95 protein-coding genes and 1 tRNA gene (2 of these 96 cut by a window edge) are annotated in these 115,343 nt (G+C 34.2%); 37 read left to right on the forward strand and 59 right to left on the reverse strand.

Annotated features, from left to right (window positions below; genetic code table 11):
• The 4 genes from VB798_RS00290 to VB798_RS00305 all read left to right on the forward strand — a co-directional run.
• A protein-coding gene (locus VB798_RS00290) for a cysteine desulfurase family protein (RefSeq protein WP_323254747.1) crosses the window boundary here: on the forward strand, positions 1 to 37 show its end. Its footprint begins 1,106 nt before the window's first position; 37 of the gene's 1,143 nt are visible here — the last part of the coding sequence; the start codon falls outside the window, past its left edge; the stop codon is at positions 35 to 37.
• A 278-nt stretch (positions 38 to 315) separates the two neighbouring features.
• On the forward strand, positions 316 to 1,659 hold the full coding sequence (gene eat / locus VB798_RS00295; RefSeq protein ID WP_323254749.1) for an ethanolamine permease: 1,344 nt from the start codon (positions 316 to 318) through the stop codon (positions 1,657 to 1,659).
• 46 nt (positions 1,660 to 1,705) lie between these two features.
• Positions 1,706 to 2,428, forward strand: a complete 723-nt coding sequence (locus VB798_RS00300) for an alpha/beta fold hydrolase (protein ID WP_323254751.1) — start codon at positions 1,706 to 1,708, stop codon at positions 2,426 to 2,428.
• Between the two features lie 12 nt (positions 2,429 to 2,440).
• Positions 2,441 to 2,977: a DNA polymerase III subunit psi gene (locus tag VB798_RS00305; protein WP_323254753.1), complete on the forward strand. Its 537-nt coding sequence runs from the start codon at positions 2,441 to 2,443 to the stop codon at positions 2,975 to 2,977.
• A 50-nt stretch (positions 2,978 to 3,027) separates the two neighbouring features.
• Here the strand turns inward: VB798_RS00305 and VB798_RS00310 are convergent, their stop codons facing one another.
• The gene (locus VB798_RS00310; protein WP_323254756.1) at positions 3,028 to 3,861 is read right to left on the reverse strand and encodes a fumarylacetoacetate hydrolase family protein; all 834 of its coding nucleotides are present in this window, start codon (positions 3,859 to 3,861) and stop codon (positions 3,028 to 3,030) included.
• A 182-nt stretch (positions 3,862 to 4,043) separates the two neighbouring features.
• Between VB798_RS00310 and VB798_RS00315 the strand changes: the two genes are divergently transcribed.
• Positions 4,044 to 5,273, forward strand: coding sequence for a sulfite oxidase (locus VB798_RS00315; protein WP_323254758.1), 1,230 nt, complete (start codon positions 4,044 to 4,046; stop codon positions 5,271 to 5,273).
• Positions 5,274 to 5,285: 12 nt separating this feature from the next.
• Positions 5,286 to 5,711, forward strand: a complete 426-nt coding sequence (locus VB798_RS00320; RefSeq protein WP_323254760.1) for a hypothetical protein — start codon at positions 5,286 to 5,288, stop codon at positions 5,709 to 5,711.
• 112 nt (positions 5,712 to 5,823) lie between these two features.
• On the opposite strand, the gene fmt is transcribed toward VB798_RS00320, so the two are convergent.
• Entirely contained in the window at positions 5,824 to 6,738 is a 915-nt protein-coding gene (gene fmt / locus VB798_RS00325) for a methionyl-tRNA formyltransferase (RefSeq protein ID WP_323254762.1), read from the reverse strand.
• A 521-nt stretch (positions 6,739 to 7,259) separates the two neighbouring features.
• Between fmt and greA the strand changes: the two genes are divergently transcribed.
• From greA to VB798_RS00345, 4 genes are all read left to right on the forward strand, one after another.
• Positions 7,260 to 7,733 carry a transcription elongation factor GreA gene (greA, locus tag VB798_RS00330; RefSeq protein ID WP_323254764.1) on the forward strand — a complete coding sequence of 158 codons (474 nt, stop codon included), beginning with the start codon at positions 7,260 to 7,262 and terminating at the stop codon, positions 7,731 to 7,733.
• Positions 7,734 to 7,906: 173 nt separating this feature from the next.
• Positions 7,907 to 9,985: a vWA domain-containing protein gene (locus tag VB798_RS00335; RefSeq protein ID WP_323254766.1), complete on the forward strand. Its 2,079-nt coding sequence runs from the start codon at positions 7,907 to 7,909 to the stop codon at positions 9,983 to 9,985.
• A gap of 413 nt (positions 9,986 to 10,398) precedes the next feature.
• Entirely contained in the window at positions 10,399 to 10,803 is a 405-nt protein-coding gene (locus tag VB798_RS00340) for a response regulator (RefSeq protein ID WP_323254768.1), read from the forward strand.
• A gap of 389 nt (positions 10,804 to 11,192) precedes the next feature.
• Complete coding sequence (locus VB798_RS00345; RefSeq protein ID WP_323254770.1) at positions 11,193 to 12,278, forward strand: hybrid sensor histidine kinase/response regulator; 1,086 nt, start codon at positions 11,193 to 11,195, stop codon at positions 12,276 to 12,278.
• A gap of 6 nt (positions 12,279 to 12,284) precedes the next feature.
• Here the strand turns inward: VB798_RS00345 and VB798_RS00350 are convergent, their stop codons facing one another.
• The 6 genes from VB798_RS00350 to VB798_RS00375 form a co-directional block, all read right to left on the reverse strand.
• Positions 12,285 to 15,440 carry a PAS domain S-box protein gene (locus VB798_RS00350; RefSeq protein WP_323254772.1) on the reverse strand — a complete coding sequence of 1,052 codons (3,156 nt, stop codon included), beginning with the start codon at positions 15,438 to 15,440 and terminating at the stop codon, positions 12,285 to 12,287.
• Positions 15,441 to 15,513: 73 nt separating this feature from the next.
• Positions 15,514 to 15,885 (reverse strand): response regulator, encoded by a 372-nt coding sequence (locus VB798_RS00355; protein WP_323254774.1) that lies wholly within the window; start codon positions 15,883 to 15,885, stop codon positions 15,514 to 15,516.
• Between the two features lie 111 nt (positions 15,886 to 15,996).
• On the reverse strand, positions 15,997 to 19,419 hold the full coding sequence (locus tag VB798_RS00360; RefSeq protein ID WP_323254776.1) for a PAS domain-containing protein: 3,423 nt from the start codon (positions 19,417 to 19,419) through the stop codon (positions 15,997 to 15,999).
• Positions 19,420 to 19,749: 330 nt separating this feature from the next.
• The gene (locus tag VB798_RS00365) at positions 19,750 to 20,835 is read right to left on the reverse strand and encodes a family 10 glycosylhydrolase (protein ID WP_323254778.1); all 1,086 of its coding nucleotides are present in this window, start codon (positions 20,833 to 20,835) and stop codon (positions 19,750 to 19,752) included.
• 31 nt (positions 20,836 to 20,866) lie between these two features.
• Positions 20,867 to 21,958 carry a carbohydrate-binding family 9-like protein gene (locus VB798_RS00370; protein ID WP_323254780.1) on the reverse strand — a complete coding sequence of 364 codons (1,092 nt, stop codon included), beginning with the start codon at positions 21,956 to 21,958 and terminating at the stop codon, positions 20,867 to 20,869.
• Positions 21,959 to 22,178: 220 nt separating this feature from the next.
• Entirely contained in the window at positions 22,179 to 23,936 is a 1,758-nt protein-coding gene (locus tag VB798_RS00375) for a T9SS type B sorting domain-containing protein (protein WP_323254782.1), read from the reverse strand.
• Positions 23,937 to 24,201: 265 nt separating this feature from the next.
• On the opposite strand from VB798_RS00375, the gene VB798_RS00380 reads away from it, so the two are divergent.
• Together VB798_RS00380 and VB798_RS00385 are read left to right on the forward strand one after the other, a co-directional pair.
• On the forward strand, positions 24,202 to 25,917 hold the full coding sequence (locus VB798_RS00380; protein ID WP_323254784.1) for a GMC family oxidoreductase: 1,716 nt from the start codon (positions 24,202 to 24,204) through the stop codon (positions 25,915 to 25,917).
• A gap of 120 nt (positions 25,918 to 26,037) precedes the next feature.
• On the forward strand, positions 26,038 to 26,946 hold the full coding sequence (locus tag VB798_RS00385) for a sugar phosphate isomerase/epimerase family protein (protein ID WP_323254786.1): 909 nt from the start codon (positions 26,038 to 26,040) through the stop codon (positions 26,944 to 26,946).
• Here the strand turns inward: VB798_RS00385 and VB798_RS00390 are convergent.
• Positions 26,943 to 27,500: a hypothetical protein gene (locus tag VB798_RS00390; RefSeq protein ID WP_323254788.1), complete on the reverse strand. Its 558-nt coding sequence runs from the start codon at positions 27,498 to 27,500 to the stop codon at positions 26,943 to 26,945. The genes VB798_RS00385 and VB798_RS00390 overlap by 4 nt on opposite strands.
• 310 nt (positions 27,501 to 27,810) lie before the next feature.
• Between VB798_RS00390 and fbaA the strand changes: the two genes are divergently transcribed.
• On the forward strand, positions 27,811 to 28,893 hold the full coding sequence (gene fbaA, locus VB798_RS00395) for a class II fructose-bisphosphate aldolase (RefSeq protein WP_323254789.1): 1,083 nt from the start codon (positions 27,811 to 27,813) through the stop codon (positions 28,891 to 28,893).
• Between the two features lie 409 nt (positions 28,894 to 29,302).
• Positions 29,303 to 29,662, forward strand: a complete 360-nt coding sequence (gene rplS, locus VB798_RS00400) for a 50S ribosomal protein L19 (RefSeq protein WP_323254791.1) — start codon at positions 29,303 to 29,305, stop codon at positions 29,660 to 29,662.
• A gap of 71 nt (positions 29,663 to 29,733) precedes the next feature.
• Here rplS and VB798_RS00405 read toward each other — a convergent pair whose 3' ends face one another.
• Positions 29,734 to 31,398, reverse strand: a complete 1,665-nt coding sequence (locus VB798_RS00405) for a hypothetical protein (protein WP_323254793.1) — start codon at positions 31,396 to 31,398, stop codon at positions 29,734 to 29,736.
• Positions 31,399 to 31,605: 207 nt separating this feature from the next.
• Positions 31,606 to 32,679 (reverse strand): hypothetical protein, encoded by a 1,074-nt coding sequence (locus VB798_RS00410; protein WP_323254795.1) that lies wholly within the window; start codon positions 32,677 to 32,679, stop codon positions 31,606 to 31,608.
• 329 nt (positions 32,680 to 33,008) lie between these two features.
• On the opposite strand from VB798_RS00410, the gene proS reads away from it, so the two are divergent.
• Positions 33,009 to 34,487: a proline--tRNA ligase gene (gene proS / locus VB798_RS00415; RefSeq protein WP_323254797.1), complete on the forward strand. Its 1,479-nt coding sequence runs from the start codon at positions 33,009 to 33,011 to the stop codon at positions 34,485 to 34,487.
• 713 nt (positions 34,488 to 35,200) lie between these two features.
• Here the strand turns inward: proS and VB798_RS00420 are convergent.
• The gene (locus tag VB798_RS00420; protein WP_323254799.1) at positions 35,201 to 36,403 is read right to left on the reverse strand and encodes a helix-turn-helix domain-containing protein; all 1,203 of its coding nucleotides are present in this window, start codon (positions 36,401 to 36,403) and stop codon (positions 35,201 to 35,203) included.
• A gap of 200 nt (positions 36,404 to 36,603) precedes the next feature.
• On the reverse strand, positions 36,604 to 37,827 hold the full coding sequence (locus VB798_RS00425; RefSeq protein WP_323254801.1) for a helix-turn-helix domain-containing protein: 1,224 nt from the start codon (positions 37,825 to 37,827) through the stop codon (positions 36,604 to 36,606).
• A 405-nt stretch (positions 37,828 to 38,232) separates the two neighbouring features.
• Between VB798_RS00425 and folP the strand changes: the two genes are divergently transcribed.
• Entirely contained in the window at positions 38,233 to 39,066 is an 834-nt protein-coding gene (gene folP / locus VB798_RS00430) for a dihydropteroate synthase (RefSeq protein ID WP_323254803.1), read from the forward strand.
• 46 nt (positions 39,067 to 39,112) lie between these two features.
• On the opposite strand, the gene VB798_RS00435 is transcribed toward folP, so the two are convergent.
• A complete protein-coding gene (locus VB798_RS00435; RefSeq protein ID WP_323254805.1) occupies positions 39,113 to 39,847 on the reverse strand; it encodes an MlaE family ABC transporter permease in 735 nt (244 codons plus the stop codon).
• Between the two features lie 104 nt (positions 39,848 to 39,951).
• Between VB798_RS00435 and VB798_RS00440 the strand changes: the two genes are divergently transcribed.
• The gene (locus VB798_RS00440; RefSeq protein ID WP_323254807.1) at positions 39,952 to 40,626 is read left to right on the forward strand and encodes an SDR family oxidoreductase; all 675 of its coding nucleotides are present in this window, start codon (positions 39,952 to 39,954) and stop codon (positions 40,624 to 40,626) included.
• Between the two features lie 5 nt (positions 40,627 to 40,631).
• On the opposite strand, the gene VB798_RS00445 is transcribed toward VB798_RS00440, so the two are convergent.
• Together VB798_RS00445 and VB798_RS00450 are read right to left on the reverse strand one after the other, a co-directional pair.
• Positions 40,632 to 41,099: a hypothetical protein gene (locus VB798_RS00445; protein WP_323254809.1), complete on the reverse strand. Its 468-nt coding sequence runs from the start codon at positions 41,097 to 41,099 to the stop codon at positions 40,632 to 40,634.
• A gap of 136 nt (positions 41,100 to 41,235) precedes the next feature.
• The gene (locus tag VB798_RS00450; protein ID WP_323254811.1) at positions 41,236 to 43,353 is read right to left on the reverse strand and encodes a peptidylprolyl isomerase; all 2,118 of its coding nucleotides are present in this window, start codon (positions 43,351 to 43,353) and stop codon (positions 41,236 to 41,238) included.
• A gap of 472 nt (positions 43,354 to 43,825) precedes the next feature.
• Here VB798_RS00450 and VB798_RS00455 point away from each other — a divergent pair, with 472 nt between their 5' ends.
• Positions 43,826 to 44,056, forward strand: a complete 231-nt coding sequence (locus VB798_RS00455) for a hypothetical protein (RefSeq protein ID WP_323254813.1) — start codon at positions 43,826 to 43,828, stop codon at positions 44,054 to 44,056.
• 253 nt (positions 44,057 to 44,309) lie between these two features.
• Here VB798_RS00455 and VB798_RS00460 read toward each other — a convergent pair whose 3' ends face one another.
• The 10 genes from VB798_RS00460 to VB798_RS00505 form a co-directional block, all read right to left on the reverse strand.
• Positions 44,310 to 45,050, reverse strand: a complete 741-nt coding sequence (locus VB798_RS00460) for a hypothetical protein (RefSeq protein WP_323254815.1) — start codon at positions 45,048 to 45,050, stop codon at positions 44,310 to 44,312.
• A 110-nt stretch (positions 45,051 to 45,160) separates the two neighbouring features.
• Entirely contained in the window at positions 45,161 to 45,892 is a 732-nt protein-coding gene (locus VB798_RS00465) for a DUF3226 domain-containing protein (protein ID WP_323254817.1), read from the reverse strand.
• Between the two features lies 1 nt (position 45,893).
• A complete protein-coding gene (locus tag VB798_RS00470) occupies positions 45,894 to 46,994 on the reverse strand; it encodes an AAA family ATPase (protein ID WP_323254819.1) in 1,101 nt (366 codons plus the stop codon).
• Positions 46,995 to 47,148: 154 nt separating this feature from the next.
• A complete protein-coding gene (locus tag VB798_RS00475) occupies positions 47,149 to 48,279 on the reverse strand; it encodes an aspartate aminotransferase family protein (RefSeq protein ID WP_323254821.1) in 1,131 nt (376 codons plus the stop codon).
• Between the two features lie 122 nt (positions 48,280 to 48,401).
• Complete coding sequence (locus VB798_RS00480; protein WP_323254823.1) at positions 48,402 to 49,274, reverse strand: hypothetical protein; 873 nt, start codon at positions 49,272 to 49,274, stop codon at positions 48,402 to 48,404.
• A gap of 46 nt (positions 49,275 to 49,320) precedes the next feature.
• Positions 49,321 to 50,280: an N-acetyl-gamma-glutamyl-phosphate reductase gene (argC, locus tag VB798_RS00485; protein WP_323254825.1), complete on the reverse strand. Its 960-nt coding sequence runs from the start codon at positions 50,278 to 50,280 to the stop codon at positions 49,321 to 49,323.
• Between the two features lies 1 nt (position 50,281).
• Positions 50,282 to 50,965 (reverse strand): hypothetical protein, encoded by a 684-nt coding sequence (locus VB798_RS00490; protein ID WP_323254827.1) that lies wholly within the window; start codon positions 50,963 to 50,965, stop codon positions 50,282 to 50,284.
• A gap of 8 nt (positions 50,966 to 50,973) precedes the next feature.
• A complete protein-coding gene (locus VB798_RS00495) occupies positions 50,974 to 51,171 on the reverse strand; it encodes a hypothetical protein (RefSeq protein WP_323254829.1) in 198 nt (65 codons plus the stop codon).
• A 238-nt stretch (positions 51,172 to 51,409) separates the two neighbouring features.
• The gene (gene argG / locus VB798_RS00500) at positions 51,410 to 52,606 is read right to left on the reverse strand and encodes an argininosuccinate synthase (RefSeq protein ID WP_323254830.1); all 1,197 of its coding nucleotides are present in this window, start codon (positions 52,604 to 52,606) and stop codon (positions 51,410 to 51,412) included.
• A gap of 97 nt (positions 52,607 to 52,703) precedes the next feature.
• Positions 52,704 to 53,459: a GNAT family N-acetyltransferase gene (locus VB798_RS00505; protein WP_323254832.1), complete on the reverse strand. Its 756-nt coding sequence runs from the start codon at positions 53,457 to 53,459 to the stop codon at positions 52,704 to 52,706.
• A gap of 651 nt (positions 53,460 to 54,110) precedes the next feature.
• Between VB798_RS00505 and aat the strand changes: the two genes are divergently transcribed.
• From aat to VB798_RS00520, 3 genes are all read left to right on the forward strand, one after another.
• On the forward strand, positions 54,111 to 54,752 hold the full coding sequence (gene aat, locus VB798_RS00510; RefSeq protein WP_323254834.1) for a leucyl/phenylalanyl-tRNA--protein transferase: 642 nt from the start codon (positions 54,111 to 54,113) through the stop codon (positions 54,750 to 54,752).
• A gap of 120 nt (positions 54,753 to 54,872) precedes the next feature.
• Complete coding sequence (proB, locus tag VB798_RS00515) at positions 54,873 to 55,907, forward strand: glutamate 5-kinase (protein ID WP_323254836.1); 1,035 nt, start codon at positions 54,873 to 54,875, stop codon at positions 55,905 to 55,907.
• Positions 55,908 to 56,668: 761 nt separating this feature from the next.
• Positions 56,669 to 57,112 carry a hypothetical protein gene (locus VB798_RS00520; protein ID WP_323254838.1) on the forward strand — a complete coding sequence of 148 codons (444 nt, stop codon included), beginning with the start codon at positions 56,669 to 56,671 and terminating at the stop codon, positions 57,110 to 57,112.
• An 80-nt stretch (positions 57,113 to 57,192) separates the two neighbouring features.
• Here the strand turns inward: VB798_RS00520 and VB798_RS00525 are convergent, their stop codons facing one another.
• The 12 genes from VB798_RS00525 to VB798_RS00580 form a co-directional block, all read right to left on the reverse strand.
• Positions 57,193 to 57,711 (reverse strand): shikimate kinase, encoded by a 519-nt coding sequence (locus tag VB798_RS00525; protein WP_323254840.1) that lies wholly within the window; start codon positions 57,709 to 57,711, stop codon positions 57,193 to 57,195.
• Between the two features lie 17 nt (positions 57,712 to 57,728).
• Entirely contained in the window at positions 57,729 to 58,829 is a 1,101-nt protein-coding gene (locus tag VB798_RS00530; RefSeq protein ID WP_323254842.1) for a BT_3928 family protein, read from the reverse strand.
• 95 nt (positions 58,830 to 58,924) lie between these two features.
• Positions 58,925 to 59,467: a DUF1599 domain-containing protein gene (locus VB798_RS00535; RefSeq protein ID WP_323254844.1), complete on the reverse strand. Its 543-nt coding sequence runs from the start codon at positions 59,465 to 59,467 to the stop codon at positions 58,925 to 58,927.
• Positions 59,468 to 59,593: 126 nt separating this feature from the next.
• Positions 59,594 to 59,971 carry a PH domain-containing protein gene (locus VB798_RS00540; RefSeq protein WP_323254846.1) on the reverse strand — a complete coding sequence of 126 codons (378 nt, stop codon included), beginning with the start codon at positions 59,969 to 59,971 and terminating at the stop codon, positions 59,594 to 59,596.
• Between the two features lie 490 nt (positions 59,972 to 60,461).
• Complete coding sequence (locus VB798_RS00545; RefSeq protein ID WP_323254847.1) at positions 60,462 to 61,199, reverse strand: hypothetical protein; 738 nt, start codon at positions 61,197 to 61,199, stop codon at positions 60,462 to 60,464.
• Between the two features lie 208 nt (positions 61,200 to 61,407).
• A complete protein-coding gene (locus VB798_RS00550) occupies positions 61,408 to 62,259 on the reverse strand; it encodes a DUF5694 domain-containing protein (RefSeq protein WP_323254849.1) in 852 nt (283 codons plus the stop codon).
• A 47-nt stretch (positions 62,260 to 62,306) separates the two neighbouring features.
• On the reverse strand, positions 62,307 to 62,729 hold the full coding sequence (locus VB798_RS00555) for a GNAT family N-acetyltransferase (RefSeq protein WP_323254851.1): 423 nt from the start codon (positions 62,727 to 62,729) through the stop codon (positions 62,307 to 62,309).
• A 165-nt stretch (positions 62,730 to 62,894) separates the two neighbouring features.
• Complete coding sequence (locus VB798_RS00560; protein WP_323254853.1) at positions 62,895 to 64,322, reverse strand: hypothetical protein; 1,428 nt, start codon at positions 64,320 to 64,322, stop codon at positions 62,895 to 62,897.
• 1 nt (position 64,323) lies between these two features.
• Positions 64,324 to 65,397: a hypothetical protein gene (locus VB798_RS00565; RefSeq protein ID WP_323254855.1), complete on the reverse strand. Its 1,074-nt coding sequence runs from the start codon at positions 65,395 to 65,397 to the stop codon at positions 64,324 to 64,326.
• A gap of 94 nt (positions 65,398 to 65,491) precedes the next feature.
• On the reverse strand, positions 65,492 to 66,043 hold the full coding sequence (locus VB798_RS00570; protein ID WP_323254857.1) for a hypothetical protein: 552 nt from the start codon (positions 66,041 to 66,043) through the stop codon (positions 65,492 to 65,494).
• A gap of 105 nt (positions 66,044 to 66,148) precedes the next feature.
• Positions 66,149 to 67,414, reverse strand: coding sequence for an ATP-dependent Clp protease ATP-binding subunit ClpX (clpX, locus tag VB798_RS00575; protein WP_323254859.1), 1,266 nt, complete (start codon positions 67,412 to 67,414; stop codon positions 66,149 to 66,151).
• Positions 67,415 to 67,555: 141 nt separating this feature from the next.
• Complete coding sequence (locus tag VB798_RS00580; RefSeq protein ID WP_323254861.1) at positions 67,556 to 68,269, reverse strand: ATP-dependent Clp protease proteolytic subunit; 714 nt, start codon at positions 68,267 to 68,269, stop codon at positions 67,556 to 67,558.
• A 257-nt stretch (positions 68,270 to 68,526) separates the two neighbouring features.
• Here VB798_RS00580 and VB798_RS00585 point away from each other — a divergent pair, with 257 nt between their 5' ends.
• Complete coding sequence (locus VB798_RS00585; protein WP_323254863.1) at positions 68,527 to 68,898, forward strand: helix-turn-helix domain-containing protein; 372 nt, start codon at positions 68,527 to 68,529, stop codon at positions 68,896 to 68,898.
• Between the two features lie 140 nt (positions 68,899 to 69,038).
• Here VB798_RS00585 and VB798_RS00590 read toward each other — a convergent pair whose 3' ends face one another.
• Positions 69,039 to 70,361 carry a trigger factor gene (locus tag VB798_RS00590; RefSeq protein ID WP_323254865.1) on the reverse strand — a complete coding sequence of 441 codons (1,323 nt, stop codon included), beginning with the start codon at positions 70,359 to 70,361 and terminating at the stop codon, positions 69,039 to 69,041.
• 152 nt (positions 70,362 to 70,513) lie between these two features.
• A tRNA-Leu gene (locus VB798_RS00595) sits at positions 70,514 to 70,595 on the reverse strand.
• Positions 70,596 to 71,258: 663 nt separating this feature from the next.
• Here VB798_RS00595 and VB798_RS00600 point away from each other — a divergent pair.
• Positions 71,259 to 72,980 (forward strand): sodium:solute symporter, encoded by a 1,722-nt coding sequence (locus VB798_RS00600; RefSeq protein WP_323254867.1) that lies wholly within the window; start codon positions 71,259 to 71,261, stop codon positions 72,978 to 72,980.
• Positions 72,981 to 73,130: 150 nt separating this feature from the next.
• A complete protein-coding gene (locus VB798_RS00605; protein ID WP_323254869.1) occupies positions 73,131 to 74,675 on the forward strand; it encodes a bifunctional metallophosphatase/5'-nucleotidase in 1,545 nt (514 codons plus the stop codon).
• 832 nt (positions 74,676 to 75,507) lie between these two features.
• Here the strand turns inward: VB798_RS00605 and VB798_RS00610 are convergent.
• Complete coding sequence (locus tag VB798_RS00610) at positions 75,508 to 76,383, reverse strand: DUF2911 domain-containing protein (protein WP_323254871.1); 876 nt, start codon at positions 76,381 to 76,383, stop codon at positions 75,508 to 75,510.
• Between the two features lie 150 nt (positions 76,384 to 76,533).
• Between VB798_RS00610 and VB798_RS00615 the strand changes: the two genes are divergently transcribed.
• Positions 76,534 to 77,070 carry an NUDIX hydrolase gene (locus VB798_RS00615; protein WP_323254873.1) on the forward strand — a complete coding sequence of 179 codons (537 nt, stop codon included), beginning with the start codon at positions 76,534 to 76,536 and terminating at the stop codon, positions 77,068 to 77,070.
• A gap of 145 nt (positions 77,071 to 77,215) precedes the next feature.
• Here the strand turns inward: VB798_RS00615 and VB798_RS00620 are convergent, their stop codons facing one another.
• Both VB798_RS00620 and VB798_RS00625 read right to left on the reverse strand, forming a co-directional pair.
• Positions 77,216 to 77,797: a peptidylprolyl isomerase gene (locus VB798_RS00620; protein WP_323254875.1), complete on the reverse strand. Its 582-nt coding sequence runs from the start codon at positions 77,795 to 77,797 to the stop codon at positions 77,216 to 77,218.
• 144 nt (positions 77,798 to 77,941) lie between these two features.
• Positions 77,942 to 79,177 (reverse strand): M16 family metallopeptidase, encoded by a 1,236-nt coding sequence (locus VB798_RS00625; RefSeq protein WP_323254877.1) that lies wholly within the window; start codon positions 79,175 to 79,177, stop codon positions 77,942 to 77,944.
• Positions 79,178 to 79,315: 138 nt separating this feature from the next.
• On the opposite strand from VB798_RS00625, the gene VB798_RS00630 reads away from it, so the two are divergent.
• Positions 79,316 to 80,428 (forward strand): hypothetical protein, encoded by a 1,113-nt coding sequence (locus tag VB798_RS00630; RefSeq protein ID WP_323254879.1) that lies wholly within the window; start codon positions 79,316 to 79,318, stop codon positions 80,426 to 80,428.
• Between the two features lie 185 nt (positions 80,429 to 80,613).
• Here the strand turns inward: VB798_RS00630 and VB798_RS00635 are convergent, their stop codons facing one another.
• Entirely contained in the window at positions 80,614 to 81,357 is a 744-nt protein-coding gene (locus VB798_RS00635; RefSeq protein ID WP_323254881.1) for an ABC transporter ATP-binding protein, read from the reverse strand.
• Between the two features lie 226 nt (positions 81,358 to 81,583).
• Between VB798_RS00635 and VB798_RS00640 the strand changes: the two genes are divergently transcribed.
• The 5 genes from VB798_RS00640 (at position 81,584) to VB798_RS00660 (ending at position 85,982) form a co-directional block, all read left to right on the forward strand.
• Entirely contained in the window at positions 81,584 to 81,730 is a 147-nt protein-coding gene (locus VB798_RS00640; RefSeq protein WP_323254883.1) for a hypothetical protein, read from the forward strand.
• A gap of 21 nt (positions 81,731 to 81,751) precedes the next feature.
• Entirely contained in the window at positions 81,752 to 82,273 is a 522-nt protein-coding gene (locus VB798_RS00645) for a hypothetical protein (protein ID WP_323254885.1), read from the forward strand.
• 240 nt (positions 82,274 to 82,513) lie between these two features.
• Positions 82,514 to 83,758 (forward strand): Shedu immune nuclease family protein, encoded by a 1,245-nt coding sequence (locus VB798_RS00650; protein ID WP_323254887.1) that lies wholly within the window; start codon positions 82,514 to 82,516, stop codon positions 83,756 to 83,758.
• Between the two features lie 119 nt (positions 83,759 to 83,877).
• Positions 83,878 to 84,654, forward strand: coding sequence for an antA/AntB antirepressor family protein (locus VB798_RS00655; RefSeq protein ID WP_323254889.1), 777 nt, complete (start codon positions 83,878 to 83,880; stop codon positions 84,652 to 84,654).
• A 698-nt stretch (positions 84,655 to 85,352) separates the two neighbouring features.
• Positions 85,353 to 85,982, forward strand: a complete 630-nt coding sequence (locus VB798_RS00660) for a hypothetical protein (protein WP_323254891.1) — start codon at positions 85,353 to 85,355, stop codon at positions 85,980 to 85,982.
• A 74-nt stretch (positions 85,983 to 86,056) separates the two neighbouring features.
• Here VB798_RS00660 and VB798_RS00665 read toward each other — a convergent pair whose 3' ends face one another.
• The 5 genes from VB798_RS00665 to VB798_RS00685 all read right to left on the reverse strand — a co-directional run bounded on the left by VB798_RS00665 (position 86,057) and on the right by VB798_RS00685 (position 93,779).
• Positions 86,057 to 87,811, reverse strand: a complete 1,755-nt coding sequence (locus tag VB798_RS00665; RefSeq protein WP_323254893.1) for a family 43 glycosylhydrolase — start codon at positions 87,809 to 87,811, stop codon at positions 86,057 to 86,059.
• A 125-nt stretch (positions 87,812 to 87,936) separates the two neighbouring features.
• Positions 87,937 to 89,301 (reverse strand): adenosylmethionine--8-amino-7-oxononanoate transaminase, encoded by a 1,365-nt coding sequence (gene bioA / locus VB798_RS00670; RefSeq protein ID WP_323254896.1) that lies wholly within the window; start codon positions 89,299 to 89,301, stop codon positions 87,937 to 87,939.
• Positions 89,267 to 89,890 (reverse strand): dethiobiotin synthase, encoded by a 624-nt coding sequence (gene bioD / locus VB798_RS00675; RefSeq protein ID WP_323254898.1) that lies wholly within the window; start codon positions 89,888 to 89,890, stop codon positions 89,267 to 89,269. The genes bioA and bioD overlap by 35 nt, the downstream gene beginning before the upstream one ends.
• Positions 89,891 to 89,907: 17 nt before the next feature.
• On the reverse strand, positions 89,908 to 91,089 hold the full coding sequence (locus VB798_RS00680) for an aminotransferase class I/II-fold pyridoxal phosphate-dependent enzyme (protein WP_323254900.1): 1,182 nt from the start codon (positions 91,087 to 91,089) through the stop codon (positions 89,908 to 89,910).
• 344 nt (positions 91,090 to 91,433) lie between these two features.
• The gene (locus VB798_RS00685) at positions 91,434 to 93,779 is read right to left on the reverse strand and encodes a M1 family metallopeptidase (protein ID WP_323254902.1); all 2,346 of its coding nucleotides are present in this window, start codon (positions 93,777 to 93,779) and stop codon (positions 91,434 to 91,436) included.
• A gap of 123 nt (positions 93,780 to 93,902) precedes the next feature.
• Here VB798_RS00685 and VB798_RS00690 point away from each other — a divergent pair, with 123 nt between their 5' ends.
• Positions 93,903 to 94,409: a hypothetical protein gene (locus VB798_RS00690; RefSeq protein WP_323254904.1), complete on the forward strand. Its 507-nt coding sequence runs from the start codon at positions 93,903 to 93,905 to the stop codon at positions 94,407 to 94,409.
• Positions 94,410 to 94,481: 72 nt separating this feature from the next.
• Here the strand turns inward: VB798_RS00690 and VB798_RS00695 are convergent, their stop codons facing one another.
• Positions 94,482 to 95,369: a glycerophosphodiester phosphodiesterase family protein gene (locus VB798_RS00695; RefSeq protein ID WP_323254906.1), complete on the reverse strand. Its 888-nt coding sequence runs from the start codon at positions 95,367 to 95,369 to the stop codon at positions 94,482 to 94,484.
• A gap of 110 nt (positions 95,370 to 95,479) precedes the next feature.
• Complete coding sequence (locus VB798_RS00700) at positions 95,480 to 95,653, reverse strand: hypothetical protein (RefSeq protein WP_184132796.1); 174 nt, start codon at positions 95,651 to 95,653, stop codon at positions 95,480 to 95,482.
• A 263-nt stretch (positions 95,654 to 95,916) separates the two neighbouring features.
• On the opposite strand from VB798_RS00700, the gene VB798_RS00705 reads away from it, so the two are divergent.
• On the forward strand, positions 95,917 to 96,612 hold the full coding sequence (locus VB798_RS00705; RefSeq protein WP_323254909.1) for an XRE family transcriptional regulator: 696 nt from the start codon (positions 95,917 to 95,919) through the stop codon (positions 96,610 to 96,612).
• 135 nt (positions 96,613 to 96,747) lie between these two features.
• Entirely contained in the window at positions 96,748 to 97,386 is a 639-nt protein-coding gene (locus VB798_RS00710; protein WP_323254911.1) for a nitroreductase family protein, read from the forward strand.
• A gap of 52 nt (positions 97,387 to 97,438) precedes the next feature.
• Here VB798_RS00710 and VB798_RS00715 read toward each other — a convergent pair whose 3' ends face one another.
• Positions 97,439 to 99,868 (reverse strand): alpha-L-rhamnosidase-related protein, encoded by a 2,430-nt coding sequence (locus VB798_RS00715; protein ID WP_323254913.1) that lies wholly within the window; start codon positions 99,866 to 99,868, stop codon positions 97,439 to 97,441.
• Positions 99,869 to 100,081: 213 nt separating this feature from the next.
• Here VB798_RS00715 and VB798_RS00720 point away from each other — a divergent pair, with 213 nt between their 5' ends.
• On the forward strand, positions 100,082 to 101,968 hold the full coding sequence (locus VB798_RS00720; RefSeq protein ID WP_323254915.1) for a beta-N-acetylhexosaminidase: 1,887 nt from the start codon (positions 100,082 to 100,084) through the stop codon (positions 101,966 to 101,968).
• A 419-nt stretch (positions 101,969 to 102,387) separates the two neighbouring features.
• Positions 102,388 to 106,518 (forward strand): hybrid sensor histidine kinase/response regulator, encoded by a 4,131-nt coding sequence (locus tag VB798_RS00725; protein ID WP_323254917.1) that lies wholly within the window; start codon positions 102,388 to 102,390, stop codon positions 106,516 to 106,518.
• A 62-nt stretch (positions 106,519 to 106,580) separates the two neighbouring features.
• On the opposite strand, the gene VB798_RS00730 is transcribed toward VB798_RS00725, so the two are convergent.
• The 3 genes from VB798_RS00730 to VB798_RS00740 all read right to left on the reverse strand — a co-directional run bounded on the left by VB798_RS00730 (position 106,581) and on the right by VB798_RS00740 (position 108,715).
• Complete coding sequence (locus VB798_RS00730) at positions 106,581 to 107,414, reverse strand: universal stress protein (protein ID WP_323254919.1); 834 nt, start codon at positions 107,412 to 107,414, stop codon at positions 106,581 to 106,583.
• A gap of 99 nt (positions 107,415 to 107,513) precedes the next feature.
• Positions 107,514 to 107,879 carry a Crp/Fnr family transcriptional regulator gene (locus VB798_RS00735; protein ID WP_323254921.1) on the reverse strand — a complete coding sequence of 122 codons (366 nt, stop codon included), beginning with the start codon at positions 107,877 to 107,879 and terminating at the stop codon, positions 107,514 to 107,516.
• A gap of 140 nt (positions 107,880 to 108,019) precedes the next feature.
• Positions 108,020 to 108,715: a Crp/Fnr family transcriptional regulator gene (locus VB798_RS00740; protein ID WP_323254923.1), complete on the reverse strand. Its 696-nt coding sequence runs from the start codon at positions 108,713 to 108,715 to the stop codon at positions 108,020 to 108,022.
• A 190-nt stretch (positions 108,716 to 108,905) separates the two neighbouring features.
• Between VB798_RS00740 and VB798_RS00745 the strand changes: the two genes are divergently transcribed.
• A complete protein-coding gene (locus tag VB798_RS00745) occupies positions 108,906 to 111,314 on the forward strand; it encodes a heavy metal translocating P-type ATPase (RefSeq protein WP_323254925.1) in 2,409 nt (802 codons plus the stop codon).
• Between the two features lie 72 nt (positions 111,315 to 111,386).
• On the opposite strand, the gene htpG is transcribed toward VB798_RS00745, so the two are convergent.
• From htpG to VB798_RS00765, 4 genes are all read right to left on the reverse strand, one after another.
• On the reverse strand, positions 111,387 to 113,204 hold the full coding sequence (gene htpG / locus VB798_RS00750) for a molecular chaperone HtpG (protein ID WP_323255824.1): 1,818 nt from the start codon (positions 113,202 to 113,204) through the stop codon (positions 111,387 to 111,389).
• A gap of 455 nt (positions 113,205 to 113,659) precedes the next feature.
• Positions 113,660 to 113,905: an acyl carrier protein gene (locus tag VB798_RS00755; protein WP_323254927.1), complete on the reverse strand. Its 246-nt coding sequence runs from the start codon at positions 113,903 to 113,905 to the stop codon at positions 113,660 to 113,662.
• A gap of 165 nt (positions 113,906 to 114,070) precedes the next feature.
• A complete protein-coding gene (locus VB798_RS00760; protein WP_323254929.1) occupies positions 114,071 to 114,733 on the reverse strand; it encodes an outer membrane beta-barrel protein in 663 nt (220 codons plus the stop codon).
• Between the two features lie 114 nt (positions 114,734 to 114,847).
• Positions 114,848 to 115,343: the 3' portion of a hypothetical protein gene (locus VB798_RS00765; RefSeq protein WP_323254931.1), read on the reverse strand. It continues 710 nt past the right edge of the window; only the last 496 of its 1,206 coding nucleotides appear in the window; its start codon lies beyond the right edge, outside the window — the gene reads right to left on this strand; its stop codon occupies positions 114,848 to 114,850.

Raw genomic sequence — 115,343 nt, forward strand, 5'->3', positions numbered from 1 at the left:
GGACAAACTGGTAAGTATTCTGAAAGTAACAGCTTAGTAAGCAACATTATCTATTTAGAATTTAATACAAAAGGCTCAGAGATTCTCTGAGCCTTTTGTATATTTGTTTAATTGCCAATTGTAAAATGGCTTTCAGTCGTCAGCTTTCGGTCTTCAATTTTTAGCGATAGTTTTTGAGGTTTTACTTTTAGAAATAGGTTTTAAAGAATATTTAGTGGTTTCCTTCTTAATTTAAAGGGTGTATTTTATCTAGTTTAATAATATATAGCATTACCAATTCATCAATATTTTAATCCTTATTAATATTATAAACTTATGCAAACAACCGACGGCCGACAGCCGATAACTGAGAAGTATCAACCAACCTTAAAAAAAGTAATCAACACCACTCAATTATGGGCAATTGCAGTTGGACTTGTGATTTCGGGTGAATATTTTGGCTGGAATTATGGATGGGCTTCATCTGGAACAATTGGTTTTTTAATCGCTACTTTATTGGTAACGGTGATGTACGTTACTTTTATTTTTTCTTATACTGAACTCACTACTTCTATTCCTCATGCGGGTGGTGCTTTTGATTACGCTCATCGTGCTTTTGGAAGAGTAGGAGGTTTCATAGCTGGTTTTGCTACTTTGGTTGATTTTTTATTAGCACCACCAGCCATCGCTTATGCCTTGGGAAGCTATGTGAATTTTTTACATCCTGCTATTCCAGTTGTGCCAACGGCTATCGGGATGTATGTGATTTTTATCACGATTAATCTTTTTGGGATTAAAGAATCTGCCCGTTTTTCACTGTTTGTTACGATTTTGTCTGTCGTAGAACTGATAATTTTTATTGCGGTTATTTTTCCTTTTTACAAAACAGAAAATTTTCTGGCACATAATCCTCCGACGATTACTGCTAACAGTGTTTTTGCTGGAATACCTTTTGCTATATGGTTTTTTGTTGCGATTGAAGGCGTGGCAATGGTAGCAGAAGAAGTAAAAGAACCACGAACGACGATTCCAAAAGCTTATATTTCAAGTATTATTACTTTAGTGATTTTGGCTTTGGGTGTAATGATTTTGAGTGGAGGTGTTGGCGATTGGCGAACTTTAAGTAATATTGACTATCCTTTGCCTGAAACGCTTTCGATGGCTTTGGGGAAAAATAATAGTCTTTCAAAAATATTTGCTAGTTTAGGACTCTTTGGTTTGATTGCTTCGTTTCATTGTAACACCATTAGTTACTCTCGACAAATCTTTGCTTTAGCCCGTGCGAGTTATTTGCCTAAATTTTTATCAATTGTCAACAGAAAATATCATACGCCACATTGGGCTTTGATTGCGGGAGGATTTGTGGGAGCAATCGCTATTTTTACGGGAACAACTGATAAAATTATCATCATGTCGGGTTTGGGGGCTGTGGTAATGTATGCGATGAGTATGTTAAGTTTATTGGCTTTACGTAAAAAAGAACCAACACTCGACCGCCCATTTATTGCACCATTTTATCCATATTTTCCCTTGATTGCCCTTGTGTTGTCTGTCGTATGTATGTTCGCCATTATGTATTATAATCAGTGGTTAAGTGTATTGTTTTTTGGTAGTTTGGTAGTGTGTTTACTTGGATTCTTACTAAAATTTAGAGGGAGAGAAATCCCGAAAAATCATTAAAATAAAACGAATGAAACCTTTTGGTTAGCGTTCGTGAATGAATATTATGAAAAAAGCAGTTGTATTATTACATGGTTTTGGTGAAGATGCTACCATTTGGAGTGGTTATGTACCTTTTTTACAGAAGGATTTTTACATGATTGTTCCAGAATATGCACGACTGAGTAATTTGAAATCCATTGAAGATTATGCCGATTTTGTTGAAAAAGAAGTTACTTCAAAAGGATTTGAAAAATGTGTTATCATTGGGCATTCGATGGGTGGTTATATCGCTTTAGCTTTTGCTGAAAAATATCCAGAGAAAGTATTGGGCTTAGGACTTTTTCATTCAACTGCTTTTGCAGATTCGGATGAAAAAAAGGCCGCTAGAGATAAGAATGTAGAGTTTTTGAAAACGCATGGAGCTGAAGCTTTTATCAAAGTATCAACGCCTAATTTATATGCGGAAGCTTTTGCTAAAAAGTATCCTGAAATTATTCAAAAGCATATTGAAGCTTCTTCAACTTTGCCTGTCGAAGCATTGATTACAGGTATGGAAGCCATGCGTGACCGTCCAGACCGTAAGCATGTATTAAAATCTTTGCGTTGTCCAGTAATGTTTATTATCGGAGAAAAAGATAAAAGTGTAAATCCAGCAGATGCCAAAGCACAAATTATGATTCCTAAGTTTTTCTCTTCTTCAATTCTTGATGAAGTAGGACACATGGGAATGGTTGAAGAACCAGAAGATTGCTTGAAATTTGTAGGGAAGTTTTTGTTAAAATGTTAATTGTAGGAGATAATGCCTGAGAATAATACCATACTTTTTCAACAACTTTTTGCAGGAGAACAGTTGTATGTAATTCCTGAAAAAAAGGTGCTAAATGAAGAAGTATCCGTTGAAAAAAAACAGATTGTAGCACCGATTGCTGAACAAGTTGTAGCAACAATAAAGGTTGAGAAAGTACAAGAGCCTTTACATTTTGTGCCAAACCATAGAGTGGTTATTTTGGTGGATGATTGTAGCGATGCGGACCAAGCTTTATTGGGGAAAATCCTCACAGCCGTGAAATTAAATCTTAATCAAGTAGATTTAGCTCGCTTGGCTGATTTGAGCCAGATGAATGCTAGAACGGCTTTTTCTCAGAATCTAATCAGTCATTTTATCACTTTTGGGGTGGCTTTACAGAAAATAAAGCTTGAAATTCCACTCAATCCATATCAAACTAAAGAAATAAAAAACATTCGCTTTTTATTTTCAGATGCTTTGAGTGAATTGCAAAATGATGTAGAAAAGAAAAAAGCCCTTTGGAAGGCTTTGCAGGAAATGTTTTTGTAATAATAATTTACTTGATAGATTCAGTCAGAATCTACCAAGTAAATTAAATTTTATGCTTTTTGCTCTACTGTATTAGTAAGTGTTCCAATTCCTTCAATAGAAATATTCACGACGTCGCCGACAGCTAAAGTAAACTCATTTGGGGGTACAACGCCCGTTCCTGTCATTAAATACGCTCCGTGAGGGAAAGACATCTCTCTGAACAAGAATGAAATCAATTCATTATGCTTACGTTTCATGCGATTGATGGCAATACTTCCCTGAAATTGTGAAACATTATCTCTTAAAATCTCTAGCGAAATTAAAGTATCAGGACTGATTTCTCCATCCGTTACATACAAACATGGTCCAATCGCAGCAGCTTTGTCATAACTTTTTGCTTGAGGTAAATACAAAGGGTTTTCGCCTTCAATGTCTCTTGAACTCATATCGTTCCCTGCGGTATAACCTACAATTTTTCCACTTGAAGTAGCAAAAAGTGTCAATTCTGGTTCAGGAATATTCCAAGCTGAATCTTTACGAATACGGACAAAATCGTTTGTTCCTACACAACGACTTGCGGACGATTTAAAGAAAATCTCTGGGCGTTCTGCATCATATACACGAGCATAAAAATCGCCACCACCAGCATCTTTAGATTCTTCAATTCTAGCTTCACGGCTACGCATATAAGTTACGCCAGATGCCCAAATTTCTTGTTGACTGATTGGCGCAAGAATGTCATTTCCAGCCCATTCAATGGCTGTTAGTGTCGCAATTTCCTTGCTTACTTGTTCATATAAATCATCACGATTTACATAAATATCCCAATTGCTTTCAGCAGATAAATAAAATTTACCAGCCGATTCTACGATAATTCCTTGTTTAGTTTTGTATATTTTCATATTAAATGTTGTTTCTATTTTGAGTGCATAAAATCCTAAAAGCGGATAGAAATACTATTTTTACTGAATAAATTGCTTTAAATATGTTAAAATAAGTCAACTTTGTAGTGAAGAATCAAACCACCTGATTTGCTAAAAATGTCGATTTAAACTTTAGTGCATTATTGTAAGACAAATTAACAATGAAAAAAATGATTCAAGACAGACGAGACTTTTTAAAGAAAAGTACTTACTCTACCTTGTTGGGGTTAATTATTCCCAACGTTCCTTTTGCCCAAAAAACGCCTCAAATTTTAACGCCAGCTGAAGGTGTTTTGCCCGACTGGAAAAACAAAGAATTAATCATTCTTTCTGATAAACCTTGGAACGTAGAAACACCTCCACATTTATTAGACGACAAAGTAACGCCTGTGGAAAAAATGTTTATTCGTAATAACGGCTTGATTCCAGAAGGCAATATCGATATTAATACTTGGACTTTAACCATCGGTGGTGAATCTGTTAAAACGACAAAGACATACAAACTCAAAGAGTTAAAGGAGAAATTCAAACATTATACTTATCAACTTACTTTAGAATGTGGAGGAAATGGACGTTCGGGTTATTTTCCACAGACTTCTGGAAACCAATGGGAGCAAGGAGCAGTAAGTTGTGCAGAGTGGACGGGCGTTAGGCTCAAAGATATTTTGGCGGATGTCGGTTTGAAAGATGATGCCGTTTATATTGGCTATTACGGACAAGATATTCACTTGAGTAGAACACCAAATAAGTCGGTAATTTCAAGAGGAGTACCTATTAAAAAAGCCTTGGAAGACGAAACGCTCATCGCTTGGGCTGTGAATGGCAAAGATATTCCTTTGGAGCATGGTTTTCCTCTTCGTTTGGTGATTGGTGGTTGGCCTGCATCTGTTTCTGGAAAATGGTTAGATAAAATTGTAGTCAGAAACAAAGAGCATGATGGCGAAAAAATGAGTGGACATAGTTATAGAGTACCGATTCATCCAATTGAACCGGGAGAAAAATTAGCTGAAACACCCGAAAATTTCAAAATTATTGGAGCGATGCCAGTGAAATCTTTGATTACTTATCCTAAAACGGGAGCAGTAATTGATGCTGGAAAAACGCTTACATTGCGTGGACACGCTTGGGCAGGCGATTTAACAATCAATGAAGTATCGCTTTCGATTGATTATGGTGTTACTTGGAAGAAATGTAATTTGGAAGCTCCAAAAAATCGTTTGGCTTGGCAACATTGGTCTTTAGCCTTGGATTTTTCACAAAAAGGCTATTTTGAAGTATGGGTAAGAGCAACTGATAGTAAAGGAATTACGCAACCAATGGTTATCCCACAGTGGAATCCAGGCGGATATTTGAATAATGCTTGTCACAGAATTGCGGTGAAAGTCGTATAAACCAACAATGAGATGAAAGTTATCAACATATATTTATTTGTCGGAACGATATTGATTACTTTTTTTGCTTTCAAGCAAGCCAAGTATTCAACTCCGCAATCAGCACTCAAAACTCAAAACTCATATCTATCTGATTCGTTGACGATTGATTCAGAAACGGGATTAATCAACGATACCAATTTGATGATGATAAAGGCACAATGTACAGCATGCCATAATACACAGTTGATTCAGCAACATCGTTTTACTCGTGAAGGCTGGAAGGATAAAATCAGGTGGATGCAGAAAAACCATAAATTATGGGATTTAGGCCAATCTGAAAAAGTAGTATTAGACTATTTAGAAAAGTATTATTCACCTAAAATGGCTTCTCAAAAAATTCTAAACAGACGTGAATTATTGAAGACTATACAGTGGTATAAATTGGAGAATCCTTGATGTAAATTTCACCTCCTAAAATTTGACAATATTAAAAGTAAATTGTTTGTCAAATTTAGGAGGTGATAATAGAGAACCAAAATCTATAAGTCTTTATCCTAAAAGTCCAAAACTACAATCTATACCCTCTCAAAAACTCCTCAATTCCCATGCGCTTTTTGCCTTCTAATTGTAATTCTTCAATGGCTAAATAGCCATCTGAACATTTGAAGTATAAGTATTTTTTGCCATCACTTTTAAAAGCTTCTTCAAATTGAACGTTTTCATCTGTTATTTTAGCTGTACGATAGATTTTACAAACTTTTCCGTTTAAAGTAGTCCAAGCGGCAGGATATGGAGAAAGTCCACGGATGAAATCGTAAACTAATTTGTTAGATTTAGTCCAATTAATTTCACAAGTTTCTTTGAAAATCTTCGGAGCGTGTTTTATCTCATCAGATTCTACTTGTGGCTCTTGCGGATAATCGCCAGCTTCGATTGCTCTCACGGTTTTTAAAACCAATTTTGCACCAATGTGCATCAAACGAACATACACATCTCCCACATTGTCAGTTTCTGAAATTGGCTCATGTTCTTGAAAAATAATTGAGCCCGTATCTATTTCATGTTTTAAGAAAAAAGTAGTTACACCTGTTTCTTTTTCGCCATTGATAATTGCCCAGTTGATAGGAGCTGCACCACGGTATTGTGGCAAAAGTGAACCGTGTAGATTAAAAGTACCTAATCTTGGCATTGTCCAAACGGCTTCTGGAAGCATTCTGAAAGCAACAACAATTTGTAGGTCGGCTTCATAACTTTTTAGTTCTTCTAAGAATTCAGGATTCTTTAGTTTTTCTGGCTGTAAAATAGGAACCTGAGGCGCATTGGCTAAAACATACTCTTTTACTGCCGACATTCCAATCTTTAAACCACGACCAATCGGTTTATCTGGTGCAGTAATTACTGCTACAACATTACAGTTATTTTCTACTAAAATTCTTAAACTCTCAACGGCAAAGTCGGGAGTACCCATAAAGATTATTTTCATAAGATTAATATTTGTTTTATCAGCGTAAACACTAGATTGAGATGGCTGATTTTGGTTTTTCTAATTTTTTCTCAACAAAGAAAATGGATAAATTAAGATTTGTTGGTGCTTGTTGGTTAAATCTTCTAACTGCCAGTATCGTGAATTCAATATAAATTTTCTAAAAAAAACACAATTTGAAATTTCTCTTTGAATTCGAAATCTGTTTTACTATCTTTGCTAACTCAATTCAGTAAAATATGCAACGAAAGACTCAAACAAGCATCATTCATTAGCTTCGAAATTTCTGCAAAGGTCATAAAAAATCTTGTAGAACGGTCGAAAGCCGTTCTTTTTGTTTGTAAAGAGTTTGGGTAAATATTTTTAGAATAGGAATTTCACTTGCTGGCAGCGATGTCAGTAATTTTTTTTGTATCAACTCAAAGAAGTGCTGAATGTAAATTGTGGTAATATAATCTTATAGTAGTTTTGACTATGATTTTAAACAATTTGCTTCATCATTTTTGTAAAAAATAAAGACAATGGGAAAAGTACAGTATTATACTGCGGAGAAATTAGAGGAATTAAAAGCTGAATTGCAATATTTAAAATTGCAAGGACGTTCGGATATGGCAAAGCAAATTGCGGAGGCTCGTGATAAAGGAGATTTAAGTGAAAATGCTGAATACGATGCCGCAAAAGACGCACAAGGTTTATTGGAATTGAAGATTTCTAAAATGGAAGAAATCGTTGCCAATGCTCGTGTTTTGAACGAAATCAATATTGATACGTCTAAAGTTTCGATTTTATCAAAAGTAAAAATCAAAAATAAGAAAAATGGGATGGAAGTTGTTTATACCATCGTGTCGGAAGAAGAAGCAGATTTGAAAGCTGGTAAAATCTCTAACTCATCGCCATTTGGAAAAGGATTATTTGGAAAATCAGTTGGAGATATTGCTGAAATTCAAGCGCCTGCTGGTAAATTAGAATTTGAAATTCTTGAAATTACTCGTTAGAATTTAAACAAACTTTTGATTTTCTATTTTTCAAAAGCAGATTATTATACAAATCTTGAATTAGCCATCGTTGATTTAATCAATGATGGCTTTTTTTTGTAGTTTTATACATTAATGAAATTTCAAGTATTGATGATTTTAACTGTACTTGAACAAAAACGAAGAGATATTTCATGCAATTTCTATATCCATTTTTCCTTTGGGGACTTTTAGCCGCTGCGATTCCCTTGATTATTCACCTTTTTAATTTTAGAAGAACCAAAAAAGTATATTTTACCAATGTGGCTTTTCTGCGGGCTGTTAATACTACAACGTCTTCATTTCGTAGGCTAAAGCATTTATTGATTATGGCTGCAAGGATGGCTTTTATCATCGCTTTAGTACTTGCTTTTGCACAGCCATTTTTCCCATCTAAAACTGGAGTAGGCATAAAAGTAGGAGGAATAAGTAGTTTATACATTGATAATTCATTATCGATGCAAAACGAATTGGATAAAAAATCATATTTAGATAAAGCCATCAACAAAGTAGAAGAGCTCCTGCTTTCTTTCCCACAAGGTTCTCAATTACAATTGATTACCAATGATTTTTCAGCTGATGAACATGCTGTTGGGAATACTCAGCAAATCAAAGAGCGCACTACTTCTATCAAGTTTACGCATAGTCCACGTACTTTAGAACAAGTATTGAATCGCCAGAAAAATCTAGCATCTAAACATAATTCACAAGGTGGAAACCAATATATATGGTTTTCGGATTTTCAGAAATCTACCGTAGGGAATTTATCAAAACTTAGTTTAGATTCAACTGATAGGCTTTTTCTAGTGCCAGTTCAATCGAAAGCGATTCAAAATATTTTTGTAGATTCTGTTTGGTTGAATACACCTTTTGTGCGTGAAATGCAGGTGAATCAATTGTCTGTAAAATTATTTAACACTGGTGAAACGGCAGTTGAAAATTTGCCCGTAAAATTGCTGATTGATGGTGTTCAGGTTTCGTCAACGATTGCTACTATTCCTGCTAAATCTTCAACGGTGGGTATTTTCTCTTTTAATATTCAAGGAAAAGGCTTTAAAAAAGCAAACATTTCGTTTGATGATACACCCATTACTTTTGACAACGATTATTTTTTTGTGTTGAATGTAGCACCGAAAATTAAAGTGTTGCATTTGTCAGGACAAAATGCTGCTGGAAAATATTTACCTGCGGTTTTTGCTAACGATAGTGTTTTTACTTACAAGAATTATGTGGCTTCAAACGTTGATGTTGGACTTTTTAAAACAGTAGATTTTATTATTTTAGAAGGACTATCAATTATTGAAGGTTCGATGAAATTGGCTTTAGATGATTTTGTGAAATCTGGAGGAAGTTTGATGCTCATTCCGAATCAATCGCCCGATTTAAAAAGCTACAATGATTTCCTTAGTGCATTTAACATAAGAAATATTCAGGAAAAAAAATCAATTACTTCTGAAGTAACGCCACTGGCTGAACCTGTGAAATCTTCGTCATTTTTTGTAGATATTTTTGATAATTCTACACAAAAGGAAATGATACAAATGCCCAATCAAAATGCCCTAATTACTTGGCAAGCTGTGGGTGAAAAATTATTGAATTTCAGGAATAATCAACCTTTTTTAACAGTTTCAGAAGTGGCTGGTGGACGAGTATATTTGTTAGGCTCACCTTTGGATGTTCAATTTGGCGAATTTGCTAGAAATGCTCTGTTTGTACCCATCATGTATAAAATTGCGGCACAAAGCGTAGCGCAGGAGCAAACAGCTTTTTCTTTTGAATCAAATACAATTTCTGTTGTTTTGGATGAAGTAAAAACTGAAGTGAATGCCCGCCAACCAATTTTTACTTTAAGACGCAACAAAATGGAATTTATTCCCGTACAGCATTTAGTAGGAAATCTGTTAACGATTGAATTACCCAAAGCGAATCAATTAAATGAAAACCAATTGTTGGAATCGGGATATTATGAACTGATTTTAGATGGGAAAGTACAGAAAGTATTGGCATTTAATCATGACCATAAGGAATCTATGATGGATTTTTATAGTGTGTCTGAATTGAAAAATCTTTTGGGAGCTAAGAAAAATATTCAAGTTTTTGATAAAGTAGATGATGCTGATTTTGTAAGTACTTTTAAAGAACAGAATTTTGGGGTAGCACTTTGGAAATATTTTATCATTGCGGCTTTACTTTTCTTGGCTTTAGAAATTTTCATCATTAAAATGATGAAATAATCAGAAAGAATTATCAATGATGTGTAGCTTTTGAATTAACAAATGTTATTTTTGCTTTATATAAAATGGGTATTTTTTTTAATAATTATTGAAAATCAGCTTAAATGGGTTTATTTTTAGATAGATATAACAAATTTTCTGATTTTTAAAAAAATGGAATGATGATTGTGGATTGTTTTGTAGGAAATGATTTTTGAAAACGATGAAAAAAAAGTTATTCGTTCAGAATACAAAAAGATTAACATGATTATTGTTAGTTTTCCTACTTTCAAAAGTCCTAATTCTGTTTATCTAAAAGTCCTTAACTTTATAACATGAAGGTATTTTAAGAAAACAGCCTAAATTTTATTAAGTTTTTATAGTATATCATTAATCAAAACTAAGATTCGATAGCGAACTAACACATAAAAAATATGTTTACCAACGCCATAACTTTAATTGTTGACGATGAGCACCTCAATCGTTTTCTGATGCGAAAGTACTTACAGACTTATGAAATTCCATTTGCTGAAGCTACTGATGGTCAAGAAGCTGTTGAGTTTCTTAAAGAAACAACTCATGATAAAATTGTAGTCTTGCTGGATTTGAATATGCCTGTAATGGATGGCTATGAGTTTTTAGAGTATTTGGCTAATCATTACTTAGAATTTAAAGATAAAAAAATATTAGTAATCGTGGTTTCAGCGTCTGATTACACCATTTTTAGAAAGAACGCACCACATGCTGAGATTTTAAAATATCTTCCAAAACCGGTTGGAAAAGAAATACTCCATGAGGCGATTTTAGAGGCAAATGAATATTTTAAAGCTGTAGTTTGATTCCCTAAATCTTCCAAAAAATAAACAAATCCCTTCACGTAGCAATTGCGGAAGGGATTTTTCATTTTTAACCCTAGTGATTATTTAGAGATTAATATGTAAATTTAACTTTTAAAACATTATTTTGTATTAAATTGTGTTTTTCAAACACGTTCAATATCTTATAAAAGGTAAAGTATTGAATGAATGATACTTATCTATCTTTGGTTTGAATATAAATTATTAAAAAAAGGAGTATTAAAAGATATAAATGGAGATAATTTGCTTATTTTTAATAAGCAAATTTGAATTGTCGTTTCCATAAGAATTAATATTTCCTATATTAAGTAAAACCCTTGCCTGAGTTAAGAAAAGTATTAAATAATCTACTGATAAAACAATATAAAAATATGTCTAGGATAGTACTCATTGAAGATGATTTACTTCTTGCAGAAAATACCAGTTTAATACTAACTTTAAATGGCTATGAATGTTTTGTAGCAAATAGCACTAAAGATGGTATTTTATTGATAGAGGAAATTAAGCCAGACTTAGTTGTTTGTGATATAATGCTAGATTCTATGGACGGTTTTGATGTACTTAGGATTATCAGGCAGGAAAAAGGTTTTATCAATCTACCTTTTATTTTTCTTTCGGGTTTAGCCGATTTGACGGATAAGAGAAAAGGTATGAACTTAGGTGCTGACGATTTTTTAACAAAACCATATAGTTCTAAAGATTTAATTGAAACGATTCAAGCCAGAATAGAAATCAGTTCTGTTAAAAAAGTAAATGCCGAAATTGAAACTAGGAAAAATGCAATTGATGTTTTTTATCAAATCTCTACACATGAATATCTCACTCCTCTGAATGGTATTATCAATTTCGGAACGCTGCTCGAAGAAATGATTAGTCAAAATGATTTGACTGATGCTGGTAGTATCGTAAAAGCAATTCAGATTTCTGGACAAAGAATGCTACGGGTTACTCGTAAGTTATTGTGGCACAATCAATTAGTTAATGGGATAAATCCTTGGGGAAGTACGAGTAAATCTAAAATAAATGTTGTTGAGCTACAGAATAGTAGTTTTAGTTTTTTGAAAAACAGTACAACCAGCCAATTTGATTTCAATATTCAAGGTGATGCGTTTTACTTATTTGATTTCAATCGTGATTCGCTTGAACAAATGATTACCGAATTGTTACAAAATGTAATTCAATATTCAGATCCTAAATTTGAAATTACTTCAGATAATTACTTCGAAAATGAAATGGTAGTTCTGACGATTAAAAATCATTATAAAGGTACTTATACAATGAGTACCAGTATGATAAAACCATTTTATCAGGCGCATTATTCTAAAGATATGAATGGTTCTGGTTTGGGTTTGTATATTATAAAAGAGTGGGTTGAAAGACAAAAAGGAAGTTTAGAAGTAAATACTTATAACAATACTTTTGAAGTAGTTCTAAAAGTCCCTGCATCTTTGAGTTGAAATAATTTATGAATTATAAGGAAAGCTGATTGTAAAAGAACTTCCCTCTAATGGCTTACTGAAAAAACTCAAATTGCCACCTAGTTTTTGAGTAAATTCTTTGGTGATTGTTAGTCCAAGTCCCGTTCCCTCAATATTTAGTACATTGTTTGCTCTAAAAAACGTTTCAAATAAATGTTCTTGTTCTTCCAGAGGAATACCAATGCCATAATCTGTGACTTTAATACTGTAAAAATCACTATGATATTCAACACTTAATTCAGGGTCTTGAGCTTCAGGAGAATATTTGAAAGCATTATTGACTAAATTACTAACCACGTGGCTTAGTAACGAAGGGTCTGTCATGATTTCTCTGATTTTTTCAGGCAGTAATAGCTTTAACTTTCTTTTATCTTTTCTGTCAACATAATATTGTTCGTTGAGGTCGTGCAAGAATTTATGGAGATTAATCGGTTGAGGTTTTACAAATATTTTTCCATCAGCTGTTTTTTCAATCATCAAAATATCCTTCAACATAGCGTCTAGCCTGTTGGTTTGAAACAAAATTTTATTGATATAGTCTTTAATTTTGAGTTTCAATTCTTGATTGTCAATTTGTTTTGAGTAAAAATCTAGCAAATCTGAACTGGTTACAATAGCCGTAATTGGAGTTCTGAATTCATGCGAAGTCAACGAAATAAATCTTGATTTCAAATTGTTGATTTCTTTTTCCTTTGCTAATGAGATTTCTAGTTTCCTCAAATTTTTGCGGTCTTCTTCGGCAATTTTTCTTTCAGTAATATCCAGAGAAATACCATTGTAAATGATTTTATCCCCTTTAATAGTAGGACTCGCTAAGCCTTGAAACCACTTTCTTCGCCCATCTTTAGTTTCTACTTCACCTTCATAGTTCCAATCTTTTTTGTGCATAACTGCTTGATTGATAGATTCTAAAAAAGCATTTCTTTCTCTTTTGTTGATTTTGCCATTTTGCTGCCAATTTTTGTCATTTACCGGAAAACCAAAAGCATTTTTACCTTTATCACTAATGTAAGAGAAATATGAAGAACCGTCGGCTTCAACGCAAAATTGAAAAACAATTCCAGGAGAATTTTTAGCTAAATCGCTAAACATCATTTCACTTTGTTTTAGTTGTTCATTGGCCAATTTACGTTCAGTAATATCTGATAAAGCCATTATCAAACCATAATTCTGATTTTTTTTGTTCAGAATAGGATATAATCTTACAAAATACCAATTGGTAGTATTGTTGGGTTGAGGAAAAGAAATTTCATATTCTATCCTTTTGCCATTCAATACTTCTATCATCATTTTTTGCAAGATGGGTCTTCGTTCGGCAGGGAAATAATCTAAGATTGGCGTACCATTTGTGGGTACTTTATCAGCGTTAAAAAAGTTCTGATAAGAAATATCATTCGCAATTTTATTGAAGGATAATACTTCTAAACTTTTATTGATGAGAATATAACCAGTGTCGGTTGTTTCAAAAATAGCTTGAAGATTCGCTTCCGATTCCGAAAGTTTTTGTTCGGCTAATTTTTTTTCAGAAACATCGCTTAAAGATAAAGCAGCGCCAACAATAACATTATTCTTGAAAATAGGATTGGCATTTATTTCAAAATGGATGTCTGGTATATCAATTTTCTTATCAGGAACCAAAAAGTTTGTGACAAAGCTTTCGCCAAGGAAAACTCTATCATAAATTTCTTTCCAGAAACTCCTCATTAACTCAGGCATTTTTGGCTTAAACACCGAATCTCCTATCTGATATTTTTCATCAAGATAAGTAATTGAAGTTTGCAGAAAAGTATTATTGGCTGTCATTAGCCGATAATTTGTATCAATACTCCAAATTATATCATTTGTACTGTTAATAAGGGCTTCGTAGTTATTGGTTTTTATTTCTAAGGCTTTGGTGATATTGATGACATCAGTAACGTTTTCAACCAAGGATAAAATAGAAATTACCTTTCCATTTTCGTCCATCAAAATTGAATTATGCCAATTACAATAAATGGTTTCACCTGATTTTGTAATGTTTTTATTTTTAGAGGTTAATCTACTAACTGTTCCACTGAGCATCTGTTCGGCGTAAAGCTTCACACGGTCAAAATCACTTTCAGGAATCAAGTTGACTTCATAAAAAGATTTTTCTACAATCTCAGAGGCTTTCCAACCAAAAATTACTTCGGCTTGCCCCGACCAACTTTTTATGATTAAATCACTATCCCATTTTATCACCGCCAAAGGCGAATTGGTATAATGAAAGTTAAGCTCCTCATTCAGCGATTGTAATTGTTTTTCATATTTTTTTTGTTCGTTGATATTGGTTAAAGTAATTACTACTCCAACTATCTCATCGAATGCGTTTTTCGAGGGAATAAATAATACTTTATACCAATTTTGAACATTTGCGAAAGGAATAAGTAGTTCGGTACTTACTTCTTCGCCAAGCATTGCTTTGGCAAAATATGTTTCAGTAAGAGAATGTGTTGATGGATGCGAGTATGCAAAAATACTTTCTCCTTTATGATATGCTTTGTTGAGTAGCTTTCGAACTCTTTCTTGAAATACTTTATTCGCATCAATAATTCTCTTTTCTGTATCTAATAAAATAATAGAGTCTAAAGTATTATTGACATAAGTTGAAAGGATTTTTTCAGAATAAATTAAATCGGATTTTTTATTAAAAAGCGATTCTGCTTGTCGAGCGAGTATCTCTAAGCTTTTAATTTGTTGCTGATTTAAGGTTAAAATTGAGGTATGTAAAATACAAATAGAGCCCAAAATATAACCTTGTTGGTTTTTGATAGGAACACCCAGATAGAAACGAACATAAGGCGGACCAACTACGAATGGATTATTTTTAAAACGCTCATCTAGGGTAGTATCTTCAACGATTAGAAAAGATTCGTTTTGAATCATATATTCACAGAAAGAATCTTTTCTTGAGATTTCACATAAATCTGTTCCAATTTTAGATTTGAACCATTGTCTGGTTGAATCCATGAGGCTAATCATAGCTATAGAAGCACCGCTAATTTGAACAGCTAATGTAACAATGCCTTCAAAGTCTTGTTCGGCAGGAGTATCCAGTATATTCAATTCCTTCAAGGCCGCTAAACGAAGGATTTCATTTGAAGGATTTTGACTATATTCCATTGGTTATTCGTGGATATTTTATCATTTTGAATAGAATGATAGCATAGATTTTTAACCCTAAATAAATATACTATTATACTTCAGCTATTACGTTTTGAATAGCATTGACAAGGTCTTTCCCTCTTATGGGTTTGGTGAGGTACTCGTTAGCGCCACTTTTAATACCATTTTCATAATCGGCATTTTCGGCATGAGCAGAAAGTAAAATGAATGGAGTATTGACCAACTTAGCATCTGCCCGAACATTTTTTAGAAAAACTAGTCCGTTCATACGGGGCATTCGTATATCAGACACGATTACATCAATATCATGATGTTGAAGAATTTCCATTGCTTCAACGCCGTCTTCTGCTGGGATGACGGTGAAATCAAATAATTCTAAAATTTCAACGTAATTGTTCCTCAAAACAACGTCGTCTTCAACAAATAGTATTTTAGTTTTCATAGTGGAATTTATGCACAATAATTGTCTTTAAATACAGTAAGAATCATTTTTAGAAAAAGGTAATTTAATATACGATAATTTTGGTATTTATCAAAGAATCAGCCTGTAATTTCAATAAGGTAACTTTAATGTGAACGAACTCCCTTTGCCTTCTTTACTTTCAAAACTTATCTGTCCACCAAGTTTCTCTGTAAATTCTTTAGCAATGCTTAATCCTAAGCCTGTACCTTCTGTACTTACTACATTGTCTGCTCTAAAAAAAGTTTCAAACAAATGTTCTTGGTCTTTCATCGGAATCCCCAAACCATAATCTTTTACGACGATAGTAAAATGGTCTTCAAAGTAAAATAGTTGAATTTCTGGGCTTAGTTTGTTGCCTCTTGAGTACTTGAAGGCATTGCTAATGAGATTGTTTAGAATATGAACAAGGAGTGATTCGTCTGTGAAAACTTCTTTTTCATCTTCTGGTAAAACCAATTTTAACTGTCTATTATCACGAAGGTTGATATATAGTTCATTGGTGACTTTTTGTAAAAATGCTTTAATTGGCACAGCTTTAAGCTTCACAACTATTTTTCCTTCAGCAGTTTTTTCCAAAGTAAGTACATCTGCAACGATGCCTGTTAGCCTATCCACTTGCGAAGTAATATGGCTAATATGTTCTTGTATTTTGTTTTTTACTCGTTCATTTTCAATCTTTTTAGCGTATAAATCCAAAAGTTCGGCACTTCCTAAAATGCCCGCTAAGGGAGTTCTGAATTCATGAGAAGTCAAGGAAATGAATCTTGATTTAAGTAGGTTCAATTGTTTTTCCTTTGTCAATAATATTTCAAGTTGATGAAGATTTTTAGCATTTTCCTCAGCAATTTTTGCTTGATTGATGTCTTGGAAAATACCATAGACTCTTTTTGTTACACCTTCTTCTTGCTCAGCTTTTCCAATGACTTTTACCCAAATGTCCTCATTATTATTATTGACTACTTGTAACTCAACTTCGAATGGTGTTCCATCTTTTATACAATTATTGAGCGATTCTGTAATGAGATTTCTGCTATAGCCTTCTTTGTACAAGGATAAACCAATTGCTATACTTGGCTCAATATCAAGTGGAACTTGTACGATTTCCTTTATCATGTTTGACCAGTAAACATTATAGCTTGGAATATCTACCGACCAGCCACCAATACGAGCAACTCTGTTAGTTTCTTCAAGTAAATCTTTTGTTCTAGTGAGTTGAAATTCAGCTAGTTTAGTATCAGTAATATCCTGAAGAGTACCATAAACTCTTTTTCTATTTGAAATACTGAAATCTGCTTTACCGATTACTCGTACCCAAATTTCCCTGTTTTTAGCGGTAACCAATTGTGCTTCTATATCAAAAGGTACTCCATATTGGATACATTCAGTGAAAGCTTTTGTGAGTGTTTCTCTGCTTTGTCCTTCTTTATAATAATTTATCCCGTCATTTATGTCTATCGTAGGATATTTTTCATCTACTTCATAAATTTCTCTGGTAATCTTCGACCAATATGCTGTTTGGGCATCAATATCTGCTTCCCAACCACCAATTCTAGCCACTTGGGTTGTTTCTTGAAGGAAATCTTTTGTTCGTCTTAATTCTTGTTCTACATGTTTTCTGTCGGTAATGTCGCCCATGTAGCCATGCCAGATTACACTATCTTTCAAACGTTCAGGGGTAGAAATTGCTTTAAGCCACCTTTCTTTTTTCGAAGGTAAAGTAACTCTAAACTCTATATCTTTCAATGTTAATGATTTAGATGATTTGAATATGCTATTGATAACCATCTGATAATCATCAGGATGAATAAACTTGAGTAAGGCTTTAGTCTTTTCTTCTGAGCTAAGTAAATCCATTTCTGGAGTATTTACTAATTGACGTGACAGATATGAGAAAAAATAACGACCATCGTCTGTAAGCTGGAATTGGTACAGTATTCCAGGTACTTGTTTGGTTAAATGCTTTAACAATTTTGTAGATTTTTCTCGGGCAATCTCAGCTTTTTTTAGCTGATTAATATCTTGAAAAGTACCATACACTCTGGTACAGATGTCGTTAGTGAAGTCGGCTTTGATGATACTTCTAAGCCAAATTTCTTGTTGATTAGCTGTAATGATTTCTAGTTCTAAATCAGAAGAAATATTTTTTTGAATCGCTTTTTTGATAGCATTCTGAAACGTTTTTTTACTTTTTGGTTTTAAAAACTTTTGAATGTTTTCTATATTCGGAACAAATTCTAATGGTAAATCATAGATTTTTCTGCTTATATCCGACCAAAAGAAATGGTTAATTTCAGGGAAATATTCCCAACCACCCACATTCGAAACTTCACTGATTTCTTGTAATAATTCTTTGGCTTGTTTAAGTTCATGAAGCGAAGTCATCTTCGCTGTTATATCATTAATTACTAGAATTGTCTCCTTATTGATTGGATTAACACTTGAATTGATGTTTGTCCAATAAAAATCGCCTTCTTTCTTCTTGATTCTAATTTCAAGATTGGTAAATGGAATACCCGTAGCGATGGTTTTACGAATAGCTTCAACTGCCGTTTCGATGTCTTCGTCGTGAACAAAATCAATGTATGGCTTTCCAACAATTTCATCAAGTTCGTATAAGTACAATTCAGTAACATTGCCCGATACAAAAGTTACAATACCATGATAATCTACAGAGATGAGTAAATCGGTCATGTTTGAAACCAAAATGGATAAATCGTTTTCAGTTTTTACTTTTTCCGAAACATTATATCCCACACAAAGTATTTCAAAAGTACTTCCATTTTTATCTGGCAAGCCTGTAAATTCCCATTGATTTGTAACAATTTCCTCTTGTTTGTTTTTCTTTCTAAGAATTACTTTATAGGGTTTTAAAGGATTCATAAAACAATTTGCCACTGTTTCTTGACAAGCGACATGGTCTTCCTCAATAATCGACAATAAAGCGTTGGTTCCTAGAATTTCGTCTTCTGTAAAGCCAAAAATCTTATAAAAATAGTCGTTGATGTAGGTGTAATTTCCATAAATATTAGTTTTAATCACATATAAAAAATCGCTATTAATTGTTGATTCGCCGATACTTGTGTAAAACTTTTCAACGCTATTGGGTGTATTTTGAATGGCTTTAAGTAAAATATTTGCACCAAGTACTGTATCAAGCTTTTGTTCTGAATCATAGATTAACAGAATTGAACAATCCATACAAATCGTTGAGCCATCTTTATGAAAATAACGAACGGTAATACTTTTGTGGGAACTATTAGTTTGGCTTGTAGGAACAAGGAGTGTTAAATCTTTTTCTTGAAAAATATCTGACCAGTTTTTTTGTAAAATTTCAATTTCTTCAGAGGTATTATAGCCTAGCATGGATGCCAATTTTGGATTTATCCAGCAAGATGACGTACTCTTGGCGTCCCAAAACCAAAGACCATCAAGTGCAAATTGTTGTATAAAATCAAAAACGGAGGAATCTACTTGTATAACTTCGGTAAGTTTACTCCTTAGGTAATTTTCCATGTGTGTAAAATTCAGCGGACAATTCAATACTCATGGAGTAGGCTTACCATAAGTTAAAATTGCTTGTACCGAGTAGCTAATGTTTTTGGAATAAAATTTTTCTGAAAAAATATCAGATATATTAAAGCAATATACTTAAAATGAATGCGATATACAAAAGCTTAAATCATTTTAAAAGTGAATCTTTTTCTTAGTATTGTGATAATTGCCTTTGAAGGGGATAAAGTGTAGAAATTATTTTTTAAAAGACTAAAAAATAATAAAGCTAATTGAATTTTTCAAGGAGTAAAATTAGATAATTTGTATTACTCCTTGAAAATCAGGAAGAAACTAGGCTTTGCTAGTGCCTTTTACCAAAGCTTTCAGAACGTCATCATTGACGTTGCCAAATAATGAAATGCCAGCGGCACCATTTTTTAGCGCTAATTTTATACCTTGAACAATTTCGTCATTATTATCGAAATCGGGCAAGTACAAACCTGCATATAAAGGGAATTTTCCATGTAAAGCTTTTACGCCTTCTTCTACGGCATCGCCAATCCAACTTACGTCTTCTTTATAAAATTTATGGTAAATCATCGGGCAAATAGCCGATAAATTCCAATTTACCCAGTCTTGTCGTACAATTCTTTTGGCTACTTCTGGCGTTGGAAAAACGGCAGCTGTAATAGGCTTTTTGAAACTAGCAGCTGTTTGAGCCAGATGATTTACCAGACGAGTAACATTATCATATCTGAATTTTCGCCAAGATAAATTTTGGTCAGGATTTTCTAAGGTTCTAATGTCGATACCTTTCAATTCTTTGAATTTTGCCTGACAAACATCGCAATAACAAAAATCATATTCAGGTAATTCTTGATTTTGCTTGATGCCATATACTTGCCAAAGATTTACGGCTAAAATTACATCGCAGTAACGAACATAATCTAAGTGAATGCCATCTACATAAGGCTTACTTAACTCTGTTTTTACGGCTTTTTCTAAGTAATCACGTACTTCTGGACGAGAAGGACAAAGCCAACGGTAATAATTTACGTAAGGAGGATTTGTTGCACAAGATTCGCCTTTTCTGTTGATAGCGTACCATTCTGGATGCGCTTTTAAAAGACTTTCTTCGCCTCTGTTCAAAGTCCAAATCCAACGATGTGTAGTCAGTCCTTGTTTTTTAGCGATGGTAAAATGTTTTTCATCATCAGCTTCAAAGAAAATCCCAGTAATACCGTGTGCTTTATATTTTTTATAACGCTCGATTAAAACTGCTTCGGTTTCTTTGTGGTCGGGATTTATCCAAACCCAGTTTTTTAATTGAGTGTTATTTTGGACAGGAAGTAGAGGGCGTGCTTGGAGTAAATTACTACTTTGCCCTACCGCCATTACTCCTAAACCCATTTGTTTTAAAAAGCTACGTTTTTCCATTTCGGTTAACTGTTGTTGAAGTTTTTTACAATTATAAAGACTTGCTTTTGCTTATCTTGAGGAGGCTATCCTGATTGAGCGTAATTTTATTCAAGCCTTCTTTGTCAATAATACTGATGAAAAATGTTTGGCTCGTGGCTTCTAGCTCAATATTTTGAATAAGTTCTTTGTTTTGTTGGAGGTTCGTATCAAGTGCTAAAAGTGTCAAATCTTTAGCATAATGCTGATTTTGGGCAAAATAGGTTTTTTGTTTATGATAAATGTCCCAAGCAATTTGCTTTACTTTTTCAATGTTTGGCAAAGAGAAATTGAAATCTTCTGCGCCTACCTTTTTATCAGAGAATACCAAATAACCCCAATTTTCTGGCATGTGCATGTTGATTTTTCCTTGTGGCGACCAAACCCAATTGTATTCTGGTAAAAAACCTTCACCATTGGCATTTTTTTGACGGCTGTACTTTCCTGCTTTAACATCGTGATTCCATTCAACTCTTGAGAAATTCAAACGCCAATAAGATAAATCTTGTGGTTTTAAAACATCATTGTCTAAACTGATCGAAGTAAATGGAATAGCAATTTCCACCGTCCAACGCTTGTCAGTATCCGTAGCATTGTTTACCGTTCCTTCTACATTTACAGCCGTTTTTAGTTTTTTAATATCCCAGTTGATTAAGGCATTTCCACCATCTCTGTAAGGTTTCGGAAGGTATAAGTCAAAAGTATTGTTGATGGCGTTTACTTCTAATTCAAAATAATTGTAAGCGTCCCCGTCTGGGTCAATAAATATTTCAAAGTCGTTTTCAAGAAAAACAATCTGGTCTTTTTTGTTTTGATAAGCCCAAATATGTTTTTCTTCCAATTCGGCAGCGATGTACAAATATTTATCATCCCATAATATTTTGGCTTTTGTAGCTTGTAGTGGCTTAGGTTTTTTGTCGCCCTCAATGTCAATAAAAAGGCTTGTCCATTTTGCTTTTTTCCAAGAAGCCTCAGAAAGTTTTCCGTCAATTTTTAAAGGTTCAGCTGTTTTGAAGCAATGATATTGAAGAGGTTCGGAAATAATTTGGGAAAATGAAGTGCACAGTTTTAACCCAATTATTCCAGTAAGGAGTAATTTTTTCATGTGTATTAAATTTGGATAATGGTCGTCTTTTTTGCTAAAAACCCAATAAGTACGACAAAGCTTGTGATTAATTAGTTAAACAAAGTAAGGATTAATTACTTCTGATACTAATTATAAGGAAGAAAAAAGCCTTAAAATACTCAATGTATTTATAAAATAGGCAAAAATTACTGGGTATTAGTGTAATATATTTCCGATTTAAAATGAAAGTAAATAAGAGTTACCTCATCAGTGTTATACTTCCTTGTGTAGTGTAGCTTGTTCCATCGTTCAATTCTACTTCTACATTATACGCATAAATACCAACGTCGGCTGGTAAACCATTAAAAGTGCCGTCCCAACCATTGGATGCTACCGAAGGAGCAATGTTTTCTTTCCAGAAAATTACTTCGCCCCATCTATCAAAAACCTTCATGTTTTTAATTTGCTTTACACAGCCTGATGCGAAAGTATAAAAAGTATCATTTTTGCCATCATTATTGGGCGAAAAGGCATCTGGAATAAAAACCAAACCACAACTTCTTACAGAAATATTTGCCACTTTTACTTTCTCGCAAGCTTTTCCATCTAAACTACTGACATAAACAGAATACTGCCGACTTGATGATGGTTTAGCCCAAGTATCAGCACAATAACTACAGCTTAAATCTGTGGCAGGCAGCCATGAATAAAGATAATTTCCAGTATTTGTTACAATGGCTTTGAGTAAAACGCTATCACCAGTGACAATATTAAAATCCTGATTTTGTAATGAAACATCAAAATCAATTACTTTCAGATTGGTCGTAACAACGCTGTCGCATTGGTTTACGTTTTTAATGATTGTTGTGTACAAACCTGTACTATTATAAACTTCAGTGCCAACTTTAAAGGTAGTTCCAGCACAAATGGCAATGTCTTGACTTTTTGTGAGTAAAGGATTTACAGTAAGATTCAAGGTAATTGTACTATCGCAAATATCAGTTCTTTGTATATTTTCAATAAATGTTCCACTGGTTTGATACTCTCTAGTACCTAAAGTATATTTTTCCCCTTCACAAATCTTTGCATTAATGTTATTGTAGGCATGTTGATACTTGATGGTATAATCAAGTTTTAATTCACAAGAAGCATCTAAACTTGATTGGGGAAGTATTCTTACAGAATATTTATCGTCCAATTTAGCTAATACTTTGATGGAAGAAGTAGTTTCGCCGTTACTCCAAGTATATTTTTCAAAACCTTGAGGAGCACTCAATACCATATAACCATTTTCATCTGGACAAGCCGCTGTTGGTTTTACTTCAGATTTCAAACATTGTGCATCAAAATAGGCGTAGCCAAAATGTCTTCTTTCGGTACAGCCATGAGCTGTTACTTCAATATTGATTTTTTTACCAAGATAACTTAGTAGGTTAATTGACCCAATAGTCCAATTACGATATTCAATATTTCCACTGTTGTTATAGCTTTGAATACTAAAATTTGAAGCTGTTCCTGATCTTGATAATTGAATATTGAAATTGCTACAAGTCAATGGATTGCCATCTTCATCAGTAATTTGGATATTGAATCTAGGTTTTTGAGCGTCAGTGTGAGAATTATCATTTTGAAGGATAACCGCAAATTTATATTGAAATAAAGAATTATCTTGAGTAACTAAAAAAGAGGTTTTTAAACGATGATAATAACCTCCTGAATTTGCATCATCAGTATTTCCTAGTCGAATAGCAAAATTACTTCCGGGAGCAACCATCGGAATTTTTTCATTTGTTACTTTAGGGTCATTTCCGTTACCAATACTTGTTATTTGATAAATACCGCCAGGTTCTTCAGGACCATAGATGGTTGAAGTACCTCCATTACTTATTTTGCCAGTGGTCACAGTCCAACCACTTATACTTCCTAGTTCAAAACCAATATTTGTGCAGTCAGTTTGTGCAAAACTGCTGAAATTCAAAGACACGAAAAGGATACTAAACAATAAAAATTTCTGCATTTCAGTGGATTGGTGAAAATCTTTAATGAAAAAAATATTGCATAAATTTTCAGGAAATAGCAAGTAGTTATCGTTTAACAGATGACGAGATTCTTATGAGCGTAATTGGGGGAGTAGTTATTCTGTAAGACAGGGGATTAATGCAGAACGTTGCATCAAAGAAGCAGATTTACTTAGCAGGATAAAGATAAAAAATGTATTGCTTAGTTTTATTACTTGAACCTAATAATTAGCTTTAAAAATTACAAATTTTTCAGTTCGGTTTATGACATACTTTAATATTGACAGCAATAAGAAAAATACTTTTGATGCCATCGTGATTGGTTCAGGGATTAGCGGAGGTTGGGCAGCTAAAGAATTGACAGAGAAAGGGTTAAAAACGTTGGTGTTGGAACGAGGAAGAGACGTTAAACATATTAGTGATTATCCAACTGCGATGATGAATCCGTGGGAATTTGAACATCACGGGAAAATACCTTTGGCTCTTCATGATGAATATAAAATACCAAGTAGCCATTATATTTTTGGAGAAAGTACACTACATTTTTTAGTGAAAGATGCCGAACAAGAATATGTTCAGGATGCACCATTTACTTGGATGCGTGGATACCAAGTAGGAGGAAGGTCGCTACTTTGGGCAAGACAAACCCAACGTTGGAGCAACTTAGATTTTGAAGGACCAGCTCGTGACGGTTTTGCCGTAGATTGGCCAATTCGCTACGCTGATATTGCACCTTGGTATAGTTATGTTGAAAAATTTGCTGGAATTACTGGTAATAAAGATGGCTTGCCCGAATTACCAGATGGAGAATTTCTAGCTCCGCACGAAATGTCTTGTGTTGAGAAACATTTCAAGCAACAAGTATCAAAAAATTATGGAAAGGGGCGCCATGTAATTATTGGTCGAGCGGCGCATCTTACTGAAACAAAAGCGATTCACGACAAACAAGGAAGAACAAAATGTCAACATCGTACCATGTGCGAAAGAGGTTGTCCGCTCGGAGGATACTTTAGCAGTAATTCTTCCACAATTCCTTGGGCTGAAAAAACGGGAAATCTTACCTTACGTCCGCATTCAGTGGTGCATTCTATTATTTATGATGAACAAAAAAGTAAAGCGACTGGCGTAAGAGTAATTGATGCCATTAGTGGTGAAATGACGGAATTTTATGCAAAGATTATTTTCTTGAATGCTTCTGCTATTAATTCAAACCTGATTTTATTGAATTCTATGTCAAATCGTTTCCCCAATGGATTAGGAAATGATAATGGTTTACTGGGCAAATACATCGCTTTTCATACTTATCAAGGAAGAATTTCAGCAGAATTTGATGGTTTGCTAGATTCAACGACAGACGGAAGAAGACCGAATGCAAGCTATGTTCCAAGATTTAGAAATGTTTTTAAACAAGAAACAGATTTTTTAAGAGGTTATGCGGCGGGTTTTTCAGCTTCAAGAAATTCTGTTCAATCTTTTGATGAAATGGGCGAAAATCTGAAAAGTAAATTATTGAGTAACGAATTGGGATTATGGCAAGTTGGCTCACACATGATGGGCGAAACCATTCCAAAAGAAGAAAGTGCTGTTCAATTAGACAAAAATTTGAAAGATAAGTATGGTATTCCACAGTTAAGAATTTCAGTAAAATTTGATGAAAATGACCGCAAAATGATGAAAGATTTTCATGAACAATTTTCAGAAATGTACACCAAAGCAGGTTTTACCAATATTCAGTTGCATGAAACCCACCGAATGCCCGGTTCCGAAAATCATGAAATGGGAGGAGTAAGAATGGGAAAAGATCCGAAAACGTCTTTATTGAATAAATGGAATCAGCTCCATACTTGCAAAAATGTATTTGTGACCGATGGGGCTTGTATGACTTCCACAGCCACGCAAAATCCTTCGCTTACTTATATGGCACTCACTGCAAGGGCTGTTGATTATGCTGTAAAACAAATGAAGGCTTTTAAGCTGTGAGCTTTATAGCTTTGAGCTATAAGCGACGAGCTTTGATATTAGCTGTCAGCTTTGAGTATTCGTCCTTATTATTAACTTAAAACTTATCGCTCATGGCTCAATGCTCATAGCTCCAAAAAAATGACTCCAAACTCTCGTCGTACTTTTCTTAAAAATACTTTAGCTTTTGCCAGTTTGGCGATGCTTGAAACTTCTTTGGATTTCAAGAAAGTAAAACCTTTATTGTCATTTTCAACATTGGGTTGTCCGAATTGGTCGTTTGATACCATCCTGAAATATGCAGTGGAAAATGCTTATGATGGGATTGAAATCCGAGGAGTTCAGCGACAATTGGATTTAACAAAATGTCCAGAATTTTCTGCTTTAAATATTGCGACAACAAAAAAGAAGGTTGCTGATAACAAGCTAAAAATTGTGGATTTAGGTTCTTCCGCAGAATTACATCATGCCGATTTAAGTAAAAGAAAAGCACAATTAGATGAAGCCAAACGATTTATTGATTTAGCAGCTAAGCTAGATTGTCCTTTTGTCAGAGTATTTCCAAACGATTTACCTAAAGACCAAAAAGATGAAGAAACCTTAGATTTAATCATCAAAGGTTTACTAGAACTTGGTGATTATGCCAAAGGTTCATCAGTTTCAGTTTTGCTTGAATCTCATGGCAAAGTAATTCAAGCAGATACTTTGCTAAAAATCATGAAAGCCTCTGAACATCCAAATGTTGGTATGATTTGGGATATTTTTAACATGTGGTCGATTACGAAAGAAAGTCCAACTTTTGTCTATCAAAAGCTCCATCCATATATCCGTCATACACATATTAAAGATGCTAATTTGGTCAATGGAAAAGAAGAATATGTACTTTTAGGGAAAGGCGAAACGCCCATTGCGGAGGCAATAAAGGTTTTATTCAAAGGTGGTTACAAAGGTTATTACAGTTTTGAATGGGAAAAGCTTTGGCACCCTGAAATTCAAGAGCCAGAAATCGCTATTCCAGATTTTCCAATGTCCATTAAAAAGTACTTTTAATGATGTAGTTTAGGGTTTTCGATATGATATAATTTCAAGAAATGCTTTTTGTTAATTCTGTAAATAGAATGTTGTAAAGTATTGATGATATAACTGACTCCAATTAAACTAGCACTAATCACAACAATGGTAGAGTTTATCTTTACCGATGGCTTACCGATTTGGTTCAAGACATCGAATGAAAATAGAAAGACGCCTGCTCCACCCAAAGCACTCACACCTTTCATTCCTAGCACTTCCTTTTTTCCACCAGTATAAATCTTTTTTATATCCTTGAATTTTACTTCTTGAAGATCAAAAATAGAATGTTGGTTTTCGTAAGGGAAGTAAAAGAAGGAACTATCAGTCAATTCGATAATTTTCAATTGTTGTTTTTTCTTTGTCGAAAACGATTTGAAAGTAATATAACTACCTTCATGAAAATGTACATTTCTGGTTTTGCCAGTCATTTGTAAAGTGAGGCAGCGAAGCACCTGCTTTTTATCAGGAAGTTTTTGGGAGAAAAGATTAGCGATTTCAAAAAATGTGCAAAAAAGTAAAAGAAAATTTTTCATAGTTGTGAGCAATTAATGTTTTGTTTGAGAACGAGCGGCGAGATATTGTATTTTTGAAATGATAAATATTAAGATTTTTTAACATTTGTTCATGGAGAATGAAGTACTTAATGGAAAACTATAAAAACGATATTTCATTTGTATATTTGTATTGATGCTATTCTATTGGTTTTGTAGAAAAGTTTGACAAAATGATTAAGAGCCAAATATTATTCTGTAAAACTTAATAAAGCCAATTAAAATAATTATTTTTGGGTTCTTTTATCCAAAAAATCAGTGAAATAAGTTTTTAACAAGAAAAAATTAAACTATGTCAAGTTTATCTTCTCAAAAAGGTGTATTGCACGGAGATGCAGTGCAAGAGCTCTTCGAAATCGCTAAAAAGCACCAGTTTGCTTTACCAGCCGTAAACGTTACGGGAACAGATACAGTAAATGGCGTTTTAGAAGCAGCAAAAGCCGTAAATTCACCAGTAATTATTCAGTTCTCAAACGGAGGTGCTCAGTTTTACGCAGGTAAATCATTACCAAACGGAAAACAAGAAGCTTCAATTGCAGGTGCTATTTCAGGTGCTCACCACGTTCACCAATTAGCAGAAGTTTATGGTGTTCAAGTAATTTTACATACTGACCACTGTGCTAAGAAATTGTTACCTTGGTTAGACGGTTTGTTGGACGCTGGCGAGAAGTTTTATGCTTTACATGGTAAGCCATTGTTCTCTTCACACATGATTGACCTTTCTGAAGAACCAATCGAAGAAAACATTGAAATCTGTAAAACATATCTTGAGAGAATGGCTAAATTAGGCATGACTCTTGAAATTGAATTAGGTGTAACAGGTGGAGAAGAAGATGGTGTTGATAATTCAGACGTAGATTCTTCAAAATTATATACTCAGCCTTCTGAAGTAGCTTATGCTTATGAAGAATTGAGCAAAATTTCTCATCGTTTCACAATTGCTGCGGCTTTCGGAAACGTACACGGTGTTTATAAGCCAGGAAACGTGAAGTTATCTCCAGTAATTCTTCATAATTCTCAAGAATTTGTGAAAGAAAAATATGGTTTAACTGCTGAGAAACCAATCAACTTTGTATTCCACGGTGGTTCAGGTTCTTCTCGTGAAGAAATCCGTGAAGCACTTTCTTATGGAGCAATCAAAATGAACATTGATACAGATTTACAATGGGCATTCTGGGAAGGTATTTTAGGATACTACAAAGCGAAAGAAGGTTATTTACAAGGACAAATCGGTAATCCAGAAGGAGAAGATTCACCAAACAAGAAATATTACGATCCACGTGTTTGGTTACGTAAAGGTGAGGATACTTTTGTAAGCCGTTTAAAATTAGCTTTTGAAGATTTGAATGCAGCTAATGCAAATCAATACTTATAGTAGTTTATGAGTTTAGAGCTCAAGGTTTATGAGTTTAAAGTGTATGAGTTTATAGTTCAGTAATTACAGTATAATTTTTAATTAGTTCAAAGATTATGAATAAAGCTGTATAAGTTATTCTTTTGAATAGTTACACACTCAACTCATAAACCTTGTACTCATAAACTTTAAACTTAAAAAGAAGTCAGATTTCGTCACAATGAAATCTGACTTCTTTTTTTATGGATAATTTTTGAATCTCGTTATGGATATTTAGAAAAATATCCATAACTTTGCACCCCAATTAAAGAGCAATTATGTGACTGGGCAATCTGTATGAAGCAAGCAATTGTTTATCAGACCTTTAAAGTTACCGCTGGTTGTCTTTTGGATAAATTATTTAAGAATTTAACAGCAAAATAATCAAGAAATGAACGAGTTAATTAAATTCGTAGAAGCTGAAAATGCTGCACGCCGTGCAGAGTTGCCCGAGTTTTCAGCAGGTGATACCATCAATGTTTACATTAAAATCCGTGAAGGAGCTAAAGAACGTATTCAGGTATTCCAAGGAACTGTAATCCAACGTCGTAACAGCGGTGCTGGTGAAATGTTTACAGTACGTAAAATTTCAAACGGTATCGGTGTTGAGAAAATCTTCCCTTTATTATCACCAAACATCGAGAAAATCGAAGTATTGCGTAAAGGTAAAGTACGTCGTGCAAGATTATTCTATCTACGTGGAAAACAAGGTAGAGCTGCAAAAGTTAGAGAATTGGTTAAGAAAAAATAATCATACTGATTTTTCAATAACAAAAAAGGTCGTTCAATTGAACGACCTTTTTTGTTGCTATCTTGAGAAGCTTAGAAAAATATACCAAAGCTTACAACACCTTTCAAATAGCTATTTTTGATAATGGCAGAACTAAAGCTATTAGTATTACTCAAAACGTAAGGATTAAATGCTTGGGTTGTTTCTGCATATAATCCAGTAAAATCAACATAAAAATCGCTGGTACGAAACCCGAGCCCTGTTGAAAAAATTAGCGTTGAACGATTGATAGCATTTGAACCTTGATCAAAATTAAATGAATATGGACTTGGTTGGTAATTTACACCAGCTCTTAAACTTACCATGCTCATTACTCTATATTCAGCACCTACTTTTAAATTGAAAACATTTTTTAAATCTCTTCGTAATTTTTGAGTATAATAGTCCAAGTCGTCAGCTAAATATTGGTCATTGGTTGTGGTACTCATTTTAGTACTTGTATAAGCTAAATATTCAACATCTGCTGAAATAAAACCTTTTTTAGCAAAGAAAATGGCCATACCAATGTTCGCTTTTAAAGGAGTTCTTAATTGATAATTATCGCTAAATGGTGTTGTTGTCAGCAAAGGGACATTCGTTAAATAGCGTGAACCATCTTTTTCCAGAATTCCGTACCCTGAACTTTTCAAACGATTAATAATTCCAACCGTTTCATTATCAGTTCCATTTGGCAATACTACTCCTAAGCCTGTTTTTCCCGCATTAGCGCTATTTACATCTGCTTTTAAACTTGAACTTAAGGTTTCGTCAATATCATACCATGTAGGTGTTGTGATGGATGCTCCAAAACGAATTGTTTCATTGGGTTTGATGATTGCTCCGAAAGTTAAGTTAATTCCACTACCACTTGTCGAATAAAATTTTGATTGAGTAAGCCCGTTGAAAGCAGTATTGTTAACATACTGTTCGCTGTATTGTGAGCGAGTTTCATATCTAAAACTTGGAATACCTAATGAAAATCCAATATATGTTTTTTCGTTAGGCGTGCCACCATAAGCAATAGTCCATTGGCTTGAACGTCCTGTTGATTCAAATGAATATTTCTGATCTGAAACAAAAGACTGTTCTGTTGCATGAAAACTCTGTGGATTATTTTGGTCAGGACTAATTAAAAACGACCAATAGTACAGATTTCTCGTTAAATCAAAATTTGGTGTTTGTCCAACAGCATCAACAAAATCACCAACGCCTAAATTATAGTCACCAGCTTCTCTACTTACTTGTTGGGCAAAAGCATCGGCTATAGAGCTTGTATTATTTCTGTCACCAAACTTAATATTGTTGTAGAAAGTATTTTGACGAGAGTAGTTAATCGACCATGACCCTCTCCAACCTTCTTTGTACTGAGGCTGACTTCCACCAAACACAACACCAATATTAGCAATGTTGAAATTACTTTCACTCGCCTTTGTATTAGTACTGATATAATTAGAATTATTAGAAGTATTTTGAAAAGCAGGAGTGAAGTTAAATTCGGAACGAGTATAAAAGCCTAAACCTGCTGGGTTTCCTGAGGCTGAACCAATGTCTGCCCCTAATGCAGCATGGTTTCCACCTAATGCCTGAAAACGTGCCGAACCTGTAGGAGCGGTTTGTCCGAATAATTTTGCTAAAGCGTCGAAATTATTGTCTTGTGCATTTGCCGATAAAATTGTAAAAATCGAAAATGCAGAAATTAGACGAATAGGGATTTTCATATCTAATAAATTTTAAGATGTTATTGCTTTATTGGATAAACAATTTAATCGAGATTAAGTAAAGTAATTTGTAAGATAAATATAAGACAGTCATAATTACAAATGCCCTCATTTCTTTTGAAGAATCTTTTCAAGAAAACGTTAAAAAGCCCCACAAAGTACATCTCTGTGAGGCTTATTGTGAATCATAAAAACTGAAACGATTTATTAACGTGGACCACGAGACCCGCCAGAACTCGAACCGCCACTACTGCTACCACCGCTAGAACTACCGCCACTTGAAGAACCTCCCCATGATGATGAGCTTGTTGTTCTACTAGCATTATTCGACGAAGAGTTATTGTTCGACCAGTTCCAAGAGCTATTATTAGTACTACGGTTAGTAGAAGTATTGCTTCCAGACGAACTTGAAGAGTTGTAATTCGTAGCTCTTTGAGGGCGTGAATAATATCCATCGTTACTATTGCTAGAATAACTTGAATTTGTTCTTGCACCTCTTTGGCTTCCAGAAGCACCATTGTTGTTATTAAAGTTACCGTTGTAAGACGACTGAGAGTAAGACTCACGAGTACGTTTTACAGGAGCTGTATAGCCACCATTTGAATAACCACTATTGGCACCTGTAACTACTGAGCCATAACCGTAATTATTATAGACATAAGTATTTCCGTAACCTCTGCTACCATAATAATTATATCCCCAAGGGTCGTAATAACCACTGTAACCGAACGGACTATAAGCGAAAGAGTTATATCCCCAAGGACTATAGCCAAAGCCAGAATATAAACCATATCCCCAACGGCTACCACCCCATGCCCAAGAATCGTAAGCGTAAGGTGAATAGTATGGACTATAACCATAACCAAATGGACTCCAAGCACTATATCCGTATCCTAAACCAAATGTTATACCAGGGTTGTTATACCAATTATTCACACCATAGTTATTGTAATTGTTGTAATTACTATAAGGTGTTTGATTTTGGTAATAACTACGAGAATTCATCCAATTTTGAGAGTAATACTCATCAGTACTTTGGGTATTATTGTTACTGCCTCTATATTCAGGATTGCGATTTGCATATTCTTCTTCTGTTTCAGAATAATACAGGCTTTCTTTACTGAGTAATGAAGCAGGGCGAGCTTCACTAGCAGAAGCGTAGAGATCATCATAGACCCCTGAAGAAGACGATTTTGCGACTTGTTTTGAGGAGCTACATCCCCAAACAGCACTTATCAACACTAGGGCTGAAAAGAGTTTGATGGATTTTTGAATGTTCATGTCTTTATCGTTTAAGATTCTTGTTAATGATTTAGGTAGATGATTTTAGTACTAAATACTGGAAATCCAGACTAGAAACTAAAAACAAGAAACAATCAGCTTAATTTTTTGTGTCAAACTTACAACAAAAACTTATCTTTGCAACAAGTTAGCTACGTCATTAACAAAATTATTTCTTGGAAAGTTTCAATATAAAATATTGATAATGAGATTGTAATTGGCAAAATTAGCCATTTTATCCATGACAATTAATAAATTAATTACCCCTATTCAAGAACGTAAATAATGGCGAATAATTATTTATTTTTTCAATTACCAATTTATACGAAATGAGCAAAAGCCTACCAAAACGTAGCGAAAATTATTCTGAGTGGTATAACGAACTCGTGAAAAGGGCTGATTTAGCCGAAAACTCTGCTGTGCGTGGTTGCATGGTGATAAAACCTTATGGCTATTCAATCTGGGAAAAAATGCAACGTGCTTTAGACGATATGTTTAAAGAAACAGGACATACCAATGCCTACTTCCCTTTGTTTGTCCCAAAAAGCTTGTTTGAGGCAGAAGAGAAAAATGCTGAAGGCTTCGCCAAAGAATGTGCCGTTGTAACTCACTATCGTTTAAAAAACAATCCTGATAAGCCTGGGAAATTGATGGTTGACCCTGAAGCTAAACTTGAGGAAGAACTAATCGTTCGTCCTACTAGTGAAGCGATTATCTGGAGTACTTATAAAAACTGGATTCAGTCTTATCGTGATTTACCTTTATTAATTAACCAGTGGGCAAACGTTGTTCGTTGGGAAATGCGTACTCGTTTATTCCTTCGTACTGCTGAATTTCTTTGGCAAGAAGGTCACACAGCACATGCTACTCGTGAAGAAGCAATTGCAGAAACGGAACAAATGCTGCACGTCTATGCCACTTTTGCAGAAGAATTTATGGCAGTGCCAGTAATTCGTGGAAAGAAAACGGCTAATGAACGCTTTGCTGGTGCTGATGATACTTATTGTATCGAGGCAATGATGCAAGATGGTAAAGCATTACAAGCAGGAACTTCGCACTTTTTAGGGCAAAATTTTGCAAAAGCATTTGATGTGAAATTTGTGACTAAAGAAAACAAGCAAGATTATGTTTGGGGAACTTCATGGGGCGTTTCTACTCGTTTGATGGGTGCTTTAATTATGGCGCACTCAGATGATGAGGGTTTAGTACTTCCGCCAAAATTAGCACCAATTCAAGTAGTGATTGTGCCAATCTTTAAAGGAGAAGAGCAATTGAATTTAATTTCTGAAACGGTTCTTCCAATCGTAAAAGAGTTAAAGAAGAGAGGCATCTCTGTTAAATTTGATAATTCAGATAAACAGTCTCCCGGTTTTAAATTTGCTGAATATGAATTGAAAGGTGTGCCTGTAAGATTAGCCATCGGAGCAAGAGATTTAGCCAATGGTACCGTAGAAGTAGCTCGTAGAGATACAAAAGAGAAAAAAACTTATGCTATCAGCGACATCGTTGAAACTGTAAGTAGCCTTCTTGAAGATATTCAGACTAATATCTATCAAAGAGCTTTAAACTTTAGAACAGAGAATACACATCAAGTAGATACTTGGGACGAGTTTACTAAGATTTTGGAAGAGAATCCGGGATTTATTTCAGCACACTGGGATGGAACACCTGAAACTGAAGAGAAAATCAAAGAGCTAACGAAAGCCACTATTCGTTGCATTCCTTTAGATGTTGTGGAGGAAGAAGGTAAATGTATCTTGACAGGTAATCCTTCGTCTAAGAGAGTAATCTTTGCAAAATCATATTGAGATAACTTTCGCTTTAAAATAATTAGCCCTCAGTTTTCAAGAAAGCTGAGGGCTTTTTTCTTAGACGGATTGTTCTTGTCTTGTAGAATAAAATAACTTTAATGACTTATCTGATGTAGCGCTTGCTTAGATTTTAGGTGTTTTTTACGTTTCTCTTGGTTAATTGAAAGCCTTTGGTGTGAAATGGTTCTTAGCATTCCCACCTTTATTTTAACTTTCAACGCAATCGTTTCTGACTTGAAAGTGTTCTTCCCTCTCAAGAGTTCCTCAGTTATTTTAATCGCTAGGATTTCAACTGCTTCGATATCTAAAGTGGTTATAGTGCTTAACATCGACGTAAAAAATCTTTATATGATAAGATGTAACTTACAGATAATACTTTAAACAAGGGATAATCGAACTGTGTATGAGTTTGGGTATGTTAGTAATATAATTCTGAATTTTTGATTTTGCTTATTGTAATCGTTTAAACGACTATTGTAATTAACATTTGATAAATCTTGATATGCAAATATTGGAGGAAAGAGTGTCAAAATATCAACGACAGAAGTGTGTTTTAGTAGTATTTTAGAAAATAGAACCAATTTTCCGCTTTTTTGGAAGGGATTTGGAGCTTTTTTTTGAAAAAACGGAGAATATTGAAAATATGTTCAATATTTTTTTCTCTTTTTAAAAGAGTGGATAGAATTATAATGAGTGTTGAAAAAACTAAGTTATTGCTTTAATTCTTCTAAAAATTCGATAGGAGTCTTTCCCGTGTGTAATCTGAATACTCTATAAAAATTACTTTTTGTAGAAAAGCCAGCTTCATGATATAATTGATCAATGGTATATTTTTTTAAAATGCCATCTTTTAATAATTGAATGGCATAATTTATGCGCCACTCATTTTTATAGTCAGAAAATTTTTTTGAAAGATGATAATTGAAGTAATAGCTAAGATGGTGAATCGGAATATTTAAGGATTCTGAAAGTTCGATAATAGTAAAGTTGTCGCTCAGATACGGTTTGTCATGCAAAAAATAATTTTCAATAATCGAGTTTATCTCGGCTAGTTTTCCATCCTCTAATTTAAAATTTGGTTTATTATTTTTCTCCGCTTTTACTTCAGTCAGTTTCTCCTCAATAAAAAGTTCTTCTCCTTCATCCGAAATTCCATATAATACTCTCGGGAAAAAGAAAATAGAAATGTTTAGCATGAAATAAACAAAAATAGCATAATCCATTAAATCATTGAAAAACAAACCTATATTTTTTGAAAGACTAAAATGATTACTAAACAACACTGTAAGCGTGGTTAAAGTAATTGTTAGTAAAACACTGAGGATTGAAAAAACCCATAGCCATTGAATGGTAGATGTGAATATTATTTTTTGAAAAGAATGACTTTTTAAATGTTTGTAAAGTAGATATAATTGTGCGATACTTAATGTTATATTTAGGATAGGCCTAAGTACAAAATAAAATTTGAAGTTTAAAAAGTAAGTAGGCGTATAAATGAAAATGTTATTAACATCTTCTAAAATCAACTTTGCAATATGATGTTTTTGCTCACTTGATGAAAATAATTGTGGAATAATATCAATAAAACATAAGATACCGGGCAAAACAATAAGTAAATCCCATTTATTGAAGCGTATTTTTTTCAAAAGCATGAATTTTACATACCAATAAGCAAAGGGACGAGTAAGTAACGATATTGGTAAGATTATGCCATAGAAAAGTGAAATCAAAAATTCATTTTTATTTTTTAGAGTGCTAAGATAATACAAAGCAAAAATCCCCATCGTGAGAAAATGAAGGGATAAAAATATATTAGCTTTGTTTTTACTCTTTAAATATGGGAAGCTAAAAATAGCCACGATTATGCCTATAATATACACAATCCTGACAATTTCATTTTTTAAATATTCCATGAAATACATTTGCTGTTCTCTGATTCTATTTACTGCAATTGAGAGAAATCACATTAAACATATTGATATATTTTAATATTTACTAATAATATTTTAAGATTAGTAAATGCTTTTTTAGCAAAACAACACTTAAACTCTTCTATATGAAGTGTTTAGTACTGGTTCTGTAAGATTAATTTTAAGGCTTGATGAAGTGTGTGTTAGGAGTTAATCTCTTCTAAAAATTCAATCGGTGTTTTACCCGTATGTAGTCGGAATACTCTATAAAAATTACTTTTCGTAGAAAAGCCAGCTTCTTGATAAAGCTGTTCTATCGTGTATTTTTTTAAAATTCCTTCTTTTAATAGTTGGATGGCATAATTTACTCGCCATTCATTTTTATAATCTGAGAATTTTTTAGAAAGATAATAGTTAAAAAAGTAACTAAGGTGATGAATGGGAATATTTAACGATTCTGAGAGTTTATTAATACTGAAGCTATCATCCAAATAAGGTTTTTCTTGAACGAAATAATTTTGAATCATTACTTCTATTTCTGATAATCTTGCTTCTTCTATTTTGAATGAGGCTTTTACATAGTCATCCGATTTATTGTGAGCTACTATTATTTCAGGATAATTATTTAACCTTTCTTCTTCTGATTCATGATATAAACCATAAAGTATTTTGGGAAACAGAAATACAGAAATGTTTAAACACAAGAATAAGAAATTAGTCATATTCGCCAGTACTACAGCATTACCATAATCAATTTTAATAGAATGGTTTAAGCTGTTGATTGAAATAGACAGTAATGACAGAACCAAAGTAATCATTAAACCAATCAATGAAAAAGTCCATAACCAACGATAAGTAGTTGGAAAATTAACTTTATGATTAGGGTTATTTCTAAAATGTTTATAAAGCATAATCACTTCTGCAATAGAAACGCTTAGGCTGAAAAATGGTCTGAAATTAAAATGAAATTGAGGTGTACCGAAATAGGTTACTGGATATTTGAATATATTATTTTGGTCTGCAATAATTAACTGAGCAATTTTTAATTTATAATCAAAAGACGTAAGTAAATAAGGAGCAATATCAAAAATATATAATACCGAAGGTAATATAAGCAGGTAGTCCCAATCCTTGAATTCAATTTTTTTACTAATCATCGAACGCACATACCAGAATGAAAGAGGACGAAATAGATATACCAAAGGTGCTGTTGTGGCATAAAGCGCAGCAACAATATTAGGATTACCGTTATTGATTAAATTATAATGAAGTAATGCGTAAATAGCAGAAACTAGAAAATACGATGATAGAAATAGGTTGGATCTATTTTTACTTTTTAAATATGGAAAAGTAATCAGCGCAATGATAATACCAATTGCTGAAAGATTTTTACATATTTCATTTATAAAATAGTCGAGGTAATACATAAAAAAGGAAATAGATTGTCAGCCTAAGATGAACACATGTTAAATGTTCGTTTGTTATAATAGTAATACTTTAACTTTTAAAAGTTAAATGCTAAATTATCGTAATTGGTTCTATATAACAAGGAATACTTTTAATTTCAGCTTTCCTGTAATATTTATTGAGTATATACTACTAATTCTTACTATGTAAAAAAGATTTTTGTCTATTTTTTGACTTTACTTTGCATAGAACATCCTGTAATAATTGGCTAAATTGAACAATAAAATGATTTTTTGAACCCCTTGTGTCAAATTCACAGAAGATAAAAGTGTCTTTTTCGGCTTAGTATTTTAGAAACAAGCATGACGCTACAATTTTATTTATCTTTGAAGGCTTAAATCCTTAAAATAATTCAATAAAAATATATGAACATCAATTGTAGTGGTCAACTTGTTGATTTGTCTGTACCCAAAATCATGGGTATTCTAAATATTACTCCCGATTCATTTTATGCTAATAGTCGTTATGATGATTTGTCGAAAGTATTGATTCAAGTTGAAAAAATGCTTTCTGCAGGAGCTACTTTTTTAGATATTGGTGGACATTCGACCAGACCAGGCGCTAGACCAGTAGATGGAGATGAAGAATTATCAAGAGTAATTCCTGTGGTTGAAAGCATTTTAAAACGTTTTCCAGAAGCTTTAATTTCTATTGATACTTTTCGTTCGGAAGTGGCTTCAAGATGTGTAGAAGCTGGTGCAATTATGGTAAATGACGTTTCAGGGGGATTATTAGACGATAAAATGTTTGAAACTGTAGCCAGTTTAAATGTACCTTATGTATTGATGCACAGCAGAGGTACTCCTGAAACCATGCAACAAATGACGGATTATGATGATTTAGTCGTAGATGTTCTGGACGATTTACAACAAAAAGTGGCTCAATTACGCCAATTCGGTCAAAAAGATATTATTGTTGATTTAGGTTTTGGTTTTGCTAAAACAGCCGACCAAAATTATATTCTATTAAATCATTTAAGAGATTTTGAAGTAATGAATTGCCCTATGTTGGTTGGAGTATCCAGAAAATCAATGATTTGGAGAAAGCTTAACATTACAGCCAATGAAGCTCTTAATGCTACCACTGTTTTGAATACGATTGCTTTAATGAAAGGAGCCAACATTTTACGTGTTCATGATGTTGCGGAAGCGATTGAGGCTGTGAAATTGGTTGATTTTTTGACGGTAGGAGAGAAGTAGTATTTAGGTTGAACGAATAAGAATTATCCGTTCAACCTAAAAAATATTAAGCGGTTATCAACAATTGTGCTAATAAATAATCTGCAATTAAAACGGCAATACAACTATTTGTAACAGCAGCTGTACTTGCTTGACCAACTTCTAAAGCGCCACCACCTGTGAAATAACCTTTGAAAGCGGAAATAGACACAATCAAAAAGGCAAAAACCACAGATTTAATTAAAGCAAAAGGAACGTTGAAGGTATTAAATTCAAATTGAATACCTTGGATATATTCTTGCGGAGAAATTGCCCCTGTTAACCAACCAGCCAAATAACCGCCATAAATAGAAAGAAATGCGGCTAAAGTAACTAACATTGGGAAAACAATGATTGACGCAACAACTTTTGGAAGCACTAAATATGAAGTAGAATTAATTCCCATTACTTCTAGTGCATCAATTTGTTCGGTAATACGCATGGTTCCTAATTCACCAGCGATATTTGAACCTACTTTTCCCGCTAAAACAATTCCAGTAATGGTTGGTGCAAATTCAAGAATGGTTGAATCTCGAACGATTAAACTGATGATATAATGTGGAACAAATGGATTATCTAAATTGGCAGCAGTTTGTACACAAGTAACAGCACCCAAAAAGAATGAAACAATTGAAACAATTAATAATGAGCCAATCCCAATTTGTACGGCTTCATCAATGGTTAATCTTGTATATACTTTGAATTTTTCTCTGTTTGTGAAGAGTTTTCCTAAGAAAATAAAATATTTACCTATTATAGACATTCTTTGTTGAGGTTTTTCACGATTGAAATTACTTGGCTAAGAAAAATGTTTAAACCTTTTAACGATTAAATCATTTTTAAATTCAGACATAATAGACAAAGATAATGAACAAAACGATAGTAGTAACAGGTGGAACAAAAGGTATTGGCAGAGCCATCGTCAATAAGTTTGCTAAAGAAGGCTTTACAGTAATTACTTGTGCTAGAACCAACGACGAACAATTCCCTGAAAATGTGCTTTTTTTCAAAGCTGATTTATCTAAGAAAGCAGAAGTATTAGCTTTTGCTGATTTTGTAAAAGCTTCTGTTTCACAAGTGGATATATTGGTCAATAATACTGGTTTCTTTTTACCTGGACAAATTCATAATGAAGAAGAAGGTACTTTAGAAGCCATGATTGAAACCAATTTATACAGTGCTTATCATCTTACAAGGGCTTTAGTCAACGATATGATTGCTAGAAAATCGGGTTATATTTTCAATATTTGTTCAGTGGCAAGTATCGTTGCTTATACAAATGGTGGTTCGTATTGTATCTCTAAATTTGCGATGTTGGGAATGAGTAAAGTATTAAGAGAAGAATTGAAACCTCATGGTGTGCGTGTGACAAGTATCCTTCCGGGGGCAACTTTTACCAACTCTTGGGCTGGTGTTGAATTACCCACGGAAAGATTTATTGCTTCTGATGATATTGCAGAAGTAATCTGGACAGCCAATGCTTTACCAGCTACAACTGTTTTAGAAGAAATTGTAATGCGTCCGCAATTGGGAGATTTATAATTTATTTATGGTGCTGGAGTCATTTTTACCGTTGCATCAACATCTGAAATGCCTAATTGTGGAAAAGAAGCTTTGCTGTTGAAATCGAAATTTTTGTCAGTAAGTTGAACCACAGTTAGGCTTCCAGCACTTAGTCCCGCTACATTTACTCCTGTAATTTCAATCGTTGCTTCATTATTTGTGAATTTCCAAGTACCATTACTTGAAGTATTTCCATTGTTATCAATCGCAGTAACAACTCCATTTGTTTTAAAGCTTAATCTTACTTTCGATAAATCATAACCATTATTAGCTTGGTCTCTTGAATAAACAACAACCAATCCTCCAGATGCCGAAGCTGATTGCACTTGCCAAACTGTACTTGTAAGATTTTCTGTTTTAGTTTTGAGCGTAACAGTAACTTGGTCTTCTTTACAACTAAAGATTGAGAAAATAAGTAAGAATGATAATACCGTAAATTTTAAATGTGCCATTTGAAAATTGGTTTAATGAATAAGTTGATAACCTATTAACGTAGGTTTGTCTGAAAAGATTTTATTTTCAAAAAAACCTCTCAAATAAAAAAAGCACTCCCGAAGAAGTGCTTTTTTTATAATACTTTAATTTTGACTAGAAAAACTTAGCTCTGTTATCAACTACTTTCGCATTTTCTTTGATTGCTTCGTTGATATAGAATGATGTTCTTTGACCAGCCATCATTTTTGCTGTGTTTTTGTAAAGTGTTAAATCTGCAATAGCTGGTGCTGGAGTAGATTTAATGGTTTCCATGATGAAAACACCACCTTCACCTTTGAAAGGCTTTGAACGTTTTCCTACTTTCAAACCGAATGCTTTACCGATAGCTGTTGGGTCTGCACCTGCGCTAGTTAATACACCTTGTGCTAAAGTAATATCAGTTGCTGTTTCAACTAAAGCTCCTGCTCCGTATTTCTGAGCGATTTGCTCTAAAGTACCTGAAATACCTGCTAATTTTTTCTCAATTTGTTCTGCTTTCAAATCTCCTTTAACTCTTGCAGTTAATTCTTCTCTGAAATCATCTACTTTCACTTTGTCTTTATCTGTACTTCCAGTTACTAAAGCTACGATATATTGATTATCATTTTGGAAAACATCTGAAACCGAACCTACTTTAGTATCTTCGTTAAATGCCCAACGAACGATGTCACGTGCATTTTGTAAGTTATTGAAACTTGTTGCTCCTTCTGGAATTCTATCTCCACGAAGCATCAATAATGTTTTGTCTTTTTTCAAACTTGCTTCAAAAGCTTCTTTCGTAGTATTTTCTGCTGCAAAAGCATCTGCTTTACGCAATACTTCATCCATTGTAGATTGACTTGGAGCAATCGTGCGGTTAATAGCTGCTAATTTATAACGAGTGTTAGTTTTAGCTTCTGTTACTTTTACGATATGGAAACCAAAATCAGTTTCAACAATGCTTGGTAATAAACCTGTTCCAGAGAAAGCAAATACAGCGTTCTCGAATTGTTTAACCATTCCACCGTTGTTTTTGAAGTAACCTAAATCTCCACCTTGTTGAGCCGTTCCGTCAGTGCCAAATTGTTGAGCCATTGCTTCAAAGCTTGCTCCACCTTTGATTTGCGCTAAAATACCTTCTGCACGTTTACGAGCAGTTGCTTTTACTGAATCTGAAGCACCTTTTGGAGCATTGATTAAGATATGGCTAGCACGAACTGTGAATAAAGAATCTTTTTGAATACCACCGTATTTATAGATTGAGTAAGTCAAACCATTTTTGAATGGACCATAAATACCTCCTGGAGTCATGTTTCCTAATTGTCCTTTTACAGCTTCAGGAATTTCTGCTAAAGTTGAATAATAAGGAGTTTTAACATCCGAATTCATCATCGCAAATGCTGAATCATTTTTAGCAATCGCTAATTCTTTCGCCAAACGCTTTAAATCGTTGTAGAAAGATGCTGTATCTAATTTCGAAGGAATAACTGGGAATGTTACGTACTGAATAGAACGTGTAGTTTGTCCTTGAAATAAATCTTTGTGCGAAGCTAAGTAATCTTCCAACTGCGAATCTGTTACTTTAATCGTAGAGTCAGCTACAGAATAGAATGGTACGTATAAATAACGTGCATCTACTTTTGAAGTTTGCGCAACATAGTCTTTTTGAGCTTCAACATTTGTTGTATATGTTGACATCTTCAAAAGGTTTTCATACTTCGTTCTCAAACGGTCTTGGCTCAATGATTTCTCAAAATTAACCCAAGCTTGTTGTTGTGCAGCAGGAAGTGTTTTGAAGTTTTTCAAAAACTGAATTACATAATTCTTATCGAACTGTCCTGTTTGTGGATTTGTAAATTGCTGACGAACTGAAGGGTGAATATTTGTTCCTTGTACCATATCAACCAATTCAGCAGGAGATACTGTAAGTCCTAATGTTTCGTATTCTTTGCCATAAGCTAAATCCAAGATGTACTGATTCCAAACTTGGTCACGAATCATGGCTACTTCTTGTTCTCCTGGACCACGACCAGACTGTTGTGTGTATTGTTGAGTAATCTCGTCAACTTTCTTTTGAAAATCTTGGTATTTAATCGTTTCTCCTCCGATTTCACCCACTGCGTCTTTTGATCCGCCGAAGAAACTTGAACGACCTTGAAAAATGTCTCCTCCGATAAGAAAGAGAATTAAACTGATGGCGATTGCCGCCGCCGCAATCCCCGACTTTTCTCTGATTTTGGTAATTAATGCCATTTTTAAATATTAAGTTATTGATTTTTCGCTATCTATCAGCTCCAAAGCATCAAAGACAAGGTTTTTGATAAAGAAATTACAATGTGATACTAATCTTCTGATAGATTCTAGGGAACCCAAAAGAAACGCAAAATAATTACTTTATTGGCTAATATCAAAATGTGAATGATGTTGTACTTTGTGCAATTATGTTTAATCAGTTGAGTGTTAGCTAAATATTGAGCAAGCTTCTTGATGTTTTTTAATTCGAATTGATACTTTTTTGTGTTGTAAGTAATTGATTATCATTTGTTTTGTTGTTTGTAGTGCAATGGCTTCTAGCAAAGATTTGAGCTTCAATATTCCATTTTTGTTTATAATACTTTTAATAATTTTTGTTCAAATTTTGTTACTTATTTATTAACCTGTAGTCTATTGTTATAATATCTTCAAATTTTAACTTTGCTACCTATCCTTTATTTTTCATTTTTGCATGAAAAAAATTGATTACATATTACTCTCTAGGCATTTTCATGGAGAAACTAATGAGACTGAAAATCAACAGATTTTTAGTTGGAGAGATAGTAATTCCATCAATCGAAGGACTTATGAAAGGCTATTCAAACTTTGTTTAGAAGAAAGAAAAGTTGTTGTAAACCAAGATGATTTAGAGGAAATAGACTGCTGGGGTACAATTCTTTCTAAAATATTAGCTGAAAGCTAACGATACAGTAGCGAGTTTTCTTTTCTAAGTAGCTCTCTTTCTTTTATGAGTAGTGATATTTCTCTTCCAAGTAGCTCTATTTCTTTTTCGAGTAGTGATATTCTTTTTCTGAGTAGCTCTCTTTCTTTTCAAAGTAGCAATATTTCTTTTCCAAGTAGTGATATTTCCTTTCTGAGTAGCGATATTTCTTTTACAAGTAGTTCTCTTTCTTTTCTGAGTAGTAATATTTCTTTTTTAAGAGGGCTATAATCTTTTATGTCCTAATCACATTGAATGTTATCTTGCTCAATTGCTTATAGGCTGGACTAGTACTACCAAAGATGGATTTTACATATTTTTTTACAAGGAGGCTTCTAGCATGCAAGCCTGTTTCTGCTTCATACAAAATGCTATCTCTTTTCAGGCGAGCATTACTTAAAGCTACAAAGCTGGAGGAAACCTTTTCATTAGCTGTCATCTGATTGGTCAACAATTCCTGAATACTGTTCACTTGTAAGGCTATTTCATTGGGGGCATAACTTGGCTCGCTGGCAAGAATATTTAGCAAGGCACGGAGATGTTCTACTTGATTAGTATAGGAGAGTTGGATAGACGAAACATTTTTTTTCTTTGGGCTTAGCGCATCCTCTTCAACGCCTTTCTTTTTACCTTCACTCGCTTTTTTACCTTGTAATTTTCTGTTGAATCCTTTCACATCTTTCTTCGTTTCGGCAGGAGCATCGGAGTTTTCAAAAGCATTTACCAGTCTTGTAGCTAAGGTTTTGTTGTTTTTAAAGAGGTCGAGCCTTGTATTAATCGCAACATTATAAGCAGTATTATATTTAATGACGTCATCCAGCGCCTTTTCAGCTTGCGCAAGCGTTTCTTCTAAAGCAGGAATTTGAATTGTGGTTTTGCTAGGCTGATATTGGGTGCCAAAAGCTTTGCAAATATTGATGAGGTCTAAAAAATTATGGACATTAATAGCATGTCCCGTTTCGGTTGTAGTTGACATGGTCTTTTTGTTGTTTTAAAGGGAGATATTATTTTGAATAAGGTAGGGATAATAGGGATAAGCTGAGTTATGGTTATGAAAATTAAGATATTCCTCTTTGAACGAATTATTCAGCTAACAAGTAATCTTAAAAAACTTACCAACGCTTGAAGTTCAGGTATTTCCTGCTGAAAATCAAAAAGGTCTTCTGCTCGGTATTTCATCACGTTTTCCCACTTTGTATAATTGCTATTTCTATCAGCTTTGGTTAATGTGTCATATCTTAGATAATGATTAATCCACAATTTTACTAATTCTTTATCTCGTAATTTTTCATCATCATTCCTTAAACATTCTGGTAAATGAGCATCTATACAATCCGCAATTTCAGAAGGTAACTTTTTGATAGCTTTTAATATATCTTCAATTTCACCTTGTCCATTGAGATTAACAAAATGACAAGCGAAACGAATAGTTAATTCATTCTCTGTACTATTTTGGATAAATGTAATAGGAAGTAAGCTATTAACGTCTTCTATTTCAGCATTAACTTCATCTGGATATGCCTCTTTTAAAGCATTATTAATTAATGAAATTCTTTCTTCTTTAGTTCTGTCATCCATATCTCGAATGATTCCTACTTTATCATATTTTTCTTTGTTAAAATCATTTCTTAGTCCAACTAAAGCTCTAATTAAAGCGGTAGGTTTTTCTGTATTTCTTTCGTCTTGAACACTTTTCCATTCAATCAAAGGAGGCGTAATAGATACATTTATTTGCTCTGATAGATTAAAATAGCGTATAATTGCTTCGAATGTATGTTTGTCGTTATCGTCTTCGACTATAATTATTGTCTTAGTCATTTTACTCGCCTCTATATGAGTTGTTAGTGATAATCTCAGCATTTAAGGTATTCATATCCATTGGATTGATAATAATTTTATTAGAATTAACGGTCCTTCCCATTTCAAAATACATCGCTTTGCTTTCCAGTTCTGGACTACTTGCTACCTCATTAAAAGCACGTATCATTTCTGCACTGTGTGATGTTGCAAAAATTTGAATATCATTATCAACTATTTGAAAAAGTTTTTCCCAAAGATTTTTGTGTTTGGTGTAATGAATACCATTTTCAATTTCATCTATTAGGATAATACTATTTGAAGTATTTAAAATAACTAATATCAATTCAGTTATCTTACGAATTGCATCTCCAAACATTCCTAATGGAAATGATTGTTCATCATTTAAGATAAGCTTTATTACTGGTTCACCTCCAGGAGCATCTATCTCCGAACCAATTATCCTGTTATCTAATAGTGATAAAATATCATTGAGTTTACTTAATTTTTTTTGTTCTTTAGCTTTACTAAATAAGCTTGATAACTCGTTATCTGATAATCTGAAAGATGAATGTAAAAAAGGAGGCATTTCAAAATTGGGTGGTGTTTTCCCGATAGCACCTATATCACTATCTTCTTTATCTGGTAAGAGAAAATAATTGAAATCGTCCTTGAATAAACGACCTTTTACATTTAGAAGTAAAGTATTAGAAAATTTGCTTGAAATTAAATCAGAAATTCTTTCCTTCCCATTACCAATGGATGTTGATATACTTTCTAAAACAGATTCTATATCTCTTGTACAAGATAGTTCTAAGTTTCTGATATCACCATCTTGGAAAACCGATATAAATTCAATGACATGTTCTTTTTCTTGGTTATAAAAAAAGTAGTTCCAAACTTTATCAGTAGCTGTTTTAATCAATTTGTCATTTTCATTTCTAAATTGTCTTAATACAGATATTGATGCTGTGGATGGGAAAAATGAGAGCAGCAAAGCTTCGAGAAGAGCTGTTTTCCCTGAATTGTTTTGCCCTCCAATCAAGTTAATAGATTTAAATCCATTTACTTGAAGGGAGTTAAAACACCTGAATTTTTTTATTTGAATTGAACTAAGCATCATGTTTTTAGTAAAGATACTGATTCACAATTATCTATTGTGATATTAATTGAATACAAAATATATTTGTTTGTAATCCAAAATTAAATAAAAAAGGCTGAAACAAAACACCATTAAGTATTTTGTTTCAGCCTCTTATTTTTGAATAAAATAATGACTAAGCCGTTACTGAAATTACTTCTTCTAAAGCTTGTAAGAAAGTATCACATTCTTTTTGCGTAATAGCAAGGCTTGGTAACAAACGCAAAGTATGTTTACCCGCATAGCCACAGAAAATATGGTGTTCAAAAAGTAAAGAATCTTTGATTTTATCTACTGGTTGTTCAAACTCGATACCAATCATTAAGCCACGTCCACGTAATTCTTTGATGCCTTCTAATTTGCTCAATTTTTCAAATAAATATTCGCCCATTTTAGCAGCATTTTCTATCAAGACTTCTTCTTTCATTACATCCAATACTGCAACGGCAGCCGCACAAGCCAAGTGATTTCCACCGAAAGTTGTGCCTAACATACCATGTTTCGCTTTGAATTTTGGTGCAATAAATACGCCACCAATTGGGAAACCATTGCCCATTCCTTTAGCAGTGGTAATTAAATCTGGTTTAATGCCTGAGAATTGGTGAGAGAAGAATTTTCCAGAACGACCATATCCGCATTGTACAGAATCCAGAATCAAGATTGCACCCGTTTTGTCGCAAGCTTCACGAGCAGCTTTCAAGAATTCATCAGAAGCAACATTGATTCCACCTACGCCTTGAATACCTTCGATAATTACAGCACAAGTTTCTTCCGTTACGTTAGCTGTAAGTGTTTCAGCATCGTTGAATGGGAGGAAAGTAACGTGTTCATCGTAATTCACTGGCGCAACAATCGCTTTATTGTCAGTAACTGCCACAGCACCAGCCGTTCTTCCGTGGAATGCTTTAGAGAAAGCAATTACTTTTTTACGACCATTGAAGAAAGATGCTACTTTCAAAGCATTTTCGTTGGCTTCTGCTCCAGAATTACAAAGGAATAAATCGTATTCTTCGCAACCTGAAAGTTTTCCTAATTTCTCAGCTAATTCACTTTGAAGAGGGATATTGACAGAGTTTGAATAGAAGCCAATATTTTGTAATTGTTCAGTGAGTTTTTCTACATAATACGGATGCGAATGTCCGATAGAAATTACAGCATGACCACCATAAAGGTCAAGGTATTCAACACCATTTTTATCCCATAAATAGCTACCTTTAGCTTTTACAGGTGTGATGTCGTAAAGAGGATATACATTAAAAAGATTCATTGTTAGCGATAAGCTTCGAGCTGTCAGCTTTGAGCTGTCAGTAAAAGCTTTTTTATTGTTTAAAAATAAAATGTCTTATTATGCTAATACCTATTGCTCATTGCTTGAAGCTATTAGCTAAATTACTTTGCCCTATTTCTACCAAACTTATAGCCCAAAACACCATAAAATTCTCCGAACCAAATACTTTGTTGAGCATAATCACTGTCTCTACCTGTGGTATGAACGTGATTTAATCTAGTGAAACCACCTTTTAAATCTGTTTGTAGGAAAAACCTTCGTGAAAGGTCAAATCGTAAACCTGTTTTTAATGAAACACCATAACCTGCAAAATTGAAATGGTTGTTTCGTCCAATCGTAAACAAGTGAGAATCTGTTCTCGGAATAATTGTTCCTGCACCCACACCCACTAACCAATCAATGCCTTGAATATTATTTTTTGCTTTCCACAAACGGTCGTAACGGTCAAGTTCTAAATGCAAGTAATTGAAGCCGTCAGTATGTTCATAATGTAAAAAATCTTCTGGACGAATCAATTTAGGAGTACGATTAAAATCTCCCACATATTCAGGATTTACCGTAATTGCTGGGTCTGAAACCTGCGCTGAAATATGTCCTGATACTTCAAGTACTTGGTTATCATCCATCACATATTTCATGTGGTCAGAACCAATAGAAATACTCCAATGGTCACTAAAAAAGTATCCATAACGAATATTATATTGAGGGACCGATAATCTGGTAATGTCAAAATAAACGTCTGCACTAAATGGAATAGGTAAATCTTTTGCAGTAGCATTATGGAGTGTGAAATCGTAACCTTTACCTCTAAAAGTAATATCAGAATTTGCATATTCTGAACGATTATATCCCCAAAAGAAATAATATTCCCCTTTGCGACTGTATGGCTTTTTATTTAATGGTTTTACTTCTTGTGCAGTACTTGAAAAAGTAAATGAAATACTAATTAAAATAAAGGTTAGGATTTTATACATTGATTGATGAAGGATTATAAAAAATGGATGATGAAAAATCGGTAGTTTAGAAACCTACCGATTTTAAACCTAAACCAGTTTTTTCATCAAGACCAAACATCAAATTCATGTTTTGAACAGCTTGTCCTGAAGCTCCCTTCGTTAGGTTATCAATAATACTTGAAATCAATAAATTGCCATTGTGTACTTCTAATGAAATAAGGCATTTATTAGTGTTTACAACTTGTTTTACGTCAACAGGTTTATCGCTAACGTGCGTAAACGGATGTGTTTCGTAATATTTTTTATACAATTTTTTGGCATCTTCCAAAGTGCCATCAAAACTTGTATAGACATTCGCCATAATTCCACGAGTGAAATTTCCACGGTATGGAATGAAATTAAAGTTTTGGTCGAAACCGCTTTGTAAAGTATTCACCACCATACCAATTTCTTGTAAATGCTGATGTGTAAATGCTTTGTAAATAGAAATATTATTATTTCTCCAAGAGAAGTGACTGGTAGCAGAAAGACTTTGTCCCGCCCCAGTTGAACCCGTAACTGCCGAAATGTGAATATCGTCAGTTAAAATTCCAGCATCAGCCAAAGGCAATAATGCTAATTCAATAGAAGTAGCAAAACATCCCGGATTAGCAATGTGTTGAGCCGCTTTGATTTTCTCTCTTTGTAATTCCGCCAAACCATATACAAAACCTTCAGATTGGTCACGGTAGTCAGTACTTAAATCAACGATTTTAATACCTTTAAAAGAAGGATTTGCTTCCAAGAATTTCTTCGACTCACCATGTCCCGAACAAAGGAATGCAACATCAATATCTGTATGTAGGTCGTCTGAAAAGAGTAAATCAGTATCACCTAATAAATCAGTATGAGTACTATAAACAGGTTTGCCTGCTTGCGATTTTGAATTAACAAAAACAATTTCTACTGCTGGGTGATGTATCAGGATTCTCAATAATTCTCCTCCTGTATATCCCGCACCGCCTATTATGCCTACTTTTATCATATTATTTTTTATAGTAAGGAGTATTTTTGAAGTTTATCCATAAAATACTATCAATTACTTTTTCTGAGGAATTAAATATTCCTACTTCAGTATATAGAGGAAACTTTCCAATTACTTCTCCAGTATTTCCATCTGAAACCTTCATATTAGAAAATATAGTATTATCAACTTTATTTTTATTTCTGATTATAATGGCATTTGGTATTAGTGCCGCACCAATGATAGTCGCAACGGATAACATGTCACTACCAAGTTTTTCCTCATTGGTTAAAAATGCAATTAGTCTAACTTCAGACTCAATTATTCCGTCAACTTCCAATGCTTTGCAAATAAAATCAGCAGGTAAATCTTTTATATCTTGTAGTGTAATTTCATTTTCAGCTAAAAGACTATTTGTTTCATCAAATGATTGTATTTCAACTGCAACAAAATCTTTTTTTAATTTTAAATAGTCATTTAATTTCTTCTGTAGTAAAAAGCCATCCTCATATTCTTTATCCCTAACATCTCCAATTTTTAAGCCTTCGGGTAGGGTTCTATAGACATACAAAACCTTGACAGGTAAAATAGCAATTTTTTTATGTTGCTTAACTAATGAATCAAGATTAATTTCTTGAGAGAAACTAGTTCTAGTAATCATTAGCAGAAAAATAAAAAGAAGGTACTTAGGCTGATGGCTAGTCATAGGCTATTTCATTTTAGAGCTACTTCATTGGCAATTTGTGCTTCAATAAGATTAATTATCGAAGTGTAAATTTTAAATTTTTCATCTGCCGAGATGATAGTTAAATCTTCACGAACCTCAACTGCGATTAGCATTCTATCAAAAGGGTCTCTATGTTCTGGAAGCAGAGGAATGGTCTTATATTGAATTGAGTGATGTTGGTTCAAGTCAATTATTTTAATATCTTTTTTTCAATCGTTTTCTCAATGGTGAACTCCAAAGAGTCAGGAAGTATAAGTTTTCCAATTGAAATTCTGATACTCATTTCATAAAAACTAACAGCGCTAACAAAGATGTCATTTGTTTCGTCCTCAATCAGCTGTTTTGATTTGGTTTTAGAAGAAAACACTCTTTTAAAACCAAATCAAAGTATGAATGGCTTATAAACTCATGAACTTTAAACTCTTACAAACCCGCCTCAGTAACTTTTCTATGAATCATTGTTTGGTTAGAAACAATTTTAGAGAAACCTCTTACATCATCGCCCGTCCAAGTATTATTCATTTCGCCATAAGAACCAAAAATAGATGACATCAAATCAAATTTAGATTCAATACCTAATAATTGATAACGATATGGAGCTAAATGAATTTGTACTGTTCCAGAAACATTTGCCTGAGTATCAGCCAAGAAAGTCTCGAAATTACGCATTACAGGCTCTAAGAATTGTCCTTCGTGAAGCATCGTTCCGTAAGTTTCTCCTAAAGTTTGTTTCCAGTACAATTGTTGTTTCGTAAGCGTATGTTTTTCTAAAAGATGGTGAGCTTTGATGATTAACAAAGGAGCTGCTGCTTCAAAACCAACTCTACCTTTAATACCGATAATTGTATCACCCACATGAATATCACGACCTACGCCATAAGGAGCAGCGATGTCTGTCAATTTACGAATGGCTTGTACAGGGCTTAATGTTTCATCATTAATACCTACTAATTGTCCTTGTTCAAAATGTAATTTTACAGTTTCTTCACCTGTAGCAGTTACTTGTGTTGGCCAAGCAGATTCAGGTAAATAACCATAAGAAGTAAGCGTTTCTTTACCACCAACTGAAGTTCCCCACAATCCTTTGTTGATTGAATAAGCAGATTTTGTCCAGTCACGAACAACACCTTTTGCTTTTAAATAATCAATTTCAGCTTCACGAGATAATTTCATATCACGAATTGGCGTAATTACTTTACAATCAGGCACCATGATTTGGAAAACCACATCAAAACGAACTTGGTCGTTTCCTGCACCAGTACTTCCGTGGGCAATTGCCTTTGCACCAATTTTGTTGGCATATTCAGCCACAGCCGTCGCTTGGAAAACTCTTTCTGCTGATACTGAAAGTGGATAAGTATTGTTTTTTAATACGTTTCCATATACCATGTAGCGGATACAATCGTTATAATATTTTTCTACAACATCTAAAGTTACGTGACTTGCCACTCCGAGTCCATAAGCTTTTGTTTCAATGTCTTTTAGCTCCTCAGCACTAAATCCACCTGTATCAACAAGGGCAGAATGTACTTCATAACCACAATCGTCTGCTAAATATTTTACACAAAAAGAGGTATCAAGCCCTCCACTAAATGCTAGAATTACTTTTGGTTTACTCATTTTAATGATTAATTAATGATAGTAACTTAATTGTTAATTACCATCACAATTATATGGTTGTGTTTTAAACTTTATGTAAGGGTATCAAAGAATGATATTAATCTCTATTGGCAATCAACTTATTTGCTCTTCTTTCAGCCATTTTTAAAAACATTTTTTCTTTAATGTTTTTAAGGCGTTCTAATACTTTTACATCTTTCAAGAAATTCCATTTTTCATGAGTATCCTCTTGTGTGTGCTCAATATTAGCTTCGTCGCCTTCTTTTTCTCTTTCAGCTTTTTTACGTTCCCATTCTGGGTCAAAAATCATACCTGTGCATAAGCAGTGTTTACGGTCGGTACGTGTAAGTACATCGTAGTTCACGCAAGACTGACATCCTTTCCAGAAAGCATCGTTTACAGGTAATTCGCTAAAAGTAGTTGGTTCATAACCCAATTCAGAGTTAATTTTCATTACTGCCAACGACGTAGTAATACCAATGATTTTTGCATCAGGATAACGAGTTCTTGATAGCTCAAAAGCTCTGGCTTTTACGGCTTTGGCGATCCCGTATTTTCTCCACTCTGGCTTTACGATTAATCCAGAATTAGCTACAAATTTTCCGTGTTCCCAAGTTTCAACATAGCAAAAACCAATAAAATTGCCTTCTGAATCAGTAGCAATAATGGCTTTCCCTTCATTGATTTTATCACGAAGATATTCTGGAGAACGTTTTGCAATACCCGTACCACGAGCCTTTGCAGATTCTTCCATTTCATGGCAAATTGCTTCAGCAAGATGCAAGTGTTCAGTTGTAGCAACCTGAACTGTATAATTGTTGGTTAAAACCTCAGAAGCTGATAATTTTTCCACTTTAAGATTTAGCTTGGAAATTGTTTTTAGTTAGAAAAACAAGGTGATAATAAGCCCTGGCTCAAGAATTGAAAGCCTAAGAATTATCGAAAAAAACAAAAAAGATTGTTGAAAAGCTTTACCACATGGGTAAATATAAATATGTTAGGGCATCAGACCCTACGGAAGAACGTACGCCTAAAAATAGGCATAGGAGAATAAGAATATGATATGAATTTTACTTCGTAAACCATTTTTGGTTGATTAATTATCCGAGTTGAAAGTGAGTGAAAACGAATAATCGTGCAAAGTTTACCAAAACAAAATTTAAGATGCAATATATTTTTTCAATTTTATAAAAACTTAACAAAAAAAAACTAAAATATTGCCGTTTAAAGCTTTTTGAGAGGTTTTCTACGGATATTTTATTTGATGATATTTACTAGTATTTTATGTCAAGCTATGAGTGTAAATAATCAAACTGATTTGGATTTTTAAGTTTAATTAATTAAAATTGGTTATCAATTATGATATTTTAGATTAATTTCTCAAAGCAATATCATAAACTCAATTGTTGTATTTGTTTGAGTGCTTAATTACTCTTGTTTTTATTGGAATATTTTTCTGCAAAGAGTAATAGTTCAAAATCTTTAAATAGAAAAAATAAGGAAAATGACTATTTCCCCAAAAATAAATACCAGTAAACTAACAGCCGATGATTTGATTTATGGCTATATGAACGGAATTTTCCCGATGGCTGATACGGATGGTACTTTATATTGGTATTCGCCAGACCCTAGAGCAATCATTCCTATTGATACTTACAAACCACCAAAATCTTTAAAACCTGTATTGAATAAAAAGCAATTTGAAATTAGAATTAATACTGATTTTGAAGGTGTAATGCGTAATTGCGCTTTGCCTAGAAAAGGAGATGATGAAACTTGGATTTCTGAAGAAATCGTTGAAGCTTATTGTGATTTAAACAAAATGGGCTTGGCATATTCTGTTGAGACGTATATCGAAAACCGTTTAATTGGTGGTTTGTATGGTGTTTCGATTGGTGGTGCTTTCTTCGGAGAATCAATGTTTTATAAAGAACCCGACGGCTCTAAAATTGCTTTTCACTATTTGATGGAAATTCTGAAAAGCCAAGGATTTATGTTGTTGGATACTCAGTTTATCAACGATAATGTCAGACGTTTCGGCGCCATTGAAATTTCAAGAGCAGATTATGTGAAGTCATTGAAGAAAGCCTTGGAAATACGTTGTCATTTTGCCGAAGCTGATTTGAAACACTTATTTAAAGGCTAAACCTATAGATTAATTCGGTTACTCAATTGTTAAAGATTGAGAATGTTGTAATTTTGTCGCTGTATTACCTCAGTTTTGAAATTACTCATTTAGCAAAAGCGAGTTCGCTTACATTTAAAAATGTCCAAACCAATTATTGTCATTAAATTCGGAACGGCTTCAATTACGCATAAGTCTGGAGAATTGAACGAAGAAATTTTACAAGAAATCGCTCGCCAAGTTGCTGTTTTAAATAATGATTATCAGATTGTTATGGTTTCTTCTGGAGCCGTAGGAGCTGGCAAAAGTTTTATCAAAAATTATAAAGGTACCATTGCAGAACGCAAAGCTGCTGCTGCAATTGGCAATCCATTGTTGTTAGCAAAATACACTCAGTACTTCTCTAAATATGGTATTACCGTAGCACAAAGTTTGTGCGAAAGACATCACTTTGCCAATAGAAACCAATTTTTACAATTAAAGGAAACGTATCAGGAACTTTGGGATAATGGCATTATTCCTATTGCCAATGAAAACGACGTAGTAAGTAATTTAGAATTAAAGTTTTCAGACAATGACGAGTTGGCTACTTTAATTGCCACAGGTTTTGGGGCAGATACTTTATTGTTATGTACTTCTGTTGGCGGTTTATTGGATGCTGAGAAAAATATTATACCATTTGTTCCCAAAGTGGATGCTTCTGTTTTAGGGTTGGCAAATGATGATAAGTCGTCTTTAGGTTTAGGTGGAATGATTTCTAAACTTACTTATACTCGCTTGGCAACAAGAATGGGAACGAGAGTCGTTATTTTTGGCATGAAGCCTGAAGATGGCATGTTGAAAGCCATAGAAAATAAAAACGGAACAAGCTTTGCCGCTCAGAAAGTAGCTTTAAATGCTCGTCAAAAATGGTTAGCTTCTGGAAGTTTAATTGCTGGAAAAGTACAAGTAGATGCTGGTGCTGGTTTAGCGCTTGAAAATCGGAAAAGTCTTTTAGCAGTAGGCATCAAAAAAGTAATTGGTGTTTTTGAAAAAGCAGAAGTATTTGAAATTTTAGATGAAAAGAAAAACGTCATTGCGATTGCCCGTGCCAGAGAATCTTCTGAAGTAATTATTGCCAATCTAAAAACACAGAATTTTTTAGTTGCCAATGCCGATGACATTGTCGTGCTATAAATTCTTTAAAATATATTAACTCAAAAAGAAAGCCACCCCGAATATCGGAGTGGCTTTGCTATGAAACCTCTTTAAACTTCTCAATTAAGATTATATAAAATGCTCATCTGAGCTTTTTGTCGAATTGAATATTTTCAAGATGTAACTTGATACTTTTTGAAATTTTACTTTTTCTCTCTCCGTTAAGTAGTACAAAACGCACTTCTCTTTTACTTAATCAACAGAAAGCCTTTTCACAATGATATTTGTTGTACGTCAGTAGAAACTTCTCTTTGTTATTTCTTAAAATTATCTCCCTTTCTTGACAAAATTTTGATAATGAGACGAAAGGGTAAAAAAAAAAGACGAAAATCTTAATTGTTGGTTTTTACAACTAGATTTACTAATTCCTGCAATTTTTTTCTTAAAACCTTAAAATATTAAACCTTAGCTCTTTAGCTTTAAAAAGCACAGTTTTTAAACCATATTATTGTTTTTTTACAAAAAACATCTTCTAGTAATGCCCTTTTTTACAAAAAGACCTCTCTTTTTTTAAAAGTACTCTTCTGTTGAATCACTTTTGTGAAATTGTACTTTTTTGATTGATTTTTGTTTTGAACCTCTTTTTTTGCTAATCGTATTTTTTACTAAAATGTTGATTTTTGACTTTTTATGAGAGAAATCAGTCTTTGAAAAAAATAAGTATAAATACTTGTAAATGTTATACTAAATCGTAAAATTCAACCATTAATTAAGTAAAAACATATATATAAACAGCATAAATGCTTAAGAATATGATGGTAGAAGAGCAAATTCAACAGGTTACAGATAACCTATATATTACTAATAATGAAGTAGAAATCCTAGATTCTTTAGTTGATTCAAAAAACATGTTTTATGATTTTTCTAAGAATAAAGTCGTTTCGTTTATCAAAGAAATGGACTTCAACTTAATACTCTACAATTCAAGCGAACGTGACCGTGGCTTTACAATGTACGTTGTGAAAAACTTCTGTGAGCACGAAGAGGAGTTGGTATTATTACGTAATGTATTTAATAACATTATTGGGGCAGGAGTAAACCAATATATGATGAGAATCGCTAAGAGTAAAGTAGAAGATATTTTCTACATGGCTAATACTTTCAGAGCTTTGTTTAAAAAACCAAAGTCTGACGAAGATTACGATGTAATGCTTCCTTCTTTACCTTCGTCATTTACTTATTAGTTTAAGTTTAGTTTTAGGGGGACTGTTAATAAAAAAGCGATTGAGGGAATTCCTTCAATCGCTTTTTGTTTTTATGGACTTTACTTTTCTTCTATTTCATCTAAAATCCATAAAAGTTGATCTACATCTATGTTTCCATCAATTTGAATATCTGCCTGCTGATAAAATGGCAAACGATAAGCACAACGTTCTTGTAAATTTTTTAACAGTGCTTCTTCCGTAGTATTTCTATTAATTAATGGGCGATGATTGATATCAGATTTCTGAATTCTCTTTAATAAATCTTCTGGTTGAACGTTCAGAAAAATACTTGTGCCATTTGCTTTGATGTAGTCAATGTTATCAAAAAAGCAAGGAACGCCTCCGCCTGTTGCAATGACTAACTTCTGGTCAACAGGGATTTCTTTAAGTACTTTACTTTCTACTTGTCTGAAATAATCTTCGCCTTTATACTTAAATATTTCTTGGACGGTCATTAATTCTTGTTTTTCTATTAATTCGTCCATATCGATAAACTTATAATCAATGCGTTTAGCGAGATGCCTGCCCAAAGTACTTTTTCCTGACGAGGGCATTCCTATTAGAAAAATATTTTTCATGCTTGATTAGCCTTCTTTTACTTTAAAGATTCTAAAATTTCGTTTTTATCTGGCGTGCTGCTATGCGCCCATTTACCTTTTACAATGCCATTATCCAATAACCAAATACTTGGATTGGCTCTGGCAATAGTTTTTAATACTTTGGTATCTGAACTATAACTTGGAATCGCTAATTGATATTCATGTCTGAAATTATTGACTTCTTCTTCATTAGAAGCACTCAATAGCCATACTTTTACATCTGAACCTTCAAGGCTTTTTGCTAAAGTTCTGATTGCATCAAGATGGTCTGTATTCGCTTTTTTAATGACTGGAACGACAATCATTAGTTTTTTGCCTACAAAACTTTCTGCTTTATAATCTGTAGAATCACCCTCTTTCCAAATGTTGTAATCTGTAATTTTAGCCTTTGCTTCATCCTGATTCAAGGTCACCATTTCTTTAAAATGATAAGTTGTATCGGTTGGCATTTGGTCTAACTCCATTGTTTCGCCTCCTTTTTCATAAATATATTTGAATTGCAAAGGAGCAGAAGGTTTCATGTTTTTTGGAATATCTTGTCCAACTGCATAAGGAAGTCCATCGTAAGGAGGTAAATATTTTACTGCATATACACCCAAAGCAATTGAGAAAACTACTGAAGCTCCCACCAATGCACCTGTCTTTTTATCCGCAAATACTTTACGTTGTGCCAGAATAATTAAGATAAAGAACAACAGTACCATGTCTTTGATGAAAGACGTCCAAGGTTTTAACTTAATGGTTTCTCCAAAACATCCGCAATCAGTTACTTTGTTGTAGTAAGCCGAATAAAATGTTAGGAAACCAAAGAAAATCACTGTGGCAAGTAAAATCCATGAAGCCGTTTTGAGCTTATATTGCACCAACAAACATACACCAAGTACTAATTCTAAAGCACAAAGGAAGATAGAAATCAATAAAGCATAAGGAATCCAAAATTCCCAGAAGCCTGCCATAAATGGGAAATCTGTGGCAAATACATCGAAGTATTCTTCTAATTTAATTTGTGTTCCAACGGGGTCATTTAACTTGATGAGTCCCGAAAAGATAAATATAATGCCGACAAACAGTCTAGAGAAATGTGCAATTAACTTCATGGATATAGTTGTGATTGAGTGAATGGTGAATTAGTGATTGATAAACTAAATTACCCCAATGCTGAAAGCTGATGGCTCAAAGCTGACAGCTCTTGTTATGCTCCGAACTTCAAATGAATCATACAGAATATCGCATAATTCATCATATCTTGATAATTTGCCTCTACGCCTTCCGAAACCAACGTAACACCTTGATTATCTTCGATTTGTTTAGTTCTAAATATTTTCATCAAGATTAAATCCGTCATCGAACTTACTCGCATATCTCGCCAAGCTTCGCCATAATCATGATTTTTATCTTTTTGTAAAGCCAAAGTTTTCTCTACTTGTGTATCATATAAATCACTAATTTCTGCTTCTGTAAATTCCATTTTGGTAGAAGCTCCTAATTCCTTTTGAATCAAAGCAATGATACAGTAATTGATAATTCCGATGAATTCACCTTCTATTCCATCTTCAATTTTCTGTGTTCCTTTTTCTTGAATAGAACGTATTCTTTGTGCTTTGATAAATATTTGGTCAGTTAAACTTGGTAAACGTAAAATACGCCAAGATGTACCGTAATCTTTATTTTTCTTTTGAAATAAGGCTTTGCAAATCGCAATAATCTCTCTGTATTGAGTTTCAGTTTGAGTCATTGTATGGTTTAAATTTATGCTAATCTTACAAAATTATTGCTTTTCGATGGGAAATGGTATTATTATAAAAATAATCCCACAAAGTTATGCTCAACTTTGCGGGATTATTTCGAAGTCTGTACCTCTTTACGCTAATACATAAGTACTTAGTGCTTTATACACATCATTTATATTTTCACCTTTTCTGAAATCTCTTTGGATAGGTTCTGGTGCGCCTTTTATCCAAATCAATATCTCGGCATCAAGGTCTAATAAACTCGCACTACGTTTGGTAAAATAGTTAATCGAATGATATGGAATGGTCATAAAGTCGATTTTTGAGCCAGTCAACCCTTGTTTATCCACCAAAATCAAACGTTTGTTCGTAAACACAAACATATCTCTGATAAGCTTGAAGGATTTTACAATTACTTCTCCTTCTATTAAAATCGGTTCAAATTCATGTGCAATTTTATCAGCCGATACCTCTGATGAATTACCCATTATAGCATTTAAAATTCCCATGTTTAGGTTTATTTATTGGTTTAACATAAATCACACTCTAATTTAACGAAGATTGAACAGTAAATTGACATTTTATCCTGTAAAATATCTGAACGACAATCGGCTTACTAACGCTTATTCCCCATGATTTATGATTGACGGAAGGATAAATCTTAAAGCCTAAGCTTCAAACCTCAAAGCCATACGAATATATCTAAAAGCCACAGTAATAAATCTAAATGCCCAAACTTTAAATCTAAAAGCCATAATAATATACCTAAAAGACCAAGCTATAAATCCTAAAGCCATAATAAAATATCTAAAAGCCTAAGCTCTAAATCCCAATGCCATAATAATATATCTAAATGCCCAAGCCATAAATCTTAAATCCCTAATTATATATCTAAATGCCTAAGCCATAAATCTCAATGACAGATGAATAAATCTAATATCACTAGCTAATATTGACTAAGATGTAGGGAATAATTTTATTGCTGTACTCAGTATTGCCCTAGATGTCCCTTCTTTTGAAAGAGATGCCCTTAATTAATCCGTATTCGTAGCTCTTCACACCAAAGATGACCTTGATATAGGCTTTTACGTCCAAAGCAATATCTAATAAGCCCGTTTTATCATGATATAACAAGGTATTTTTTGTCGAGCGACTGCCCTCGTATGCTACATGGGTGTTCATTACAGCCAAGTTGCAAGCTTTTAATTGATTGATGTAGTCCTTCAAAGTAGGAATCTGTAAAGGGATTTCATTGGGATTGTACTCAGGATGAGCTGCAAGAAGACGTACCAGTGCATCTAAATGTTCAACCAAGTAATTATAACTCTGTTGCGAAGTCGAGATAGTTACGATAGGCTCTTCAGGCGTTTCTTTCTTCATTCTTTTAAGCGTAGATAAAGCCTTTTTTCCTTGAATTTTACGATTGATAGCTTTCGCCCTTGTAACAGTTAGGTCATCCACACCCGATATTTTAAAAGCATTCACCAATTTAGTCGATAATGACTTTAAAGGAGCAAAAGCCTCTTGTCGTTGACTAATAGCATGATTTTGAGCCACCACTTTAAGCGAATGTTCAGCCATCGCAGCCTTCGTTTTAGCCAGTAAAGCCTGTAAATTAGCAATTTTCAAATCCTCACGAGAAGGATTATAACGCTCTTCAAAATTAATACAATAAGAAATAAGGATTTCGAAATTAGCAAGGTTCTTAGCTTGCCCTAATTCTGAGGTAGTAGACATGACTGTAGAGGATTTTGGTTGGTTTAGTGTTTGTGGTAGAATGTGCCAAAAGATGATTTAAAAATAGTGAATTATTGAATAACAAAATACTGGCTATGGTATATTTTTATCAATTTATCGCCTTCTATTTTGGATATAGTCTTGCCATTTATTTACTTTTTTGTAGGGATTAATCATTTCTTATATAAGCATATTTAGGGCTTTGCATTTACTTCAAACTATCAAACTCAATAAACTGATATTCTGGCGAAGATTCTAATAATTGTCTTAAAACTGCAGCATGACCATTCCCAAAGATTACTAATATTCTATCTTTACTACTTTCAGTTATTTCTTGCAGTTTTCTGAAAATTCGTAAGTTTCTATTATACCACCAGATAGATAAAATATCGGCACCTCTTTGATTATCTAATTTAAAATCTCCTACCAAATATGCACCATATCCTAATTTATGAGATTTGCTGGTATTGATATTTTTAATGTATTTCAATAGGTTGGTAGTTGCAGGTAGTTTTTCTTGATAATCAAACCATTTCATATACATGGCATTGAACTTGTCGTCATTTTGGAAATCAAAATCCTTGAATAACTTTTGAAAATATACGGAATCTAATTTTACTAAATCTTCATCAAAAGAATCAGCATCAATACCATAGATAGTATCCATTTTCATTTCATTAGCTACTCTCAACGCTATTTGGTAGCGTTCGTCTCTTTCATTTCTTGAATTTCCTGCTTTATATTTTCTGAGTTTTTCTGTAGCGTTCCATTTTGGTGTGGCTTCAATAGCAATTTTTGTAGGTTTGAATTGTTTAATATAATTTACCAATTCTGTAACTTCAGATTTTTTTGGCTCTTTTAATACATCAATTTTATCGGTATCATTTACTTTATTGATGTCTAAATTGGGATAATCAAAGTGAAAAGTACCGACCACTAAAACTTGTGCTTTTTCTTTAGGAAAAAATGAAGAAGGTTGTTTGATTTCGTTTTTTTGTCCGAATAGACTAAATGTATTGATTATTAATACAATTGTGGTGATTATATTTAAGGGCTTCATTAGAGATAACTTGTTTTAAGTTTTTGGGTTTAGATGCTTATTAAATATTAAGAAAGCTTCTTTACAAAATGATGGCTACTAATATGAAAGCCTTTATTGAGGTATAAACGATGTGCTGTATGGCGGGTTGGTCCAGAATCTAGGGTGACACAATCGTAGTTGTTGGCTTTGGCTAAATCTATTACGTAGTCTAACAAAGCTGTTCCATAGCCTTCACCTCTTACTTTGTCAGAAGTCGTAAGGTCGTCGATATAAATTTGTTTGCCATTATAAAGCATTTGCAAATACCTGAAACCAATGGCAGATACTACTTCATCGTCTTTTTCGATATAAGCTAATTGATAACCCTCACCGAACATTTGGAGTACTGTTTCTACAAATACTTCTTCCGTCAGATGTGGACGAAGTAAACTAATTACATACCAACATTTGCGAACCTCTGCTTCAGTGTGGGCTATCTTTATGGTCATATTTATTGAGTGAATTAGGGAGTTGTGAGTTAGTGAATTGTGAATGAGTGATTTAGTGAATCGTGAGTTTTGAAATCAATTCATTATCAAATAAATTCCTATTAGGAGGTGAATTAATTCACCTCCTAATAGGAAACTCCATTTTCAAATCTTCAAATTAAAAAGCTATTCCTCCTGAAAATCCTCAGAAATCAATTTGCGTAATTGTTGATGTGGACGAAGGTTTGGACGTTTAGAGAATATCGCTTTGTCGCCACCAGCCGAAGAAGCTTTTGCTTTACTTGCCAGCGTAGCCGTGTCGAAATAATTATCTCTTACAAACTGATTTACTTCATCAGTATTAATCACGTCTCTCACCATCGAACCTTTACCGAAACCATCATTATAAGCACCAATTCTTGAGTCTGTTTCAGCCAAACGAGTTTCACGTTCAATTTCTTTGATTTCCTCCAAAAGATTTTTCTTCTGAATTTCTAAAGATTCAAAGCTTGGTAATAATTGTAAGTCGTTTTCGAAGATATTCTTTTGAACAATTTGCTCTGCCAAATCTTTTTCTACTTCTTGTAATTGTGTCACCAATTGTAATTTTTCTTTCTTTAAACGTTTCAAACGTGGGTCAATCTGCAACCATTTCGACCAATAACATTGTAAAACAGGAAAGGCAATTCCCAAACAAATAGCACCAGCCAAAGCAAACAAAATACCCGACAACACAAACGATGTTAATGCCCAAGGGCTATTCACCAATTTTTCATTCAATTGGTCGAAAGTCTTTAATTTTTCATCAATTTGTCGAGTAACATTTGCGGGTAGGGGAGCCGTCGGGTTCAACGGGTCGAAGCTTTGGTTTTGTAATTGTTTGATAGATTTGTTTACGCTCTCTTTCATTTTATCAGTCTTGTAGGCTTCGTATCTAAACCAACCTAAAATAAAGAGCGTTGCTACTGCAAAAACTACCGTAATACTTTTAAACCAAACATATACTTTCTTAGAATGTTGCGAATTGTCATCGTTATAAGGCGATTCAATCAAACGTTCATAAGCAGGTTTTAATAAAATAGAAAGCATTGCTAAACCAACTGCAAAAGACCAAGCCTCAAAATTATTACGAATGTTAAGGGCATAAGCAACGATTTCGTGCGAGATAATTAAATCGCCCGCTACAAAAGATACTCCAGCCAAGAAGTAAATAATCCCTGCAAACAAAGAGTATTTATGAGCAACAGCTTTTCTTTTTTCGTGTAAAGTATTAGCTGCTTCTTGATTCTCGTTTAATTGATTTTCAAGACGGTCTCTGTTTTTACCTGCTAAATTTACATTCAAAATTCTTGCTTGTAGTGCATCAAAAGCTTCTTTAGAGCGAGCTTTAATATGTTCGATTACTTTTTCTAAATCACTTAGTTCTTGCTTTTTCTCGTTCAGTTGACGAGAAAGCCATTCGAAATTTACCTGAGAAGAAAGATAACCTTCATAAGTATTTCTATCCACCGATTCCAAACCACCATGATAACCATGTTGAAAATCGTAATTTTCGGTATGAGTAGCAGGAGTATTTGCTAACATACGATTATTGTTGTGTTCAGTATTTTCCATGTTATTCTTCTTCTCCTAAAATTGTTTTCACTTGGTTGTTATTCAATTTATTTCGATAGTTCTGCGCCAAATGATATTCACTTTCAAATACTTTAATCAGCATATCTCTTTGGGCTTTTAGCTTTAGATTGATAGTACTTAATTTGGTGAGTTCTGGTAAAATATCTTGCTTTTTCTGGCGATACTTTTCGATTTCAGCTTTATGTTTTTCAATGTCAGCTTCCCATTCTGCTACTTTCTTGATTTTGTCTTTATACAATTGGTTTCGCTTTTGGAAAATGCTAAAATCATCCTTGAAAATCGTAAGATTTCCTAAGAATAATTTCCCTGAAAACATAAACAAAAAGAAGATAAAAGCGAATAAAGCCCAAGCTTGAAGAGGAGGTTTTGAAGCGTAGATTTGTGCAAAAACAAAGAATGAAGCAGCCAAAGGCATACCTACTTCTTCTAATAATCTTTTCCAAGTACTTTCTTTGCTTTCGTCGTGCAAGAAAGAAATTCTACCAAAAAGGTTGAACATCCCAGCTAAAAACACACCGAGGGCAATAAAAGTACTTTCTTGAAATTGTCCTTGTAAAGATTCTCGGATAAGATAATAATTGCCAACCGCAATGCCAGTGGCAAGCGTTAAGCCGACAACGGTTCTTAATAAATGATGTTGCTCTGTGAATTCTTGGTTTTTAAGTGCTTGAATTTGCTGTTCAATTTCTTTTACCAAGCTTTCTTTTTCGTTAATCCAATAGTTTAGCTCACCAATTTCTTCTTGGTGTTGAGCAATCACTTTATCGGTTTCGGCAGTTTGTTGCGAGAAGTAATGACGAATGATGGAAACCTTTTCTTCTGGATTAGAACCCGAAAGCCCGAAAATAACGCCTTCGTCTCGAAGAATATCTTCGTTGATTAGCCAATCGGGTTGGTCATTGATAGGATGTGAAAACGTTGGTGCAGGTTGAGTAACTGTCACCAACGTTTCGTTTGAGGATACCTCTTCTGCGATTGGTATCGCTATATTTGTATTTTCAATGGTAGGATTGTTGCCACGAAAAACATATTTCAACTTGTCGAAAAAAGACATAAGGTCGTGAATAAATAGTTTCAAGAAAGACCGAATTTGGTAAAAAAAACTTTATCCGACAAAGAAATTATGAGGAATGGCAGATTTAGGAGGATTATACTTCCTGCAAAATCCCTAAAATGGTAAATAAGATACCAATGAAGGCAGCAAGTCCACCGACTGTTCCTAACCCAACAATGGCTAAGATGATACCAATTCCTAAAAGTATTACCCCAAGTTTCAAGAAAGAATTCCAACTATGAAAATCAACAGGTTGTGCTGATTTTTTCATTTTCTTTTCTAATTTTTTGATGATTAGTTTCTCCACAAAATTAGCTTTGTGCGTGCTGGTTACTGTTTTGTTCTCGCTTTTCTGAGCAATAACTTTCTCTAAAAGAGCATTGATTTTTTCTTTTTTTACTTCATTGATAGCTTCTTGATTCGCTTCATCAATTTGTATTACTTCAGCTGTAGAAGCATACATGGCTGGGCTTTGCTTTTTTGGAGCCGCTTCAATCATTGAAGTATTGCTTTGATTCTCAATTTTAGCAATTTCAATAGTAGCTTTTTCTGCTTGATTTTGAGAAATTACAGCCTTCTGTGAAGTACAAGAAACAGCTACAAATACAGCAAAGATGCTGGCAAAAGTTAGTCTAATTGTTTGCATAATACTAGGTTTTTTTTGTTTAGAAACGCTGGAAGAATAAATTAATTGCAAAAGAAAAAGCCCAAATCATCATTTTGGGCTTTTTCTGGGTGTTTTATATAGTACTTAAGCTGCTTTTTTCATTTGATGAAAAACGGTTCGTTCAAATTTTTGACGAGCATACTCAAGTGAAATTTTAAATTCTTTGATTTCTGTTTGTGAAGGAAGTTCAAACATGGCATCTGTAATGATTGATTCACAGATAGAACGCAAACCTCTTGCTCCGAGTTTATATTCCATTGCTTGGCTAACGATGTACTCTAATGCTGGCTTTTCAAATTCTAAATCAATACCTTCCATTTTGAATAATTTATGGTATTGTTTAGTAATAGCATTTTTAGGTTCTGTTAAAATCGAAAGTAATGTTTCGTGGTCGAGTGGATCTAAGTAAGTAACTACTGGCAAACGACCTAATAATTCAGGAATTAAACCAAATGATTTCAAATCTTGAGAAGTAACAAATTTCATTACATTCTCATCTTCAAACATATCCAAGAAAGTATCGTCTGAACTAAAACCAATTGGACGAGTATTTAAGCGTTTTGAAATATGACGCTTGATACCATCGAAAGCACCACCACAAATAAAGAGAATATTTTCGGTATTTACCGCAATCATTTTTTGGTCTGGGTGTTTTCTGCCACCTTGAGGAGGACAATTTACCACCGCACCTTCTAATAATTTCAATAAAGCTTGCTGAACGCCTTCGCCCGAAACATCACGAGTAATAGATGGATTATCAGATTTACGAGCGATTTTATCAATTTCATCAATAAATACAATGCCCATTTCTGCTTTTTCTACATCATAATCAGCCGCTTGGAGTAAACGGGTTAAGATACTTTCTACATCTTCACCCACATAACCTGCTTCGGTAATTACGGTAGCATCGGCAATGCAAAAAGGTACTTCTAACATTCTAGCAATGGTTTTTGCCATGTATGTTTTTCCAGTTCCAGTTTCACCAACCATGATGATATTTGATTTTTCAATCTGGATATCGTCTTGTATTGTTTTGGTATCATGTTGCATCAAACGTTTGTAATGATTGTAAACTGCAACACAAAGATGTTTTTTCGCTTCAAACTGACCAATTACGTATTGATCAATATACTTTTTCATTTCAATGGGTTTCACCAAATTGAATTTTGGTGCTGGTGCTTTGCTATTTTTATTTTTTCTGTTTTTTTCAGGATTCAATTCTTGTTGAACTACTTGGTAAGCTTGCGTTACACATTCGTTACACACGTGTCCATCCATACCTTCCATTAATAAAGGTACTTCATTTTGTTTTCGTCCACAAAGGACGCAATGGGCTTGCTGTTGTCTCATATCTTTACACACAAAATTGTGCCTTCATTATTTCCGTGGTAAAATTACTGATTTAAAAACAAAAAATGCTTACTACTTCTGTGGAAGTAATAAGCATTTTTTGAGTTACGCTGATTTAATTTTACTTCTAGCAGCAAGATTTTATACTCTTGTCAATACTTCGTCGATTAAACCGTATTCTTTTGCTTCTTCTGCACGCATCCAGTAGTCACGATCTGAATCTTTTTCGATTTCTTCAAATGATTTTCCAGAGTGATGAGCCAAGATTTCATATAATTCTTTACGAATTTTCACGATTTCACGAGCAGTGATTTCAATATCACGAGATTGTCCTTGCGCTCCACCTGAAGGTTGGTGAATCATAATACGTGCATGTGGCAATGCAGAACGTTTACCTGCTGTACCACCAGCCAATAATACTGCACCCATTGAAGCCGCCAACGAAGTACAAATCGTAGAAACGTCTGGACGGATATAGTGCATTGTATCATAGATACCTAAACCTGCATATACAGAACCACCCGGAGAGTTGATGTACATCATGATGTCTTTCTTTGCATCCGTAGATTCCATAAACAACATCTGAGCAACAATGATATTCGCCATATAATCATCCACAGGAACACCCATGAAGATAATTCTATCCATGATTAAGCGTGAAAAAACATCAATCTGTGCAAAACGCATTGGGCGTTCTTCAATGATGTACTGAGTCATATCTTCAATGAATGGACGACTAGTACCTCCGATATTATTTGCCTGATTCATGTACTGGTCAACTGCCAAACCGTTCAAACCTCTGTGGTGTACGGCGTATTTTCTGAATTCTTCTGAACTTAATTCTTTTGGAAACATAACGGTATTTTATAAAATTGAAAATATGTCGGTTGGTAAATTAAATCAAATAAACCATTTTAGCAATTCTGTAAGCTGGAATTTACTTGAATGCTTTCTTAATAACTTTCAAAAACCTCAAATAGTTCTAGCTACAAATTTGAAACTTATCAGATTATTTTTGGTGTTATTCAAAAAATCTTCGACAGCAAAGATGCAAAAACTATGAAATAATTCTTGTCAGTTTTACAGAGAATTTATCAGAAAAAATGATAATTATGAAAATTGGAGAAAAAATACGACAAGCCCGTCTGCTAAAAGGATACTCTCAGGAGAACATGGCAGAGCTTTTACAAATCTCAACAACCGCTTTTGGCGATATTGAAAGAAGTAAAACAGAATTGACTATCAACAGAGCTCAGAAAATAGCCAATTTGTTGGATATTAATGTGTTGGAGCTTTTTGGTGAAGAAGTAATTACTCCGAAAATAATACCCAATGCAGAAAATGAAACAGAGCAGTTAAAGCTTGAAATAGAAAAACTCAAGAAAGAATCTGACTACTGGCGAAGTAAGTTTGAAGAACGTGTTTTGGTTGAAGCTTACAGACTAATTCAAAGCCAACAACAACGAGAGAAGATAGGATTTTAGGAGTTGTGAGTGATGAGTTGTGAGTATGGAGTTTTTAAGATGTTATAAAAAACAAAAAATCCCGCAGAGGTTGACCTTACGGGATTTTTTGTTGAATTGAGGTGACTACTCATCACTCACAATTCTCAACTCATCATTCACTAAGCTCCAACTACTTGTTTGAACTCATCTACTGTGATGTTTTTGCTTTCAGTTTTTACTTTAGAAACAATTACATCAGAAACTTTTGCTGCATATACTTCATTGAACATTTTCATGAAGTTATCTTGCTTATTTTTATCAGTTAAATAACCGTTAGCGATACGCTCAATCATTTCGTCCATGCTGTTATCAGCAGGTGCATACATTCCGAATTGACCACGAATCATTTCTTTCGTTCTTTCAAGAACTTCTGGATATTCAACTTTGATTTCGTTTTGAGTAGCTACTTCGTTTTTGATTAAGTTCAAACGAATGTCTTTCTTAACGTTTTCAAAATCGGCATCAATTTGCTCTGGGGTGAATTTTCCTTCGTTTACTTGGATTAACCATTTACGTAAGAATTCTTCTGGCAATTCGATAGAAACGTTTTCTAATAAAGCTTTCTCAGCATCGATTCTCAACAAATATTCAGCTTCACGTTTGTAGTTTGATTTGATGATTTCTAAAATCTCGCTGCGGAATTCTTCTTCAGAACTTACTTTACCTTCACCTAAAACTTTATCAAAAAATGCTTGATTCAATTCAGCAGGAGCGTTACGAGTAATATCTTCAATCGTGAAAGTTACTTCACCAGTTAAACCAGTTTTGTTACCTGTAGCCAATTCAATTGATTTTTCATCAACGAAAGTTGCTTGAAGGTCAAATGTTAAAGTAGTACCAATGGTAGCTCCGATAAAAGTAGTTTTAGCTTCATCTTTAATTGCTTTGAAAGGAATCGCAGATTTTTCAGTCCATTCTCCTTGAGCAAAAACACCAAAAAGCATATCACCATCTTCAACTGAATCTGGGTGAATTTGCTCTCCAGAATTTTGTTTCAAATTCTCGATAGTTTCTTCTACTTCTTTTTCAGTTGCTTCGATTTCATAAGTACTGATTGTAGGAATTTTCTCGAAATCAACAGTGAATTCTCCAGCTAAACCTAAATCATAAGAAAAGCTAAATTCAGTTTGAGTATCCCAATCAATTGGATTTTCAAATTCATTCAATGGCATTGGATCACCAACAAGGCTTAAGCTATTTTCTTTGATATAGTTAGGAACAGCTTTACCTAAAACAGAATTGATTTCGTCGATTAAAATAGATTTACCAAACATTTTTTGTACCATTTGCATAGGTACCATTCCTGGACGGAATCCTTTGATGTTGGCACGCTTACGGTAGTCTTTAAGGTTTTTATCGACTTGTGGCTTATAATCAGCCTCAGAAATAGATACGACCAAACGGGCGTTAACTGGGGTACTTTTTTCGAGAGAAATGTTCATCTTTATGAATTCGGATTTTGGAATGCGGATTTCGGATTTTAATGTTAATAAATTTCAGTTTGTCTGATTTTCGTAAATCCGCATTCCGAAATCAACAATCAGAAATCAAAAAAGCCCTCAAAACCGTATCGGTTGAGAGGGCTTTGAATGAGTACGGGCGGAGGGACTCGAACCCCCATGCCTCACGGCGCCAGATCCTAAGTCTGGTATGTCTACCAATTCCACCACGCCCGCTTGCGTTTTGGAGGTGCAAAATTAGGAAGCCGATTTTTTATTTGCAAACTTTTCTGGAGAAATATTAGAAAAAAACTGAAATATTTTTCTGAATAAAAAATGAGAGAAATTAATCGGTTGATTATTAGTGATTTAATGGAATCGCTACTGTGAAATTATGTTTAAATTATTTTCAGGATAATTCTTACAATAATTAATGTGATACTTTAATCGTGGATAAGGACATAAGTTTAACTCATTCTTAATTTCGATGGTAAGAACAATGATAGACATTTTAATCTGTCTTTTTGATGTTTCTTTTCATCTTCAATTGCAATATCATTTGTTTGTCCTTAAATTTAACCCTCAAGCTTCTAATGAAACTATTAAGACCTTTGAACAGGTTTTAATAGTAGCAATAGCAAACCAAAACGTACTCAATTATAAAAATCATGCAACAAAAAGATAAATCTTTGCCTCCATTTATCAAATCATGGAAACAACTCTACTGGATAGTTGTCGGTAATTTGGTGCTGATGATTATCCTATTTTATCTCTTTAGCGAATACTTCAACTAAGTAGAAATTGTGGGCTTAATTTGCCGTTTTAGATAGAATGGAATTGTTCTGTAATATAAGGCGATTCTCAAATCCTCTTTCAAACTGCTTACATTTAAAATTTAACATGGGAAATATTGATTGGCTAGTACTGATTTTAACCTTAGGAACGATTGTTGGTTTTGGACTCTGGAAAGGTCGATTTCAAGAAAAAAATATTGAAGAATATTTATTAGCTAGTCGCCAAATGCCTTGGTATCACGTTACGCTTTCGGTGATGGCAACACAAGCAAGTGCCATTACATTTTTATCTGCACCCGGACAAGCCTATATCGACGGAATGCGTTTTGTACAATTTTACTTCGGCTTACCCTTGGCGATGATTGTACTTTCCATCACTTTTATTCCCATTTTCAAAAAATTAAAAGTTTTTACAGCTTATGAATTTCTGGAAGGACGTTTCGACCTAAAAACCAGAGTAATGGCTTCTTTTCTTTTCTTGATTCCACGAGCTTTATCAACAGGCGTAACGATTGCGGCCCCTTCCATTATTCTTTCAACCATTTTGGGATGGAATTTGTATTGGACCAACATCGCCACAGGAATCGTTGTGACGATTTACTGTATGTACGGCGGTTCAAAAACGATTTCTTATACCCAAATGCAACAAATGTTGGTGGTGATGATTGGAATGTTTTTGGCTGGTTATATGGTCATTCACTTATTACCGACAGAAATGGGTTTTGTAGATACGTTGAAAGTAGCGGGCAAAATGGACAAACTTAATGCTATTGATTGGCGTTTCGATTTGAACAATCGTTATAATGTTTGGTCGGGTTTGATTGGTGGTTTTTTATTGCAATTATCATACTTCGGCACAGACCAATCGCAAGTAAGTCGTTATTTATCAGGCGAATCGGTTGGCGAAAGCCGTTTAGGTTTATTGATGAATGGCATTTTTAAAATTCCGATGCAATTCTTGATTTTACTCGTGGGGTCTTTGGTTTTTGTGTTTTATCAATTCCATGAAGCACCGCTATTTTTCAACAAAACTGAATTAGGAAAAGTAGAGCAAACGACAGCATATAAGGCTTTAGTCAAGAGAAACTCTGAGGTTTTTATCGAAAAGAAAAAAGCAGTCGAAGAGCTTTATGCCGTGATGAAAACGGATGAAAATACAAGTACTTTAAAGACAAAAGCCTTGAATGCCCAAAAGCTTGAAGCCTTGAAGTCAAAAGCATTAGCAGCCGATAAAAAAGCAAATGAATTAAGAAGTGAAGTAAAAGATTTGATGCTGAAAACAAATCCAGATGCCAATACTAACGATACGAATTATATTTTCCTGTCCTTCGTAACCAAGTACTTGCCACAAGGCATGGTCGGCTTGTTGATTGCCGTAATATTATTGGCTTCGATGGGAGCGATGGCTTCGGCATTCAGTTCGCTTACTTCATGTACCATTGTGGATATTTACCAAAGAATGATTCATAAAGAAGATACTGAAAAACACTATGTAAACGCATCAAAATTAGTGACTTTGGGCTGGGGAATTGTTTGTATTATCGTGGCACAATTCACAGCAAACATTGGTAGTTTGATTGAAGCTGTAAATATTTTAGGTTCATGGTTCTATGGAACTATTTTAGGCGTATTTTTAGTGGCTTTTTACTTTAAATCTATTAAGGGCGACGCTGTTTTCTGGGCGGCTTTGTTGGCAGAAGTATTTGTGATTTACGCTTGGTGGATCGATTTAACGGCTTTTCTTTGGCTAAATGTAATTGGTTGTGTGTTGGTGATTGTGTTTGCTTGGGTGATGAGTTTATTTAGTAAAGCAGTTGTGAATGAATGATTATAAAATTTCAGAGATTTTTCAATAGCGGGCGATTTTAATCGCCCGTAGCCTATATAAAATAAATGACGTTTTTGTAAATTAAAGGATTGTTGTCATTGTTTTAATTCACAACTTATCACTCACAATTCTTAACTAATCTATCAAACCATGAAAAAAATATTACTCTTACTGGTACTCGCTACCAGTCTTTTTACTTCCTGCAAAACTTCTCAAAATACTTCTCAGCAATCTTCTGAGAATGTTGTTAATATTACTTTTTTACATTTGAATGATGTCTATGAAATTTCACCTTTGGAAAGTGGAAAAGTAGGCGGCATGGCTCGTGTGGCTACGGTCAGAAAGGAATTATTGCAAGAAAACCAGAATACTATTACACTTCTTTCAGGTGATTTTCTGAATCCTTCTTTGATTGCTACATTCAAATATGAAGGCAAAAGTATCAAAGGTCGCCAAATGGTGGAGGCGATGAATGTTGTGGGTTTTGATTGGGTTGGTTTGGGCAATCACGAATTTGACATTGACGAAGCTGATTTACAAAGAAGAATCGACGAATCTAAATTCCAGTGGTTAGCAAGTAATGCTTTGCAAAACAACAAAGGAACGCTTTCGCCTTTTGCCAAAAATGTCGATGGAAAAAGGATTCCATTTCCTAAAACTGTCATTCTTACTTTTAAAAATACAGTAGGTAAAGAAGTGAAAATGGGAATGTTTTCGGTGGTTGTACCTTCTAACCAAAAGGATTTTGTGCATTATAATGATTTCTTTGAAGTGTCAAAACAGGCTTATGAAGTATTGAAACCTCAGTGCGATTTTGTAGTTGCCATTACGCATCTCAACAAAGTAGATGATGAAAAATTGGCGAAATTGTTGCCAGAAGTGAAGTTGCTGATGGGCGGACACGACCACGACAATATGCTCTTCAAAGAAGGAAATGTGGTGATTGCAAAAGCCGATGCAAATGCCAAAACTGCTTATATTCACCGTTTGGCTTTTGATTCAAAAACGAAAGCACTTACGATAAAGAGTGAATTGCGTGCCATCAACGAGCAAATTAAAGACGATGCCGAAGTAGCCGTAGTGGTGAAAAAATGGGAAAATATTCTGGACGAAGCCATGATAAAAGCAGGCTTGAATAAAAATGATGTGGTGACTACGGTAAAAACGCCTTTGGATGGAAGAGAAAGTACGATGCGAAATAGCCATACAAACTTGGGTGATTTAATCGCAAAAGCGATGACTGCTGCCGCTACAAAACCCGTAGATTGCTCGATTTTCAACAGTGGTTCTGTGAGAATTGATGACCAATTAGTAGGTGCAATTACGCAATTGGATATTATGCGTGTCTTGCCTTTTGGTGGTAAAATTGTGGAAGTGAAACTACAAGGAAGCTTACTGGCTAAAATTTTAGCAACAGGTTTACAAAACAAAGGCAATGGCGGTTATTTGCAATGGGATAAAATCAGTCAGGATGCAGGAACTAAACAATGGTTGATTGATGGCAAAGCTTTGGACGTAAACAAAGAGTATGAAGTAATTATGCCGAAGTTTTTGATAGAAGGAAAAGAAACCAATTTTGGTTATTTGACGGCTCAAAACCCTGAAGTTAAAAACATCATTGAGCCAGACGATAAAGACACAAACGACATTCGCAACGATATTAGAAAAGTATTGATTGCCTACTTGAAAAAGTAATACGGCTTTCCAAGCCATGAGTTTATTCTTCTTTTGTAAACTTAAATGATAAAATAATCCAAACGGAAATCAATAAAACTAGTGGGATATAAATTTTTCCAATAGCTCGACCTTCTATTCTTAAAGACCATAATAAACTATTTGTAATAAAATTAAGTATCAAAACAAAGATAAAGACAATTTTAACAGAAGGTTTCAACCTTTGAAATATAGAGAAGACAATGATTATTCTAATCAAGTATAGCGTAATAAAAAATGTAAAAGATATGGTTGTGTGAAATTCGTCATCTCTTACATCTTTAATTTGATTCCAATTGATTGACTTTAAAATATCCAACTCTGTAAAATCTCCTATGGGTGTGTAAAATAGTAAATAAAATGAAAAACAAAAGGTGATGATACCTATCATCTTGTAAAAGAGATACTTTGACATAGTGTTGAGGTTTTACTCTCACAATTTATTAATGTTGAGTGAAAAACCAAAATCTATCATGTGAAACAAATTATATGATTTAATTACATTGAAACACTTTTATAAATCTTTGATTTTAATCTTTTCTCACTTTTTACGACTTGGAAAGTCGTGCTACTGAGATAGCTTTTCCTATCTCGGAGAGAGGTTGTCGATACTTTGAGTATATCTGACGAGTCTTTTTTGCGGTATTTTGCGTGAAAAAGATAGGTTCGACATACTTAAAGTATCTCGAACCTATCTTTTTGATACATTTTGGATTTAAAAACCGAAGAAAGCCGTAATAACTAATTGCTATTTGATTTTTTTCATGGAAAGCCTTCTTCCTGAAATCAGACATCCGAAAGCCTAAATCCAAAACTACATCGCTTTTTTCTTCTTTGAAGTTACTGGAGCTGCTACTGGTAATTTTGCTCTGTAGTCTGCAATGCCTTTTTCGATGGCATCTTTCATAAAATTAAACGAGCCAGAAGTATCTGTACTTCCCAAAGCCAAAGCTTTTTGTGCTAATGGAAAAGCCTCTGCATAATTACTTGTCTTCGCTAAAATTTGTGCTTTTACCCAAAGGTTACGGAAAGTTTCTCCGCCTGAAATAGATGAATTCACTGCACTCAAGGCTTGGTTTAATTTTCCTTTTCCTAAAAAGAACTCAGCCGCTACACGCATCGTATTTGAATTATCAGCAATCGCTTTATTGATAGCACTTTCAGTCATTTTTGAAGTTTCGATAGCGATAGGAGCGATTGCTTTTTTATCTGCCCAATAGATATTCAAATTGGCTGTACTATCGGTAACATCACTAAAATCAATCGTGAAAGATTCTGTTTTAGCATTTGAAACCGCTTTTACCGAAGTACGCAAAGCATCTTTTTCTGGTGAATAAGTTTGTTCTGTCGCTGTAATGTCTTTGTTTAAAATCAAAGTCCAGTCACCTTTTGTTGGAATTGAGAAAACAGAATATGTTCCTGCCGCTACTTTTTGTCCGCCTAAACTAATTTCATTTGATAAAGTAATTTGTGTAGCAGCATTTGCGCCTGTACGCCAAACTTTATCGAAGGCTACTACGCCTCCAAAAATTTCACGACCTTTTATACTTGGGCGAGAATACTTGATGCTGATGTCGGTTGTGCCTACTGTTTGTGCAACTGATGCTGCTGGGCTTGGTTGTGGTAAACGAACTTGTGCTGTAGCTGAAAGCGAAAGTGCAAGGCAGATGCCTAAAAATAATTTTTTCATTGCTGAATGTTTAAAATATTGTGAATTGAGATTTTGACATAAAAGTAACGAAGTAAAAATCCTTGTATTTAATTTTTCGCTCAATGGCTTTTTTTAAAAGATATTTTTAGACCTTTGAACTCAGAAACATCACCATAATCAATCAAGACTATGCACAGAAATCGATTACTTCAATTGCTAGAAAACTATCAGCCGTTTAATGTAACAGAATCTAAATTTCATGAAGAAATTATCTCTTTCGTAAAGGCAAACCCTTCTTGTTTTGAGCGTTCTTTATTGATAGGACATGTTACGGGTTCGGCTTGGATATTGGATAAGTCTCGTCAACACACTTTATTGACACACCATAAAAAGTTGAATCAATGGTTTCAGACGGGAGGACATTGCGATGGCGACCCAGATGTTTTAAATGTTGCCTTGAAAGAAGCAGAGGAGGAAACAGGCTTGAAAAATATTAAAGTATTAAGTCCAGATATTTTTGATATAGATATTCATTTGATTCCTGAACGAAAAGGAATTCCAGTGCATTTACACTTCGACGTTAGGTTTTTGTTGGAAGCAGATATGAACGAAGAATTGACAGTTTCTTCAGAATCTACGGATTTAAAATGGATTCTACTTTCGGAAGTAGCAGAGCTAAACGATAGTGATTCTATTATGAGAATGGTGGAGAAAAGCGTTTTTTGATTTAGGATATGGGATTTTGGATTTCGGTCGTCGGCTATCAGTCATCTGATTTGGGATTTCAGATTTGAGCTATAGGATATTGAACATTGGCTATCCAAATTTAAAAATATCCGAAATCCGAAAGCTGACATCCGAAATCCAAAAGCTATTCCTCCACCACATCAATCCTAAAAAACACTGGAATCGCAGGGCGTTCGTTGTATTCTTTGCCTGCTTGAATGGCATCAACAACTTCCATGCCTTCAATTACTTCTCCAAAAACAACATAAAGTCCATTTAGTTGGCGAGCTTCAGCTTCGTTCGTAATGACATAAAATTCTGTTGGTGAAGAAGCTCTATCTGGATTGCCTTCATCATAACGAGCCATTGCAACAGCACCACGTTTATGCGTAAACTCTGGACGATACTCTGGAGGTACTAAAAAATCTAATTGATCCATATATTCGCCTCCGCCTTGTATGCCCATACGGTAAATATTACGATAAAACATTCTACTTACATAATAACCCGCTTTTACATTTCGGATAAAATTAGCACGATGTAAAGGTGTTTCAGTATGAAGCTTGATAACAAAATCTCCGCCAACGGTATGTACTTTTACTTTCGTCTCAGGGTTTTCTTTACCGTATTGTGTCAAAAACGTCTTTGGGTCTTGGTCAAATAAACGCAAGTCCTTTTTACATGAAATGAATGAAATACAAAAAAAGAAGAAGATGATACGTTTCATCGTTTTATAGCTGTTATCAGTTTAACCGTTATTTGTGTAATTCTCCACTGAAAATTATTGCTCAATTGCACAAAGTATAAAAGTTCATAAGTTAAAAAAGAACGAAAGCTGAATTCTGATGACCTAAAGCCATAATACAAAGCCTTAGTTAGCACGATAATACATCGTCGAGCAGTTTTCTTTGGTTAAAATACTATTGGCTTGTTGGCTAATGTCATCAACTGTTACGGCTTGAATCTTACTTGATTCTAAATTAGCATATTCAACATCGCCAGCGTTGGCGGCAAAAGCTAAATTCATCGCACGGTTTAACAATTCTACTTCCGAAAATACTAAAGTAGATTCCGCCTGATTTTTTACTTTCGTTAATTCTTCTTCTGCAACAGGATTTTTCAAGAAATCATTTAATACTTCTTGTATCGCTGCATCGCCTTCTTCAATACTGATTCCTTTGTTGAGATTTCCTTGAACAATCATCAAACCGGGGTCTAGCGAAGAAGTAACATAAGCATTGATTGAATTAAAAATTGGTTGTTCTTTTACTAATTTCTCGTACAATCTTGAAGACTTACTTCTTCCCAAAATATCACTTGCTAAATCTACCGCATTATAACCAATGTCATGTCGTCCTTGAGTATGATATACTTTATAGAGTGCATCCAAAGGCACTTTAGCTTCTACTTCTAAAAATCTTGCCGCTGTTTGAATTGGTTCTTTGGGTAAATTTCTAGGACTAAGTTTACCTGCTGGAATAGGTTCAAACCATTTCTTGGCTAATTGTTTTACTTCTTCCACACTGATTGGTCCAGCTACTACTAATATTGCATTGTTTGGAAGATAATGTTTATAGAAAAAGCTACGGACATCATCCATTACTGCATGCTCGATATGTGCAATTTCTTTCCCAATTGTCGCCCATTTATAAGGATGAACTTGGTAGGCAAGCGGACGAAGTTTCAACCAAACATCGCCATAAGGTTGATTTAAATATCTTTGCTTGAACTCTTCAATCACAACTTTTTGTTGTACGTCCAAAACCTTTTGGTCGAATGATAAAGACAACATTCTATCTGATTCTAACCAAAATGCAGTTTCAATATTCACTGCTGGAAGCGTAATATAGTAGTTTGTAATGTCTGGAGAAGTAAAAGCATTGTTTTCGCCACCTACTTTTTGCAGTGGAGTATCGTAAGAAGGAATGTTTTTTGAACCGCCAAACATCAGATGTTCAAACAAATGCGCAAAACCAGTTTTGTGTTCTTCTTCATCACGAGAGCCAACATTGTATATAATATTGACGGCAGCAATAGGGGTGGAATAATCTTGGTGAACATAGACTTTAAGTCCGTTGTCAAGTATAAAATAATCGTATGAAATCATGTATTAATGTTAGCTAACAAATAACAGTCTATATTAACGAAAAATTAAAAAATATCACGACAAAAGTAAGTGTTTAGGACTTGCAAAGCGTGAGAAATCCTTAAAATTCAGTTCGCTTTATTTATTTAAACTTCCAATATGAAAAAAATAATTGTTTTAATAGCACTTACATTGGGCTTTTTTCTTCAAAGTAATGCCCAAATATTAAATGATGCCAACACCCGCCAATTAATTTCTCAAGGTTTGGATAAAATGTATTCGTATGATTTTAAAGAATCGGCAGAGATTTTTAGTAAAATAAAAGTTAGGCATCCACAACATCCTGTGTTTTATACTTTGATGGCTATCCAAACGGAATTACAATATTTTCCGTTGAAAGATTTCCCTAGTCAGCAAAAAACATACTTGGCTTATCTCAATCAAAGTAGAGCTTTGGCGGAAGCTATGTTAGATAAAAACGAAGAAGACATCGAAGCCAATTTCTTTGAACTAGCAACTTTAGGATACTTAGCCGCTTATGATGCCGATAACCAAGAATTCATGAAAGCCGTTGGTGTTGCCAAAAAAGCCTATTCACATTTAAAGAAAGGCTTAGAGCTAACGGAAAAACAACCTGAGTTTTTGTATTCGTCGGGTATTTATAATTATTATAGAATTGAATATCCAGAAACGCATCCAGTAATCAAATCAGTGATTTGGATGTTTGCCGATGGCAACAAAAAACTAGGTTTACAGCAATTAGATTTAGCAACTAGAAAAACCATTTTTGTAAAAACAGAAGCGTCTTTTTATGCAGGCTATGTCTATATGAAATATGAAGCAAATCCTGCAAAAGCATTACAATACAATACTTTATTGACAGAAAAATATCCTGATAATTTACTTTTTCAAATGCAAAGAATGGATTTCTTAACTGCCTTAGCGAAATATGATGATGCTGATGAAATTGCGAATAAAATTTTAAAGCAAAAAGGAGTGATGTTTCAGTGTGCGGGGACAATTTTTAAAGGTTTGATTGCCGAGAAAGATAAAAAGGATGATAAACTAGCGGAAGCATACTTATTAAAAGGAGTAAAAATGCCTTTCGACGAACGCTTCACCAAAGATTATCACGGATTAGCTTATATGGCTTTGGCACGCATCGCAAAACGTGCGGGACAACACAGTAAAATGAAAGAATACGCTAAAAAAGCATCCAAATTAGCTGAATACAAGGCAACGATTGCAGAAGCAAAAGCGATTTTGGATTGATTTTTTTTAGGACTTGAAGACTAAAAGACACTAGATGAAAGACACAAGACTTTTGATTTATTTTCCAAACAAAAACGGTAACCGCAAGGGTTACCGCTACCAATAACTTTTTGAATTTTTTATTTCAAAAATCTTGTCTCTTGTGTCTTTTAGTCTTATGTCTTCAAGTCCTAAAGTCTCAAAACCTAACGCATCTCCTGCAAAAGTTTATTAGCAAAGATAAATTCATTCAATTCTGGCACAGTAGAAGTACGAATGTTCTTACTTGTTCCCTCCCAAAGCTTTTCGCCTTTGTAGAGAAACATAATTTTCTCACCAATACCAATAACCGAGTTCATATCATGGGTAATCACGATAGTCGTAATATTAAACTCATCCGTAATTTCCTTAATCAAATCATCAATTTTAACAGAAGTCAAAGGATCTAGCCCAGAGTTAGGTTCATCACAGAATAAGTATTTCGGATTCATCACAATTGCTCTTGCAATACCCACTCTTTTTTTCATCCCTCCCGAAACCTCCGAAGGCATCCTTGCACCAGCATTTTCTAACTCCACACGTTTCAAACAAAACTGAGCTCTATCAATTTTTTCCTCCTCAGTCATGTCAGTAAGCATATCTAGCGGAAACTTTACATTATCTAATACCGTCTTAGAGTCAAATAATGCACCGCCTTGGAACAAAACACCCATCTCACGACGAATCGTTTTTCTTACTTCCTCATCAGAATTATGAAAATCTCGTCCATCATACAAAATTTGTCCATGTTCAGGCTTAATAATGCCAATCATACATTTTAGTAGCACACTTTTGCCTGTTCCACTTCCTCCAATGATTAATGAAGTATCCCCAGGTTTAAACTCACCACTGATTCCCAGTAAAATATCTCGTCCATTGAAGGACTTTTTAATGTCTTTTATCTCAATCATAGATTCAAATCTTTCCCGAATTTACAAAATTCATTGCTATACACTATATATTTTCCATATCTCTTCAATAAATCTCTGCCCAAGGAGATGAACAACACTTTATAAAGTAAAATTCCCCTCTAATATCATACCAACACCACCCAAAGAGAATCAATCAAAGATTACAAAGCACAAAGAGCATCCTGCAAAGCCCGCAAATGAAGAAGCAATAGCGGGAAATATTTTTGTGAAGCCCGCTAATAATGGAGCAAAGGCGGGAAATAACTTTGTGAAGCCCGCTAATGATGAAGCAAAGGCGGGAAATAACTTTGCGAAGCCCGCTAATGATGGAGCAAAGGCGGGAAATAACTTTGTGAAGCCCGCTAATGATTGAGCAAAGGCGGGAAGTAACTCTGTGAAGCCCGCTAATGAAGAAGCAATAGCGGGAAATAACTTTGTGAAGCCCGCTAATGATGGAGCAAAGGCGGGAAATAACTTTGTGAAGCCCGCTAATGATGAAGCAAAGGCGGGAAATAACTTTGCGAAGCCCGCTAATGATGGAGCAAGAGTAGGAAGTAACTCTGTTAAGCCCGCTAATGATAAAGCAAGAGTGGGAGATAACTTTGTGAAGCCTGCTAATAATGAAGCAAAGGCGGGAAGTAACTTTGTGAAGCCCGCTAATGAAGAAGCAAAGGCGGGAAATAACTTTGTGAAGTCCGCTAATGATGGAGCAGAGGCGGGAAATAACTTTGTGAAGCACACTAATGATGAAGCAAATGTGGGAAATAACTTTGTGAAGCCCGCTAATAATTTTGTAAGTATGGGAAGTAATCTTGTAAAGCCCACAAATATTTTTGAAAGTATGGGAAATAATTTTGTGAAGCACTCAAATAATGTTGAAAGTGAGGGAATGAATCTTGTAAAGCACTCAAATTAAGCTCGAAAAGCATCAATGGCTATTGTAACTTTATCATAAGATAAAAATTAAGATACCGTTTAATAAGTTTTTGAAAATGAATTGATTGATGATTTGGGGAATGTATAGGAAAATGGTAGTTTGTGGAGGGATTTGGATAGGAGGTGCCTTGGCAAATAATAATACTATTTAATGATAGAAAATTACGACAAAGCTTGAGCACATTTACAAGCTATTTACAGTTATTTTAAGAACCATACAATGCGAAAGGATATTCAGAAAGAACACTACTATTTTGAACAAAGAAATTCGGACAAAATTTACGTGAGTAAAACTTTCCCTTTTTTTTATTTCAATTTTGGAAACGAAAAAAGATATGTAAAGAAAGTTTTTGAAAAGGAAAATATTTCTGAATTTTTTGAAGTAAAAGGAGAAATCCTATTAAGGGACTTGATGGTTGGAAAATATCAAGTTAGTGCTACTGTTTACACCAAAGACGGCAATAGCCTAATGGAATTTATTTTACAGAGGTTTACCAAAGATGAAAATAACAAATTAAGACCTATAAAAGATACCAGTTTTTCATTTACACAAGACGAATTCACTGATTTACTTAAATTTTTAAGTGACTTAAAGTTTTTAGACTTCTCAAATAAAGATAGATTTGTTGTTGATGGTAATTCTATACCAAATAATAGAATTTTATTGAACTTAACCAAACCTGACCCGAATAAAGTTTTTGTTGATAAGAATCTTGGAGACCTAGTAACGAAGCTTACTGCTTTAAAAGAGAATGAAAGAGAGCAATTACTTAAGACATTAAAGAACGGAGTGTTTTCCAAATCTGACCTTGACATATTAACAGGGAGAAGAGATGGACTTGAAGAATTTAAGCTTAAATTAAATAACTCTTCCCAGATTGATGAACCCGAATGGCAATCATTCTTCAAAAATAACTCTTGGATATTTGGTTATGGACTAGATTATAAATTTTTAAATATTTTACAGAAAGAGGCTTCTGTTTCAAGTGTTGATTTAGATGGTAAAAACGAAGTTAAAGCTGACTTCTTGTTAGCGGATAATAATTTTACAGTGATAGTTGAATTAAAACGTCCTGACACTCCACTTTTTGAAAAAGACAAGAATCGTTCAGAATCTTGGAAGCTTTCAAGAGACTTGACCTATGCAATTTCCCAAATTCTTTCTCAAAAAGCTGAGTGGGAATTTCATTCTCAAAATAAGAATTTTGATGAATTGGGAAATGCTATTATTCAAACAACAATTGACCCAAAAACGATTTTGATTATAGGTGATACAAAACAATTTAAAGGAAATACAAAGACAGACTTGATAAAAAGGAAGACTTTTGAACTTTATCGAAGAAATTCAAGGAATATAGAAATTATTACTTACGATGAATTGCTTGATCGAGCAAAGTTCATTGTAAATGATAACAATGATGAAGAAAATTACAGTTCAAAAGATGATGAAGAGTTACCATTTTGAACTTTGCCCTCAAGTTAAAGTGTAAAGCAAAGCCAGTAATATTTGTATTTTATACTAAATTATGAATTTCCTGAGTAATTAATTGATTATCAAAACCCTAGATTAAACAATTCAAATTTATGATTAATATACAATACAGTAATAAAGGAACGCCTTATGTAATGGCATCTGAATTATATAATATATTGGGAATTGAGATGCCATTGGGAGAGTGGTTCCCAAGCATTCTTGAATATGGATTTGTGGAAAATGAAGAATATAGTTTACTGAAAATAGAAATTACGTTACCTAATGGAATTCCTACTTTTCAAGATGATTGGGCTGTAAGGTTGGACATGGCAAAACATATAGCTATGATTCAAAAAACAGAGACAGGAAAGCAAATAAGACAATATCTGATAGACCTTGACAAACAAATTACTAACGGAGCATATTTGAGTCATGTTCAAATGTCTGCATTGTTCGATTTATGTGAAATACTTGGTTATTTTACGGTTCAAGAAACGGCAGAACAACAACATTTTAATTATTTTATTCAAGAAAACGATAAAAAGAATTGGTGGAAGTATAGAGCCGATGTACTTGGTTTCTCTAAAGAAGATTTGGAAATAGTTCTTACAGAATTAGGAAAGAAATATAAAAATCAGAGACAAGCATTATATCACTATGATAGATATGAATTAATTAAGGTAGCAGTAGTTGACTTACTAATGGCTATGGGAAGAACAAAGGAATATGCCACTAATGTTTCAAAATTTGCTAAAGGCATAGCTGAAAGAGTTAAGCCTTCAATTTATGATGATAGTAAAATGTCAATAGACTTTAAAAGTAACAAGCAAAAAGAAATAATTAATAATTTAAAGACTGGTAAAAGTGGTTTATTACAAAGTTTTTAAGGCTTCTGCCGCTACTCGTGTCTAACGAGCAACAAGCGAGAGACTCAACTTTAGCAAATAGTTAAATACATCAATCAGGAATACAAAAAAATGACGGAAGAAATAAAAAAAGAACTTTTAAGGCTTGGGGTTTTGCTTCTACCAATAGTGATTGGGAAGTAAATTAGAAAGTTTTGTTGACATTGAGGATTGGGTTGATAGATTAACATCAAGAATTGTCTTGAAATTTGATGAAGATACCGAACAACTAAATGATTTTATTATTGACTATTTGTTGATGATTTGAATAGCTTTTACAAATTTTGTAAGCTCTCTAAATCCCGAAGGGATGTCAGGATTATAGCAATGATTGAAATGTTGTTTACAGAACCCTGAAAGGGTGACACATTTGATGTGAATAAAGGTTATAAAGACCTATTGTATCACCCCTTCGGGGTTTTAATCTTTTACAATTTCCTTGGCTATAATCCTAACATCCCTTCGGGATTGACTTTATTAGATTCCTCGTTAGTTCAAGTGTTAAGCAAATCACTTGGATTTAGATAAAATAAAATTCTTTTGAAACTGAATTTTAAAAAGTCGGAGATGCCTAATTCAAGCCATAGGCTTGAGCTAGAAGGGATTACTTAAAATACACTAAAAAAAACTTTATAACTATGTCCTGCAACAGAAATTTACGCTACTTTTTAAGCCTATTTATGATAATTAGTCAAGTAGCAAAAGCACAAGAACATTTAGAGCCTGTAAATGGCTATTTAACTTCTTATAATTTTCAAAACGAGTCTTATTCTCTGAAACGAGTACATTTATTGGATGGATATGATGATCATCCTTTAGCAAGGGTATTTGTTTTAGCTTCATTTTCCCCAGAAAAAGTAATAAGTGTTGATAAGGTAAAAGATACTTACGTGATTTCGTCAAGAACCTTTACTAGACAATTAGAAACTATTAAGCAAAACAAAAATGCTAAAGTAGAAAGAATTGAATCTAAAAAAGAGATTGATAAGAAGTTAGCGATACTTTTAGGAGAAATCTTCTTTAGAGTAATCAACGAGACTAAATATCCTAAAGTCGAATATCGAATAATAAATGGCGAGGAAGCAATGCTTGTAGGAAGACATGGTTTTGATGGAGAAACATATATTTTTTCAACTTTCCAAAATGGGTTTGGAACAAGGGCAGGACAAATTTGGTCGCCAGATAGTGGTACAGCTATGGCTGAACTTGTAGCTTTCTCAGTAGAGATGGAACAGGTAGCAACAGGAGCAAAAAGCGAATCAGAGCTTCTTAAAATAGCAGAAAAGTATTATTCAAAAGTGAAAAAGTAAAGCTTTGCCGTTGCTCGTCTCGCACGAGCAACAAGCTAGAATTTATTAAATACACGGCTTGGAAAGCCGTGCTACTATTTTATTTCTTTTACTTCACTCAGTACCGAAACACCATTTTCATTAAATGCTTCGATAGCACAGAAATATTTTTGTCCAACCGTCAAAGCTCTTAATTCTAAACTATTAGGAGCATCAGACCAAACCTGATACGTTTGGTATAATTTATCTGGAGCAATTCCCCACAAAATATTATAGCCAATATCATTAGAAGATTTATCCCAAGTAATATCCGCATTGCGAGTATCCGCTTGACGTTTTACACTTAATTGCTTCGGCGTTTGTGGAGCTTTGCCCGTTCCATTTCCAAAAATACGAATATCACTTACTGCCAAATTTGGCATTGGTACATGAATGTTTTCGTACTTGATATAGCGAGCTTTTACTGCTTGAGGCAATTCTACATAAGCATTGGGACGGTCACGTTTGGGTTCATGGGTATTATCATAAATCAATTGCCAATTTTTATTATCATTTGAAGCATAAAATTTGAATTGAGCATAAACACGTTCTTCGTTACTATCAAAAATATCAGATTTATAATCGGTAAAATTTACTTGTAAAGCTTTTACTTCTTGTACACTTTGTAAATCAACCGTGAGCCATTCGCCTGCTTTGTTGGTATTGGCAACCCAGAAAGAACGAGGGTTTTCATCGGTGACTTTATTTGCCACTAAAGTATCTCGTACAGAGGAAGCCATGCAAGGTTTTTTATAAGAAAGTAACATCCAACCTGTAAATAATTCGTCTTTCTGTGTCCATTTTTTAGTAGGCAAGAAATGTGGAAAATCCCCAAAACGAGTATTGGCGAACATCTGATTGTCGGTATCAAAGCCCGTCGGGAACATCGCTACTCTTCTTTCAAAATTCCAGTTGACGGCAATCCACGGCGTACCAGTATTCCAATAATTCCCATAATTATCTTGGAAAGTATTGCCATGACCAGCCCCCGTCAGGAATCCACCCGGTTTATAAGAAATCGGATTATAAGGAGCATAAGTAAATGGACCAAGGGGATTATCGCCAATATAAGTACCGTTGGCATAAACATTATATTCTGTACCCGGAGCGCCATATTGTAGGAAATACTTGCCATTATGTTTGGTCATCCAAGCACCTTCGGTAAAAGGTTTGATAGTATCTCGGTGGTCACGACCGAAACGTTCCCAACCATGATTTTTAGGGTCGAGGTAAATTAAACCTTTGTAAGTAGAAGCATAAGTAAGGTTTCGTTTTTTATCTAATTCCGCTCCAAAAATGGGATACACATTAGATGAACCCCAATACATATACCATTTATCTAATTCTTCATCATAAAACAAAGCAGGATCCCAAGGACCAATGTACTGAGGCAAACGAGGCAACCAACGGTTATAGAATTGTAATTTACCTTTTTCGGGTTCGGTGCTGAATAAAATCGGACGTTGTTCAAAAGTAGATTGAAACAAGTACAAAGTATCTCGAACCGACAGAGCCGCTGGGGCACACATATCTTCCATCGGCCACATACTTGGCTTGATATAATCCCAATTAATCAAATCCTTTGAATGCCAATAACCACCAGAAATAGTGACAAAAAGGTAATATTCATTTTTGTGATTGATAATGACAGGATCTGCACCCGAACGGTAGGAAATCTTTTCATTCAACTGCTCAAAATTGTAACGATAACCAATATCGACGGGATTGCAATATGTTTTTTGATTAGGATTTTGGGCAAGAATTGAAAAGTAAAACGTACAAGAAACCAGTATAAGTAAAATCTTTTTCATATATGTTTTTGATTGAATTTGGATAGAAGTTAAAGAAGAGTAAGAATGAATTTATCCTTATTTGTTCTGTGTGATTTTATCTGTAAAAGAAAAGGTGAACTACCATTTAGTAATTCACCTTTCTATTAAATCTCCTCTAAAAACTCTTCGATACAAACATACACATAGCTTAAATCTTCTTCGCTGATGCAGTAAGGCGTTAGTAAGTAAATTACATTTCCAAGCGGTCGCATCAAAATTCCCTTTTCCAGAAAGAAATTGTAGGCAATGTCTCGCATATTGCTAAAGTATGAAGTGCCTTCTGATACTTTAATTTCAATCGCCAAAATCGTTCCTTTTAAACGGATGTCTGCTATTTTATGCTGTAATGATATAGCTATTTTCTGACTAAAACTGCTGTGCAAAGTGTTGATTTGTTGGATTTTTGCTTGCGTTTCATTGCTCAATAACAAATCTAAACTTGCCAAACCAGCAGTACAAGCCAATGGGTTGGCAGTAAATGAATGACTATGAAAAAGCGTTTTTCGTCTATCATCCGAAAGAAAGGCGTCATAAATCGCTTGCGTACAGGAAGTAACGCCCAAAGCCATTGCGCCACCCGTTAATCCTTTTGAAAGACAAAAAATATCTGGTTTTACCGTCAAGTAATCGGTCGCAAACATTTTTCCTGTACGATAAAAGCCTGTCATGATTTCGTCAGCAATGGTCAAGATTCCATTTTCTTTCGCTATCGTTAATAATTTTTCCAGAATTTCAGGTTCGTACATTACCATTCCACCCGCACCTTGAATCAAAGGTTCAAAGATAAAAGCAGCAATTTCATCCGCCTGAGTCATCAGTGATTTCATGGCTTCCAACACTTCTGTTTCTTGACCTTTCAATGGAATTGGTAAGTAAATTACTTCAAAAAGGAAAGGGTCGAAAGGAGCAGTAAAAGCACTTTTTGCCCCCACTGCCATCGTTCCGAAAGTATCGCCATGATAACCATTTTCAAGGGCAATGATTTTGGTTTTCTTAGTAATTCCTTGATTATGGAAATACTGAAAAGCCATTTTCATCGCTACTTCCACCGAAGTAGAACCATTATCAGAATAAAAAATTCTTTGTTGATTATTTGGTAAAAGTTCTAACAATCGTTCAGCTAAACGTACCGCAGGTTCATGCGTAAATCCTGCAAAAATTACTTGCTCTAATTTCAGAAATTGTTCGGCTACTTTTTGGGCAATGTAGGGATGAGAATGTCCATGTAAATTCACCCACCAAGAAGCAATAGCATCAATGTACTTTTTACCATTTTCATCAAAAAGATAAACGCCTTCGCCACGCACAATCGGAATAGAAAAAGGAGCAGTTTGATGCTGGGTAAAAGGATGCCAAAGTACTTTAGCATCTCGCTCACTCAAATTACTGATAACGGGATTTTGTATGTTTTCAACTGGATATTCCAGATGTTCATCAATGACAAAGTGTTTTTCTGAAGTGTTCTGCATATTTTTTTACGGTTTCTTGAGCAATGTTTGATTCTTGAGCTACTTTTCCTAGCAATTTTACTTGCGTGTAATTCAAGATATATTCCTCAGAAGATGGATTACTTTCACCATTAAAAATAATTCCTTTGATGTCGATATTGTTACTTTTTAGTATTGCTATTGAAAGCAAAGTATGATTGATGCTTCCTAAATAATTTTTTGAAACTAAAATAACTGGAAGTGCTAATTGCTTAATCAAATCAAGATTGGTTGATTTTTCATTTAAAGGAACCATCAAACCGCCTGCTAATTCTACAATTAAGTTGTTGTTTGTAACTGGTAATTCAAATTTAGATAATTCAATTTCAACGCCATCTATCGCCGCCGCTGCGTGTGGAGAAAGGGGTTCGTTTAAACGATATGCTTCTGGATGAAAAGCCGTTTTTGAATTAGTAATTAAATGTTGGACTGTATTGGTATCGGTGAAATCTAAAGCACCAGATTGAATGGGTTTCCAATAATCGGCTTCGAGACTTTCGGTTAAAATACTTGAAATAAAAGTTTTGCCGATTTCGGTTCCGATTCCTGCTATGATATATTGTTGTTTCATGAAATAAATACTTCAATTTATAATTTGTTCAATACTTCGAAAATCTGTAAAATTTCTGCTTCTGTATTAAAATCATGCAGACAGATTCTTAAACGTTCTTTGCCTTTTGGCACAGTTGGCGAAACGATTGGACGAATGTCCAAGCCTTTTGCTTGTAAAGTCCTCGCCACGGCTCTACAGTTTTCGTTTCCAGGAATAAGAATACATTGAATAGCAGAAGTACTTTCGATTAAATCAATCGCTGGATTTAAGCTTGCTTGTTTTTGAAAGAATTGAATTAGATGATGTAAATTTTGATTAGAAAAACTACTGGATTGCATCAAATCGTAAGCGCATTTTACACTGATATGACTATGAATTGGTGCGGCAGTGGTATAAATAAAAGCCCTAGCAAAATTGATGAGATAATCTCTCAAAGAATTACTTCCTAAAATAATTGCTCCGTGACAGCCCAAGGCTTTGCCAAAAGTAATTACTCTGGCAAAAACTTTATCTTCCAAATTCAATTCATTGACTAAGCCTTCGCCATGTTTCCCGAAAACCCCTGTAGCATGTGCTTCATCGACAATCAAATTGGCACTAAATTGAGAGCAAAGGTTACAGATTTCTACAAGAGGAGCGAGGTCGCCATCCATCGAATAAACCGATTCAATGGCTACAAATACTTGAATGCTTTTTAAAGAAGGATTACTTGATTTATCTTCTTCAATTTTCGTCAACTTTTTAGCTAAATCTTCAACATCATTATGTTTGAATTTATAACGAGTGGCGTAGCTCAATCTTGCGCCGTCAATCATGCTGGCGTGAATCAGCTCGTCGGTAATCAATACATCATTTTTTTGTGGAATCGACGAGAGTAAGCCAACATTAGCATCATAACCTGAATTGAAAATTAATCCTGCTGCTGCTTTGTGGAAATGGGCAATTTGATTTTCTAAATTTTCAACAAATGCAGTATTTCCCGCCAATAACCTTGAACCAGTAGCACCAGTTGGAAAATTTCCATCCATCGTTTGTTGATGAATGGCAGTTTTGAGTTTTTCAGATTGGGCAAAACCCAGATAATCATTCGAACAAAAATCAATTAAATTTTCTGTAGTACGAAGTGAGCGAAAAAGAGATTGGGCTTTTCTTTCTTCAAGAATGCTTTCAATACGTGTTGCTAAAGTATTCACTAAGCGATTTGTTTGTTTCTGCAAAGATAGTTACAAAAGCTTTAAGCCTTCATTCTTTTGAGGTTTGATATAATTTTGAAATTTTTTTAAGAATTTTTAAGAAAACACTTGACATCATACCACTTTTTTATCTAACTTCGCAGTTAATAGGTGTAGAACTATTTACTAAGATTGCCCAGATGGTTTCCGTCTGGGCAACTTTTTTGTCTAAGGTTTCGAAAAAATAAAGTATAACCACAAAAAAAGCCATGATAATTGAATTTATCATGGCTTTTTGATTTTTTTACTTGTTTAAGTATTGAAGTAAATCAAGTCAAACTTTCAAGTATTTTAAACGTTTTGAAATTTTTTAAGAAAAAATCTTAAAATTAATTCTTCGCACCTTGCACCGCTCCAGCTTTTTGTTGTTGCTGCATTGGGTTTGGCTGTGGCTGACGTTGTGCCTTGAATACTTGGAAACGACTTGGTTGTTCTGGCTCTCTTGGGAAAATATTATCTTCCGTTTCGATGTCAGCAATTTCCAAGAATGGGTCTAATGTCCATTTCGCAACTTTTTTATCGGTAGGAATTACTTTCTTAATTTCCTTGTCGTTCAAACGCCAGATTTCAGCAGGGTATCTGAATACTTCTTCAGTTCCATCTTCATAATTTGCTTTTACGATTACTGGCATTGGCAAACCTCCTTTGTTTTTAACATTCAATACATAGAAGTTTTTGTTTGAATTCACCAATTTCTTTTCATCATCTGAAAGCGATGCCATTGTTTGTTCAAATTTCTTTTTGTCAGCTTCAGAAGTAGCATAACGGTCGTAAGAATTATAGAAATCTCTCATGTCAGGGTTTTCTTCAACCACCGTTTTAGGAATATCCGTTTTGTTACGAATGTTACTCATTGTTTGGCGTTTTGCTTCTGCATCTTTTTTCGCAGCTTCATTTTTAGCCAAAGGGTCAACGTTATCAATGCCAAACCATTCTACTGTTTCAAGCGTTTGGTTTACTGGTTCAACACCGTAGAACCAACCTTTCCAGAACCAATCTAAGTCAACGCCAGAAGCATCTTCCATGGTACGGAAGAAATCCGCAGGATATGGTTGTTTGAATGCCCAACGACGAGCGTACTCTTTGAAAGCGTGGTCAAATAATTCACGACCCATTACGGTTTCACGCAAAATATTCAAAGCAGTTGCTGGTTTTGCATAAGCATTTGGTCCAAAAGACATGATATTTTCTGAATTTGTCATGATAGGTACTTGTTGCGTTGGGTCAGTTTTCATGTAAGGAACAATGTACTGAGCTTCGCCACGACGAGAAGGGAAATTTCTGTCCCATTCTTGTTCTGCTAAATATTGACAGAAAGTATTCAAACCTTCGTCCATCCAAGACCATTGACGTTCGTCGGAGTTGATAATCATCGGGAAGAAGTTATGACCCACTTCGTGAATAATTACGCCAATCATACCAGCTTTTACTTGTTCAGAATAAGTACCATCAGCTTCTGGGCGACCACCATTGAATGAAATCATTGGATACTCCATACCGCCACCCGAAGTAGAATGACAAGAATAAGCCACTGGATAAGGATATGCTACGGTATGTTTTGAATACGAACGAAGCGTATGCGCCACTACCATCGTAGAGTATTGTCCCCAAAGTGGATTTCCTTCTTTTGGATATAAAGACATCGCCCATACTTTCTTGCCTTCAACATCTACTTGCATGGCATCCCAAATAAATTTACGAGAACTTGCAAAAGCAAAGTCACGAACGTTATCCGCTTTGAAAATCCAAGTTTTCTTGCCTGTTGGTTTACCTTTTTCAGCCTTTTCTGCTTCTTCTTGAGAAACAATTAACACTGGACGAGTAGCAGTTTTTGCTTTTTCCAAACGTTTTAATTGTTCAGCAGAAAGTACTTGTGATGGGTTTTGTAATTCACCTGAAGCACCTACTACGTGGTCATTTGGTACTGTTAAAGCCACTTTATAGTTTCCGAAAGTAAGGGTAAATTCACCTTGACCTAAAAACTGTTTGTGTTGCCAGCCGTAAACGTCGTTGTAAACCGCCATGCGTGGAAACCAGTGAGCAATAAAGTAATTTACATTACCATCTTTAGAAAAGAACTCATAACCCGAACGACCGTAATATTCAGTAATTAAATAATTCCAGTCGATTGAGAATGAAACCGAAGCACCTGATTTTAAAGGAGCTGGTAAATCAATTCTCATCATGGTATGGTTAATTGTATGCTTCAAAGGATTTCCTTTCGCATCTTTCACCGATAAAATATTGTAACCGTACTGTTTGGTATCAGTTAAATCTTTGAATTGCTGAAAAGACGCTTGACCTGAAATGCCGCCAGTTTTAGAAGTAGCACCAATAGCATCTTTCTGAAATAAATTCTGGTCTAATTGTAACCATAAATAAGGCAATTCATCAGGCGATTGGTTGAAATAAGTAATGGTTTCAGTACCTGTAATTTTGCGTTCAACATCATCCAATTCTGCTTTGATGTCATAATCAGCACGCTGTTGCCAATATTCTTTTCCAGGGCTACCCGAAGCAGTACGATAAGTGTTTGGAGTCGGCAAAATTGTTTCTAACTGTTCAAAACGTTTGTTGCCATTGTAAGGATTGGTGGTGGGTGCTTGCTGAGCTATTGCTATTTGTGAACAAGTAGCAACCAACAAACCAGTAATGAGCTTTAAGCTACCTCTCATGTTGATTTTTAGATTGAAGTGAATAGATTTACTGTACGAATTTAATTAAATTTAATGAAACAAATCTCTTTGACGTTAAGTTATCAATCAAAATTAGCTTCAATCACTTTAAAAATTTTGTTTATGGCACACGCAAATGCAGCATTAATCAATGCTCTTCGTAGAACAGCTGAGAAGTTGGCGAAGGGTGCAGCTTATCAGTGGGGACACATGGGCAGTTGTAATTGTGGTAATTTAGCACAAGAGCTTACACAATTGACTAAAGCCGAAATTCATCAGTTTGCTATGCAAGGACGTGGCGACTGGCGTGAACAAGTGGAAGAGTTTTGCCCGACAAGTGGTTTGCCTATGGATTTACTCATCGCTGATTTATTGAATTATGGTTTAACTACGACGGATTTACAAAACTTGGAGCGTCTCTCTGATAAAAAAGTTTTAGCTAGAATTCCTGTTGAAAAGCGTTATGAATTACACCACAACGTTCGCAATGATGTTGTTCTTTATATGAACGAATGGGCTAGATTGCTAGAAGATGAGCTATTGCCACATGTAAAAATAGATTTATCTTTTATGAATAAAGAATCTAAGGAGGTTTTGCTCAATCAAGAAGAAACATTTCAATTAGCTTAATATCAAATTTACAAACATAATAGCTCGGTGAATGCCGAGCTATTATTGTTATAAGTATGTTCAGAAGTTAAATTATAAATCTTTTGCACGATTAGGATAATCGGTAATTAAACCGTCAACTCCAGTCGCTTTTATTTTTTTCATGTCTTCTAAAGTGTTGACCGTCCATGGCACCACTTTTATATTTTTATCATGGCAAAATTGTACTTGTTCTTTGGTGAGTGTTTTGTAATATGGACTGTAAAAGTTGGGTAAAAAGCCTAATTCTTCAAAAGCTTTTTCTGGATTTGTCTTTTCATCTAAGGCAGAAAGGGCAATGTTTTTATATCGATTACTTTCAATTTGTTTGTGCCAGAATTTTAACACATTAAAATCAAAACTTTGTAAAATGACGCTGTTGGCGGGTAAGTATTTAATGATTTCTCGATAAACCAAATCAGAAAACTCTTCAACCGTTTCAGGTTGAGAAATTCCATACTCTTTTTCTTCTGATTTTATTTCGATATTATATTGAACGGCTTTCAAGCCTTTTTCTTTGATATAAGCTTCGCAGGCTTTAATCGTTTCCGATAATAAAGGTTTGTGCGTTGCTACTTTTTCTTGTTCAGGAAATAAGACATTCCCACGTTTTCCAGTATCAAATTGCTTGATTTGGCGGTAAGTCATTTGATACAAATTCAAGCTTGTTTCTTCTGCTTTTGTTACTTCCGTACCGTTGGGTTTGGTAGCGTACAAAGCATTCATATAAGGTTCGTGCGAAACCACCACCTTTTTATCTTTAGAAATACAAACGTCCATTTCTAAAGTAGTAACACCCAAATCCAAAGCTTTTTTGAAAGCTGGAATGGTATTTTCGGGCATTAAACCTCTTGCACCACGATGTCCTTCAAGGTCGAAATCTTGAGCAAACATTTGTGTGTAAGCAAGTACACAACATATCATTAAAGCGTATTTTTTCATCAGTCGTTAAAGGATAAATTATTGATGTTTTAAGAAAACAAAAGTAATTTACTTTAAATCTTGATTATTCAAATGCAAGTTATGATTGTATTAAAACACAATCGAAGAAATTAGTTACGAGCAAAGGAATGATATTTAATCGTTACTCTATAGCCTTTTTTGTCGGGCAATACTTCCGATTTGTCTAAAACAACTTGATGATTGCCTGCATCAATAAAATTGGCTGCTCTTTCTATTGCTTTGATTAAATCGTAAGAAGTGAAAAGTTTAGTTTTAGTTTTCATGACCTTGGAATCTTTTCTTTTGCAAGAAGTTTATGGATTGATTAAAATAATTACTGTTAAAATCTTTTATTATTCTACGAAATCTAAATATCCCTTCAATTCCTTTTCGCTAAGATTTCTTCTGAAAACTTGTCAAATAAACATTTTACGATTAAAAAAAGTATTCGTTTTGAATATTTGACTAAATTTTATATTTTTACAAAACATATTCGTTTTGATTTGATGAATAAATTTACTCAAAATGAAAATTAAAAACCAAATTTATGGATACTTTTTTTAGTCAAAATCTACAATTTTTACGCAAAAGCCTTGAAGGTAAGGTTTCACAGGAGAAAATGGCTGATGAATTAATGATTAAAAAGTCAACTTTGGGTTCTTATGAAAGCGGAAGAGCTGAACCTCGCTACACCGATTTAGTTAAATTGTCGGAATATTTTAATGTAAGTACTGATGAACTACTAAAGACAGACCTTTCAGTAAAAAGACCTGAACCCAAACAAGAAGAACGCCTAAGAATTTTAACTACTACGGTTAGCGTTGATAATGAAGACAATATAGAATATGTGCCTATCAAAGCCGTGGCTGGTTATGTAAATGGTTATGGCGATTTGGAGTACATCAGTAATTTGCCAGTTTTTAATGTGCCTTTTTTAGCGAAAGATAAAAAGTATAGAGTTTTTCCGATTCAAGGAGATTCTATGTTGCCTTTAAGAGAAGGTTCGTTGGTTTTTGCAGAATATGTAGAAAATTGGAAAGCCGTGAAAGATGGAACGGTTTGCGTGGTAGTTACTAGAAGTGAAGGAATTGTCCTTAAAAAAGTATTTAATTATTTAGCTGAGATGAATGTATTGGTGCTGAAATCAACCAATGAACATTATGCACCTTATCCAGTTTTAGGAGATGATATTCAAGAACTCTGGAAATTTGTTGGATATTATTCTTCAAAATATCCTTTATAAAATAAATAAAAGAGCGATTAATCTAAGCAGACTTCAAGGAGTCTGCTTTTTTTTATTAAAAAAACACTTAGTCAGTGAACTTATCTTTCGATTGAAATGTATTTACATTAAATGTATATACATTAATATTTAAAAATGAAAAATATTATGAACCTAATTGAGACTTTAAACTGGCGTTATGCTACTAAAAGAATGACTGGCGAAGTTGTTCCACAAGATAAAATCAACAATATCCTAGAAGCCATTCGTTTGTCGGCTTCATCATTAGGATTACAACCTTTCAGTGTGATAGTGATTGATAATCCAGCATTGAAAAGTAAAATTCAACCAGTAGCTTACAATCAACCTCAGATTGTAGAATCTTCACATTTATTGATTTTTGCGGCTTGGGAAAATGTTACCCAAGAAAAAATTGATGCTTATTTGAATCAAATTGCGGAAGAAAGAGGAGTGAGTCTTGAATCTTTAGCAGGTTTTAGAGGAAGCCTTGAAGGTTTATTAAAACGTAGCCAAGAAGATAATTATAACTGGGCGGCTCGTCAGGCTTATATTGCCTTAGGAACTGGTTTGATTGCCGCAGCAAACGAAGGTGTTGATGCTACACCGATGGAAGGTTTCAATCCAGCGGGAGTAGATGAATTATTAGGCTTAAAAGAAAAGGGCTTGAGAAGTGTTTCTTTCCTAACATTGGGCTACCGTGATGCTGAAAAAGACCATTTGGCATCAGCGAAGAAAGTAAGAAGAAGTGCCGAAGACTTTTATATTAATTTATAATTTTGTTGAAATCGCATTGTCCTTGATTGCTCAAAGACAATGCGATTTTTAATTATTCTGCTACCTTTAACGTAATACTTTTGTTGGTGCTTTCAACATAATCAAACTTGCTATCACTGGTAGTTTTTACTTTTTCTCCATTCACTAAGAATTGCTGAAATTTCCCTTTCGGTAGAGCAATCACAATTTTCCAATCAGTATTTTTCTGTTCGATTTTTAAGCTTAAAGATTTTCCTGACTTTTCGTAATGAATAGAAATTTCATTATCGCCAACGCTGACTTTTTCTAAACTTGCTTTATCCCAAGTACTGGGCATTTGCGGTTGAATGATAATGGTTTTTTCTGCCGCATTGGGTTGAATTCCAAAGAATTGCTGTACAATGGGTACACCATAACTGTATAAATTCCAAGCCTGAGCTACCATGCCATAATCTGGCGATACTTCATAAATAGAACCGGGCAAAGCAAAACTGAAAGATTTTGTCATACGATTTAAATAGCCCAAAGCTGCATCTGGGCGACCATAATTATTTTCTGAAATCGCCAAAACTCCAGTCGGCAAGGTCATTACTGCACCTGTATAAGTAAAGATTTTACGGTTAAGCGAAGTGGGCATTTCGTCTTTCCCAGCAGTTTCATCACGGTCGATTCCTGTCACAAAAACACCGAACGGACTTACGAATTTACTGGCTGTATTCAAGACGGTAATCGCTTTGTCGGCATCTGCAATACCCATTTCCATAGGCGTATTCACCACCCAATTATGATGCAAAACAAAGCCTTGTGAAGTTCCCGCAGGTAAGGCTTCAATTTTATTTTTGGTTGCCTTCAATTCTTCTACTGCCCAAGGTTTCTTTAAAGTATCGGCTCTGATGATGGCATCGTCCACCAAATGTAGGGCTTGTTCTTTTGTTCCGATAAAGTCGGCAAAGGAATTGGCATCCGCCACCCAAAAATCTTTATTAATTTTCTGACGAATCAACAAGGCTTTTTCTGCGTAGTCTTTCGCCAAAGTATTTTCGCCCATTACTTTTGCCATTTCAGCGGCATCGGCAAAAGCTTTTTGAGAATAAACTGCCACGTCAATCATTTCTGAATTCATGCCATGAATTTCCATCATTCCAAAACCGTCAGGAAATAAATTTCCATTCGCATCATTTTGGGTCATCAACCAATTCAAACCTTTTTTTATCGTTTGGAAGTATTTGGCTAAAAATTCTTTTTCGCCTGTCCATTGATATACTTTATAAATCAGCGAAGCAAATTGTGGCGTTTCATTGACGTTCCCATCATTAAAAATGGCTCCATTGGTCGAAACCTCATGCAGAATTTTTCCATTTCCACTGGTTTTTGTAGAAAGCCGATGAATCAAATCTATCGAACTATACACAATGTCTTTTCTACCTGTGGCGATTAAACCTTGCAAAGCGTACTCGCTATCCACACCAAACCACCACGGATAATCGGGCAAACCTGCCGAAATTCCACGACCAATTTCGGGTACATCACGAATTAACCAATCGGTATCGTACTTCACCCAACGAAAAGCCTGTTCAAGTTTTTTATCGGGAATCGTCAGACGAGTTTTTTGTTCAATACTTTCATAACGTGTCTGTTTTTCTGCCAATAATTTACTGGCATTGGCTTGCACAAAACGATAAGTATCTTTCATTTTTTGAGATGATTGATACGAACCTGCAATCGTGATAGGTAATGTTTTGGAACTGTTTGCGGGAATGGTAAAAGTAAATTTTAATGCTGCTCGACAGCCTTTTCCTTGTGGAGTATAATCGCAATTAGCTTTTTCGTTTGAATTTACTTTTTCAGCATTCGTTCCTCCAAACATTACAAACCAATCGTTAAGGGCATCTTTAGCGACCCAAGTTTTGGTACTTTCGTCCCAAGTGGCTTCGTCTTTTCCATCAATCATGTTGGTTCTTTCTCCTAACCAAGTCGGACGTAAATCTGTGTAGCCTTCAAAAGTAAAAGTGAAAGTTTTACTGATTGCTTCGGTATTATGAAAAGTATATTCAATAACGGCAGCTTCTTGTCCGTCTGGCACGAACTGGAAACGTTCGACCGACAAACCTTTCATTGGTGATTGATAAGTAAGTTTGTTCGCAAAAGGGAAATTCACAAACTCATCGGCTTGCGACAAACAAACAGATTGTCCATTCTCGGAAATTGTACCAGTAAAACCATCCATTAATTTTATCGGATGATTCCAAATGCCGCCCATTTCGCCCGTAACGTGCCAACCTAAATCTGGAAATTGTCCGTTTTGATGTCCAATAACATAAAGTCTGCCACCCGCCGTCACGTAAGGAGAATTCAAATACTCTTTTCTTCCTTTGATACTTTCAACGTTTGAAAGAGATTTTTCTAAACTTAGATTGGAAACAGTTTTTTGAGTACAGTCGCTCAAAAAAATTCCTAAAAAGGCATAACCAAGCGTCTGCAATGGTTTTTTGAAAGATTTCATAGATTGTTTTTTATAAAAATGGATTTTAAAAACTATTATTTAGCCTTGAATGACAGATAATTCAGGGTATTTTTTAGTGTAAATAATAGAAAATTTGTGGACAAAATAAGGGAAAAAATACATGGAAAATACCATCACTTATAATGATTCATTTTAAAATGGTATTATTGTGTTCAACAAAACCTTTGTCCAATCAAAAAACTAAAATATCAAATGAAAAAAACATTGTTTCTTGTACTACTCTTGGCGAGTTTTTCAGGCAAATCTCAAAAAAGTACTTTGAATATTATTCCTCAACCCGTTGAAATAGAGCAATTTGCTGGTTTGTTTACGCTCAATAAAGCTACAATTATTTCTTACAATAAAGCAGAAGGACGTTCAGTCGCTGAAATGTTGATACAAAAAATCAGTACTCCAACGGGGTTTTCTTTAAAAGTACAAGAAGGAAAAAATGGAGCAATTCAATTAAATATCAATGATGTTCCTAACGAAAAAATTGGAAAAGAAGGTTATACTTTTGAATCGAATACAAAAGGGGTTGTGATTTCTGCGAATACTTCGGCGGGTTTATTTTATGGAATTCAAACATTGGTTCAACTTTTACCAAAAGAAATTGAAGGCAAAGAATTGGCTAAAACGACTTGGACGATTCCTTCGGTGAAAGTAACGGATTATCCAAGATTCGCTTGGCGTGGCGTAATGTTTGATGTGAGTCGTAATTTCTTTTCAAAAGAAGACGTTAAAAAGTACATCGACCAATTGGCTCGCATGAAATTCAATACTTTTCACTGGCATTTAACAGATGATGAAGGTTGGAGAATAGAAATCAAATCTTTACCCAAGTTGACTAAAGTTGGTGCTTATAGAGTAGCACGTTCAGGACATTTCGGCGACCGTGCCATTCCGAAAGAAGGTGAAGTAGCCACCGAAGGCGGTTTTTATACGCATGAAGATATTAAAGAAGTAGTACGTTATGCCCAAGAACGTAATGTGACGATAGTTCCAGAAATTGATGTGCCAGGACATAGCATGGCGGCGATTGCGGCTTATCCAGAGTTGAGTTGTAATAAAAATCCAAAAACTTTTGTAAATCCTGGGGCTTCGATTGCTGATTGGTATGGCAACGGTACTTTCAAGGTTTTGTATGAAAACACTTTGAATCCTTCAGATGAAAAAGTATATGAATTTTTGGATAAAGTATTTACAGAAGTAGCCGAACTTTTCCCTAACAAATATATTCACGTGGGCGGCGATGAATGTTACAAAGGTTTTTGGGCAGCAGATGAAGGTTGCCAAGCTTTGATGAAGAAACTAAATATTCGCCACGTCGAGGATTTGCAAGGTTACTTTATGAATCGTTTAGAGAAAATCTTGAAAACAAAAGGTAAAAAGTTGTTAGGTTGGGATGAAATTCTGGAAGGTGGAATTTCTCCAGAAGCGACTATAATGAGTTGGAGAGGCATAAAAGGCGGTATTGAAGCCGCAAAACTAGGTCATGACGTTGTGATGACGCCAACAACTTTTGCCTATTTAGATTATAACCAAGGAGAAAATACCATCGACCCGCCAATTTATGCTGGTTTAAGAGTAAGTAAAAGTTATAGTTTTGAACCAGTACCAGATGGAGTTGATGCAAAGTACATTTTAGGTGGACAAGGGAATTTATGGACGGAACAAATCCCTAATTTACGTTATGCAGAATATATGACTTATCCAAGAGCTTGGGCTTTAGCAGATGTTTATTGGTCGCCCAAAGTATCCAAAAATTGGGAAAACTTCTCAAAACGGATGGAAGCACATTTTGATAGAGCAGAGCTTGCCCAAGTAAATTACTCTCGTGCAGTGTATGATGCAATTGTAAAAACGACTTTGAAGAACAATAAATTGAGCTTGGAATTAGGTTCAGAACTATCAGATTTGGATATTTATTTCACCATCGACGATACGATGCCAGATAGCTTTTCACCAAAATATAGCAAAACTGTTGAGCTTCCAGAAGGTCCTATTACTTTAAGAGTAATTACTTATCGTAAAGGCAAACCAATTGGCCATTTAATTACTTTGAAAAGAGCAGAATTAGAAAAAAGAGCTACTAAGTAATAATTTTTTCATTTTTTTTTAAGGTTAAAATTAAATTAATGTTTCATTAGTCAAGAATGGTTATTTTTCCAAAAAAATAACATAACTTGAATAATGGAACATTATTTTTTGCAGAATAGTGGTATTTTATTCGTTTGTACAAATTATACCTTATTTTAAACAGCGTAACACCGATGATGTCAAGTGAAAAAAAAGATTTGTTTCTTAGTCGATGATTATCGGCTTTAGGATAAAATGGCATATTTTTTTTCAAGCCCAGTATTTTTAGCCCGATTATTGTGATAGGTGTTATAATACTGATTTTTACTCGCAGAGAATGTCTTTTGAAATGATTCAAGAACATTCTTATCGCAGAAAAGAAAAGTTTGACTAACTACTTAAGAATTTAAAATATGATGTTATCAAGGGCTTTCATATCAATGTTTTTTATCTTACTGTTTGGGCTAAGTATCTCTGCGCAAACATATAAATCTCCGCATTTTAAAAGACTTTCTAATACTGAAGGGCTTTCGCAGAGCCATGTAAGAGCTATTATGAAAGATAGTAAAGGTTTTATGTGGTTTGCTACTGGAGAAGGACTCAATAAATTTGATGCTTATAATTTTACGATTTACAAACATTCTGCCGATAACAACAAAACAATAAGCGACAACCTTATATATGATGTATTGGAAGATGCTGATAAAAACATTTGGGTAGCTACGGGTATTGGTTTAGATAAATTTGACCGTGAAAAAGAAATTTTTACGCATTCAATTAAAATTGATAAAAGATTAATTGTTAGAGATATTTTTCAAGATAGTAAAAAGAGATTGTGGCTAGGTACAAATTTTGGGCTTATACTTTTTAATGTGACTACTGGAAAGTACATCACTTTCAAACACGAAGACAATAATCAAAATAGCTTGAGTAATGATTTTATCTTTAATATCTGTGAAGATAAAAACCATGAAATTTGGATTGCCACGCAAGATGGATTGAATAGGTTTAATCCTGAAACAAAGCGTTTTACAAGATATTTTAATGACCCTAAAAACTCTAAAAGTGTTCCTTCAAGTTTTATAAAAGCCGTTTATAATGATTTTGAAAATAATATTTGGGTTGGTACTGTAGGCGGTGGTATTGCTAAATTTGATGCAACAAATAATACATTTACTTCTTACAAGCACAACCCGAAGAATCCTAACAGTTTAGCGTTGGATGATATTTTGTCTTTCATGGAAGATGAAGAAAAAAATCTTTGGATAGGTACTGAAAACGGAGGAATTAGTGTTTATGACAGAAAAAAGAATACATTTACAACCATCGAAAATGATGCTAATGATAATACAAGCCTCAGCAATAATTCTGTTTATAGTTTATACCGAGACAATATTGGCAATATTTGGATAGGAACATACTCTGGAGGAGTTAACTACTTGCCAAAATCAGGAAGCAAATTTCCTCTCTTCAAGCATACAATAGGGCAGAATAGTTTGAATAATAATATTGTTTTGGCTTTAGAGAAAGACTATGAAGGCAACGTTTGGATTGGCACAGATGGTGGTGGGCTTAATAAATTCAATCCAAGAACAAAACAATTTACTGCCTTTAAACATCAGAATAATAATTCAAATTCACCAAGCACAGATTATATAATTACAGTATTAGAAGTAGAAAAAAATCTACTTGCGTTGGGCTATCACAGAGGTGGTGTTGACTTATTTAATACCAAAACGGGTGTGTTTACTCATCATGTTCCTGTCGATGACGACCCAAATACTTTGTCATCAAAAAGTGTAAATATCATTATTAAAGATAAAAAAGGGAATCTGTGGATTGGTACTTGGCGTGGAGGATTAAATTATTTTGATAGACAAACCAAAAAGTTTACTCGTTATATTAACAATCCTAAAGATAATTCAACGCTTTGTGATAATGTGGTTAGTACACTTTGGGAAGACCCACAAGGCAATATTTGGATTGGTACGGATAATGGTTTAGATAAATTTGACATCCAGACAAAACAATTTATTCATTATAAACACAACCCTAGGCAACCAAATAGTTTGTGTAATAATTTAGTGAATGAGATAACCGAATTTGAGAATGGAAAATTATGGATTGGTACAGGAAGTGGATTAAATATTTTTGACCCTCATACAAATACCTTTACAAAAATTTCAGAGAAAGATGGTCTTCCGAATGATGCCATTAATGGAATTTTGAAAGACAATGATGGTTTTTTCTGGATTAGTACAAACAAAGGAATTTCGAGATTTAATTTCCAAAATAAGACTTTTAAAAATTATGATATTTCAGATGGTTTACAAGGAAATGAATTTAAAACGCATTCATATTTAAAAACTTCTGATGGTAAAATTTACTTTGGTGGCCCAAATGGTTTTAATGTTTTTGACCCTCGAAAAGTAATTGATAATCCATTTGTTCCGCCGATTTACATTACTAATTTCTATATTTTTAATAAAGCTGTAGAAATTGGGAATAAATCTCCGCTTTCGGTACATATCAACGAAACGAAAACGATTGTTCTTGATATGAAACAATCAGTATTTTCATTTGAATTTGCAGCCTTAAATTATACTTTATCAGAAAAAAACCAATATGCCTACAAATTAGACGGATTTGATAAAGACTGGAGCTATATTGGCAATAAACGTGGAGCAACCTATACCAATTTAGATCCAGGTAATTATGTTTTCAGAGTAAAAGCATCTAATAATGATGGGCTTTGGAATGAAGACGGAATCGCTATCAATTTAATAATCACGCCACCTTTTTGGATGACACTCTGGTTCAGGTTTTTAGCTGTTTTACTTGTTGTTGGTGGTGCATTTGCCTTTTATCGTTATAGAATCGGTTTAATAAATGTTAAGAAAGTACAGCTTGAAAAAGAAGTAAAATTAAGAACAGCTCAATTGATGCAGTCAACTGCAGATGAAAGAAAAGCTAGAAAAGAAGCTGAACAAGCCAATAAAGCAAAAAGTATTTTCTTGGCAACCATGAGCCACGAAATTCGTACTCCTTTGAATGGAATTATTGGAGTAGCATCATTATTGGAAGAAACCCAACTTGATGAAGAACAACGTAATTATTCAAAAACAATTCATGCCTGTGGTGACGATTTATTGACGGTTATTAACGATATTCTTGACTTTTCTAAAATTGAATCAGGCAAAATGGAGTTGGAAGCTAAGGATTTTAACTTGAGAGTATGTATTGAAGAAATTTTAGACGTATTTGCTGTAAAAGCAGCTTCTTTAAAATTAGATTTGTTGTGTCAGATTGAAGCTGATGTTCCTGCTCAAGTAGTTGGTGATAGTTTAAGATTAAGACAAGTATTGTTGAATTTAGTAGGCAATGCCATTAAATTTACTGAAAAAGGAGAAATTTTCATCAGAGTATTCATGGTGAAAAATGAAGTGGGTAGTCCATTACAAATTGGTTTTCAGGTAATTGATACTGGTATTGGTATTCCAGCTGATAAACTTGACCGATTGTTTAAAGCTTTCTCGCAAGTGGATTCATCAACTACTCGCCGATATGGTGGTACTGGATTGGGTTTAGTTATTAGCGAAAAACTTGTTAATTTAATGGGAGGAGAACTAAGTGTGGAAAGCGAGTTTGGGCAGGGTACTACTTTTACCTTCTCGATGCAAGTAGCAAGAAGTTCAGCTCCAGAAATTGTAAATCCTATTTTGCCAAAAGCTGAATTTTTACAAACGAAAAAAGTACTTGTTGTTGATGATAATTCAACTAATAGAAGTATTTTGAAAGCGCAATTAGAACAATGGAAAATGATTCCGTTGATTGCTTCGTCTGGACAAGAAGCATTAGAGATTCTAGCTAACGAGAAAGAATTAAGTATGGTTATTACTGATATGCAAATGCCTGAAATGGATGGTATTCAACTAGCTTTGAGAATTAAATCTATTCAGCAGAAACTGCCAATTATGTTGCTGAGTTCTATTGCAGATGATCAACATAAAGGGTATCCAGATTTATTTTGTTCAGTTCTAACTAAGCCTGTTAAGCAACATATTTTGTATAAAAATGTACTTACAAGTTTAATGATAAATGAAGATAAAGCTTTGACAGATAAAACAAATATCCCGCCTGTCGTTCAAAAATTAGCGAATGATTTTGCAGAACGATTCCCCGTATCTATTTTGGTAGCAGAGGATAATCCGATGAACCAAAAATTTACGCTAAAAGTACTGAGCAAATTGGGTTATGAAGCCGATTTAGCAGAAAACGGACTTGTGGCATTAGAAGCATTCAATAAAAAACATTATGATATTGTTTTGATGGATTTGCAAATGCCTGTAATGGACGGTTTGGAAGCTTCAACGAAAATTAGACAAAATACTGAAATCAAGCAACCAATTATCGTAGCAATGACTGCCAATATGATGAACGATTGTCAGGAAGAATGTGATGAAGCTGGTATGGATGATTACTTAGGAAAGCCATTCCAACTAGAAGCTTTTGTGAAATTATTAGAGAAATGGGCTGGGAAAATTAAAGAGAATAATACGCAAGAAGTATAAAAAGGCACAAAAAATAAGCGCTATTTTATGAATGAATCATAGAATAGCGCTTTTGGTTTTTACTATTTTTTGAAAACTAAAAGTGGTAATTTCCCTTCTTGCACAAAATGCTTGGTAACACTATCATTGAAAAATTTGTCTAATAAAGATTTTTCATGAGTTGCTAAAACAATTACATCAGGCTGATGATTTTTGATGTAAGTTTCTAAGCCTTCTATAATTTCAGCACGATTGATACACTTTACAGCTAAATCTGCTTTTTCAAATTTATCTTCCAATAAACTTGTCATTTCTTGAATAGCGTGGCCAATATTGGGTTCAAAATAATCATGTACGTGTATTACTTTACATTTTATTCCTAGTGGTTTGGTGATGGCTAAAAGCTTTTCAATCGCTGCTACTTCGTCACCTTGAAAATCGGCAGCGTATAATAAATTTTGTGGATAATTTATCGGCGAGCCTGCTGGTACAACCCACACTGGGCAATTAGCTTTTTTCATTACTTCTTGCGTATGAGTACCCAGCCAACGTTCAAAAATATTGCTTGCGCCTTGGGTTCCCATCACAATCAAATCAGCCTTAATCTGATTGGCAATACTTACAATTTTATCTGTAGCCAATCCATACTCAACTCTCTGTGTGACTCTTTCTGAAGCTAAACCTGTTTTTTCAATAAAATGTACTGTAAAATGCTGAAGATTTTGTTCAGCCTCTTTTCTGTTTCTAACGATAAAATCTTCAATTTCAGACGGTAGTTGATATTCAGAAATGGTAGGAATGCTATATACATTTAATAAAACTATTTTTGCATTAAATAACCTTGCCAACATTCCTGCATATTGTGCAGCATGTTTTGCATTATCACTAAAATCAGTAGGGAAAAGGATCGTTTTCATAAAATTGAAATTTAAATTATGTCCGAAAGTTCCTTGATTTATGACTAGAAAATTATGACTGTACTCTCAATAAAAAATGATATTAATCAGCTATCCTTTTTATTCAAAAACCGTATTACTTTCTTCTAATTGATTACAGATGCTCATCATAAAATACCTTCTGATATCGGTGTGTTCATAAATCAAGGCATCTATCAATGATTTTTCGAAAATAAGAAAAATAGAATGCTCTAAAACTTTTACGGTATAAGGATGGTCTTTCTCTAAAAGCATTTCTTCTAAACCTAAAAAGTACTTTTTGTTTTTCAAGACGACTGTTTTCTGTAAACCATCTTTTAATTCTACACTACCATCTTTAATGTAAAAAACGTAATCGGGATGTTGCCCTTTTCGGTATAGATAATCACCTTGTTTAAAACTCAGTTGAATACCGCTAGACAATATGACTTTTTCTGCTTCGTTCATGTTGATTTTTATTAATCTGGCGACAAGTTAGTGCTTTGCCTACTCCACTGAAATGATTTTTATCAATAGAAGTACTGATAAAATAAGTCGGCTTAAACTAACAAAAATGGTGAGACTTATTTAATGCAAGGCTTTTAAGGCTAATCGTATAAGCTACTTATTTGCAATAATTTGTCGGCTCGAAGGATGGTGATTTCACTACCACGAGTACTTACAATGCCTTCTTCTTTGAATTCAGAAAGAAAGCGGATGACGGTCTCTTTGGCTGTACCAACGATAGAGGATAGGTCTTCTCTGGAAATTGAAATGGAAAAATGTTCTGATTTTTTGTCGTCGTAAGTGCTTTTTAATAGCAGTAAAGCTTCTGCCAAACGTTCTCGTACAGGCTTCATTGCTAAGTGCACCAATTTATCTTGCGTATCGCCCAATACTTTGGCAAGCATTCGCATCAAGTCGCTGGCTACTTTTACATTGCTATCAATGAGGTGATTAAATTCTGAAGCTGAAATAAAACAAGCTTCGGTATCATCCAAAGCAATTGCCGACGCACTATATTTTGAATTTTCAATCAAAGAACGATAGCCCAAAGTATCACCTTTTTTTACTAATCTAATTACTTGTTCCTTTCCGTCTGAACCCAAACGGCTTACTTTTACTTTGCCATTGAATACGCAAAAAAGCCCTAAAGGGCGGTTTCCTTCATGAAAAATCACTTGTCCTTTTTTATAGACATTAAAACACTTGCTATCGTTTAAATGATTTAATTCATCAGAAGAACAATTTTTAAAGAGAGACGAATTCTTGAATTCGCATGTATTACAACTTGGATTCATCATTTTTTCGGGATTAATATCCCCGAAATTGCGTCTTAATCCATCCTTTGTAAATGACTTTTATCAGTTTTAACAATTGCTTTACTCATACTTTGGTTAATCGCTAAAGCAGAACTTTGATGAATCAAAACAATAAATTGAGCTTTTGATATTGAGCATCAGTCTTTTCGCTCAGAAAATAAACGCCATTTTCATGATTGCTACTACTACTGCGCAACTTTGTTTTCATTGCGGAAACGAATGCCCCGACGACCATATTCATATTGAAGAAAAATATTTTTGTTGTGATGGATGCAAAACTGTTTATGAAATTCTAGACCAAAATAATCTTTGTAATTATTACCAAATCGAAGAGAAATCTGGCAATACGCCACAGCTTTCACGTTTTGAGTTTTTAGATAATCCAGAAATTGCTAAAACACTTTTAGATTTTCAGAACGAAAGTATCTCGAAAGTCACTTTCTATATTCCAACTATTCATTGTAGTTCTTGTTTGTATTTGCTCGAAAACTTGTATCGTTTACATGAAGGAATTGAACGTTCGCAAGTAGATTTTTTGAAGAAACAAGTAGCCGTTACTTTCAGACATAATATTGCCGATAAAGGCATTACTTTTAGGCAACTAGCGGAATTATTAAGTGCCGTTGGCTATGAACCTTTGATGTCGTTAAACGATGTTGTGAAAGAAAAAAAGCAACCCAATGACAGAAAATTATTGACTCAATTGGGTTTAGCAGGTTTTTGTGCTGGCAATATCATGCTTTTCAGTTTTCCAGAATACTTGGGTTTGCAAGACGATACTTATAAATTACTCTTTGGCTATTTGAATATTGTATTGGCGACGCCCGTAGTATTTTATTCAGCATCAGGATACTTTGAATCTGTTTATAAAAGTCTAAGAAAAGGAATAGTGAATATCGATTTTCCGATTCTGTTAAGTATTCTTGTGGCATTTTTCAGAGGAATTTATGAGGTAATTTTTAATCATGGTGCGGGTTATTTCGATTCAGTGACTGGACTGATTTTCTTTTTATTAATCGGGAAATGGTTTCAGCAAAAAACGTATCATTTTCTTTCTTTTGAACGGGATTATAAATCATATTTTCCTTTAGCCGTTACTCGATTAGTTTTGGGCGAACATGAATCTGTTTCGGTAAGTGCTTTGAAAAAAGGCGATAAAATTCTGATTAGAAACGGAGAATTGATTCCTGCGGATTCACTTTTATACAAAGGAGAAGCCAATATTGACTATAGTTTTGTGACTGGCGAAGCCGCTTTGGAAAGAAAACAATTAGGCGATTTTCTGTTTGCTGGCGGGCGACAAGTTGGTGCAAGCATTGAAATGGAAGTATTAAAAGATGTTTCACAAAGTTATTTAACACAACTTTGGAACAACGATACTTTTCAGAAAGAGCAGGAGAGTAGGATTAAATCGTTCTCTAATTTAGTTGGCAAGTACTTTACTTTTGGCGTGTTGACTTTAGCATTTTCAGTGGCTATTTATTGGTATTTTACTGATGTCAGCAAAATGTTAAATGCTTTTTCGGCGATTTTGATTATTGCTTGTCCTTGTACTTTATCATTGAGTTATCCATTTGCTTTAGGAAATGGCTTGAGAATACTTGGCAAACAACATTTCTATTTAAAGAATGGTGATGTGATTGAAACAATGGCAAATTGCGATACCATTGTTTTTGATAAAACAGGAACAATTACAACATCAGAAGGAGCGAAGCCACAGTTTCAAGGAAAACGCCCGCTTTCGGTTTTTGAGGAAATGTTAGTCGTTTCGTTGGCACACAATTCTTCACATCCGATTTCTCAGACAATCAAAGAAATTTCAGGAAAAAAGCACTTTTTAGCCATAGAAGATTTTTATGAAACAACTGGAAAAGGCATTGAAGGAAAATATCATGGACATTTTGTGAAACTAGGCTCAAGTACTTTTGTGAATCCTTCATTGAAAGCTGAATCTAAATCCTTTTCAGCTTCAGTCGCCCATTTATCAATTGATGATGAGTATTTAGGCTATTTTACTTTGCCAAATCACTACCGAAAAGAGATAGAAAGTACGATTAAAAATCTGGGTAAAAATTATGATACTTACTTACTTTCGGGCGATAACCAAAGTGAAAGAGCGCATCTTGAAAGTTGGTTTAAAAACAAAGAATATTTGCATTTTGACTGTACACCACAAGAAAAGTTAGCATTTATTAAAAAGCTTCAAGCGGAAGGCAAGAAAGTAATCATGATTGGCGATGGTTTGAACGATGCTGGTGCTTTAAAGCAAGCAGAAATTGGCATTGCCGTTACTGATGACACTTTGAATTTTACGCCGATGAGCGATGGAATTATTGCAGCAGAACATTTAAAAGAACTTCCTGCATATTTAAAATACAGTAAATTTGCTTTAAAACTGATTCGTTTTAGTTATGTATTTTCGTTGATGTACAATTGTATAGGTTTAACTTTCGCAGTACAAGGAACACTTTCACCAATTGTTGCCGCAATTTTAATGCCTGTAAATTCAATTACTTTAGTTGGAATTGCATCCATCGGAATGGTTGTAAAAGGTAATAAAATGTTTAAAAATAGGGAGTAGATTTTAAATGAAAATTCATAAAAAAGCGCTGTTAAGTAAAACCTAACAGCGCTTTTTTATGGAGTTGTATTCTTACAATGCTAAAGCAGTTCTTTGAATAAAGGCTGTTAAATCAGCACCAGTAAGCATATTTTGTGATAATAATGCTAAATCGTAAACTTGCTTCGCTAATTTTTTCTGCTCTTCAGCATCAGTAGTTTGAAGAATTTTAGCTACCGAAGCATGGTTTGCATTCACCGAAACGATATAATTGTTTGGCATCGCACCGAACATTCCCATTCCGCCACCGCCAGCACGAGACATATCGCTCATTCTACGCATGAATTCGTTTTGAGTAATCACAGCAGGCAATTCATCAACTGGCATTGCTTCCAAAGCAACTACTTTCGTGGTGTCGTTGATTACTTCTTCAAAAACCTTTTTCACTGTTTCTTTTTCGGTTTCAGAAAGCACCACATCAACAGAAACGCCTTTATCAATCAATTTTTCGATGGTATCAGCATCCACTCGCTTCAAGCTAGTTTTTACCAATTTGGTTTCTAACTGATTGATAAAGTGACTATCTAACACTGAATCTAATTTCAATACATCATATCCACGTTTTTTAGCAGATTGGATAAAAGTATCTTGTGCATTTACATCGCTAGTGTACAAGTAAATTACATCGTCATTTTTATCTTTCTGATTTTCTTGTGCAAATTCAGCGTATTCGTTCAAGGTAAAATGCTTGCCATCAACGTTTTGAACTAAGCAGTAATCTTTGGCACGGTCATAGAATTTTTCATCAGAAATCATTCCGTATTTTACGAAAAGACCGATATTATCAAATTTCTGTTCAAAACCAGCACGGTCAGCTTTGAATAATTCTGCTAATTTATCCGCTACTTTTTTAGTGATGTAAGAATTGATTTTCTTCACATTACTATCCGCTTGCAAGAAACTACGAGACACGTTCAAAGGAATATCTGGCGAGTCAATTACACCGTGTAACAACATCAAGAATTCAGGAACAACGTCTTTTACTTCGTCGGTAATAAATACTTGGCGACTGTATAATTGAATTTTTTCACGTTGTAACTGTAATTCATTTTTCACTTTAGGGAAGTACAAAATACCCGTTAAGTTGAAAGGATAATCAACATTCAAATGAATCCAGAACAAAGGTTTTTCCGAGAATGGATAAAGCTCTTCGTAGAATTTAAGGTAATCTTCGTCTGTTAATTCAGAAGGAGATTTCGCCCAGATTGGCGTTGGATTGTTGATGATTTTTTCTTGAAATTCAATCTCGATTGGTAAGAATTTACAGTACTTATCAAGAATTTGTTTCAATTTGAATTCTTCTAAGAATTCTAAAGAATCTTCAGCAACGTGTAAAATAATATCTGTACCACGAGCATCACGAGTAGCCTCAGAAATTTCAAATTCTGTTGAGCCATCGCAAGTCCATTTTACAGCTTCTGAACCTTCTTGATATGATTTTGAAACAATATCAACTCTTTCAGCGACCATAAAGGCAGAGTAAAAACCTAAACCGAAGTGTCCGATAATAGCTTTTTCATCACCTTTGTCTTTGTATTTTTCTACGAATTCGGTAGCACCCGAAAAAGCGATTTGATTAATGTATTTTTTGATTTCTTCGGCAGTCATTCCCAAACCGGCATCTGAAATAGTGATAGTTTTTGCTTCTTTATCGAAAGAAACCGTCACTTTCAATGCCCCTAACTCACCTGAATACTCACCAATTGAAGCTAATCTTTTAATTTTCTGCGAAGCATCAACGGCATTTGACACTAATTCACGAAGGAAAATTTCGTGGTCTGAATAAAGGAATTTTTTAATAATCGGGAAAATGTTCTCGGTATGAATCGAGATATTACCTTTTTCTTGCATAGTCATTTTGTCATTTTTTAGCTTAAAACATTTCAAACTTTTATGGAAGCTAGATTTACAAATACAGTTCCAAGATGAGTAGAAATGTCAAATTGGCAGAAGAAGGGCTTAATGAAGTGGTTTTGCTAGCAATTCCTTGCATATTTCAGCATATTGAGTACTTGAAAAAGGGTAAAATAAATATTTTTCCAATATTCTATAAACGCTTTTTTGCTACGTTAAAGTTTATTTTTCTTCAAAATAGGTATAAATACGTATTTTAATTCTCGTAGAAAGTAACCATCTTTGTAAAACAATCCTATGTACACTAACATACTCAATTAACCTCATGACTATCGCTAGTTATGGGGTTTTTTGTTTTAGGAGTATTTAGCTTGTGGGCAACAAAAAACGCCATAAATTCTTTTTATGGCGTTTCCAATTCACTTAAACTCTACATCTATGAAAAAAACCTCTCATATTCTTCCTAAAGCTCGCTCAGTTATCAGAGCGAGGTCGTTAATTTTCTTGCAACGTCCTAATTCATTATCGGCCAGTTGTATCTGATACGTATTTTCAACAGTCACAACCATTTCTAAAAACTCCATTTGATTGAGCCTTAAATCTTCGTGAATTCTAGTATAAGGTTTCACATGCTGTGGTTTTACATAGAATGTTTTTGTTAAAAAAAACTGGATTGTTTCCAAGACCGATGTGTTCATAAAATATGATTTTTATGGGTTGAGCTTTCTATTGCAAGAATTAATTTTACTAACTGAATTGAACAGTCAGTAATCTTTTTTGATTGAAATTGTCACAAATTTTCAAGAAACAGTTGGAGTAAACACTCCAACCGTTTATATAAAACCAAATTTGTGTTGCTATTTTTATATCTTTTTTCTTCCGAATTGATACGACAAACCTAAAGCGATATTGGCATTTCCATTCGAGCCTTCTCTTTGAAATGGCATCTGATAATTAGCTTCTATTGTTCCGATAAGTCGTTTGGCTAATACATAGTTCAAGCCAGTTTTGACTAAACCAAAACCTTCAGCATGTCTTCTTTCGTTCAGGTTATCATAATCAAATCTTCTTCCTGAATAGCGAAAATCATTTCTTCCCAATCCGTTTCCTCCAATTCCGACGCCAAGCCCAACGTAAGGTTGTAAACGTTTACTCTTAAATGGCATCCAATTCAAACCTAATGAAGCCTGAGCATCTGGGAACTCATCGTTTCTACTTCTATTATTTTGCAATTGCCCAACAACTGAAAAACGATTAGAAATACCATACTCAACTCGCAAACCCAACATTCCTCCATTTGAATTTCTACCTCCGTCAAATGAAATCATACTTCCACCAATTATTCCAAGTCTTAAAAAAGCAGGCTTGAATAAATTAAATGGTTTTTTGGTAGAATCGCTTGTTGTTTTTTTCACGACAACCGTTCCAAAAACTGGTTCACTTTGATTGGCATTTTGTGCATTTACTTTGAAAGCTAAGCTAAAAACACACATTAGAATTACTACTTTAAGCTGATTGTTTTTCATTTTTTGTACTATAAACAATAGTGGTTAGATATTTTTTGGACAAAAATTTACCATCAGGTTTTTTCGGAAAACCTGAAATCAAATAAGGATTATATTTAAAAATTAACGTTTACTTCAATTCCCGAATTGATAAAAAAGCCCAAGCCTAGCACCTAAAGTAGCTGGAGCATCTAATGGATTTGGGTTTTTTAAAGCTTGAGTCTGATAATACATTTCGGCACTTGCTAGTAAATGTTTTGAAAATTGATATGTCGCCCCAACATTTCCCCCTAACAAATTAGCAATTGCAGCTTGTTTGTTAGAGGTACTTTGGTTATTTGTTGGGTCTTCATAATAGTAATTGATATTATATTGATTAGGTATTTGCACACTCCAGTTTACTCCAAAATATGGTTTGAAGTTTTGATTAAATAATAAATTATAACGCAAGCCCAAGCTAACTTGATAAGCGCAGAACTCAGGTACATCTACTTTTTTTAAAGGTTTTTTCCCGCCTCCTGGATTTATCATGCCTCCAGAACCACCATCAAAAGGACCAAAACCTTCTTCTTTATGATTTTCAAAGAAAAGATTTGTTTTTTGAGCGTCAATTACGATGCCCCAACGCTCT

The organism is Arcicella lustrica (assembly GCF_034930985.1).
Taxonomy (GTDB): domain Bacteria; phylum Bacteroidota; class Bacteroidia; order Cytophagales; family Spirosomataceae; genus Arcicella; species Arcicella lustrica.

Excerpts from the sequence above, each read along its gene's own strand:
- eat (WP_323254749.1), top strand. The coding sequence starts at position 316 with ATGCAAACAACCGACGGCCGACAGCCGATAACTGAGAAGTATCAACCA.
- VB798_RS00300 (WP_323254751.1), top strand. The coding sequence starts at position 1,706 with ATGAAAAAAGCAGTTGTATTATTACATGGTTTTGGTGAAGATGCTACC.
- VB798_RS00305 (WP_323254753.1), top strand. The coding sequence starts at position 2,441 with ATGCCTGAGAATAATACCATACTTTTTCAACAACTTTTTGCAGGAGAA.
- VB798_RS00310 (WP_323254756.1), bottom strand. The coding sequence starts at position 3,861 with ATGAAAATATACAAAACTAAACAAGGAATTATCGTAGAATCGGCTGGT.
- VB798_RS00315 (WP_323254758.1), top strand. The coding sequence starts at position 4,044 with ATGAAAAAAATGATTCAAGACAGACGAGACTTTTTAAAGAAAAGTACT.
- VB798_RS00320 (WP_323254760.1), top strand. The coding sequence starts at position 5,286 with ATGAAAGTTATCAACATATATTTATTTGTCGGAACGATATTGATTACT.
- fmt (WP_323254762.1), bottom strand. The coding sequence starts at position 6,738 with ATGAAAATAATCTTTATGGGTACTCCCGACTTTGCCGTTGAGAGTTTA.
- greA (WP_323254764.1), top strand. The coding sequence starts at position 7,260 with ATGGGAAAAGTACAGTATTATACTGCGGAGAAATTAGAGGAATTAAAA.
- VB798_RS00335 (WP_323254766.1), top strand. The coding sequence starts at position 7,907 with ATGCAATTTCTATATCCATTTTTCCTTTGGGGACTTTTAGCCGCTGCG.
- VB798_RS00340 (WP_323254768.1), top strand. The coding sequence starts at position 10,399 with ATGTTTACCAACGCCATAACTTTAATTGTTGACGATGAGCACCTCAAT.
- VB798_RS00345 (WP_323254770.1), top strand. The coding sequence starts at position 11,193 with ATGTCTAGGATAGTACTCATTGAAGATGATTTACTTCTTGCAGAAAAT.
- VB798_RS00350 (WP_323254772.1), bottom strand. The coding sequence starts at position 15,440 with ATGGAATATAGTCAAAATCCTTCAAATGAAATCCTTCGTTTAGCGGCC.
- VB798_RS00355 (WP_323254774.1), bottom strand. The coding sequence starts at position 15,885 with ATGAAAACTAAAATACTATTTGTTGAAGACGACGTTGTTTTGAGGAAC.
- VB798_RS00360 (WP_323254776.1), bottom strand. The coding sequence starts at position 19,419 with ATGGAAAATTACCTAAGGAGTAAACTTACCGAAGTTATACAAGTAGAT.
- VB798_RS00365 (WP_323254778.1), bottom strand. The coding sequence starts at position 20,835 with ATGGAAAAACGTAGCTTTTTAAAACAAATGGGTTTAGGAGTAATGGCG.
- VB798_RS00370 (WP_323254780.1), bottom strand. The coding sequence starts at position 21,958 with ATGAAAAAATTACTCCTTACTGGAATAATTGGGTTAAAACTGTGCACT.
- VB798_RS00375 (WP_323254782.1), bottom strand. The coding sequence starts at position 23,936 with ATGCAGAAATTTTTATTGTTTAGTATCCTTTTCGTGTCTTTGAATTTC.
- VB798_RS00380 (WP_323254784.1), top strand. The coding sequence starts at position 24,202 with ATGACATACTTTAATATTGACAGCAATAAGAAAAATACTTTTGATGCC.
- VB798_RS00385 (WP_323254786.1), top strand. The coding sequence starts at position 26,038 with ATGACTCCAAACTCTCGTCGTACTTTTCTTAAAAATACTTTAGCTTTT.
- VB798_RS00390 (WP_323254788.1), bottom strand. The coding sequence starts at position 27,500 with ATGAAAAATTTTCTTTTACTTTTTTGCACATTTTTTGAAATCGCTAAT.
- fbaA (WP_323254789.1), top strand. The coding sequence starts at position 27,811 with ATGTCAAGTTTATCTTCTCAAAAAGGTGTATTGCACGGAGATGCAGTG.
- rplS (WP_323254791.1), top strand. The coding sequence starts at position 29,303 with ATGAACGAGTTAATTAAATTCGTAGAAGCTGAAAATGCTGCACGCCGT.
- VB798_RS00405 (WP_323254793.1), bottom strand. The coding sequence starts at position 31,398 with ATGAAAATCCCTATTCGTCTAATTTCTGCATTTTCGATTTTTACAATT.
- VB798_RS00410 (WP_323254795.1), bottom strand. The coding sequence starts at position 32,679 with ATGAACATTCAAAAATCCATCAAACTCTTTTCAGCCCTAGTGTTGATA.
- proS (WP_323254797.1), top strand. The coding sequence starts at position 33,009 with ATGAGCAAAAGCCTACCAAAACGTAGCGAAAATTATTCTGAGTGGTAT.
- VB798_RS00420 (WP_323254799.1), bottom strand. The coding sequence starts at position 36,403 with ATGGAATATTTAAAAAATGAAATTGTCAGGATTGTGTATATTATAGGC.
- VB798_RS00425 (WP_323254801.1), bottom strand. The coding sequence starts at position 37,827 with ATGTATTACCTCGACTATTTTATAAATGAAATATGTAAAAATCTTTCA.
- folP (WP_323254803.1), top strand. The coding sequence starts at position 38,233 with ATGAACATCAATTGTAGTGGTCAACTTGTTGATTTGTCTGTACCCAAA.
- VB798_RS00435 (WP_323254805.1), bottom strand. The coding sequence starts at position 39,847 with ATGTCTATAATAGGTAAATATTTTATTTTCTTAGGAAAACTCTTCACA.
- VB798_RS00440 (WP_323254807.1), top strand. The coding sequence starts at position 39,952 with ATGAACAAAACGATAGTAGTAACAGGTGGAACAAAAGGTATTGGCAGA.
- VB798_RS00445 (WP_323254809.1), bottom strand. The coding sequence starts at position 41,099 with ATGGCACATTTAAAATTTACGGTATTATCATTCTTACTTATTTTCTCA.
- VB798_RS00450 (WP_323254811.1), bottom strand. The coding sequence starts at position 43,353 with ATGGCATTAATTACCAAAATCAGAGAAAAGTCGGGGATTGCGGCGGCG.
- VB798_RS00455 (WP_323254813.1), top strand. The coding sequence starts at position 43,826 with ATGAAAAAAATTGATTACATATTACTCTCTAGGCATTTTCATGGAGAA.
- VB798_RS00460 (WP_323254815.1), bottom strand. The coding sequence starts at position 45,050 with ATGTCAACTACAACCGAAACGGGACATGCTATTAATGTCCATAATTTT.
- VB798_RS00465 (WP_323254817.1), bottom strand. The coding sequence starts at position 45,892 with ATGACTAAGACAATAATTATAGTCGAAGACGATAACGACAAACATACA.
- VB798_RS00470 (WP_323254819.1), bottom strand. The coding sequence starts at position 46,994 with ATGATGCTTAGTTCAATTCAAATAAAAAAATTCAGGTGTTTTAACTCC.
- VB798_RS00475 (WP_323254821.1), bottom strand. The coding sequence starts at position 48,279 with ATGAATCTTTTTAATGTATATCCTCTTTACGACATCACACCTGTAAAA.
- VB798_RS00480 (WP_323254823.1), bottom strand. The coding sequence starts at position 49,274 with ATGTATAAAATCCTAACCTTTATTTTAATTAGTATTTCATTTACTTTT.
- argC (WP_323254825.1), bottom strand. The coding sequence starts at position 50,280 with ATGATAAAAGTAGGCATAATAGGCGGTGCGGGATATACAGGAGGAGAA.
- VB798_RS00490 (WP_323254827.1), bottom strand. The coding sequence starts at position 50,965 with ATGACTAGCCATCAGCCTAAGTACCTTCTTTTTATTTTTCTGCTAATG.
- argG (WP_323254830.1), bottom strand. The coding sequence starts at position 52,606 with ATGAGTAAACCAAAAGTAATTCTAGCATTTAGTGGAGGGCTTGATACC.
- aat (WP_323254834.1), top strand. The coding sequence starts at position 54,111 with ATGACTATTTCCCCAAAAATAAATACCAGTAAACTAACAGCCGATGAT.
- proB (WP_323254836.1), top strand. The coding sequence starts at position 54,873 with ATGTCCAAACCAATTATTGTCATTAAATTCGGAACGGCTTCAATTACG.
- VB798_RS00520 (WP_323254838.1), top strand. The coding sequence starts at position 56,669 with ATGCTTAAGAATATGATGGTAGAAGAGCAAATTCAACAGGTTACAGAT.
- VB798_RS00525 (WP_323254840.1), bottom strand. The coding sequence starts at position 57,711 with ATGAAAAATATTTTTCTAATAGGAATGCCCTCGTCAGGAAAAAGTACT.
- VB798_RS00530 (WP_323254842.1), bottom strand. The coding sequence starts at position 58,829 with ATGAAGTTAATTGCACATTTCTCTAGACTGTTTGTCGGCATTATATTT.
- VB798_RS00535 (WP_323254844.1), bottom strand. The coding sequence starts at position 59,467 with ATGACTCAAACTGAAACTCAATACAGAGAGATTATTGCGATTTGCAAA.
- VB798_RS00540 (WP_323254846.1), bottom strand. The coding sequence starts at position 59,971 with ATGGGAATTTTAAATGCTATAATGGGTAATTCATCAGAGGTATCGGCT.
- VB798_RS00545 (WP_323254847.1), bottom strand. The coding sequence starts at position 61,199 with ATGTCTACTACCTCAGAATTAGGGCAAGCTAAGAACCTTGCTAATTTC.
- VB798_RS00550 (WP_323254849.1), bottom strand. The coding sequence starts at position 62,259 with ATGAAGCCCTTAAATATAATCACCACAATTGTATTAATAATCAATACA.
- VB798_RS00555 (WP_323254851.1), bottom strand. The coding sequence starts at position 62,729 with ATGACCATAAAGATAGCCCACACTGAAGCAGAGGTTCGCAAATGTTGG.
- VB798_RS00560 (WP_323254853.1), bottom strand. The coding sequence starts at position 64,322 with ATGGAAAATACTGAACACAACAATAATCGTATGTTAGCAAATACTCCT.
- VB798_RS00565 (WP_323254855.1), bottom strand. The coding sequence starts at position 65,397 with ATGTCTTTTTTCGACAAGTTGAAATATGTTTTTCGTGGCAACAATCCT.
- VB798_RS00570 (WP_323254857.1), bottom strand. The coding sequence starts at position 66,043 with ATGCAAACAATTAGACTAACTTTTGCCAGCATCTTTGCTGTATTTGTA.
- clpX (WP_323254859.1), bottom strand. The coding sequence starts at position 67,414 with ATGAGACAACAGCAAGCCCATTGCGTCCTTTGTGGACGAAAACAAAAT.
- VB798_RS00580 (WP_323254861.1), bottom strand. The coding sequence starts at position 68,269 with ATGTTTCCAAAAGAATTAAGTTCAGAAGAATTCAGAAAATACGCCGTA.
- VB798_RS00585 (WP_323254863.1), top strand. The coding sequence starts at position 68,527 with ATGAAAATTGGAGAAAAAATACGACAAGCCCGTCTGCTAAAAGGATAC.
- VB798_RS00590 (WP_323254865.1), bottom strand. The coding sequence starts at position 70,361 with ATGAACATTTCTCTCGAAAAAAGTACCCCAGTTAACGCCCGTTTGGTC.
- VB798_RS00600 (WP_323254867.1), top strand. The coding sequence starts at position 71,259 with ATGGGAAATATTGATTGGCTAGTACTGATTTTAACCTTAGGAACGATT.
- VB798_RS00605 (WP_323254869.1), top strand. The coding sequence starts at position 73,131 with ATGAAAAAAATATTACTCTTACTGGTACTCGCTACCAGTCTTTTTACT.
- VB798_RS00610 (WP_323254871.1), bottom strand. The coding sequence starts at position 76,383 with ATGAAAAAATTATTTTTAGGCATCTGCCTTGCACTTTCGCTTTCAGCT.
- VB798_RS00615 (WP_323254873.1), top strand. The coding sequence starts at position 76,534 with ATGCACAGAAATCGATTACTTCAATTGCTAGAAAACTATCAGCCGTTT.
- VB798_RS00620 (WP_323254875.1), bottom strand. The coding sequence starts at position 77,797 with ATGAAACGTATCATCTTCTTCTTTTTTTGTATTTCATTCATTTCATGT.
- VB798_RS00625 (WP_323254877.1), bottom strand. The coding sequence starts at position 79,177 with ATGATTTCATACGATTATTTTATACTTGACAACGGACTTAAAGTCTAT.
- VB798_RS00630 (WP_323254879.1), top strand. The coding sequence starts at position 79,316 with ATGAAAAAAATAATTGTTTTAATAGCACTTACATTGGGCTTTTTTCTT.
- VB798_RS00635 (WP_323254881.1), bottom strand. The coding sequence starts at position 81,357 with ATGATTGAGATAAAAGACATTAAAAAGTCCTTCAATGGACGAGATATT.
- VB798_RS00650 (WP_323254887.1), top strand. The coding sequence starts at position 82,514 with ATGCGAAAGGATATTCAGAAAGAACACTACTATTTTGAACAAAGAAAT.
- VB798_RS00655 (WP_323254889.1), top strand. The coding sequence starts at position 83,878 with ATGATTAATATACAATACAGTAATAAAGGAACGCCTTATGTAATGGCA.
- VB798_RS00660 (WP_323254891.1), top strand. The coding sequence starts at position 85,353 with ATGATAATTAGTCAAGTAGCAAAAGCACAAGAACATTTAGAGCCTGTA.
- VB798_RS00665 (WP_323254893.1), bottom strand. The coding sequence starts at position 87,811 with ATGAAAAAGATTTTACTTATACTGGTTTCTTGTACGTTTTACTTTTCA.
- bioA (WP_323254896.1), bottom strand. The coding sequence starts at position 89,301 with ATGCAGAACACTTCAGAAAAACACTTTGTCATTGATGAACATCTGGAA.
- bioD (WP_323254898.1), bottom strand. The coding sequence starts at position 89,890 with ATGAAACAACAATATATCATAGCAGGAATCGGAACCGAAATCGGCAAA.
- VB798_RS00685 (WP_323254902.1), bottom strand. The coding sequence starts at position 93,779 with ATGAGAGGTAGCTTAAAGCTCATTACTGGTTTGTTGGTTGCTACTTGT.
- VB798_RS00690 (WP_323254904.1), top strand. The coding sequence starts at position 93,903 with ATGGCACACGCAAATGCAGCATTAATCAATGCTCTTCGTAGAACAGCT.
- VB798_RS00695 (WP_323254906.1), bottom strand. The coding sequence starts at position 95,369 with ATGAAAAAATACGCTTTAATGATATGTTGTGTACTTGCTTACACACAA.
- VB798_RS00700 (WP_184132796.1), bottom strand. The coding sequence starts at position 95,653 with ATGAAAACTAAAACTAAACTTTTCACTTCTTACGATTTAATCAAAGCA.
- VB798_RS00705 (WP_323254909.1), top strand. The coding sequence starts at position 95,917 with ATGGATACTTTTTTTAGTCAAAATCTACAATTTTTACGCAAAAGCCTT.
- VB798_RS00710 (WP_323254911.1), top strand. The coding sequence starts at position 96,748 with ATGAAAAATATTATGAACCTAATTGAGACTTTAAACTGGCGTTATGCT.
- VB798_RS00715 (WP_323254913.1), bottom strand. The coding sequence starts at position 99,868 with ATGAAATCTTTCAAAAAACCATTGCAGACGCTTGGTTATGCCTTTTTA.
- VB798_RS00720 (WP_323254915.1), top strand. The coding sequence starts at position 100,082 with ATGAAAAAAACATTGTTTCTTGTACTACTCTTGGCGAGTTTTTCAGGC.
- VB798_RS00725 (WP_323254917.1), top strand. The coding sequence starts at position 102,388 with ATGTTTTTTATCTTACTGTTTGGGCTAAGTATCTCTGCGCAAACATAT.
- VB798_RS00730 (WP_323254919.1), bottom strand. The coding sequence starts at position 107,414 with ATGAAAACGATCCTTTTCCCTACTGATTTTAGTGATAATGCAAAACAT.
- VB798_RS00735 (WP_323254921.1), bottom strand. The coding sequence starts at position 107,879 with ATGAACGAAGCAGAAAAAGTCATATTGTCTAGCGGTATTCAACTGAGT.
- VB798_RS00740 (WP_323254923.1), bottom strand. The coding sequence starts at position 108,715 with ATGATGAATCCAAGTTGTAATACATGCGAATTCAAGAATTCGTCTCTC.
- VB798_RS00745 (WP_323254925.1), top strand. The coding sequence starts at position 108,906 with ATGATTGCTACTACTACTGCGCAACTTTGTTTTCATTGCGGAAACGAA.
- htpG (WP_323255824.1), bottom strand. The coding sequence starts at position 113,204 with ATGCAAGAAAAAGGTAATATCTCGATTCATACCGAGAACATTTTCCCG.
- VB798_RS00755 (WP_323254927.1), bottom strand. The coding sequence starts at position 113,905 with ATGAACACATCGGTCTTGGAAACAATCCAGTTTTTTTTAACAAAAACA.
- VB798_RS00760 (WP_323254929.1), bottom strand. The coding sequence starts at position 114,733 with ATGAAAAACAATCAGCTTAAAGTAGTAATTCTAATGTGTGTTTTTAGC.